Source organism: Xanthomonas hortorum pv. cynarae (assembly GCF_002939985.1).
In the GTDB taxonomy this organism is placed as follows: Bacteria; Pseudomonadota; Gammaproteobacteria; order Xanthomonadales; family Xanthomonadaceae; genus Xanthomonas; species Xanthomonas hortorum_D.
In genome coordinates, this window is sequence record NZ_MDFM01000021.1 from 1 (window position 1) to 91,698 (window position 91,698).

General features: G+C 64.3%; 76 protein-coding genes, 1 tRNA gene, 1 other RNA gene, 3 pseudogenes and 1 riboswitch. Of the genes and pseudogenes, 42 read left to right on the plus strand and 39 right to left on the minus strand.

The window, feature by feature from the left end:
- Positions 1 to 363: 363 nt before the first annotated feature.
- Positions 364 to 3,297, minus strand: a complete 2,934-nt coding sequence (gene gcvP / locus XcyCFBP4188_RS14735) for an aminomethyl-transferring glycine dehydrogenase (RefSeq protein WP_043910928.1) — start codon at positions 3,295 to 3,297, stop codon at positions 364 to 366.
- 98 nt (positions 3,298 to 3,395) lie between these two features.
- Positions 3,396 to 3,510: riboswitch (glycine riboswitch) on the minus strand.
- A gap of 267 nt (positions 3,511 to 3,777) precedes the next feature.
- Between gcvP and XcyCFBP4188_RS14740 the strand changes: the two genes are divergently transcribed.
- Together XcyCFBP4188_RS14740 and XcyCFBP4188_RS14745 are read left to right on the plus strand one after the other, a co-directional pair.
- Positions 3,778 to 5,031 carry a multidrug effflux MFS transporter gene (locus XcyCFBP4188_RS14740; RefSeq protein ID WP_043910925.1) on the plus strand — a complete coding sequence of 418 codons (1,254 nt, stop codon included), beginning with the start codon at positions 3,778 to 3,780 and terminating at the stop codon, positions 5,029 to 5,031.
- Between the two features lie 16 nt (positions 5,032 to 5,047).
- A complete protein-coding gene (locus XcyCFBP4188_RS14745) occupies positions 5,048 to 5,449 on the plus strand; it encodes a hypothetical protein (RefSeq protein WP_006452792.1) in 402 nt (133 codons plus the stop codon).
- A gap of 248 nt (positions 5,450 to 5,697) precedes the next feature.
- Here the strand turns inward: XcyCFBP4188_RS14745 and XcyCFBP4188_RS14750 are convergent, their stop codons facing one another.
- From XcyCFBP4188_RS14750 to XcyCFBP4188_RS14775, 5 genes are all read right to left on the minus strand, one after another.
- Positions 5,698 to 7,632, minus strand: a complete 1,935-nt coding sequence (locus tag XcyCFBP4188_RS14750) for an XVIPCD domain-containing protein (RefSeq protein WP_104592374.1) — start codon at positions 7,630 to 7,632, stop codon at positions 5,698 to 5,700.
- 130 nt (positions 7,633 to 7,762) lie between these two features.
- A complete protein-coding gene (locus tag XcyCFBP4188_RS14755; RefSeq protein WP_043910922.1) occupies positions 7,763 to 9,787 on the minus strand; it encodes a M2 family metallopeptidase in 2,025 nt (674 codons plus the stop codon).
- Positions 9,788 to 10,530: 743 nt separating this feature from the next.
- Positions 10,531 to 12,186 (minus strand): phosphoethanolamine transferase, encoded by a 1,656-nt coding sequence (locus XcyCFBP4188_RS14765; protein WP_046933079.1) that lies wholly within the window; start codon positions 12,184 to 12,186, stop codon positions 10,531 to 10,533.
- Positions 12,183 to 12,947 carry a phosphatase PAP2 family protein gene (locus XcyCFBP4188_RS14770; RefSeq protein WP_104592375.1) on the minus strand — a complete coding sequence of 255 codons (765 nt, stop codon included), beginning with the start codon at positions 12,945 to 12,947 and terminating at the stop codon, positions 12,183 to 12,185. The genes XcyCFBP4188_RS14765 and XcyCFBP4188_RS14770 overlap by 4 nt, the downstream gene beginning before the upstream one ends.
- Before the next feature lie 98 nt (positions 12,948 to 13,045).
- Positions 13,046 to 14,779 carry an ArnT family glycosyltransferase gene (locus XcyCFBP4188_RS14775; protein WP_104592385.1) on the minus strand — a complete coding sequence of 578 codons (1,734 nt, stop codon included), beginning with the start codon at positions 14,777 to 14,779 and terminating at the stop codon, positions 13,046 to 13,048.
- Between the two features lie 136 nt (positions 14,780 to 14,915).
- Between XcyCFBP4188_RS14775 and XcyCFBP4188_RS14780 the strand changes: the two genes are divergently transcribed.
- A complete protein-coding gene (locus XcyCFBP4188_RS14780; protein WP_104592376.1) occupies positions 14,916 to 15,632 on the plus strand; it encodes a response regulator transcription factor in 717 nt (238 codons plus the stop codon).
- Positions 15,625 to 16,923, plus strand: coding sequence for a sensor histidine kinase (locus tag XcyCFBP4188_RS14785; protein ID WP_074056926.1), 1,299 nt, complete (start codon positions 15,625 to 15,627; stop codon positions 16,921 to 16,923). The genes XcyCFBP4188_RS14780 and XcyCFBP4188_RS14785 overlap by 8 nt, the downstream gene beginning before the upstream one ends.
- A gap of 170 nt (positions 16,924 to 17,093) precedes the next feature.
- Here XcyCFBP4188_RS14785 and XcyCFBP4188_RS14790 read toward each other — a convergent pair whose 3' ends face one another.
- The 5 genes from XcyCFBP4188_RS14790 to XcyCFBP4188_RS14810 form a co-directional block, all read right to left on the minus strand.
- The gene (locus XcyCFBP4188_RS14790) at positions 17,094 to 17,597 is read right to left on the minus strand and encodes a hypothetical protein (RefSeq protein ID WP_006450026.1); all 504 of its coding nucleotides are present in this window, start codon (positions 17,595 to 17,597) and stop codon (positions 17,094 to 17,096) included.
- Between the two features lie 133 nt (positions 17,598 to 17,730).
- Positions 17,731 to 17,988: a cell division topological specificity factor MinE gene (minE, locus tag XcyCFBP4188_RS14795; RefSeq protein ID WP_005994583.1), complete on the minus strand. Its 258-nt coding sequence runs from the start codon at positions 17,986 to 17,988 to the stop codon at positions 17,731 to 17,733.
- 2 nt (positions 17,989 to 17,990) lie between these two features.
- Positions 17,991 to 18,800: a septum site-determining protein MinD gene (minD, locus tag XcyCFBP4188_RS14800; RefSeq protein WP_006450025.1), complete on the minus strand. Its 810-nt coding sequence runs from the start codon at positions 18,798 to 18,800 to the stop codon at positions 17,991 to 17,993.
- A 36-nt stretch (positions 18,801 to 18,836) separates the two neighbouring features.
- On the minus strand, positions 18,837 to 19,583 hold the full coding sequence (gene minC, locus XcyCFBP4188_RS14805; protein WP_006450024.1) for a septum site-determining protein MinC: 747 nt from the start codon (positions 19,581 to 19,583) through the stop codon (positions 18,837 to 18,839).
- A 3-nt stretch (positions 19,584 to 19,586) separates the two neighbouring features.
- Positions 19,587 to 20,186, minus strand: a complete 600-nt coding sequence (locus XcyCFBP4188_RS14810; RefSeq protein ID WP_006450023.1) for a GNAT family N-acetyltransferase — start codon at positions 20,184 to 20,186, stop codon at positions 19,587 to 19,589.
- Positions 20,187 to 20,405: 219 nt separating this feature from the next.
- Here XcyCFBP4188_RS14810 and XcyCFBP4188_RS14815 point away from each other — a divergent pair, with 219 nt between their 5' ends.
- From XcyCFBP4188_RS14815 to XcyCFBP4188_RS14835, 5 genes are all read left to right on the plus strand, one after another.
- Entirely contained in the window at positions 20,406 to 21,602 is a 1,197-nt protein-coding gene (locus tag XcyCFBP4188_RS14815) for a sensor histidine kinase (protein ID WP_104592377.1), read from the plus strand.
- A complete protein-coding gene (locus XcyCFBP4188_RS14820; RefSeq protein ID WP_006450021.1) occupies positions 21,603 to 22,244 on the plus strand; it encodes a response regulator in 642 nt (213 codons plus the stop codon).
- A gap of 401 nt (positions 22,245 to 22,645) precedes the next feature.
- Positions 22,646 to 23,821: a polyketide cyclase gene (locus tag XcyCFBP4188_RS14825; RefSeq protein ID WP_074056929.1), complete on the plus strand. Its 1,176-nt coding sequence runs from the start codon at positions 22,646 to 22,648 to the stop codon at positions 23,819 to 23,821.
- A gap of 81 nt (positions 23,822 to 23,902) precedes the next feature.
- The gene (locus tag XcyCFBP4188_RS14830; RefSeq protein ID WP_006450019.1) at positions 23,903 to 24,289 is read left to right on the plus strand and encodes a DUF423 domain-containing protein; all 387 of its coding nucleotides are present in this window, start codon (positions 23,903 to 23,905) and stop codon (positions 24,287 to 24,289) included.
- 2 nt (positions 24,290 to 24,291) lie between these two features.
- Positions 24,292 to 24,966 carry a DNA-3-methyladenine glycosylase family protein gene (locus XcyCFBP4188_RS14835; protein WP_006450018.1) on the plus strand — a complete coding sequence of 225 codons (675 nt, stop codon included), beginning with the start codon at positions 24,292 to 24,294 and terminating at the stop codon, positions 24,964 to 24,966.
- 75 nt (positions 24,967 to 25,041) lie between these two features.
- On the opposite strand, the gene XcyCFBP4188_RS14840 is transcribed toward XcyCFBP4188_RS14835, so the two are convergent.
- From XcyCFBP4188_RS14840 to XcyCFBP4188_RS14860, 5 genes are all read right to left on the minus strand, one after another.
- Positions 25,042 to 25,842, minus strand: coding sequence for a M15 family metallopeptidase (locus tag XcyCFBP4188_RS14840; RefSeq protein ID WP_104592387.1), 801 nt, complete (start codon positions 25,840 to 25,842; stop codon positions 25,042 to 25,044).
- Positions 25,843 to 26,014: 172 nt separating this feature from the next.
- The gene (locus tag XcyCFBP4188_RS14845) at positions 26,015 to 26,194 is read right to left on the minus strand and encodes a DUF4177 domain-containing protein (protein ID WP_006450016.1); all 180 of its coding nucleotides are present in this window, start codon (positions 26,192 to 26,194) and stop codon (positions 26,015 to 26,017) included.
- On the minus strand, positions 26,191 to 26,370 hold the full coding sequence (locus tag XcyCFBP4188_RS14850) for a type II toxin-antitoxin system antitoxin (protein ID WP_006450015.1): 180 nt from the start codon (positions 26,368 to 26,370) through the stop codon (positions 26,191 to 26,193). Before XcyCFBP4188_RS14850 ends, XcyCFBP4188_RS14845 begins: the two co-directional genes overlap by 4 nt.
- Positions 26,367 to 26,651, minus strand: a complete 285-nt coding sequence (locus XcyCFBP4188_RS14855; protein ID WP_006450014.1) for a hypothetical protein — start codon at positions 26,649 to 26,651, stop codon at positions 26,367 to 26,369. The genes XcyCFBP4188_RS14850 and XcyCFBP4188_RS14855 overlap by 4 nt, the downstream gene beginning before the upstream one ends.
- Positions 26,652 to 26,660: 9 nt before the next feature.
- Entirely contained in the window at positions 26,661 to 27,530 is an 870-nt protein-coding gene (locus XcyCFBP4188_RS14860) for an SPFH domain-containing protein (protein ID WP_006450013.1), read from the minus strand.
- Between the two features lie 128 nt (positions 27,531 to 27,658).
- Between XcyCFBP4188_RS14860 and purT the strand changes: the two genes are divergently transcribed.
- Complete coding sequence (gene purT / locus XcyCFBP4188_RS14865) at positions 27,659 to 28,861, plus strand: formate-dependent phosphoribosylglycinamide formyltransferase (protein WP_043908238.1); 1,203 nt, start codon at positions 27,659 to 27,661, stop codon at positions 28,859 to 28,861.
- Positions 28,862 to 29,130: 269 nt separating this feature from the next.
- Here the strand turns inward: purT and XcyCFBP4188_RS14870 are convergent, their stop codons facing one another.
- Complete coding sequence (locus XcyCFBP4188_RS14870; protein ID WP_006450011.1) at positions 29,131 to 30,363, minus strand: endonuclease/exonuclease/phosphatase family protein; 1,233 nt, start codon at positions 30,361 to 30,363, stop codon at positions 29,131 to 29,133.
- 52 nt (positions 30,364 to 30,415) lie between these two features.
- A complete protein-coding gene (locus tag XcyCFBP4188_RS14875) occupies positions 30,416 to 31,330 on the minus strand; it encodes an arginyltransferase (RefSeq protein WP_043908231.1) in 915 nt (304 codons plus the stop codon).
- A gap of 40 nt (positions 31,331 to 31,370) precedes the next feature.
- On the opposite strand from XcyCFBP4188_RS14875, the gene XcyCFBP4188_RS14880 reads away from it, so the two are divergent.
- Positions 31,371 to 31,976, plus strand: a complete 606-nt coding sequence (locus XcyCFBP4188_RS14880; RefSeq protein WP_104592378.1) for an EF-hand domain-containing protein — start codon at positions 31,371 to 31,373, stop codon at positions 31,974 to 31,976.
- Between the two features lie 191 nt (positions 31,977 to 32,167).
- On the opposite strand, the gene XcyCFBP4188_RS14885 is transcribed toward XcyCFBP4188_RS14880, so the two are convergent.
- The 4 genes from XcyCFBP4188_RS14885 to XcyCFBP4188_RS14900 all read right to left on the minus strand — a co-directional run bounded on the left by XcyCFBP4188_RS14885 (position 32,168) and on the right by XcyCFBP4188_RS14900 (position 35,868).
- Positions 32,168 to 33,361, minus strand: a complete 1,194-nt coding sequence (locus tag XcyCFBP4188_RS14885) for an RNA polymerase sigma factor (RefSeq protein WP_006450008.1) — start codon at positions 33,359 to 33,361, stop codon at positions 32,168 to 32,170.
- A gap of 96 nt (positions 33,362 to 33,457) precedes the next feature.
- Complete coding sequence (locus XcyCFBP4188_RS14890; protein WP_006450007.1) at positions 33,458 to 33,961, minus strand: putative signal transducing protein; 504 nt, start codon at positions 33,959 to 33,961, stop codon at positions 33,458 to 33,460.
- Positions 33,962 to 34,118: 157 nt separating this feature from the next.
- Entirely contained in the window at positions 34,119 to 35,024 is a 906-nt protein-coding gene (gene tesB, locus XcyCFBP4188_RS14895; RefSeq protein WP_006450006.1) for an acyl-CoA thioesterase II, read from the minus strand.
- Positions 35,025 to 35,097: 73 nt separating this feature from the next.
- On the minus strand, positions 35,098 to 35,868 hold the full coding sequence (locus tag XcyCFBP4188_RS14900) for an enoyl-CoA hydratase/isomerase family protein (RefSeq protein ID WP_006450005.1): 771 nt from the start codon (positions 35,866 to 35,868) through the stop codon (positions 35,098 to 35,100).
- Positions 35,869 to 35,933: 65 nt separating this feature from the next.
- Here XcyCFBP4188_RS14900 and XcyCFBP4188_RS14905 point away from each other — a divergent pair, with 65 nt between their 5' ends.
- The gene (locus XcyCFBP4188_RS14905; protein WP_043908244.1) at positions 35,934 to 36,362 is read left to right on the plus strand and encodes a copper chaperone PCu(A)C; all 429 of its coding nucleotides are present in this window, start codon (positions 35,934 to 35,936) and stop codon (positions 36,360 to 36,362) included.
- Between the two features lie 314 nt (positions 36,363 to 36,676).
- On the opposite strand, the gene XcyCFBP4188_RS14910 is transcribed toward XcyCFBP4188_RS14905, so the two are convergent.
- Positions 36,677 to 37,084: an acyl-CoA thioesterase gene (locus tag XcyCFBP4188_RS14910; protein ID WP_006450003.1), complete on the minus strand. Its 408-nt coding sequence runs from the start codon at positions 37,082 to 37,084 to the stop codon at positions 36,677 to 36,679.
- Positions 37,084 to 40,050 carry an excinuclease ABC subunit UvrA gene (uvrA, locus tag XcyCFBP4188_RS14915; RefSeq protein WP_006450002.1) on the minus strand — a complete coding sequence of 989 codons (2,967 nt, stop codon included), beginning with the start codon at positions 40,048 to 40,050 and terminating at the stop codon, positions 37,084 to 37,086. The genes XcyCFBP4188_RS14910 and uvrA overlap by 1 nt, the downstream gene beginning before the upstream one ends.
- A gap of 326 nt (positions 40,051 to 40,376) precedes the next feature.
- On the opposite strand from uvrA, the gene rplU reads away from it, so the two are divergent.
- The 3 genes from rplU to obgE all read left to right on the plus strand — a co-directional run bounded on the left by rplU (position 40,377) and on the right by obgE (position 42,273).
- On the plus strand, positions 40,377 to 40,697 hold the full coding sequence (gene rplU / locus XcyCFBP4188_RS14920; protein WP_006450001.1) for a 50S ribosomal protein L21: 321 nt from the start codon (positions 40,377 to 40,379) through the stop codon (positions 40,695 to 40,697).
- A gap of 12 nt (positions 40,698 to 40,709) precedes the next feature.
- Complete coding sequence (gene rpmA / locus XcyCFBP4188_RS14925; protein WP_006450000.1) at positions 40,710 to 40,970, plus strand: 50S ribosomal protein L27; 261 nt, start codon at positions 40,710 to 40,712, stop codon at positions 40,968 to 40,970.
- Positions 40,971 to 41,220: 250 nt separating this feature from the next.
- Entirely contained in the window at positions 41,221 to 42,273 is a 1,053-nt protein-coding gene (obgE, locus tag XcyCFBP4188_RS14930; RefSeq protein WP_006449999.1) for a GTPase ObgE, read from the plus strand.
- A 91-nt stretch (positions 42,274 to 42,364) separates the two neighbouring features.
- Here the strand turns inward: obgE and rpsT are convergent, their stop codons facing one another.
- Positions 42,365 to 42,634, minus strand: coding sequence for a 30S ribosomal protein S20 (gene rpsT / locus XcyCFBP4188_RS14935; protein ID WP_002807888.1), 270 nt, complete (start codon positions 42,632 to 42,634; stop codon positions 42,365 to 42,367).
- 116 nt (positions 42,635 to 42,750) lie between these two features.
- Between rpsT and murJ the strand changes: the two genes are divergently transcribed.
- The 13 genes from murJ (at position 42,751) to XcyCFBP4188_RS15000 (ending at position 59,658) form a co-directional block, all read left to right on the plus strand.
- Positions 42,751 to 44,343: a murein biosynthesis integral membrane protein MurJ gene (murJ, locus tag XcyCFBP4188_RS14940; RefSeq protein WP_006449998.1), complete on the plus strand. Its 1,593-nt coding sequence runs from the start codon at positions 42,751 to 42,753 to the stop codon at positions 44,341 to 44,343.
- A 207-nt stretch (positions 44,344 to 44,550) separates the two neighbouring features.
- Positions 44,551 to 45,636, plus strand: a complete 1,086-nt coding sequence (locus XcyCFBP4188_RS14945; protein WP_104592379.1) for a bifunctional riboflavin kinase/FAD synthetase — start codon at positions 44,551 to 44,553, stop codon at positions 45,634 to 45,636.
- Between the two features lie 6 nt (positions 45,637 to 45,642).
- Positions 45,643 to 48,474 carry an isoleucine--tRNA ligase gene (ileS, locus tag XcyCFBP4188_RS14950; protein ID WP_104592380.1) on the plus strand — a complete coding sequence of 944 codons (2,832 nt, stop codon included), beginning with the start codon at positions 45,643 to 45,645 and terminating at the stop codon, positions 48,472 to 48,474.
- A gap of 336 nt (positions 48,475 to 48,810) precedes the next feature.
- Positions 48,811 to 49,323, plus strand: a complete 513-nt coding sequence (gene lspA / locus XcyCFBP4188_RS14955) for a signal peptidase II (protein ID WP_104592381.1) — start codon at positions 48,811 to 48,813, stop codon at positions 49,321 to 49,323.
- Between the two features lie 79 nt (positions 49,324 to 49,402).
- Entirely contained in the window at positions 49,403 to 50,353 is a 951-nt protein-coding gene (gene ispH, locus XcyCFBP4188_RS14960) for a 4-hydroxy-3-methylbut-2-enyl diphosphate reductase (RefSeq protein ID WP_043908441.1), read from the plus strand.
- A 230-nt stretch (positions 50,354 to 50,583) separates the two neighbouring features.
- Positions 50,584 to 50,659 (plus strand) — tRNA-Thr (locus XcyCFBP4188_RS14965).
- A gap of 363 nt (positions 50,660 to 51,022) precedes the next feature.
- The gene (gene cyoA / locus XcyCFBP4188_RS14970; RefSeq protein WP_043908444.1) at positions 51,023 to 51,973 is read left to right on the plus strand and encodes a ubiquinol oxidase subunit II; all 951 of its coding nucleotides are present in this window, start codon (positions 51,023 to 51,025) and stop codon (positions 51,971 to 51,973) included.
- A complete protein-coding gene (cyoB, locus tag XcyCFBP4188_RS14975) occupies positions 51,973 to 53,973 on the plus strand; it encodes a cytochrome o ubiquinol oxidase subunit I (RefSeq protein ID WP_006450193.1) in 2,001 nt (666 codons plus the stop codon). The genes cyoA and cyoB overlap by 1 nt, the downstream gene beginning before the upstream one ends.
- A complete protein-coding gene (cyoC, locus tag XcyCFBP4188_RS14980) occupies positions 53,970 to 54,599 on the plus strand; it encodes a cytochrome o ubiquinol oxidase subunit III (protein WP_006450194.1) in 630 nt (209 codons plus the stop codon). The genes cyoB and cyoC overlap by 4 nt, the downstream gene beginning before the upstream one ends.
- A complete protein-coding gene (gene cyoD / locus XcyCFBP4188_RS14985) occupies positions 54,599 to 54,934 on the plus strand; it encodes a cytochrome o ubiquinol oxidase subunit IV (RefSeq protein ID WP_006450195.1) in 336 nt (111 codons plus the stop codon). The genes cyoC and cyoD overlap by 1 nt, the downstream gene beginning before the upstream one ends.
- Positions 54,935 to 55,104: 170 nt before the next feature.
- The gene (locus XcyCFBP4188_RS14990; protein WP_006450196.1) at positions 55,105 to 56,994 is read left to right on the plus strand and encodes a M61 family metallopeptidase; all 1,890 of its coding nucleotides are present in this window, start codon (positions 55,105 to 55,107) and stop codon (positions 56,992 to 56,994) included.
- A gap of 425 nt (positions 56,995 to 57,419) precedes the next feature.
- On the plus strand, positions 57,420 to 58,811 hold the full coding sequence (gene radA / locus XcyCFBP4188_RS14995; protein ID WP_006450580.1) for a DNA repair protein RadA: 1,392 nt from the start codon (positions 57,420 to 57,422) through the stop codon (positions 58,809 to 58,811).
- A 460-nt stretch (positions 58,812 to 59,271) separates the two neighbouring features.
- A complete protein-coding gene (locus tag XcyCFBP4188_RS15000) occupies positions 59,272 to 59,658 on the plus strand; it encodes a DUF805 domain-containing protein (RefSeq protein ID WP_006450581.1) in 387 nt (128 codons plus the stop codon).
- 122 nt (positions 59,659 to 59,780) lie between these two features.
- On the opposite strand, the gene XcyCFBP4188_RS15005 is transcribed toward XcyCFBP4188_RS15000, so the two are convergent.
- A complete protein-coding gene (locus XcyCFBP4188_RS15005) occupies positions 59,781 to 60,566 on the minus strand; it encodes a winged helix-turn-helix domain-containing protein (RefSeq protein ID WP_043908861.1) in 786 nt (261 codons plus the stop codon).
- 920 nt (positions 60,567 to 61,486) lie between these two features.
- On the opposite strand from XcyCFBP4188_RS15005, the gene XcyCFBP4188_RS15010 reads away from it, so the two are divergent.
- The 3 genes from XcyCFBP4188_RS15010 (at position 61,487) to XcyCFBP4188_RS15020 (ending at position 67,280) form a co-directional block, all read left to right on the plus strand.
- Positions 61,487 to 62,842, plus strand: a complete 1,356-nt coding sequence (locus XcyCFBP4188_RS15010) for a helix-turn-helix transcriptional regulator (protein WP_174556022.1) — start codon at positions 61,487 to 61,489, stop codon at positions 62,840 to 62,842.
- Between the two features lie 217 nt (positions 62,843 to 63,059).
- Positions 63,060 to 64,931, plus strand: coding sequence for an ATP-binding protein (locus XcyCFBP4188_RS15015; protein ID WP_167393555.1), 1,872 nt, complete (start codon positions 63,060 to 63,062; stop codon positions 64,929 to 64,931).
- A gap of 24 nt (positions 64,932 to 64,955) precedes the next feature.
- The gene (locus XcyCFBP4188_RS15020) at positions 64,956 to 67,280 is read left to right on the plus strand and encodes a hypothetical protein (protein ID WP_006450585.1); all 2,325 of its coding nucleotides are present in this window, start codon (positions 64,956 to 64,958) and stop codon (positions 67,278 to 67,280) included.
- Between the two features lie 199 nt (positions 67,281 to 67,479).
- Here the strand turns inward: XcyCFBP4188_RS15020 and XcyCFBP4188_RS15025 are convergent, their stop codons facing one another.
- Positions 67,480 to 68,580: an NADH:flavin oxidoreductase/NADH oxidase gene (locus XcyCFBP4188_RS15025; protein WP_006450586.1), complete on the minus strand. Its 1,101-nt coding sequence runs from the start codon at positions 68,578 to 68,580 to the stop codon at positions 67,480 to 67,482.
- A gap of 440 nt (positions 68,581 to 69,020) precedes the next feature.
- Here XcyCFBP4188_RS15025 and XcyCFBP4188_RS15030 point away from each other — a divergent pair, with 440 nt between their 5' ends.
- The 6 genes from XcyCFBP4188_RS15030 to XcyCFBP4188_RS15055 are packed head-to-tail and all read left to right on the plus strand — an operon-like array spanning position 69,021 to position 74,440.
- On the plus strand, positions 69,021 to 69,863 hold the full coding sequence (locus XcyCFBP4188_RS15030) for an STAS domain-containing protein (protein WP_043908847.1): 843 nt from the start codon (positions 69,021 to 69,023) through the stop codon (positions 69,861 to 69,863).
- 1 nt (position 69,864) lies between these two features.
- On the plus strand, positions 69,865 to 70,227 hold the full coding sequence (locus XcyCFBP4188_RS15035; RefSeq protein WP_006450588.1) for an STAS domain-containing protein: 363 nt from the start codon (positions 69,865 to 69,867) through the stop codon (positions 70,225 to 70,227).
- Positions 70,224 to 70,619: an anti-sigma regulatory factor gene (locus XcyCFBP4188_RS15040; RefSeq protein ID WP_006450589.1), complete on the plus strand. Its 396-nt coding sequence runs from the start codon at positions 70,224 to 70,226 to the stop codon at positions 70,617 to 70,619. The genes XcyCFBP4188_RS15035 and XcyCFBP4188_RS15040 overlap by 4 nt, the downstream gene beginning before the upstream one ends.
- Positions 70,610 to 71,620: an ATP-binding protein gene (locus XcyCFBP4188_RS15045; protein WP_006450590.1), complete on the plus strand. Its 1,011-nt coding sequence runs from the start codon at positions 70,610 to 70,612 to the stop codon at positions 71,618 to 71,620. Before XcyCFBP4188_RS15040 ends, XcyCFBP4188_RS15045 begins: the two co-directional genes overlap by 10 nt.
- The gene (locus tag XcyCFBP4188_RS15050; protein ID WP_006450591.1) at positions 71,617 to 72,492 is read left to right on the plus strand and encodes a sensor histidine kinase; all 876 of its coding nucleotides are present in this window, start codon (positions 71,617 to 71,619) and stop codon (positions 72,490 to 72,492) included. Before XcyCFBP4188_RS15045 ends, XcyCFBP4188_RS15050 begins: the two co-directional genes overlap by 4 nt.
- Positions 72,482 to 74,440 carry a response regulator gene (locus XcyCFBP4188_RS15055; RefSeq protein ID WP_074056948.1) on the plus strand — a complete coding sequence of 653 codons (1,959 nt, stop codon included), beginning with the start codon at positions 72,482 to 72,484 and terminating at the stop codon, positions 74,438 to 74,440. Before XcyCFBP4188_RS15050 ends, XcyCFBP4188_RS15055 begins: the two co-directional genes overlap by 11 nt.
- Positions 74,441 to 74,772: 332 nt before the next feature.
- On the opposite strand, the gene XcyCFBP4188_RS15060 is transcribed toward XcyCFBP4188_RS15055, so the two are convergent.
- Positions 74,773 to 74,848, minus strand: a non-coding RNA gene (locus tag XcyCFBP4188_RS15060) — sX9 sRNA.
- 81 nt (positions 74,849 to 74,929) lie between these two features.
- Here XcyCFBP4188_RS15060 and XcyCFBP4188_RS15065 point away from each other — a divergent pair.
- Positions 74,930 to 77,299, plus strand: coding sequence for a TonB-dependent receptor (locus tag XcyCFBP4188_RS15065; RefSeq protein ID WP_074056949.1), 2,370 nt, complete (start codon positions 74,930 to 74,932; stop codon positions 77,297 to 77,299).
- A 110-nt stretch (positions 77,300 to 77,409) separates the two neighbouring features.
- On the opposite strand, the gene trxC is transcribed toward XcyCFBP4188_RS15065, so the two are convergent.
- The 6 genes from trxC to XcyCFBP4188_RS15095 all read right to left on the minus strand — a co-directional run bounded on the left by trxC (position 77,410) and on the right by XcyCFBP4188_RS15095 (position 84,341).
- Positions 77,410 to 77,856: a thioredoxin TrxC gene (trxC, locus tag XcyCFBP4188_RS15070; protein ID WP_006450594.1), complete on the minus strand. Its 447-nt coding sequence runs from the start codon at positions 77,854 to 77,856 to the stop codon at positions 77,410 to 77,412.
- Between the two features lie 181 nt (positions 77,857 to 78,037).
- On the minus strand, positions 78,038 to 78,403 hold the full coding sequence (locus XcyCFBP4188_RS15075; RefSeq protein WP_006450595.1) for a DUF1428 domain-containing protein: 366 nt from the start codon (positions 78,401 to 78,403) through the stop codon (positions 78,038 to 78,040).
- Positions 78,404 to 78,644: 241 nt separating this feature from the next.
- Positions 78,645 to 79,778, minus strand: coding sequence for a hybrid sensor histidine kinase/response regulator (locus XcyCFBP4188_RS15080; RefSeq protein ID WP_104592383.1), 1,134 nt, complete (start codon positions 79,776 to 79,778; stop codon positions 78,645 to 78,647).
- Positions 79,775 to 80,359 (minus strand): chemotaxis protein CheB, encoded by a 585-nt coding sequence (locus XcyCFBP4188_RS15085; RefSeq protein WP_006450597.1) that lies wholly within the window; start codon positions 80,357 to 80,359, stop codon positions 79,775 to 79,777. Before XcyCFBP4188_RS15085 ends, XcyCFBP4188_RS15080 begins: the two co-directional genes overlap by 4 nt.
- Positions 80,356 to 81,204: a CheR family methyltransferase gene (locus XcyCFBP4188_RS15090; RefSeq protein WP_174705847.1), complete on the minus strand. Its 849-nt coding sequence runs from the start codon at positions 81,202 to 81,204 to the stop codon at positions 80,356 to 80,358. Before XcyCFBP4188_RS15090 ends, XcyCFBP4188_RS15085 begins: the two co-directional genes overlap by 4 nt.
- Positions 81,177 to 84,341 carry a response regulator gene (locus tag XcyCFBP4188_RS15095; RefSeq protein WP_104592384.1) on the minus strand — a complete coding sequence of 1,055 codons (3,165 nt, stop codon included), beginning with the start codon at positions 84,339 to 84,341 and terminating at the stop codon, positions 81,177 to 81,179. The genes XcyCFBP4188_RS15090 and XcyCFBP4188_RS15095 overlap by 28 nt, the downstream gene beginning before the upstream one ends.
- 159 nt (positions 84,342 to 84,500) lie before the next feature.
- Between XcyCFBP4188_RS15095 and XcyCFBP4188_RS15100 the strand changes: the two genes are divergently transcribed.
- Both XcyCFBP4188_RS15100 and XcyCFBP4188_RS15105 read left to right on the plus strand, forming a co-directional pair.
- Positions 84,501 to 85,652 (plus strand): two-component system sensor histidine kinase NtrB, encoded by a 1,152-nt coding sequence (locus XcyCFBP4188_RS15100; protein WP_043908856.1) that lies wholly within the window; start codon positions 84,501 to 84,503, stop codon positions 85,650 to 85,652.
- Positions 85,645 to 86,013, plus strand: a complete 369-nt coding sequence (locus XcyCFBP4188_RS15105; protein WP_006450601.1) for a response regulator — start codon at positions 85,645 to 85,647, stop codon at positions 86,011 to 86,013. The genes XcyCFBP4188_RS15100 and XcyCFBP4188_RS15105 overlap by 8 nt, the downstream gene beginning before the upstream one ends.
- Before the next feature lie 31 nt (positions 86,014 to 86,044).
- Here the strand turns inward: XcyCFBP4188_RS15105 and XcyCFBP4188_RS15110 are convergent.
- Positions 86,045 to 87,406 (minus strand): annotated as a pseudogene (locus XcyCFBP4188_RS15110) (glycoside hydrolase family 16 protein).
- 215 nt (positions 87,407 to 87,621) lie between these two features.
- The gene (locus tag XcyCFBP4188_RS15115; protein ID WP_023903163.1) at positions 87,622 to 87,897 is read right to left on the minus strand and encodes a DUF2798 domain-containing protein; all 276 of its coding nucleotides are present in this window, start codon (positions 87,895 to 87,897) and stop codon (positions 87,622 to 87,624) included.
- A 136-nt stretch (positions 87,898 to 88,033) separates the two neighbouring features.
- Between XcyCFBP4188_RS15115 and XcyCFBP4188_RS15120 the strand changes: the two genes are divergently transcribed.
- On the plus strand, positions 88,034 to 89,005 hold the full coding sequence (locus tag XcyCFBP4188_RS15120; protein ID WP_006450605.1) for a LysR family transcriptional regulator: 972 nt from the start codon (positions 88,034 to 88,036) through the stop codon (positions 89,003 to 89,005).
- A gap of 255 nt (positions 89,006 to 89,260) precedes the next feature.
- Here the strand turns inward: XcyCFBP4188_RS15120 and XcyCFBP4188_RS15125 are convergent, their stop codons facing one another.
- Positions 89,261 to 90,844, minus strand: coding sequence for an alpha-N-arabinofuranosidase (locus XcyCFBP4188_RS15125; protein ID WP_167393556.1), 1,584 nt, complete (start codon positions 90,842 to 90,844; stop codon positions 89,261 to 89,263).
- On the opposite strand from XcyCFBP4188_RS15125, the gene XcyCFBP4188_RS23095 reads away from it, so the two are divergent.
- Positions 90,735 to 91,139, plus strand: a complete 405-nt coding sequence (locus tag XcyCFBP4188_RS23095; RefSeq protein ID WP_167387163.1) for a hypothetical protein — start codon at positions 90,735 to 90,737, stop codon at positions 91,137 to 91,139. The genes XcyCFBP4188_RS15125 and XcyCFBP4188_RS23095 overlap by 110 nt on opposite strands.
- On the opposite strand, the pseudogene XcyCFBP4188_RS23670 reads toward XcyCFBP4188_RS23095, so the two are convergent.
- Together XcyCFBP4188_RS23670 and XcyCFBP4188_RS15135 are read right to left on the minus strand one after the other, a co-directional pair.
- Positions 91,081 to 91,573: pseudogene (locus XcyCFBP4188_RS23670) on the minus strand (baseplate assembly protein); the annotation flags it as partial. The gene XcyCFBP4188_RS23095 and the pseudogene XcyCFBP4188_RS23670 overlap by 59 nt on opposite strands.
- Positions 91,563 to 91,698 (minus strand): annotated as a pseudogene (locus tag XcyCFBP4188_RS15135) (IS30 family transposase); the annotation flags it as partial. The pseudogenes XcyCFBP4188_RS15135 and XcyCFBP4188_RS23670, both read right to left, overlap by 11 nt.

The window sequence follows — 91,698 nt, forward strand, 5'->3', positions numbered from 1 at the left end:
CGTGCCCGGCTTACGGAGTGGCCAAAGCCCCTCCAACAACACAGTTGCTACATGGACGTACTTGCGGCGTGTCCTGCGATGGTGGGCGGGCAAGGGCCCTGCAGCCAGGCCGCAGATCATCCGCTCTGCAACTGACGCCTCCACGCCGTTCAATCACCTATCGAGGCGACCGGGATAGTGCGTTTTAGCGTCGTGTGATGTTCCCGACCCGAGCTGTGGCCGAGTACGGCGCAGGCGCTTGCCTCGAACGCGTGATGTCTCCAGAACACTTCACTGCATCCGCTGCCGCTAAAAACGAAAAACCCAGCCCGGGATTCCCTGGGCTGGGTTTCAATGCCACACGTAAACGCGAAAGGGCAGCGCTTACGCCTCCACGTCGTCCTTGTACGCATCCACCGGAATGCAGGCGCACATCACGTTCTTGTCGCCGTAGACGTTGTCCACGCGCGCCACCGGCGGCCAGTACTTCTGCTGCTTGAGGCTGGGCAGCGGGAAGGCGGCCAGTTCGCGCGGGTAGGCGTGCGTCCACTCGCTGGCCGACACCTGCGTGGCGGTATGCGGTGCGTGCTTGAGCGGGTTGTCCTCGCGGTCCAGGCGGCCGTCTTCGATGGCGCGGATCTCGTCGCGGATCTGGATCATCGCGTCGATGAAGCGGTCAAGTTCGTGCTGCGATTCGCTTTCGGTCGGTTCCACCATCAGCGTCCCGGCAACCGGGAAGCTCAACGTCGGTGCGTGGAAGCCGAAGTCGATCAGCCGCTTGGCGATATCTTCGGCACCGATGCCGCTGGTCTTCTCCAGCGGGCGGATGTCGAGGATGCACTCGTGCGCCACCAGGCCGTTACGGCCGGTGTACAGCGTCTTGTAGTGCGGCGCCAGGCGCTTGGCGATGTAGTTGGCGTTGAGCAAGGCCACCTGGGTCGCCTTGCGCAGGCCACCACTGCCCATCATGGTCACGTACATCCAGCTGATCGGCAGGATCGAGGCGGAGCCGTAGCTGGCTGCGCTGACCATGCCGCCGGTGCGCAAGGAGCCTCCAATTCCGCTTTCGGAGTCGAATCCGCCGCCATGGATGGCGGCATCTTGACCTTCGCCGGCATGGATGCCGGCACGAGGAAGATACGGCGCCAGATGCGACTTCACCGCACACGGGCCCACACCCGGGCCGCCGCCGCCATGCGGAATGCAGAAGGTCTTGTGCAGGTTGAGGTGCGAGACGTCCGAGCCCCACTTGCCGGGCTTGGCCACGCCGACCAGGGCATTCATGTTGGCGCCGTCGGTATAGACCTGGCCACCATGCGCGTGCACCGCTTCGCAGATCGCCACCACGTCTTCTTCGAACACGCCGTGCGTTGATGGATAAGTGATCATCAATGCGGCCAGACGCGCGGAATACTTCTCCGCCTTGGCGCGGATATCTTCGACGTCGACATTGCCGTTGGCATCGCACTTGGTCACGACGACCGTCATGCCACACATCTGTGCCGAGGCCGGGTTGGTGCCGTGCGCAGATTCCGGAATCAGGCAGATATCGCGATGCGCCTCACCACGCGCGCGGTGATAGGCACGGATCGCCAGCAGGCCGGCGTACTCGCCCTGCGCGCCGGAATTGGGCTGCAGGCTCACCGCGTCGTAGCCGGTGCACTCGACCAGCATCGCTTCCAGCTCGTCGATCAACTGCGCGTAACCGGCCGACTGCTCGGCAGGCGCCAGCGGATGGATCGCGCCGAATTCCGGCCAGGTCACCGGGATCATTTCGGCAGTGGCGTTGAGCTTCATGGTGCAGCTGCCCAGCGGGATCATGGTGCGATCCATCGCCAGATCCTTGTCGGCCAGCGAGCGCATGTAGCGCAGCAGTTCGTGTTCGCTGTGGTGGGTGTTGAATACCGGGTGGGTCAGGAAGGCGCTGCTGCGCAGCAGGCCTTTCGGCAATGCGTCGGCGGTGGCGGCATCGAGTGCATCCACATCTGCCTGCGCGCCGAACAACGCGGCCAGTGCAACCACGTCGGCGCGCGTGCTGGTTTCATCCAGGCTGATGCCGACCGCTTCGCTGTCGATCGCGCGCAGGTTGATGCCGGCTGCACGGGCCTTGGCGTGGATGGCATCGGCATCGATCGCCTTGACGTGCAGGGTGTCGAAGAAACGCTCGCCCACGGTGACGCCGGCGCCGCGCAATGCGGCAGCCAGGATCGCGGCCAGACGATGCGTGCGGCGTGCGATGCGGGTCAGGCCCTCGGGGCCGTGGTAGACCGCGTACATCGAGGCCATCACCGCCAGCAGCACCTGCGCGGTGCAGATGTTGGAGGTGGCCTTCTCGCGGCGGATATGTTGCTCGCGCGTCTGCAGCGTCAAACGGTAGGCAGGGTTGCCGGCGGCATCGATCGACACGCCGATCAACCGGCCCGGCATCGAGCGCTTGTAGGCATCGCGGCAGGCCATGAAGGCCGCATGCGGGCCACCGAAACCGAACGGCACGCCGAAGCGCTGCGAGTTACCGACCACGATATCGGCGCCCCATTCGCCGGGCGCGGCGATCAGGGTCAGTGCGAGCAGATCGGTGGCCACTGCGACCAGGCCGCCTTGTGCGTGCACCGCATCGGCCAGCGCGGCGTGATCGCCGATGTGACCGAAGCTGTCCGGGTACTGCAGCAGCACGCCGAAGCACTCGGCCTGCAGCGCTTCTTCCGGCGTGCCCACGCGCAGCACGATGCCCAGCGGCTCGGCGCGGGTGCGCAGCAGTTCCAGCGTTTGCGGATGCACCGCGTCGTGTACAAAGAAGGTGTCGGATTTGGACTTGGCCGATCGCTTGGCCAGCGTCATCGCTTCGGCTGCGGCGGTGGCTTCGTCCAGCAGCGAGGCGTTGGCGATCTGCATGCCGGTGAGATCCGCGCACAGGGTCTGGAAGTTGATCAGCGCTTCCATACGGCCCTGCGAGATCTCTGCCTGGTACGGCGTGTAGGCGGTGTACCAGGCCGGGTTTTCCAGGATGTTGCGCAGGATCACCTTGGGCGTGTGGGTGCCGTAATAGCCCTGGCCGATAAACGTGCGCTGCACCTGGTTCTTGCTGGCGATGGCGCGGATCTTGGCCAGCGCTTCTTCTTCGGTGATCGCCTCGGGCAGAGCGAGTGCGGCCGACGATTTGATGTTGCCCGGCACGATGGCGTCGGTCAGCGCATCCAGCGAGGCGTGGCCGACCACGCCCAGCATCTGTGCGATTTCTGCGTCGTTGGGGCCGATATGGCGTTCGACGAACGCGCTGTGGTGTTCGAGGTCGCGCAGGGAAGACGTGGTCTGGGACATGGCGGGCATCCGGGGCAGGGGCAGACGAATGGTCGACAAGCACCACAACCGGTATGACGCGCACAGCGCATCACATCCTGTCGCAGCGAGAGTCTTCCTCGCGCCCCTCTGTCCTTTTGCCTGAGAGTTTAAAAACGCGGCGTGGCGCTGGGCCTGCCTGCGTTCCGTGCCCCTTCGGCGCCGGCATCGGCCGGTCTCTCCAGAGTTGTACTGCGGATGGTATCGGGCCTGAGCGATTACGGGCTGTTGCGCCTTCGGCAGCGGCAGTGCCGCTTCTCCCACCGTGTTGCCATGCGATTATAGCGTGCGTCGGCGTCACCGGGCGCACCCGCCGCGCCTGCCGCGTCACGGCTGTTGTGCTTGGGTCCGCTTAACCTTGCAACGGCTAGCGCCTATCATCGACGCCCTTGTGCTCATCCCGACGCTGCCCCACACAAGCGCCGGCGTGCGTCCCCGATGCACCACGTTTCGGACTCCTGCATGACCCCCACCACGCCTTCCACCCGTCGCATGGCGCTGCTGCTCGCCGGGTTGGCGATGTTCGGCCCGTTTTCCATCGACACCATCTTTCCCGCGTTCTCGCGGCTCAGCCGCAGCCTGGCGGTGGACGAGGTGGCGATCCAGCAGACCATCAGCGTCTATCTGCTCGCTTACGGGGTGATGAGCATTGCGCACGGGCCGCTGTCCGATGCGTGGGGCCGCAAGCGGGTGATCCTGGGCGGGCTGGTGCTGTTCATCGCCGGCTCGGTGGGCTGTGCGCTGTCGCAGGATCTGCCCACGCTGCTGGCGTTCCGCGCGTTGCAGGGGCTGTCGGCCGGTGTGGGCATGATCGTCGGCCGGGCAGTGATCCGCGATCTGTTCCACGGTGCGGATGCGCAACGGCTGATGAGCCAGGTGTCGATGATCTTCGGCATCGCGCCGGCGATCGCGCCGATCATCGGCGGCTGGATCCTGCTCAGCGGCGCGGGCTGGCCGCTGATCTTCTGGTTTCTGGTGGCGTTCGGGCTGGTGCTGCTGATTGCGACGATGACCTGGCTGCCGGAGACCCATCCGCTGGAAGCGCGCACGCCACTGCAGCTGCGCAGCTTGATGCACGACTACGTGCGGATCGGCTTCAATCCGCGTTTCCAGCGCCTGGCCGCGGCCGGCGCATTCAACTTCGCGGGCATTTTTCTGTACATCGCCTCGGCGCCGGTGTTGATCATGCGCCACCTGCACATGGGCGAGGGCGATTTCGCCTGGTTGTTCATCCCCACCATCGGCGGCATGACGCTGGGCTCGTTCCTGTCCGGGCGCATGGCCGGCAGCATGGACCCGGTGCGGCAGATCCGTATCGGCTTCATCTGCTGCGGCGTGGCGGCGCTGGCCAATCTTGGCTACACCCTGTCGGTGGCGCAGATCAGCCTGCCGTGGGCGGTGCTGCCGATTTTCCTGGCCGGTATGGGCATGGCCTTGATCTTCCCGATCCTGGCGCTGGCGGTGCTGGACATGTACCCGCATCAGCGCGGCCTGGCCTCCTCGCTGCAGGCCTTCACCCAGCTGATGACCAATACGCTGGTGGCCGGGGTGCTGTCGCCGCTGCTGAGTGAACACCCGCGCCATCTGGCGATCGGCATGACCGGTTTTTTCTTGCTGGGCTGGCTATTCTGGCGCTGGGAGCGCCGCAGCGGCCGCCGTCTTCGCCGCCGCCAGGCCGCAGAGGCAGTGCCTCTGGAGCCGGCCGACCACCTCTGACCTCACAGGAGCCTGCATGTCCACCGATTCCAAGCTGCGCCGCGACGCCCGCAAGCGCGCCGCCGAGCGCCAGCGCAACCAGGCCGCCGCCAAGGTCACTGCCGAATCGCCGATCGAAGCGCATGCCGAACTGCGCGACCAGCAACGCACGCTATTGGCCGGCATTGTCCGCCGCGACGGCGAATGGGTGCTGGGCATGGATGGCCGCATCGCCGGCGAAAGCACCAGCGCCGCGCAGGTCCTGGCCCTGATCATGCGCGCGGCCGAATTGCACGAACGCCAGGGCACGCCGGTGCGGCTGACCTATTCGGATGCGCTCAAGGATGCCGCGCACGCCGAGGCCGCTGCCGACGGCAGGGATTTCGAGGCATTCCGGATCGAGTTCTCGCAGAAGCTGGCGCCGACGCGTACGCACTGAGGCGTGCGGGGGATGGGCCGGCGATGGGCCAGAGCGGATGTACTCAGCGGATGTACTCAATCGATGCAGGCAAGGACCGCCGCCTGACGGTCACCTATTGAGGTGCAGCTGTACCGGTGGCCAGGGCCATCGATGCAATGCCTGACGCAGCGCCGAGCTACCTCAGGCCTGAGCAGTTGCCCGCCTTGTCGCCCCATCCGGCAGCCCAACTGGCGCTGCCGGATGGTCTTCGGGAATAACCGCAAGTGTCAGCGCGAAGGCGCGTGCGGCGCCGGTTCCTGCTGCGGCGCCTGCTCGCGTACGCTGGCGTGGCGGTCTTGCTCGGCCTGTACGGCCTGCAAGCGCTGCACGCTGCTTTCCAGCGGCGTCTGCTGCGCGGCCTGGGCATCGAAGCTTGCGCGCAGGTGCGCGGGCGAATCGAGCGCTCCCTCGACGACGAAGCCCCGGGCCGGGTCATGGCCGAGCACCACGTGGTCCACGCGCTGTAGCCCATGCTCGCGCGCGGTGACAAGGGCTCCCATTGCCAGGCGCTCGCTGTCCGCATCGGGCACGCGGCCGCGCGCGGTCTCCAGTTGCTCTACCGCTGCGGTGCATTGCTTCAGCAGCGCATGGTCCGGATTGGCCGGATGGCGCGGATCCGAGGCTGCGATTGCCGCATCTGCCTGGCGCGGCAGCGCTTCGGTGTCGATGTGCTGCAACTGGCCGTCGTATTTTCCATCGGCGCCGTCGGCAATGCGCTGCAGCCGCTCGACGAACGCATAAGGCTCGCCGCCCACGTTGCGGGCCATTGCGATCGCGAAGTGTTCGGGCGACTGCGGCGGGGCGTTGCGGTCGCCGACCAGCGAGCTCAGCGAGCTGCCGCCGATCTTGCTGGCCTCGACGCTGGCCTGGGTCTGCTCCATCAGCGCCTGCATCTGCACCTCGCTGAATGCCAGCGTGGTCTTCTGCCCCGGCTCGATCGCACCGGTGCCCACCATCTCGCCGCTCAGCGCGCTGTTGAGATTTTGCGCGATCGCCTTTTCCTCGCTGGCCTCGTTGCGGCCACCCAGGCGCTGCATCAGCCCGGGCGCGGCGACATCGCCATCGATCTCGAAGCGGTAGCTGCGTTCCTGCACGCGTTCGGTCTCGTTGCCGTCGTACTGGCGCACGATCGTCAGCGGCACGTTGCCGCCGTATTGCAGCTGTTGTACCACCGTGTAGCCGTCCTGGCCCGGTGTGCTGATGCGCACCTGGCTGCCTTCGTTGCGGTTGCCGGCCAGATCGGCACTGAGCGGGCCCAGCTCCAGCTGCAGACGCTGCTGCGAGCTGAAACTGATCCGCTCCAGCGTCTGTCGTTCATCGACGCCGGGCACGTCCGGTGCAATCTTGCCCTCGCGCACGAAGTCGCCCATGGCCGCGAGTGCACGCGGATCGGCGAGGTCGAACTGCGCGCTGTGCACCTGCGACTGGCCCAGCGCGTCGGCACGCCCAAGCAGGGCCTGCGCCGGTCCCACCTTGACGCCAACCGCGTTCACTGCCTCGATGGCTGCGTTGGGCCCGGTCACCACACGCACGTGGCGCTCGTCCACGCGCTCGATCAGATAGCTGCGGCCGCTGGCTTCGGTGATCTCGCTCTGCATGCTGAGGTGTTGCAGACTCGCCGAGGCGTCGCGCTGGGTGTAGGTCTGTGTGTCCATCACCGCGCGTGCGCCGATCGGCAGGCTCTCCGGCTGCAGCGGATTGATGCGGGTGGCAGCCTCTGCAGGCTGGTCGACGCCGGGCAGCGTCAGCGAATAGCGCATGCGCTGCCCGGCACTGACGCTGGCTTCGATGGTCAACTTGCCGTCGCCGAGCTTGGTCTGCAGGCTTTGCTGCTGGCCGGTGTGCGCGTCGGCCTCGAGGTTGAAGGTGGTGGTCTTGGCCTCGGCATCGCTGAGCTTGCCCAGGCCTAGCGCGCTGCTGGTGCGCAGGCTGTTCTCGCCCAACGACTGGGTTTTACTGCCGTTGCTCTGCTCGCTGGTCTGCGAATACTTGAGCGACTGCTCTGTCGAGTTCAACGCGACTGTGGCGCTGCCCAGTTCTGCCGAGTATTCGGTGTTCTTGCTGCTGTAGATCGGGTCGAACGCGCGATCGTTCGCGTCGTCGATGAACTGCTTGTTGGGGTCCAGGTTCTGCTGGTCCGGGCCGGTGGAGGCGTTGTTCATTGGATGCGTCCTGCATGCTGCGCCTGTGCAGCGGGCGCGCAGTATATCGCCGGCGTTTTGTACGTTTATCAAATGAATGTTATGCGGCGGCCAGGGTCTGGCTACCGCATGCCGCTGGGTAGATGGGGCGTCAGCGCGTTGCAGCAGGCGCAGGCGCGTTGGCGGGTGCAGCGGGCGCAGTCGCCTGCCAGCCACACAGCTGCCCCTGATTCTGCTGCTTCAACCACGCGTTCATCGGTGCGAAATACTCCAGCATCGGGCCGGCATCCAGGCGGTCGTTGCCGGTGAGTTCCTTCAGCGTGGTTTGCCACGGTTGGCTGGAGCCACGCTGCAGCATCGACCAGAATTTCTGCCCGGCGTCCTTGTTGCCGTAAAAGCTGCATTCGTACAGCGGCCCCTGATGGCCGGCGGCTTCGCACAGGCCCTTGTAGAACTGAAACTGCAGGATGTGCGCAAGAAAATAACGGGTGTACGGCGTATTGCCGGGCACATGGTATTTGGCGCCGGCATCGAAGAACTCTTCGCCGCGCGCGCTTGCCGGCGCGACGCCCTGGTACTTGGCCTTGAGTTCCCACCAGGCCTGGTTGTAATGCTCCGGCGTGATCGAGCCATCGAACACCCCCCAGCGCCAGCGGTCGATCATCAAGCCGAACGGCAGGAAGGCGACCTTGCTCAGCGCCATGCGCATCTGCGAATTGATCAGCGCCTCGCGGCCGGTTTGCTGTTCGCCCACCATGCCGATCGACTGCAGATACTTGGGCGTCATCGCCAGCACGATGGTGTCGCCGATCGCTTCGTGGAAGCCATCGTTTGCGCCATTTTGAAACAGCGGCGGCAGCGGGTTATAGGCCAGGTCGTAATAGATGTGGCCAAGCTCGTGATAGATGGTGGTGAAGTCTTCTTCGGTCGGGTTGATGCACATCTTGGTACGCACGTCCGCGCCGATGTTCTGGTTCGCCTCGCCGCCCATGTTCATATCCCACGCGCTGGCGTGACAGACCACGTCGCGATCCAGCGGTTTGATGAACTGCGAGCGTTGCCAATAGGTGTCGGGAAGTTTGGGCATCCCGAGCGAGGTGTAGAACTCCTGCGCGCGTTCGGTCATCTGTTTTGCGGTGCGCAGTTGCGCTTCGCGCTCGGCCTGGAAGCGTGCACCGCTACCGCCTTCGCCGGTATTGGCCACGTTGCGTGCCAGCACCGCGCTCAGATTGCCCTGGTATTGTTTTTCCAGCGCAGCGGTGATGTCCAGATCGCCGGCGCCCGGATACGGCTGCAGTAGATCCCACAGGTTGCTCCAGTCCTGCTGCCACATGTTGCCCATCAGATGCGCGGGCAACATGCCGCCGGCGACCTCGCCCTTGTCCTTGCCATACTGCATATCGAGCTTGCCGCGTGCGTAGCATTGCAGTTGCGCGTACAGCGGTTTGACCTGCTCCCACAGACGGTCGGTTTCGCTGGCCAGCTGCGCTGGCGGCATGTCGTAACCGCTGCGCCACAGCACACCGACATCGGCAAAACCGAGCCCGCGTGCGCCTTCATTAGCGAGCTCGACAAAGCGCTGGTAATCCTTGCGCATGGGTTGCGCGGTGGCGTGCCACCCTTGCCAGGCGTCGAGTTGTTCGTTGTAGTCGCGGCTGCGCGCCAGCACCTGTTCCAGCTCGCCCAACTGGCGGCAGCGGCGCTGTTCGCCCTCGCCGATGCAGTAGCGCGCCGCGCCGTAATCGCCTTCCATCTTGGCGGCGATCTGGGTTAGTTCGGCCAGCTTGGTCGGGTCGTGTGGGGCGGGCAGGGCGCTCATCAATGTCAGTAATTTCAACGCGCGCGCGCTGTCGGCCGACATCGGCAGGCCGGCGTATTGCTTGGATTGTTCGATCCAGCGATCCAGCTGCGCCAGCTGGCGTTCGTTGGCCTTGGCGGCCAGCAACTGCGAGTCGCCATTGATATAGGTCGACGACAGCCACTGCGCTGCGGTGAGTTCCGGATACGCGGCTTTGTATTCGGCGCTGATGCGCGCAACGAACTGGTCGGCGCTTTCGGCAGGCGCGGCCTTGGTGGCCGCGGGTTTGGCCGGCGGGGCCGCATCCTGGCGGCAGGCCGACAACGACAGGGTGCCGGCAGCGACAGTCAATGCCAGCAAAAGCAAACGAGGATTCACGGATGGTCCTTGCGGTGAAGTCCGACGAAGGCTAGAGCGCGCCGCGACTCAGGGCAAGCGGTGTCGCCGTGCATGCGATGCGGATAGCTGCCAATCCATATGTGGCGATTGGAGCAGCCAACAAAACTACTGGCTCACTGCCAGACGGGCGCGGCCTGTGTTCGGTGCGGCATGAGTCGCGCGCGCATTGGGACTGTGAGCGCGTCGTCCACACGTACCTGCTCATTGCCCGCGACGTTTTGTCAGCTACTTATCAACTACTGATAAGACAGTGAGATATTGGTTGTCTCGGAGTGCTTGGACAATTTGGATCGGTCACTTGTGGAGCGAAGATCTGCTGGTTTGCTGCAGGGCCCTTGCCCGCGACGGTGGGCGGGCAAGGACCAGTGGAGATGGTCGGTGTGCATGGTTGCAAGCAGTGCATGACGCGTGTTTTTTGGATGACGGCGCGAATGACGTCGCGTCCGATCAGTGTCGCAACGCGAACGAACAACAGGCAGGCTTTCAACGAAGCGACCTACGAACTTCCTGGTGCGGTGTCCTCGCCGATTGCGGGACCGTGTGGCGGCATGGATGCCGCCACCGAGCCCCCAGGGATGGGTTCACGGCGTGTCCCGCGAGCGGCTAGGGCACCGCGCCCTCGACTAATTGCTTTGGGCTCTGGACTCGTCTATCCCTACGCGAACCAACGCGGCAGGCGTGATCTTCTCACCGGTTTCGGCTGGGAAATTTCCAAACTGCGTTCATCCTGCGCATTGTGCAAACAGATCGCGCTCGCGTGCGTAGACACTGGTCTTGACCTGCATCAGACCCAGGATGGAGGGGAACAAGGCATCGTGATCGGTGTACTGACCGGCGCGGTGACGCAGGCAGGTTTCATCCAGGCCGCGATCGCGCGCGAACTCCGGCGAGAACCACATCACCATCGGCACGTGGGTCTGCTCCTTGGGCGCGATTGCATACGGCACCCCATGCAGATACAGGCCTTTTTCGCCAAGCGATTCACCATGATCGGAGACGTAGATCATCGCGGTGTCGTAGTCCTGCAAACCGCGCAGCGTGTGGATGGCCTGATTGAGGAAATGGTCGGTATAGCCGATGGAATTGTCGTAGGCGTTGACGATGTCCTGGCGGCTGCAGCTGCCCAGATCGGCGGTTTTACATACCGGTTTGAAGCGTTCGAAATGCGCCGGGTAGCGTTCGAAGTAACTTGGTCCATGGCTGCCCAGTTGATGCAGCACCACGACGCGATCGCCGGGCTTGGCGCGCACCTGTGTGGCAAGGTCGCTGAGTAGAATCTCGTCCATGCAGCGGCCATCGGCACATAATCCAGGTGTGGTGGCATCGTCCAGCTTCTGAAGCTCCAGGCCGTCGCACACGCCCTTGCAGCCAGACTGGTTGTCGCGCCACAGCGTGGAAATGCCGGCGTGATCGAGTACATGCAGCAGCGACTGATGGCCGCGGATCATGTCTTCGTTGTAATCGCGCCGGCCAAACGGCGAGAACATGCAGGGCACCGAGACTTCGGTGCTGGTGCCGCACGAATGCATGTCCGGGAAGTTGATCACCCCGGCCTGCGCCAGCTCCGGCGTGGTCTGGCGTGCGTAACCATTAAGGCCCCAGTTCTGCGCACGCGCGGTCTCGCCCAGGACCACCAGTAGCAAACGTGGGCGACTGCCGGCAGCACGTGGCGTGGCCATTGCATCGTGTTCGATCGGTTGCTTGGGCGCGTGCTTGATCGGCGAATCGGATTTGAGGTTCTGTCGCAATGCCACGATGTAATTGATCGGCGTGGCCAGATAACGCACCTCGCGGTGATTGCGCATCAACGCGGAGATATCCTGGAACGACAGCATGGTGCCGGCCGCGCCCACCACTGCCACTAGCAGCAGAAAGCCGGCGCGAATCGCCAGCGACTTGCCGGTGCTGCGTGCGCGCAAACGGGTGCGCCATAACAATGTTGTCGGGATCAGGAAGTAGCACACCAGCGGCAGGATCAAGCCAGGGGTGAGCAGTTCGCGTGATTCCTTGTGGTCGGTATGCAGCACGTTGCGCAGCATGTCCGCATCCAGATAGACGTTGTAGCTGTCCATGTAATGCGCAGCCAATGCGGTGGTGAACAGCAGCACCGTCAGTAGCGGTTTCGCATTCCAGCGCCAGACCAGCAAGCCCAACAGCAGGGCATGCACGGCCAGCAACAACGCCATCAACGAGATGGCAAATCCAATGCTGCCTGGATGCGTCGCCATCGCCGTGCGCCAGAACAACTGGTTGCACACCAGGGCGAAAAACAGGCTCGACAGCAGGACCAGTGTCTCGGTTGATACGGTCGGCCGGGTACTCAAGGTCAGCGCACGCGGGCGCGCTTGCCCCTGCGGCTCCGGTAGCCAGGTACTCATGCTGCATCCCCCGATTGCAACATCAAACCACGCGCGCGATGCGGCCGAGCCAGCATCACGCAGTAAAGTGCCAGTGCGCTCACCCAACACACCGCCAGCGACCACAGGTCGTGCGAGAGAAAATGCGCGCCGCGCAGTTGTTGTGCAATACCGAAAATGAGACCTGCTGCTAGACCTGCGAACAAACCTGTAAAGCGCCATGCAGGACGTAGAGAGAGCGCACAAAAATACAGCGCCACCCACGCATAACCGGCGCTTGCATGGCCGGCGGGAAAACACCCGGACGCAGCAATGCCATGGCGCGACTCAAATAAACCGATCATTGCCTGCGTACCGCCATAACGGCTCAGATCCCAGGGGCAATCCATCGCTGTCCATGATTTAAGGAGCGACACCAGCGAGGTCGACAGTGCGATCGATGCAGCGAGATACGTCAGTGGCCAGCGCAATGCACGCCTGCGTGGAGCAAACCAAGCGGCCACAGCCAGCAGTAACACGCAAACTCCGGCAGTTGTGCTCAACCATTTGCCGGCGCGATGCACAACGCCGCTGGTAAACCAATGCTCCTTGAGCAGCCATGGCCCGCCTTCCATCCGATACAGCACATCGGCAATCCACTGGTCGCCACCGGCGCCCATCAGCAGTGCGCTGAGCAACAGCACACCCGTCAGCGGCATCCATAGATGGCGAACAAAAAAACGCGCCCGCACATCAGGGGCGATGCGCACCAGAACTGGCGCATGGACGGGAAGCGTGCTCATCGGAATGTCGGTCTGTGTCATTGCCCCGCATCTTCGAAACCCGGATGTCGGAGAGCGGTCGGACCGGAGTTGCCCGGCCGTTAATCGACACCGAGCATTCAGTCTGTATCGCCATCGCTACCGGTTTGTTCGGTGTCGGACGCAGTGGCGATGCAACCGGCGTGCCACGCGGTGCCCGGCACCAGTTGCCATTGATTGCGATTGGATTCGCCGACATCGATGCGTTGCGCCGGAGCGATACACGCCTGTACAGCCTGCTTGAGCACGAATAACCAACGTTTCTCCGGCGCGTGTGCAAGCCACGGACCGGCTTTGTCCCATTGCTGTTGCCAAGATGCCTTGAAGCCGAAGTCGGTCACTGCCCGATCCGCCTGCAGCATGTTCTGCTCGCGCCAGGCCAGCATGCCGAGCTCGGCATCCGGGCCGATGCGTTGACCGACACGCTGCATCAATCGCGCGGCCGAGCTATAGGGATCCAGTGCCGGCATCAAACCCAGGCCGTATACGATCCACAGTGCTGCGGTCACCACCACCACCGCAGTGCCGGCGCGTTTGCCGCGCGACCATGCGATCGCTGCCAGGCCGATCACGCCCAGGGCGATCAACCAGACACCCACCGACTGCATCGAGGCCAGATCCATTCCGCGCTTGAGCGCGGTGTTTTCCGCCCAATGCAGATGCAGTGCGATCCCGACACCCAATGCCAGTGCGGCCACTGCAAGCAGCAGTACATAGCCGGTCAGCAACACGCGGATACCGCGCTTGCGCAGCAGCCCGGCCAATAGCGGTGCGGCGGCAATACACAACGCCGGCAGCATCGGAAAGATATACACCTCACGCTTGCCCGGGCTGGCGCTGAAGAACACCAGCACCAACACGCTCCAGGCAAGCAGCAGCACATAGCGCGGATCGCCGCGCCGCAGTCGTCGCCACCAGGCCGGCAGCAACCAGGGCAACAACAGGCAGCCGGGCAACCACAGCGTGGCGATCACCTGCAGGTAGTACCAGACCGGCTTTACGTGATGCCACGCGTGTGCGTAACGGGTGCCGGTCTGCTTGAACAACAACTCATGCGCGTACGCATGCAGCACCGGGTCGTTGCTCTGCAGTAGCGCGATGCAAAGCGGCCCCAGCCACACCGCAGTGCCGGCCAGAAACGCCGGCAGTACCAACAACCAGCTGCGCCCTGCCTGCGCACGTGCCGGCAGCACACTCCAGTGCCTGCGCGGCAGCGCCATCCACGGCAGCAACAGCAGCAGTGGCAAAAAGCCCACGCCCTTGGTCACCGTTCCCACGCCGGCCGCGAGCACTCCCAGCGTCCACGCACGCCAGTCCGGCCCGCGCAGCAGATGCCGCAGCATCCCCCACAACGACAGCGTGGTCAGCGCCACCAGCACCATATCGATCTGCGCACGCTTGGCCATCAGGCCAAACTGCAGCACCGCAAACAAGGCCAGCACCGCATGGCGCGCCACGCGCCGATTCCATAACCGCCGCGTCAGGTCCCAGGTCAGCCACAGCGTGGCCAGTGCCGCCAGCAGCGAAGGCAGTAAGAACGCGACCGGCCAGTGCGGCACCAGCTGATAACTGGCGGCCTGCAACCACATGAACACCGGTGGTTTTTCGGCATACAACTCGCTGCCGCGATGCGGCAGCAGCCACTGACCGGTCTCGACCATGCCGCGTGCGGCCAGCACAAAGCGCGGCTCGTCCGGCGGATTGGGCTGACGTAAGCCAAGGCCGGCCAGCAGGCTGACAACGATCAGCGCCAGCGCAACCAGCAGCATGCGTTGACGGGACACAGCGGCAGAGATGGCAGGCGACACGTGCACGCTCTGATGAAAGTGGCGGAACACTATCCGGCAAGCGGGTCGGAATTCTGTCGGAAGCACCGGTAACGGTTGCGTTTGGCCAGGCTCGGTTAGGATGCGCAAATCGCCCCTGCCGGGCCGCCCTGGAAACCTGCTCATGCGGCTGCTGGTCATCGAAGACAACCGCAACATGGTTGCCAATCTGTTCGAGTATTTCGAAGCACGCGGACACACCCTGGACGCCGCGCCGGACGGCATCACCGGCCTGCATCTGGCCACCACTCAGCATTACGATGTGCTGGTGCTGGACTGGATGATGCCGCGCATGGACGGCCCGGAAGTGCTGCGCCGCCTGCGCGAGCAGCACCAGTCCGAGTTGCCGGTGATCATGCTCACCGCGCGCGACGAACTGCCCGACAAGATCGCCGGGTTCCGTGCCGGAGCCGACGACTACCTGACCAAGCCTTTCGCGCTGCCCGAACTGGAAGTGCGCATCGAGGCCTTGCTGGCGCGCGCGCACGGCCGCCGTCGCGGCAAGCTGCTGCAGGTGGCCGATCTGCGCCTGGATCTGTCCACGCTGGAAGCCACCCGCGCCGGCCAGGTGCTGCATCTGTATCCAGCCTGCCGCAAGTTGCTGGAAGTGCTGATGCAGGCCAGCCCCGCTGCCGTCACCCGGCAACGGCTGGAGCAATCGTTGTGGGCCGACGACCCGCCCGATGGCGACATGCTGCGCTCGCATATCTACGAATTGCGCCGCAGCGTGGACGGCCCGTTTGCGCAGAAGTTGATCCACACCTTGCCGCGGCTCGGTTATCGGCTGGCGGTGCTGGATGGCGCCGGCGCGCTTGCCACAGGCGAATCCATCGATGGCTAAGCAGCGACCGTTGGGCCGCCGCGTCCTGGTGTGGTTGTTCGGCTACACGTTGTTGATGACGCTGGCGGTGTTCGGCACCGCGCAGTATCTGCACGAGCGCGCCGAACACGGCGTCTGGCGCTCGCTGCTCAACTCCGAACTGGACAGCATTCTGGACCGCAGCGCGCAGGATCCGGGTTACCGCTGGCAGGATTCGGACACCTTGCGGCTGTACCGCGTCGATGACAGTGCGGCGCTGCCGCCGGTGTTGCGTACTTTGCATCCTGGCCTGCACGACGAGCTGGAAATCGCCGGCCGCCAGAGTGCGGTGATGGTGCGCGACACCGCGCAGGCCGGTCGCCTGGCGCTGGTGCTGGACATCACCGATTTCGAAGCGCTGGAAAAATTTCTCACCCGCTGGATGCTCGCCGCGGGCATCGCGCTGATCAGCGTCACCTTGGTGATGGGCACCTATGCGATGGCGCGGCTGGTGCGGCCGTTGGTCGAGCTGGCGCGCGATATCGGCGCGCTGCGCCCGGAGCGGCGCGCGCAACGTATCGCCGTGGGCCCGCAGGGCAGTGCCGAGCTGTACGTCATCGCCGATGCGCTCAACGATTATCTCGAGCGCAACGGCCAGTTCGTGGAGCGCGAACGCGCCTTCATCGACAGCGCCAGCCATGAGTTGCGCACCCCGATCGCGGTGATCGGCAACGCCGCCGAACTGGCGCTGGAACAGCCCGGCACACCGCCTGCGGTGCGTCATCAGCTCGAGCGCATCGCGCACACCAGCGGTGCGGTGGAACAGCTGATCACCTTGTTGCTGGTGCTGGCCAAGGACCCCGGGCGGCTGAGCTGCGGCAACGACACGCTGCGCCTGGATCAGCTATTGCCGGAGATCGTCGCCGACCACGCGCATCTGTGTGCCGACAAGGATCTGCAGGTGCTCATCGACCCATTGCCGGCGTGCAGCCTGACCGCACCGGTGGCCATCGTGCAGACCGCCATCGGCAACCTGCTGCGCAACGCGATCGAAAACAGCGATCGCGGCATCATCCGCGTCTCGCTCTCTCCACCGGGCGTGGTGCGCATCGCCGACCCGGGCCATGGCATGACGCCGGAAGAAATCAGTGCCATCTATGCGCGGCTGGCACGCGGCAACGCTCGTCAGGGCAACGGCATCGGGCTGGAGTTGATCGGGCGCCTATGCGAGCACCTGGGCTGGCATCTGCATCTGGATTCCAGCGCAGGGCAGGGCACAGTGGCGACACTAGACCTGTCCGGCTCGACGATTGCGACCGGGCTGCAGGGATAAATAGTCGCGATGCGTGTTGTGCGCGTAGCACTCATCGCATCGGCGGCCGTGCGCGTGCTGCTGAGTGCCGCTCGATCAAGAAAAAAACTGCAAGACGAACCACGCTGCATCGCCGACTACGTCAGTAGCGTGAATCGCGAATCCGCAGTTTCATCAAGACCGCGCAGCACTTAAGCCGGCATCAACCCGCGCTCGCTCAACCAGCGACGCGCGTTTTCCGCATCCTGCTCGAACCATGCACGCGTGGATCCCAGCCGGTACGTATAGCCCCAGATATCCATGTCGGTCATCAGGCGCGCGCTGCCCACGCCGGGTAACTGCTCGGCCAGCAGGATCTGCAGATAACAGGTCGCGTCTTCTTCATCCACCGAGTCGGTGGCATCGGTATGCACGGCGGCACGCTTGTCTTCGGGCAACACGATCAGATGCCCGGCCTCATGCAGCAGCGAATGCACTGGCGTGTCGTCGCGCACGTAGACATCGCAACCGATGATGCCGGCCTCCGGCTCGCCCCAGAAACTGCCCGGTATCGGCGCGCCCGCATCCACGCGATGCAGGCGCAGGCCATAACGTGCGAGCAGGGCGGCGGGTGCATCCAGGCCGATATCCGCCACGCACAACACAGTGGCAGATTCGGAGTCGGAGTCGAATGCGGAAGAAGAATCGATGGTCACGCCGGATAGCTCGCGGTCGGGTCACACGTTAAAACGGCACCGTGCAAACACGGTGCCGTCCAGAGGATGTGGAGTGGCCAACACAACGTCGCGAGCAGCCTGGCGGTAATCGCAGTCGTTTTGCCAGCCACTCTTACTTGTCGCCGTCTTCCGGCAACGCGACCGAAATATCCAGCACGTCGTGCTCGCCGTCCTTGACCAGATCAACCCGCACCGCATCGGCATCGATGTTGACGTACTTCTTGATCACTTCCAGCAATTCGCGCTGCAGCAGCGGCAGGTAGTCCGGACCTCCGCGATGGTTGCGCTCCTGCGCAATGATGATCTGCAGGCGGTTTTTGGCCGTCTCGGCGGTGTTCTTCTTGCTCTTGAGAAAATCGAGCAGGCCCATGCTTACCCTCCGAACAGCTTGCTGAAGAAGCCTTTCTTCTCCACGGATGTGAATCGCATCGGGCGGTCTTCGCCCATGATGCGGGCGACCGCGTCGTCGTACGCCATGCCGGCCGGCGACTCGGCGTCCAGGATCACCGGCTCGCCCTTGTTGGAGGCGTTGAGCACATCGCCGGATTCGGGAATGATGCCGATGGCCTTGAGGCCGAGCACTTCTTCCACGTCGGTGATGCTGAGCATTTCGCCACCTTCCACGCGGCCCGGGCTGTAGCGGGTCAGCAGCAGGAACGCAGGAACGGTCTTGCCTTCCTCGGCCTTGCGGGTCTTGGAATCGAGCAGGCCGATGATGCGGTCCGAGTCGCGGACCGAGGAGACTTCCGGATTGACCACCACCACCGCGCGGTCGGCGAAATACATCGCCAGGAACGCGCCTTTTTCGATGCCGGCCGGCGAATCGCAGACGATGTACTCGAAGCCGTCGGCAACCAGATCCTTGAGTACCTTCTCCACGCCTTCCTGGGTCAGCGCATCCTTGTCGCGGGTCTGCGAGGCAGCCAGCACGTACAGGTTGTCGAAGCGCTTGTCCTTGATCAGCGACTGCTTGAGCGTGGCTTCGCCATGCACGACGTTGACGAAGTCGTACACCACGCGCCGCTCGCAGCCCATGATCAGGTCCAGGTTGCGCAGACCGACGTCGAAGTCGATGACGGCGACCTTCTTGCCGCGCTTTGCCAGCCCGCAGGCCAGGCTCGCGCTGGTGGTGGTCTTGCCGACGCCGCCCTTGCCGGAGGTGACTACGATGATTTCAGCCAAAGGATTTCTCCGAAATATTTCAGTGGTTGGGCTGCGTCAGTCCAGCGCAGCGATCTTGATCTGATCCTGCTCCAGCCAGACCTGGACGGCCTTGCCACGCAGTTCCATGGGGACATCGTCCAGCACCTTGTAGTGGCCAGCGATGGCGACCAGTTCGGCGTGGAAATCGCGGCAGAAGATGCGCGCGTCGGGATTGCCTTGCGCACCGGCCAACGCGCGGCCACGCAGGGTACCGTAGATATGGATGCTGCCGTCGGCGATCACCTCGGCGCCGGCACCCACCGTACTGAGTACGGTCAGGTCGCAGTTCTCCGCATACAGCTGCTGGCCCGAACGCACCGCGTTGCGTTGCATGCGGCCAGGTGCCGGGCGCACGACAGGCGCGGCGGGTTCGGCGCGTGCAGGTGGCGGCGGCGGAGGCGGTGGGCTCACCGCAGCGGGTTCGTATTGCGCACGGAACTTGGCCAGCAGCGGCACGCCGAGCTGCTGCGACAGCAGATCGATCTCGCTGGTGCCGTAGGCCAATGCAACCGGCAGCACGCCGGCCGCGCGCAGGCCATCCAGCAGCGCCTTGGCGGTGGTCACGTCGGGCAATTGCGACAGCCCACCGAAATCCAGGATCACCGCCGCACGCCCGAACAACTTGGGCGCGCGGGTCACCCGTTCCTGCATCTCGCGCAGCAGGCGCGGCACATCCAGCGTGCGCACGCGCAGATTGGCGATGCCCACCTGGCCGATCTTCAGTTCGCCGGCTTGTTCAAAATCCACATTCACGCTCGCCACGCCTCAGCTCCCCGTCGATGCGTTGTCGGTGGCAGCGGCATGACGCGGCCGGCCGACCCACGGCAACTGCTCGGGCAACTTGCCGCCATAGGTCTCCTTGACCCAGGGATAGCTGCACATGTCTTTCATCAGCATGCTGGCGCGCACTTCCACATCGGCCATGGTGTTCTGGCCGACCTCGCGGAAGCCGAAGCTGCCATGGAACAGCAACGCCGCATCGGCGCCATGGTCCAGGAACACCTCGCAGGCCAGTTGCGGGTAGCGCAACTCGGTGTAGCTCTGCACATCGGCATAGAACGCACGCCCGACGCCACCACCGCGACGGCGGCTGGCGACCACGATGCGGTCGATGTAGAAAAATTCCGGATGACGGTCCCGGAACCAGGCGAAATTGCTGCTGTCATGCGCACTGCCGCTACCGAACCCGACCAAGAACCCGGCCAGGTTGCCGTCGCGCTCGGCGACGCGGAAATATTCGGCCTGCTCGTAGAAGCGCTGCAGCTTGTTTGGATCCAGCGGCAGGATTGCCAGTCCGGCATTGTTGTTCAGGGCCAGGACGGAATCGAGCTCGTGCTCGCGCACGTCGCGGATAACGATCGACATTGGGACTCCGTGGGGTAACGCTCTCGACCCGAAATCGGATCTGCGTCGGATTATTACATGCGTGGCCTGAAGCGGCGACCCGGCATGCGCGCTCCGCTGGGCATGCGGACAAGGAGGCGGCAGCGGCGCGCCGATGTCGGAGTGCAACTTGTTGCCAACGTGCCGATGCATGACTTCCGGCAAGAGGGCAGGGCCGCGCGTTACGCCTAAGATGCGTACATGTTGGGATACCTCAGTCATACGCGCGTCCTGCGCTTCGCCGGCCTGTTCACCTGGGCGATGATCGCCATGCCGTTGGTGTACACCTACTGGCCGGTTGCCGAAGAGGGCGACCACCGCAGCGTGGCCGAAGCCCTGCTGATGTCGGGGTTCTTCGTCGGCTTCGGCGCCAGCTACTTCTGGTTGACCCGCGGTTTGAACAGCGGCGGCCACGCGCACTGGTACGACCGGCTGATTCTGCTGCTGCTCACCATCTTCGCGCTGGCGGTCAGCTATCTGAGCGGAACCGGGCTGGGCAGCATTCTGATGATGGTGGCGGCCGGGGTGATCCCCTGGCTGCTGCCGCTGCGCATTGGGGTGGCCTGGCTGGTGCTCAGTCAGCTGGCGGTGCTGCCGGTGTTCTACTACCTGCGCCCGGACTTCACCCTGTTCGCCGCGCTGATGCAGTCGCTGTTGTACGGCGGCTTTTCGATGTTCATCTTCGTGACCAGCCTGGTCGCGCGCCAGCAGACCGATGCGCGCGAAGAACAGCGCCGGCTCAATGCCGAACTGCGCGCCACCCGGGCCTTGCTGGCCGAAAGCGCCCGCATCAACGAGCGCACCCGCATCTCGCGCGAGCTGCACGACCTGCTCGGCCACCACCTCACCGCGCTGAGCCTGAATCTGGAGGTGGCCGGCCACATCACCGAGGGCCAGGCCAAGGAACACGTGCGCCAGGCGCATACGCTGGCCAAGCTGCTGCTCACCGACGTGCGCGAAGCGGTCAGCCACCTGCGCGACAGCGGCGCCATCGATCTGGAATCGGCCTTGCGCCCGCTGGTGACCCAGGTGCCCTCGCTGGACATCCATCTGGACATCGCCCAGCCGCTGACCCTGGACGACCCCGAGCGCGCCCACGTGCTGCTGCGCTGTACCCAGGAAATCATCACCAATGCGGTGCGCCATGCCGGTGCGCGCAACCTGTGGATCCAGGTGCGCCGCGATGCCGACACCGTGCTGATCGACGCCCGCGACGACGGCCACGGCGCCGACACCGTGGCGCCCGGCAACGGGCTGCGCGGCATGCGCGAACGCCTGAACCAGTATGGTGGCCAGCTCGAGATTCAAACCCGGCGGGGTGACGGCTTCGGCCTGCGCATCTCCGTTCCAGGCGCGCCGGCACTGATGCCTGCGGCCGTGACCCAAGGAGTGTTCTAGATGATCCGTGTGTGCCTGGTCGACGACCAAACCCTGGTACGCCAGGGCATCCGCTCGCTGCTGGCGCTGGACAACGGCATCGAAGTGGTCGCCGAGGCCTCCGATGGCAAGCAGGCGGTCGAGCAGATTCCGCAGATTCAGCCCGATGTGGTGCTGATGGACATGCGCATGCCGGTGATGTCCGGGCTGGAGGCGCTGCAGATGCTCTCGCGCAACGGCACGCTGCCGCCGACGATCATCCTTACCACCTTCGACGACGACCAACTGGTACTGGCCGGGCTCAAGGCCGGCGCCAAGGGCTATCTGCTCAAGGATGTCTCGCTGGAACAACTGGTCGGCGCGATCCGCACCGTGGCCGGTGGCGGATCGCTGGTGCAGCCGGCGGTGACCCAGCGCCTGCTGTCGGGCCTGGAACACATGCGCAACGAGTTCGTCAGCCTGGACCGCCCCGACCCGCTGACCGACCGCGAGACAGAGATCCTGCGGCTGATGGCCAGCGGGTTTTCCAACAAGGAGATCGCCAATTCGCTGGGCGTGGCCGAGGGCACCATCAAGAATCACGTCTCCAACATTCTGTCCAAGCTCGGCGTGCGCGATCGCACTCGCGCAGTATTGAAGGCCTTCGAGCTGCAGTTGGTCTGACGGCATCGCCGGGCGGCGCCCAATCCCCGTCGGCGCTGAGGGGATTGGGCGCGCGGCGGCGCGTTTCACCCTGCGGGCGTGCCTGATTCACTGCGGTGCGATTCGCTGTGGCGCGTTGCTGTGCATCTGCATGGCAACAGGCTGACGAGCAGGGCGAATGCGCCATGCCATCGCTGCATCACACACAGGCATCGCGCGATGTGCATGATAGCGGCGCGCAATCCGTCCAAACCCCTGCCTGGATTAGGATTGCGTCGCTGTGCAACGGCGTGTCTTGCGCTGGATGACACCGCAAGACCGCGCTACCCGTCGCACAACTGAACATCTTTCTCGAAGCCTGCTAGGATGGCGGCTTCGCTTCACTCAACCCGGCCGTGGGATCGGCCCCGGAGACCTCCTGAATGACCCGTATTATCGAGTTCCTGATCGCCTTGGGGATCGTGGCTGGCCTGTTTGTCGTAGTGGGCCTGGTGTTGCCCTCGGAGCGGCAGATGTCCGAGAGTGTTGAGACCAACCGCAGAATGACGATTGTTTACGACACCGTGAACAGCTTCCGTCGTTTCAAGGATTGGAACCCGCTCGTGCTGCGTGACCCCAAGCTCCAGCTGAAGCTGGCCGGCCCTGAAGAGGGCAAGGGTGCACGTATCGAGTACAGCTCCACCGAAGGTTACATCGGCAAGGGCAGCTGGGAGATCACCAACAGCGTCAAGAACGAGCGTGTTGAGATTTCGATCGACGATCCCACCAAGGGCTACGACAAGGTCACCAATTTCACCCTGGTGCCGACCGGCAAGAACAACAAGAACGTCAAGATCACCCAGGACTACAGCGTCAAGTACGGCTGGAACCTGTTCGGTCGTTATGCCGGCTTGTATGTCAGCCGCCACGTGGGTGACGACCTGAAGTTGGGTCTGTCGCGCCTGGCGACCGCACTGGCCACCGTTCCCAATTTCGACTACCGCGCCGAGCTGGATGGCAAGCCGGTGTTGAGCGATCTCAAGATCGTCGATGTGCCGGCCGAGGACCTGTTGGTCGTCACCGCAGGCAACATCGATCGTGACAACGAGACGATCAAGAAGTCGATCAAGGACAACCAGGAGTGGATCAAGCGGGTGATGGATTCCAACGGCCTCGAGGCTGCGGGTCCGGTGCGCATCGTCACCACCGACTTCGCCTCCGACAAGTACGCCTTCGACGTCGTGCAGCCGGTGCGCAAGCGTGCCGGTGCGGCTCCCAAGCCGGATGCGGCCAAGGACAAGGACGCTGCCAAGAAGGACGACGCCGCTGCCGCTGCTCCGGTCGATGCAACGCCGGTTGCCGCCACTGGCGAAGAGCTGAAGGTCAATATCCCGACCGAAGCACCGGTGAAGTACGAGCGCACCAAGGCGCATCGCTCTGCCTATGCAACCTACGCAGGCCACATGGCCGGTCTGGATGCAGTGCGTAGCTCGCTGCGTGCCTGGTCTGCCACCAACGGCAACGACGTGACCGAGCGTCCGTACGAGTCGTGGAAGGCAGGCGTGGACAAGTCGTTTACGCCGGAAGGTGTCTACGATGTTTACTGGGCCATCAAGTAATCGTTTCACCACGATGAGTTGATCCAGACGAAAACGCGCCGCAGCCTTGCGGCGCGTTTTTTTTTGCGCCACGGCGCTGCAATGGAGCCTGCCCTCATGTCCCTGCTCGAACGTCGTAAGAAATATCCCTCGCTGCTGGCGTTCTGCGGCGCGTTGCTGGCCGCCATCGCGGTGGGGTTGTCGGCCTATGCCTCGCATGGCGTGGCCGATGCAGTGCTGCAATCGCGGCTGCAACTGGCGTCGCTGTACGCATTCGGGCATGGCGCCGTCCTGGCCGCGCTCGGCACCACCGAAACGCGCGCGCTGGGTCGGATCGGTCTGTATCTGCTGTTGATCGGCACGCTGCTGTTTGCCGGCAGCCTGGTCGGCGGCGCGCTGCTGCAGTGGCCCACCAGCCTGGCGCCGGTTGGCGGGGTCAGCCTGATGCTGGGCTGGGTGGTGCTGGCGATCGGCGCGTTGAGGCGCTGAGCATGCCGCGCCACGCCCGCGGATTCGACGTGGAAGCTGCGTTCGCGCACTTGACCCGGCGCGACCGCGCGTTGGGTGCGTGGATGAAGCGAATCGGCCCGATCGCGCCACAGCCGGGTTGGCGCAAGCCGTTCGATCCGGTGGATGCATTGGCGCGCGCGATCCTGTTCCAGCAACTCAGCGGCAAGGCGGCCTCCACGATCGTGGCGCGGGTGGAAGTGGCGATCGGTGCGCAGCGGTTGCATGCGGATACGCTCGCTCGTATCGACGATGCGGCATTGCGCGCCTGCGGCGTGTCCGGCAACAAGGCGCTGGCATTGCGCGATCTGGCGCGGCGCGAACTGGAAGGCGAGATTCCCTCGTTACGCAAGCTCGCTTTCATGGAAGACGAAGCGATTGTCGAAGCACTGATACCGGTGCGCGGCATCGGCCGCTGGACGGTGGAAATGATGCTGATGTTTCGCCTGGGGCGCCCGGATCTGCTGCCGATCGACGACCTGGGCGTGCGCAAAGGTGCCCAACGCGTGGACAAGCAGGAGCAGATGCCGACGCCGAAGGAACTGGCCGCACGCGGCGAACGCTGGGGCCCGTATCGCAGCTATGCCGCGTTCTATCTGTGGAAGATCGCCGACTTCAGCGTGGCGACCAAGGTGCCGACGCCGCGCTCGCAGGAGTAGCTCGCGCGCAAGGGTGGCAGACAAGATGGGCGGCGGTGTCGCGCTGCGTCGCGTGAGGCATGACGCGCGGCCGGCTTACGTCGCCGACCAACGCCAGTGCCACGGCTCGTAGACGATGCCATGCGGGTTGTCGCGCGGATAACTCAGGCGAAAGCCGAACTGCGCGGCATGCGTACGCAACCACGCGAATGCAGGCGTCGCTTCGAAGGCGTCTTCGGCCGGCGGCTCGCCTGGCGTGCCGATATCCAGTGCATCGCCGCTATGGTGTTCGCTGAAGCCTGGCGCTGCGTTGACAGCCAGAATCTGGGCAAGCGTGAGGCCGCGCGCGAACTTGCGTTCGAAAATGCCCAGTTGATAGTCGTGACTGCGATAGCCCGAGATCGCATCGAGCAGGATGCCCGTGCGTGCCGCATCGATGCGCATGCGGTGCCAGGCGCGGGCAGCGCCGTGGCTGAGCCAGAGCGGCCGGCCGAAGCGGTCGCGGCCGGCATGCTGCAGCACGGACGGTTCGGCGATCAGCATCAGGCCGGTCTGGCTGACGTAATCGTCTTGGGCAATGCTCAACTGCGCCAGACGGCGTTGCAGGCCGTCGACCGGGAGCGTGGTGGCGCGGGGCGGCAGGCGGGGCGTGTCGGTATCCAGCCGATCCAGCGCCTCATCCAGGCCGGGCTCGCGTGCCAGCCGCGGCACCAGCGGCATCAGTCCCTGCGCCAGTTGCGCAGCCAGATAGCGCCCATCGCGCTTGCGCCTCAGCAGCCAGTCGGCCTGCGCCAGCACGCGCGCGTCGGCATTGCTGCGCGCCTGCAGAAGGGCGGCTGGCACCAGTTCGATAGCGCGGGTATTGAGCAGCAGGGTCGGCACGGGACGTATCGGCATCGGCACAGGGTAGGCCGAAGTGGCCAGCGCGGCCAGCGAAGGCAAATCCTGGTACAGCGGCCGGTAGCCGTGGCTGCGAGAGCTCGGCGACCACCGCCGCCACGGCCGTCATCGACGCAGCGCACGAGCGGCCACTGCGCGCCAGCTGCCGAGGCGCGCTGGCGCGCCGATGTCAGAGTTCCTTCTTGAACACCAGCAGCGCTGTGCCAAGCGGCATATGCATGAGGATGTTGACCAGTTCCCAGCCGAGGTTGCCCTGTTTGAGCAGTTCGGCCTGGATGTCCTCGCTCTTGATCGTGCCGATAAACGACGGCTTCAACTCGATGGTCAAATAGTTCCAGCGTTTGCTCATGCTTGCGGTTCCTTGTCGTCGCGCGGCTTCGGCAGCCGGCCGGCCTTGCGCAGCGCATCGCGCAACACGTATTCGATCTGTGCATTGAGGCTGCGCAGTTCGTCGTCTGACCAGCGCTGCACGGCGGCCAGGACGTCGGCGTTGATGCGCAGCGGATAGGCCTTCTTTTCGTTCACTCGCGCTCCCCGCGGCCGCTGTGGCGGCGCAGGTGCATCACCATCGAGACGATCAAGACATTGACGCCGACGAGCATGCCGATCACCACCGCGTAGATGCCGGCGCGGTTGTCGCCAGCCCAGTACAGGCATGCGGCACCGATCAGGATCACCAGGCCGATCAGCGCCCAGCGCAGGCCCAGGCCACGCGCGCGGTCGTCCTCGTCCGCCCCGATGGAGGCGGCGATTGCCAGCGCGGGCAAGCCGGAGAGCGCGACCACCAACGGCACCATGACATTCATCGCATCACCTCAATACAGCGAGCCGGCGTTGACCACCGGCTGGGTGCCACGATCAGAACACAACACCGTGAGCAGGTTGCTGACCATGTGCGCCTTGCGCTCTTCGTCCAGCTGTACCACGCCATTTTTTTGCAGTTCGGACAGTGCCATTTCGACCATGCCCACAGCACCGGCGACGATGCGCGTGCGTGCGGCGATCACCGCATTGGCCTGCTGACGCTGCAGCATGGCCTGGGCGATTTCCGGTGCGTAGGCGAGGTGGCTGATGCGCGCTTCGATCACATCCACACCGGCCTGGGTCAGGCGCTCGTCCAGATGGCGCTTGAGTTGCTCGCTGATTTCGGCCGGGTGACTGCGCAGCGAGATCTGATCGTCTTCGTGCTGGTCGTAGGGGTAGCTGGTGGCCATCGCGCGCAGCGCCGCCTCGGACTGGATATGCACGAAGCTTTCGTAATCGTCCACGTTGTAGACCGCTTCGGATGCGTCCAGGACCTGCCACACGATCACGGCGGCAATCTCGATCGGGCTGCCATCCAGTTCGTTGACCTTGAGCCGGCCGCTTTCGAAGTTGCGCACGCGCTGGCTGACGCGACGTTTTGCATAGAAGGGGTTGTTCCAGCGCAGCCCCGGGTCCTTGACCGTGCCGACGTACTTGCCGAACAGGCTCAGCACTGCGGCCTGGTTCGGCTCCAGCGTGTACAGACCGGCCAGCATGAAGATGCCCACCGCCACCACCAGCAGCGAAGTGAGAAACCCGCCCGGCGTTGTGGTGGTGGCAGCCATCGAGGTGAGGATGAACCACGCCGCGCCTGCGAACGCCGCGCCGGCGGCGAGGATGACGGGAATGCCCGGCAGTGAGCTGATCGGCTTCTCTTTCATGAGTCAGGTGTCCTTGGGGAGTGTAAAAAAGATATCAAATTGATATCAGTCGACGCAAGGGCTCTGACCGGCGGTCTGGGTGACGGCCCGTTAGAATGGCGGCCCCCCTTCCGATCTGGACCGCGCTCATGACTACTCTCGGCACGCCGTTGTCGCCTTCCGCCACCCGCGTGCTGTTGCTGGGCTCGGGCGAGCTGGGCAAGGAAGTGGCGATCGAATTGCAGCGCTTCGGGGTGGAGGTGATCGCTGCCGACCGTTACGCCAACGCGCCGGCGATGCAGGTGGCGCATCGTTCGCATGTGCTGGACATGCTCGACCCGCAGGCACTGCGCGCGCTGATCGCCAAAGAGCAGCCGCATCTGATCGTGCCGGAGATCGAGGCGATCCATACCGAAACGCTGGTCGCGCTGGAGCGCGAGCAAGGGCAGAAGGTCATCCCGACTGCGCGCGCCGCACGCCTGACCATGGACCGCGAAGGTATCCGTCGTCTGGCGGCCGAAACCCTGGGCCTGCCGACCTCGCCGTATCGTTTCGTCGACACGGCTGCCGAGTATCGCGACGCCATCGCCGCTGTCGGCCTGCCGTGCGTGGTCAAGCCGGTGATGTCGTCCTCGGGCAAGGGCCAGAGCACCTTGCGCAGCGAAGCGGACATCGATGCCGCGTGGGACTACGCGCAGACTGGCGGGCGTGCCGGTGCCGGCCGCTGCATCGTCGAAGGCTTCATCGACTTCGATTACGAGATCACCTTGTTGACCGTGCGGCATGCCGGCGGTACTTCGTTCTGCGATCCGATCGGGCATTGGCAGAAAGATGGCGACTACCGCGAGAGCTGGCAGCCGCAGCCGATGTCGCCGGCCGCGCTGCAGCGCTCGCAGCAGATCGCGCAGGCCATCACCGACGACCTCGGTGGCTGGGGGCTGTTCGGTGTGGAGCTGTTCGTCAAGGGCGACGAGGTGTGGTTCAGCGAAGTCTCGCCGCGCCCGCACGACACCGGTCTGGTCACGCTGGTGTCGCAGGAGTTAAGCGAATTCGCGTTGCACGCACGCGCCATTCTCGGCCTGCCGGTCGGTGCCGACAACGGTGGCGTGATTCGTCAGAGCGGGCCATCGGCCTCGTGTGCACTGCTCGCACACGGCCACGGCGTGCCGGCCTTCGACAACGTTGCCGATGCACTGCGCGACCCGGACACCGCACTCCGTTTGTTCGGCAAACCGCGCGTAGATGGTCATCGCCGTGTCGGTGTCACGCTGGCGCGTGCCGACAGCATCGATGCTGCGCGCGAGGAAGCGCGTGTGGCGGCTGAGGCGTTGGTGATCCGGCTGGACGCCTGAGGCGCAATGCGTGTCGGAGCAGGGGAGCAGTGGCGGCAAAGAACCGCGTCCTGCCATGGCGCAATGCCCTTGTGACTTGGCTGGGCGCTCTCGTCACCGACCGCGCTAGCCCGGCATTGACAACCGCCGACCGCATCCCGGCACGTCTTCAACATACTGCGGCACGAGCACCCCCGTGCTCCTGCCGCAGCTGCCGCTGTTCAACGGATCGTCCGCAGGAGAGGCCTGAGTCAGCTCAGAGCCAGATGCTTCGAATCCCGAATCCCCAATCACAGCTTCTCAGCCACATCCACCCACACCGCATGATGGTCGCTGCCATCGGCGATCGCCGCGTCCGGCGCGCTGCTGGCCGGCCAGAAGATGCCGCTGCCGATCAGGGTGAACTGGCGCGATGGCAGCACGTAGTCCAGGCGCATCGTGCCGGCCTGCGGGCCGAAGTCGCCGGTGACCTGCTGCGGGTCGCCGGTATGCGCGATGCCTAGCGCGGCGTATTCGGCGGTTTTTTCCGTGCCGCCGTCGCTGTGCGGGGTGGGATACTGCAAGACGCGCGGATGCGTGATCAGTGTGCGGATCGCATCGTGGCGGCCGGCGCCATCGACCGGGTCGTTATTGAGATCGCCGAGGATCACAAAGCGTGCGTCGGCCGGCAGACCGCCGCAGCGGCCCTGGTCGTCGCACAGCCATGCGGCGTCGTTGGGGTTATCCAGATACTCGCGCCATAGCCGCAGTTCGTCGTGATTGCGGGCGGCGTTGCGCTTCTCGGCACCGTCGAACACCGGCGGTGTGGGATGTGATACCAGCGCGTGCACCACGCCCAGCGGCGTGCGCACCGGCACGTCCCAATGCGATTTGGACGACAGCCGCAGTTGCGCCCAGATCGCATCGCGATAAAACGATTTCTTGCTGGACGGATCGGTCGGGCGCAACGCACCCGGCAACGCGCTCCATTTCAGCAGCTGGAAACTGCGCACCGCCTGCGCATCGATCGGATAGCGCGACAGCACCAGCATGCCGTACTGGCCAGGGTGCAACCCATACCCCCAGGCATCGTTGCCGCGCGAACGGCCATCGCCACCGACAGTGCCGTTGTTGTCCAGATCCAGCCCACTCGGCACGCCGGTATTCACTGGTGCCAGGTAGCGATACGGATAGCGCAGCGCTTCGCCGCCGCCCGGCTGGGCGACCTGCAGATAGCGCTGCTGGAACAGATCGGCGGCGCGATGCTCGGGGTCGAAATCGAACTCGTTGAGCAGCACCAGATCCGGGCGCACCCGCTGCAGCACGGCGGCGATCTTGCGCGCATGCGCGCTGTCGCCCTGCAGTTCGCGCACCAGGCCGCCGGCCTCGTCGGAATACAGCGAAGTGTTGTAGGTCGCGATGCGCAAGTGGGCAGGTTCAGGCGCGGCAGCGGAAGCGCCGGGCGCGGTATCGGAGGAGGGCGCGCGATGCGCGCAAGCAGCGCAGAGCATGGTCAGCGCAAGCAGCAGGATGGGTTTGATCATCGCAATATTCTCGCATGCGGGAGACGACAGGCCGATGTCGTCGTCCGGTGGTTCAACCTGCCGGTGCAGGGGCCGGGAGCCCGCGCCATTGACGGCCGTCGTAAGCTTCCAGTGCGCTGAAGTGGCGCTTGTAATTCATCTTCGCGTGGCCGTCGATCCAGTAGCCCAGATACACATGCGCGCGCCGCTCGCGTTGCGCCCACTGGATCTGCTGCAGGATCGCGAAGGTGCCCAGACTGCGCGCGGCGGCATCCGGCGCGTAGAACGTATAGACCGCCGACAACGCGTGCTCGGTGACATCGGTGACCGCAACGGCGAGCAATCGCCCTGGCGCGTGCGCCACCGCCGGTTCGCGTATCTCAAGAAAGCGCCCATGCGACCAGCCGCCGATCAGGAACTGGTCGAATTCGGTGGCGCCATGTTCGTCCATGCCGCCGCCGGGATGGCGGTGCTTGAGGTACTGCCGATACAACGCAAGTTGTTCGTCGGTGCGTTCGGCGGCGACCACGCGCACCACCAGGTCCTGATTGCGCGCCAGGCAACGGCGCTGACTGCGATCGTGCCGGAACGCATCCACGGCAATGCGCACCGGCACGCAGGCGCGGCAACGTTCGCAATGCGGCCGGTAGACCAGATCGCCGGAGCGCCGGAATCCCCACGCCAATGCCTGCGGATAAATTGCGCCCAGACGCGGATCGTGCGGGTCCAGTACCAGGTCGCGCGCACGCCGATCCGGCCAGTAGCCGCAGGCATGCTCGCCGGTCTGGAACAGGCGCAGGTCGTCGTGGGTGTCGGCGTGGATGGCCATGGACGCAGGATAGCGCCTGCGTGTCGCAACAGCGGCGACTGTCCGCCGGATGAATACGGCCGGTGGCCGCGTCAACGCGCGTGCCGATCGCTCGTTGATGTGGGTGTTGGTGGCAGCGTACGGTGGATCCGGATGCGCCACCCACGCGATGCGGCCCATGCAGGTGCCGCGTGTGGTTCTCACATCCCAGGAGTTTCTCATGACGTCTCGCAAACCGTTTCTCGCATTGGCCGTGCTGGCCGCCCTGTCCACCGGCGCGGTGTTCGCCGCTCCGCCTGCCGCTGGCGATGCGCCGCGTCCTGCCAAGCTCGACAAGAACGGCGATGGCGTGATCGACCGCAGCGAAGCGGCGGCCGATCCGAAGCTGGCTGCGCAGTTCGATACGCTGGACACCAACAAGGACGGCAAGCTGTCGCGCGATGAGCGTCCGCATCATCGGGGCCCGGGTCGTGATGGACGCGACGGGCGCGGCGAATGGCTGAGCAAGCTCGATACCAACAAGGACGGCCGCATCAGCCGCGAAGAAGCCAAGGCCGACCCGAAGTTCGCCGCGCGCTTCGATGAGATGGACGTCAACAAGGACGGCTTTGTCGATCGCGCCGACCGTGCGTTGCGCATGCAGCAGCATCGCGATGCGTGGTTTGCCAAGGCCGATACCGACAAGGACGGCAAGTTGAGCAAGGCCGAGTTCGATGCGGCCTCCAAGCAGCGTGGCGAGCACGGTCCGCGTGGTCCGGGCGAGCATGGCGAGCGTGGTGATCACGGCAAGCGTCCGATGCCGGCCAAGCCTGCTGCGGGCAACTGAGTTCTTCCAGTCGCCAGAGCGTTAACCGGTCGCGCTGCTGCGACCGGCATAACTGTCGTCATACGCAACAGGTAACCAGCAGCACGCAACAAGGCGCCGATCGACCGACGGCCTCCCGCGCAAGCAGGAGGCCGTTTTTGTAGGCTGGCTGCCGGAGTCAGTCGATTGCGGTCATCGCTGCTTCGGTTAGATCACAGCATTCCTAGCTTCATGTAGTGATGGAAGATTGGCAGCAGGACCGCCAGCGTGCTCATGAGCATCGCGCTTGGACTGAACATGCAGCGGTAAAGCAATGGTGCCTGCGTGGTGCCGCGCCGTTGTGCATCGCGTTCCAGCATGGGGCGCATCACCCGGGGCAGCACGCGCAGCGTTTGATAGTTGATCACGACCATGCCTGCGCACAGCACCAGCAAGGCCGACCAGGGTTGGTTGCTGAGTCGGTTCAGTAGCAACGTGCTGCCGCACACGATCACCGACGTCAGGGTGCTTGTGAGCATGAAGCGGTGGATACCCGCGGTTTCGCGGGCTGTCTCGGCAAAGCGCAGCAGATACCAGCCCGACCAGTAAGTTCCCAGTGCTGCAACCAGCACGCTGCCTGCAGCAAACAGCGCCGGCATGCCGAACCAGACGCTCAACGCACCGGCTGCGCCGCCACCGCCAACGGCAGAGCCGGTCAAACCACCCATGCCCAGCTTGCCCGCGCCACCGATGCCGCCCAACACGATGGCCGCGCTCGCGGTTCCCGGGGCTGCCAGCATCGTTGCCGAGGTCACCGCAGTGGCAAACGCCACACTGGGTGCGCTGCCACGCGCGAACGCGCCGAACCGGCGCAGCAGTTCCTCGCGCACGCTGGCACGTGCCCGCGACAGGCGCTTGCGCACGGCGGCATCGCTGAGGCCGAGCAGCGAGGCCACCTGCTGCGAACTCTGGCCTTCGCGGTAATACAGCAGCAGCGTCTCGCGGCTTTCTTCGGGCAATGCGGAAATGATGTCGAGCGCGGCAATTTCTTCTTCCACCTGCAGCAGGTGCTCGGCGGGCGAGGGTGCGGGGTCGGCTGCCATCGCGATGGCGAGGTCGGCTGCTTCGCCGCTGAGCGCGCGGTGCCGGTTGGCGCGCAGCCAGTCGCGCGCCAGGTTACGGGTGATCTGCCGCAGCCACGGCAGAAAGCTGGCCGGTTGGCTGAGTTGCGCCAGCCGCTGCCAGGCGCGCAGGAAGGCTTCCTGGGCAATGTCTTCGCTGGCGGCGATATCACGGGTGATCGCCAGCGCGATGGCGGTCACCGTGTTCTGGCAGGCGCGCACGATGCGGCCATACGCCTGCTGGCAGCCGGCGGCGGCGTCGGGCAATTCGCGTTGCAACATCAGGTCCAGCGTGTCGGTGTGCATCGGCGCAATCCATGTCCTGGTCCCAGCATGACGCATGGGAGCGGCAGATGTGACCGATGCGATGCCGGTGACTGCCGGTGCCGACGTCAGCGGCGCTCAGCGCGCCGGCTGGATCCGCACGCGCACTTCTTCATCCTCTGCCGCAGGCGGTGCTGCGTTGGCCGGCGCCGCTTGTTGCGATGCCGGCTGAGTCGCTGGCGCCGGTGCATTGCGATGGCGCAGCACCACGAACATGGCAACCGCGCCGATCACCAACAGCAGTACCAGACGGATACGCCAGGCCCAGCTGCGCGCGCTGGAGCTTGAGCCGTTTTCGCCTTCGCGGAAGGTGTATTCCACGTTCGGCAGGTCGCGACGGGTGGTGTCGAGCAGGCGCGCGTCGCGCAGCAACTCGCGCGCGCGTGGCTGGTCGTCGGCATGCACGATCCACACGGTGGGATAGGTCTGTGCGTTGCTGTGTTCGAGATAGCTGAACTGGCCGGTGCGTTTGCTTTCGTAGGAGCGGCCATTGCTCATGCGCACATCGATGCCGGCATCGCGCAACAGGTTGGCGACGCCTTCGGCGGTTTCGATACGTTGACTGCTGAAGATCTTGCGCATGCTTAAAGTGTGCCAGCGATTGCCGAACGCATCGCGCTGCGGGTGCGCGTGTTCGAGACATGGAAGAAAAGTGGCGTGGACGTCGGTCCACAACCGAAAAAGGCGGCAGCAGACCTGTCTGCGCTCAGCGAAAGTTGTTGTTCAAGCACGGGCACGGCTAGTCCTTCGCCGGCACGGCAATTGCGCTGCCATCGGGCACCACGCGGATCAAGCCTTCCTGCGTGGTGCTGGCGACCAGCACGCCATCGCGGGTGAAAAACTGCCCACGGGCCAGGCCGCGCGCGCCCTGCGCGGTGGAGCTGTCGAGCGAGTACAGCAGCCAATCGTCGGTACGGAACGGGCGATGGAACCACAGCGCATGATCGAGCGAGGCCATCTGCACGTTCGGCGTGTAATAACTGATGCCGTGCGGAAACGTCGAAGTGCCCAGCAACTGAAAATCCGAGGCATACGCCAGCAAGGCGCGATGCAGGCCGACATCGTCGCCGACCGGGTCGCTCAGGCGTAGCCACATCTGCTGGAACGGCGGGCGCTTGGGTGGTCTGAGTTCGTCGCGTGGAAAGACGTGGCGGAACTCGAACGGGCCGCCACGCGAGAGCCAGCGCTGCACCTTGGCCGGCAGTTTCGCCAGCACTTCCGGTGCCAGCGGCGCGGTGGGTTCGATGTCTTCCGGCGGCGGCACCACCGGCATCACCGACTGATGCTCGGCACCGTCTTCGTGTTCCTGAAACGACGCTGCGCAGAAAAAGATCACCTTGCCATGCTGGATCGCGGTGACCCGTCGTACCGAGAAACTGCCGCCGTCGCGGGTGCGATCGACGTCGTAGACGATCGGGTGATCGATATCCCCGGCACGCAGAAAGTAGGCATGCAACGAGTGCGCCTGGCGGCCGTTTTCCACCGTGGCCTGCGCGGCGGCCAGCGCCTGCCCCAGCACCTGCCCACCGAACACATACTTGGTGCCGATATCGCGGCTTTGGCCGCGAAACAGATTGTCTTCCAGGCGCTCCAGCGACAGCAGGTTGATCAGTTCGGAGACGACGGGTTCGGCAGTGGCGGACAAAGGGCTGGCCTGGGCGTGCGACGGACCACGATTATACCGGCCGCCCCGTCGCCACCATGCGCAAGGCGCGTGCTCAGGTCTTTTGCAGGCGCGCGACCAGGCCATGCAGCGCCGCCTGCGCATCCGGTGCGTACCAGCCGTCGATGAAACGCTCCAGCTGGATCAGCTCGGGTGCCAGTGCGGCGCGCAGATCGGCGCGGGCGATGGCGCGTGTGGTCAGCATGGGCTGGCGCGGCAGTCGCTGCAGATCCTGCAGCCAGGCAACCGCGCGCGCGGTGACCAACTCGCCATCGGCCAGCTCGTCGACCAGGCCGATCGTGACCGCCTGTTCGGCCGGTAGCAGCTGGCCGGAGATCAGCAGGCGCTCGGCGCGGTGCGCACCGACCACGCGGCGCAACAGGCGCTGGATGCCTTCGGGCGCGGCCAGGCCCACCTGCACTTCGTTCAGTCCGATCGCATAGGGTTTGGCGGTGTCGGCACTGCGCGCCATCACCCGGTAGTCGCAGCACAGCGCCAACACGCAGCCGCCGGCCGGCGCATGCCCGCCGATGGCCGCCACCACCGGCACGCGGCTGTTGGCCAGCGCTTGCGCAGCGTCGAAGAAGGCCGTCCAGCTGGCCAGCAATGCCGCGCGGTCGGTGCCGTGCCCCAGCAGATGCGGCACGTCCATGCCACCGGAAAAGATCCGCTCGCTGCCCGACAGCACGATGCCATCGGTCTCATCGCCGGCCTGCTGCACTGCAACGCTCAAGGCCTGGCACAGCGCGCTGTCCAGTGCATTGACCGGCGGGCGGGCCAGACGGATTTCGCGAAGACGGCCATGGTCTAAGATCTGGATGCTCATTCGGGGCTCCTGGAGGTCGGGTCATGATAGACGGCAGTCGAAGCAGGCAGCGCATGTACGCACGCGTGCTGCTCGGTGCGTTGGCGGTGTTGGCAAGTGCAGGCGCCTGGGCGCAGTGCCTGCCTGAATTCAAGGGTGGCTGGGTCCGCATTCCACCGCCCGGGGGCATGGGCATGGCGGCGGGGTTCGGGCAATTCCATAACAGCTGCGCGCAGCCGCTGAAGGTCACCGCGGCCAAGAGCAGCGTGTTCGCCGATGTCTCCATTCACGAGACCACGCAAACCAACGGCGTCAGTCGCATGCGTGCGGTGCCCGAGTTGCCGCTGCCTGCCGGCAAGTCGGTGGCGCTGGCGCCAGGCGGCCTGCATCTGATGCTGATGGAGGCGAGCGCGCCGCTGCAGGAGGGCGCGCAGGTGCCAGTGACCTTTACCTTGCAGGATGGTCGCGAGATCAAGGCCACGCTGGAAGCACGCAAGCGCGCGCCGGGTTCGTGAGGGAGCGCAGCTGGCTGTAGAGCGAAGACGGCAGCATGGATGCTGCCGTTGGCAGCAGCGCTGCTTGATCCAATGATTTCGGCAAAGCATTCGAACGGCGCGTAGAAGGCGCTGCTTAGTCAGGCTGCGGTGCCAGCTCACCACGCTGCAGGCATGAAGTCGCTGCGGCAGTACAGTCACTGCATGCTGCAAACGTGCGGTAGTACGAAGTAACGTCATCACACCGCCATTCGAAAACGAAAACGGCGGCTGCCGAAAGAGCCGCCGCCGATCTTTAGCGCTGAGAAAAACTCGGCAACCGGGCCGATAAAATCTCAGCTGCTGGCAGCGCGCACCGCATCCGGCAACGACGCACTCTTGCCTGTTTGCGTGTCGATCCACACCACCACCACGTTGCCATCGGAATAGAGCACGCCCTCGTCCTTCTGGTCGAGGATGCGGTGGCCGATGGTGATGCTGCTGCTGCCCAGCCGCTCGACGAACAGTTCCACCAGGATGTCGTTCGGCCACACCAACGGACGCTTGTAGTTGACGTTGGTGGCTGCGACCACCGGCGCGATGCGATCGGTCATCGACACGCCTTCAACGCCCAGCATCCAGCGCACACGCGCTTCTTCCAGATAGGAAATGTACTTGGCGTTGTTGACATGGCCCATGCTGTCCATGTCGCGCCAGCGCACGCTGATCGGGATGCGTGCCAACACCTTGTGCTCTTCGCTCATCAGCTTGCCTTCTTCTTCGCGGTTTTCTTGGTGGCGGATTTGGCGGCTTTCGCCACCTTTTCCGGTTTGATCTTGCGCGGCGGGCGCGCATCGGGTTTGTTGGCCATGGCCGCCGGACGCGTCTCTCGCGCCTTCACCGACGGCAGCATCTTTGCCAGGAATTGCCCGGTGTAGGACGCCTTGTGTGCAGCCACCTCTTCCGGCGTGCCGGAGACCAGGATGCTGCCACCGCGGTGGCCGCCTTCCGGGCCCAGGTCCACGATCCAGTCGGCGGTCTTGATCACGTCCAGGTTGTGTTCGATCACCACCACCGTATTGCCCTCGTCGCGCAGCTTGTGCAGCACGCCGAGCAGCGCTTCGATGTCGTGGAAGTGCAGGCCGGTGGTCGGCTCGTCGAGGATGTACAAGGTGCGTCCGGTATCGCGACGCGATAGCTCCTTCGACAATTTCACTCGCTGCGCTTCACCGCCGGACAGCGTGGTCGCGCTCTGGCCCAGCTTGATGTAACTCAGGCCGACATCGACCAGCGTTTCCAGCTTGCGCGCGATCGACGGCACAGGCTCGAACAGCCGCAGCGCATCTTCCACGGTCATCTGCAGCACGTCGCTGATGTTGTAGCCCTTGTAGCGAATCTCCAGCGTCTCGCGGTTGTAGCGCTTGCCGTGGCAGACATCGCAGGGCACGTAGACGTCGGGCAGGAAGTGCATCTCCACCTTGATCAGGCCATCGCCCTGGCAGGCCTCGCAGCGCCCGCCGCGCACGTTGAAGCTGAAACGGCCCGGCGAATACCCGCGCGCGCGCGATTCCGGCACCTGCGCGAACAACTCGCGCAACGGCGTGAACATGCCGGTGTAGGTGGCCGGATTGGAGCGCGGGGTGCGCCCGATCGGCGACTGGTCGATATCCACGACCTTGTCGAACAGATCGAGGTTCTCGACCTCGCGATGCGCGGCCACCGGATGCGAGGCGCCGTTGATCTCGTTGGCCGCCAGCGAAAACAGCGTGTCGTTGATCAGCGTGGACTTGCCCGAGCCGGACACGCCGGTGATACAGGTCAGCAGGCCGGCCGGAATGTCCAGATCGACATTCTTCAGGTTGTTGCCGGTCGCCCCGCGCAGGTGCAGCATCATCTTCGGGTTGGGCTTGTGGCGCTGCTTGGGAATCTCGATGCGGCGCTTGCCCGACAGGTATTGACCGGTCAGCGAGCGCGGCGCATCCAGAATGTCCTGCAGCGTGCCTTGCGCGCAGATTTCGCCGCCATGTACGCCGGCGCCGGGGCCGATATCCAGCACGTAATCGGCCAGGCGAATCGCGTCTTCGTCGTGCTCGACCACGATCACCGTATTGCCCAGATCGCGCAGCCGCGTCAGCGTGCCGAGCAGGCGTTCGTTGTCGCGCTGATGCAGGCCGATCGAGGGCTCGTCCAGCACATACATCACACCGACCAGGCCGGCGCCGATCTGGCTGGCCAGACGAATGCGCTGCGCCTCGCCACCGGACAAGGTGTCAGCCTTGCGCTCCAGGGTCAGGTAATCCAGGCCCACATCGACCAGGAAGCCCAGCCGCTCGCCGATCTCCTTGACGATCTTGCTGGCGATCTCGCCGCGCCAACCCGGCAACGACAAACCACGGAAAAAGCTCAGCGCCTCGTTGACCGGCAGCACCACCAACTCGGGCAGCGGGCGGTCGGCCACGAACACATTGCGCGCAGCACGATTCAGGCGCGTGCCATTGCACGCAGGGCAGGGCTGCTGGCTGACGTACTTGGTCAGCTCTTCGCGCACAGCCGGCGATTCGGTCTCGCGGTAGCGCCGTTCCAGGTTCGGCAAAATGCCTTCGAAACGGTGCTTGCGCGTGGTGCGCCCGCCCGCATCGGTGAAGTAGGTGAAGCTGATCACCTCATCGCCGCTGCCGAACAGCACCGCCTGGCGCACCTTGGCCGGCAGCGAGTTCCATACTGCGTCCACGTCGAACTTGTAGTGCTTGGCGAGCGAGGCGATCAGCTGGAAATAATAGGCATTGCGCCGATCCCAGCCGCGCACTGCACCGGCCGACAGTGACAGCTCCGGATGCACCACCACCCGATCCGGATCGAAGAATTCGGCCACGCCCAGGCCATCGCAGCTCGGGCAGGCGCCCACCGGGGCGTTGAACGAGAACAGCCGCGGTTCCAGCTCAGGCAGCGAGTAATCGCAAACCGGGCAGCTGTACTTGGACGAGAACAGATGCGGCGCGGCGGCCGCATCGTCCAGCGACTGCACCGACACCATGCCTTCGCCAAGCTTGAGCGCGGTCTCGAAACTTTCCGCCAGCCGCTGCTTGATGTCCTCGCGCGGACGAAAGCGGTCGATCACCGCTTCGATGGTGTGCTTCTGGCGCAGCGCCAAGGCCGGCACCGCATCGATCTCGTACAACTCGCCGTCCACGCGCACGCGCACGAAGCCGTGCGCACGCAGTTGCTCGAACACCTGTGCATGCTCGCCCTTGCGGTCGCGGATCACCGGCGCCAGCAGCATGTAGCGCTGCTCCTGGTCCTGGTTGAGCATGTGGTCGACCATCTGGCTGACCGTCTGCGCCTCCAGCGGGAACCCATGGTCCGGGCAACGCGGCTGACCGACGCGCGCGTACAGCAGGCGCAGGTAGTCGTAGATCTCGGTGATCGTGCCGACCGTGGAGCGCGGGTTGTGCGAGGTCGATTTCTGTTCGATCGAAATCGCCGGGGACAGGCCTTCGATATGGTCCAGGTCGGGCTTTTCCATCACGCTGAGGAACTGGCGCGCATACGCCGACAGCGACTCGACGTAGCGGCGCTGGCCCTCCGCATAAATGGTGTCGAACGCCAATGACGACTTGCCCGAGCCGGACAGGCCGGTGATCACGATCAATTTGTCGCGAGGCAGGTCGAGGTCGATGTTCTTGAGGTTGTGCGTCCGCGCGCCGCGGATGCGGATGAAATCCATCGCCATGGGGGATCCGATGTCGGGCCGGCGAACCGGCGGTGGTGCGAGCGTGCTCAGCAGGAATGAGTGGCAGTCGATCAGCCTACCCGCCGACCTAGGTGAGGGCAATTGCCCGAAATGCCAGTCTGACCGGAGCGTTGTGGCGGCCGGATGATGCGTTGCATGGAGCCGGATCGATGTCGCCTGCGGCAGGTCGACCTGCCGTCGATCGGAAACCGGCCGGCGCCCGGCTTGCGGGTTGACCCAAAACCCGATAGGCCAGTACAATCCCGCTCCTGTCTGCCCTAGGGCACGTCAGTGCGACCATAATAACTACAGAGGAAAACCTGGTCATGTACGCAGTTCTGGTAACCGGCGGTAAGCAATACCGCGTCGCGCAGGGCGAAACGCTCCGCGTGGAAAAGCTCGAAGTCGAAGCTGGCGACGAGATCAAGTTCGACACCGTCCTGATGTTGGGCGATAGCGATGGCATCAAGCTGGGCGATGCGCTGAAGGGCGCTTCGGTCACCGCAAAGGTTGTGGCCCACGGCCGCGCCGACAAGGTGCGCATCATCAAGTTCCGTCGCCGCAAGCACCACATGAAGCGTCAGGGACACCGTCAGTACTACACCGAAATCGAGATCACCGGCATTGCCGGTGGCGATAAGAAGTAAGGAGAACCAGTCATGGCACATAAAAAAGGCGTAGGTTCCTCGCGCAACGGTCGCGATTCCAACCCGAAGTACCTGGGTGTGAAGATCTTCGGTGGCCAGGCCATCGATGCCGGCAACATCATCGTGCGTCAGCGCGGCACCCAGTTCCACCCGGGTAGCGGCGTTGGCCTCGGCCGTGACCACACCCTGTTCGCCCTGGTGAACGGCAAGGTGGAGTTCTCGGTCAAGGGTGCGAAGAAGCGTCGTACCGTCAGCGTGGTTGTCGAGGCGTAATCGCCCGCTCCATGCAGGCCAGTCCGCCAGGCACCGATGCCTGACGGACGAGACGGAAAGCCCCGCTTTTGCGGGGTTTTTCGTTTGACGGCTGGGAATCGGGAACGGGGAATCGGGAGTCGGAAAAGCCGACTTCTGGCCCCCTCCCGCTCTTTGCTGTCTTGCTGGTGAGTGCGCTCGCTGGCAGGAGTCATGCCACTTTCTTTGGCCGATTCCCCATTCCCTATTCCCCATTCCCGGTTGCAAGCTCATGAAGTTAGTCGACGAAGCAGAAATCCTGGTCAGTGCCGGCAATGGCGGCAATGGCTGTGTCGGCTTTCGCCGCGAGAAGTTCATCCCGCTCGGTGGGCCGGATGGTGGTGATGGCGGCAGTGGCGGCAGCGTGTGGATCGTGGCCGACGAGAACGTCAATACCCTGGTCGACTTCCGGCATGAGCGCACCTTCAAGGCGCAGCGCGGCGAGAATGGCATGGGCCGTCAGGCCTACGGCAAGGGCGGCGAAGACCGCATCATCGTGGTGCCGGTCGGCACCGTGGTGATGAATGTGCAGACCGATGAAATCATCGGCGACCTGACCCAGAACGGCGATCGTCTGCTGGTGGCCAAGGGTGGCAAGGGCGGCCTGGGCAACATGCATTTCAAGAGCTCGATCAATCGCGCCCCGCGCCAGTCCACCACCGGCGAAGAGGGCGAGGAGCGTCTGCTCAAGCTGGAGTTGAAGCTGCTGGCCGACGTCGGCCTGCTGGGCTTCCCCAATGCCGGCAAGAGCACGTTGATCCGAGCGGTGTCTTCGGCAACGCCGAAGGTGGCCGATTACCCGTTCACAACCTTGTACCCGAATCTGGGCGTGGTCAGTGTCGAGGCGTATCGCAGCTTCGTCATCGCCGACGTGCCGGGCCTGATCGAGGGTGCGGCCGATGGCGCCGGCCTGGGCACGCAGTTCCTGCGCCATCTGCAGCGCACGCGTTTGCTGCTGCACCTGGTGGACATCTCGCCGATGGAAGGTGGCGTGGATGGCGTGTCCCCGGCCGATCAGGTGCGCACCCTCGAGCGTGAGCTGGAGCGGCACGATCCGGAGTTGCTGGCCAAGCCGCGTTGGCTGGTGCTCAACAAGGCCGACCTGATGTTCGAGGACGAGGCGCGCACGGCGGCAGAGGCGATCGTGGCCGAACTTGGCTGGACCTCGCCGTGGTATCTGGTCTCGGCGTTGGGTCGCGATGGCACCTTCCCGATCATGAAGGACATCATGGCGTTCTTCGACCGTCAGCGCGAGGACGAGCTCGAGGCGCGCAATGCCGGCTGAGTGGTATCGCAGCCAAACAAAAAACCCGGCCAAGGCCGGGTTTTTCTGTTCCACCGAAAGCCAGGCTTCCGGTGGTGCCGAAACCGATCGCTTACGCGGCCTTGATGGCCTTGATGCGAGCGGTCAGACGGCTCTTGTGACGCGCAGCCTTGTTCTTGTGAATCAGGCCACGGGCGCTGAAACGGTCGAGGATGGGCTGAGCAACGGCGAAAGCAGCTTCGGCGCCTGCAGCATCGTTGGCGTCAAGGGCCTTGATCACCTTCTTGACGGCGGTGCGCAGCATCGAACGCTGGCCCGTGTTGCGCTCATTGCGCACGACGGTCTGCTTGGCGCGCTTCTTGGCGGACTTGATATTGGCCACGGTGGTGGGTTCCTGAAAAATCGGTATGGTGGAAAAAGCAAGCGCGAAAGTATGATGGACCTAGTTATGTACGTCAAGTCAGATGTCAAGAGGGAGGCTGCGTGAGCAAGCCCGGTATGTTGAGAGGCCTGCTCTCGTTCAGTAGTATGACCATGGTGTCGCGGGTATTGGGGCTGATCCGCGATCAGGCGATCTCCACCACCTTCGGGGCCAACGCAGTCACCGATGCCTTCTGGGTGGCGTTTCGCATTCCCAATTTCCTGCGCCGCCTGTTCGCCGAAGGCTCGTTCGCCACCGCGTTCGTGCCGGTGTTCACCGAGGTCAAGGAAACCCGGCCGCATGCCGATCTGCGCGAGCTGATGTCGCGGGTGTCCGGCACGCTGGGCGGCATGTTGCTGGTGATCACTGCGCTTGGGCTGATCTTCACCCCGCAATTGGCGTCGATCTTTTCCGATGGCGCGGCGACCGATCCCGACAAGTACGGCCTGCTGGTCGACCTGTTGCGGCTGACCTTTCCGTTTCTGTTGTTCGTGTCGTTGACCGCGCTGGCGGGCGGGGCGCTCAACAGCTTCCAGCGGTTTGCGATTCCAGCGCTGACGCCGGTGATCCTCAATCTGTGCATGATCGCCGGCGCCTTGTGGCTGGCGCCGCGATTGGAGGTGCCGATCCTGGCGCTGGGCTGGGCGGTGCTGGTGGCCGGTGCGCTGCAGTTGCTGTTCCAGCTGCCGGCCTTGAAGGGTATCGATCTGCTGACACTGCCACGTTGGGGCTGGACCCACCCGGACGTGCGCAAGGTGCTGACCTTGATGATCCCGACCCTGTTCGGTTCGTCGGTGGCGCAGATCAACCTGATGCTGGATACCGTGATCGCCGCGCGGCTGGCCGATGGCTCGCAGTCGTGGCTGTCGCTGGCCGACCGGTTTCTCGAACTGCCGCTGGGCGTGTTCGGGGTGGCGCTGGGCACGGTGATCCTGCCGGCGCTGGCGCGCCATCATGTCAAGACCGACCGCAGCGCGTTTTCCGGCGCGTTGGACTGGGGGTTTCGTACCACGTTGCTGATCGCCATGCCGGCGATGCTCGGTTTGCTGCTGCTGGCCGAGCCGCTGGTGGCCACCTTGTTCCAGTACCGCCAGTTCACCGCGTTCGATACGCGCATGACCGCGATGTCGGTCTACGGTCTGAGCTTCGGCCTGCCGGCTTACGCCATGCTCAAGGTGGTGCTGCCGGCGTTCTACGCGCGCCAGGACACCCGCACGCCGGTGCGCGCGGGGGTGGCGGCGCTGATCGCCAACATGGTGTTCAACTTCGCGCTGCTGGCGGTGGTCTACCAGATCATGGTGCCGCCCGAGCTCAAGGCGCAGGGCGTGATGCAGGCGCTGGGCAAGCAGCCGGGCCTGCATCTGGCGCTGGGGATTGCCAGTGCGTTGTCGAGTTATCTCAATCTGGGCTTGCTGTGGTACTGGTTGGGCAAGTCCGGCGTGTACCAGCGGCGGCCCGGCTGGGGCGGCTATGCGCTGCGCCTGCTGCTGGCCTGCGCGGCGATGGTGGTGGTGCTGTTGGGCCTGCTGTGGTGGTTGCCCTCGTTCACCGTGATGGAAAAGTGGGATCGCATCGGCTGGCTGGCGGTGCTGGTCTGCAGCGGTGGGGCGACCTATCTGGTGGTGCAGCTGGCATTGGGGCTGCGGCCGCGGCATCTGCGCGAAGGGTAGGCAGCCTGGCGGACCGGCCAAGCGCATTGCGAAGCCGCCTGTGTTGTGCGGAGTTCTGACTTCGCGCAGCTGGAACACTCATTGCGCCTGGCCAAGCGTTGCTCACTGCGCGGCGCGCGCCCATGCGGGTTGACAGGCACGGCTATACTTGCAGGTTATGTATCAGTGAGGGTCGGCCGGCAGGCCGGCATCTGTTTGGATCGAGCAATGAGCAGGCAGTTTAGAGACGTCGAAGGCGGGACGCTGTTCCCGCAAGGAAGCGTGGTCTGCATCGGCGCCTTCGATGGCCTGCACCTGGGGCATCGGGCATTGATGCAGCACGCGGTCGAACGCGCGCGCGCGCTGGGCGTGCCGGCAGTGGCGGTGAGCTTCGAGCCGCTGCCGCGCGAGTTTTTTGCCCCGGCTGCGCCGCCGCCGCGACTAACCCTGGCCCGCGCCAAGATCGAAGGGCTGTACGGCCTGGGCGCCGACAGCGTGGGCATGATCCGTTTCGACGGCCGCCTGTCGGCGATGAGCGCCGAGGATTTCGTACGTCTGGCATTGGTTGGCCGGCTGTGCGCCAAAGAGGTCTGGATCGGCCCGGAGTTCCGTTTCGGTCATCGGCGTGGCGGCGATATCGGTTTGCTGCGCGCACTCGGCGAGCAGTACGGATTCGTGGCGGGCGAGATCGCCCCGGTGCACCTGCGCGGCGAGCGTATTTCGGCCACGCGCATTCGCGAGCTGCTGGGCACGGGTGAGTTTGCGCATGCAGGCGAACTGCTCGGCCGCCCGTATGCCATCGGCGGGCGGGTGGTGCGCGGCAAGCAGCTCGGCCGCACGCTGGGCTACCCCACTGCCAACTTGCGCTTTCCGCGCACGCCGGCGCTGTCGGGGATCTATGCAACCTGGGTGCATGGCGTGGCCGAGCGGCCGTGGCCGTCGGTCTCGAGCTTTGGCACCCGCCCGACGGTGGCTGGTGTGGAGCCGCTGCTGGAAGCGCATCTGTTCGATTTTCAGGGCGATTTGTACGGCCGCCACATCGAGGTCGAATTCGTCGCCAAGCTGCGCGACGAAGAAAAGTTCGACGGGCTCGATGCGTTAACCGTGCAGATGCACCGCGACGCCGAGCAGGCGCGTGCTGTGCTCAAGGCGAGTCCCTCGCGATTGCCTGCCGATGCGGACGTTGCTCGCTCCGTCGGTGTTTCCAGCGAGGGACAACACGGCAGTGCTTCGCGCCGCTTGGCAGACACGGACGCCGTCGATGCCACTCCCTCGCAACATCCCCGTACATCACCTCACGCAGCGCAACGGTAGAGACCTGTGACCCAAGACTACAAAGCCACGCTCCATCTGCCCGCGACGGAATTCCCGATGCGCGGCGACCTGCCCAAGCGTGAGCCGGCGATGCTGGAACGTTGGGAGCGCGAGGGGCTGTACGCGCAACTGCGCGCCAACGCGGCCGGGCGCCCGCTGTTCGTGCTGCACGACGGCCCGCCGTATGCCAACGGCCAGATCCATCTGGGCCATGCGGTCAACAAGATCCTCAAGGACATCATCGTCAAGTCCAAGTATCTGGCTGGTTTCGATGCGCCGTACATCCCGGGCTGGGATTGCCACGGTCTGCCGATCGAGATCGCGATCGAGAAGAAGTACGGCAAGGTCGGCGTGAAGCTGGATGCAGCGCAGTTCCGCCAGAAGTGCCGCGAATACGCCACCGAGCAGATCGATCTGCAGCGGCGCGACTTCAAGCGCCTGGGCGTGATCGGCGATTGGGACAACCCGTACAAGACGCTGGATTTCCGCTTCGAAGCCAATGAAATCCGCGCGCTGGCCAAGGTGGTCGACAACGGCCATCTGACCCGTGGCGTCAAGCCGGTGCACTGGTGCTTCGATTGCGGCTCGGCCTTGGCCGAGGCCGAGATCGAATACGCCGACAAGGTGTCGCCGACGGTGGATGTCGCTTACCCAGCGCGTGATCCGGCGGCCATCGCTGCCGCCTTCGGCGCGAGCCTGCCTGCCGGCGTGGGCGTGGCGGTGCCGATCTGGACCACCACCCCGTGGACGCTGCCGGCTTCGCTGGCGGTGAGCCTGGGTGCGGAACTGGACTACGTGCTGGTCGAAGGCCCGGCCGATCGCGGCCAGCCGCGTTGGTTGGTGATCGCCGAGGCGTTGGCCGGCAAGGCGCTGCTGCGTTATGGCGTGGAAACGGTGGTGGTGCACGGCCATGCCAAGGGCGCGGCGCTGGAGCAGATGCTGTTGAACCACCCGTTCTATGCCGAGCGCGAGATTCCGCTGCTGCTGGGCGATCACGTGTCCGCCGAAGACGGTACCGGCGCCGTGCATACCGCACCGGGTCATGGTCAGGAGGACTATCAGGTTTCCAAGCAGTATGGGTTGCTGGAGCGCTACGGCGCCGCGCAGATCAACCCGGTGGATGGGCGCGGCGTGTATCTGCCGTCGACGCCGCCGCTAGGCGACACCGTGCTGGCCGGGCTGCATATCTGGAAGGCCAACGACATCATCATCGATGCGTTGCGCGACACCGGCGTGCTGCTGGCCGCCAGCAAGATGGAGCACAGCTATCCGCATTGCTGGCGCCACAAGACGCCGATCGCGTTTCGCGCCACGCCGCAGTGGTTCATCTCGATGGAGCAGGCCAACCTGCGCGCCGATGCGCTCAAGGCGATCGAAAACGTGCATTGGTATCCGTCCTGGGGCCAGGCGCGCATCGCCGGCATGGTCGACGGGCGTCCGGACTGGACGATTTCGCGCCAGCGCACCTGGGGCGTGCCGATCGCCTTGTTCGTGCACCGGGAAACCGGCGAGCCGCATCCGCGCAGCACCGAGTTGCTGCGCCAGGTCGCCGACCGGGTGGAACTGGGCGGTGTGGACGTGTGGTACACGCTGGACGCGGCCGAGCTGCTGGGCGATGAGGCGGCCGATTACGACAAGGTCACCGACATCCTGGACGTGTGGTTCGACTCCGGCGTGACCCATGAAACAGTGCTGGTGGATCGCGGCCTGCCCAAGCCGGCCGACCTGTATCTGGAAGGATCCGATCAGCACCGCGGCTGGTTCCAGTCCTCGCTGCTGACCGGCGTGGCGATGGACAAGGCGGCGCCGTACAAGCAGTGCCTGACCCACGGCTTCACCGTGGACGAGCACGGCCGCAAGATGTCCAAGTCGCTGGGCAACGGCATCGAGCCGCAGGACATCATGAAGACCCTGGGCGCGGACATCCTGCGCCTGTGGATCGCCTCGGCCGATTACAGCAACGAGATGTCGCTGTCGCAGGAGATCCTCAAGCGCAACGCCGATGCGTATCGCCGCCTGCGCAACACCGCGCGCTTTTTGCTCGGCAACCTGCACGGGTTCGACCCGCTGCAGCATCTGGTGGCGCTGGACGACATGGTGCTGCTGGACCGCTGGATCGTGCATCGCGCGCACGAGCTGCAGGAGAAGATCGTCGCCGCGTATGCGCGCTACGACTTCGCCGAGATCGTGCAGGCGCTGCTGAATTTCTGCAGCGTGGACCTGGGGTCGCTGTATCTGGATGTGACCAAGGACCGCCTGTACACGATGGCCGAGGACGCACGCGGCCGCCGTTCGGCGCAGAGCGCGATGTATCACGTGGCCGAGGCGTTCGTGCGCTGGATCGCGCCGGTGCTGAGCTTCACTGCCGAAGAACTGTGGGGCTATCTGCCGGGCAAGCACACCGACAACGTGCTGTTCGCCACCTGGTACGAGGGCCTGGCGCCGTTGCCGGCCGATGCCGCGTTGACCAGTGCCGACTTCGACAAATTGCTGGCCTTGCGCGAGCAGGTGGCCAAGGTGCTGGAGCCGATGCGTGCCAACGGGGCGATCGGTGCGGCGCTGGAAGCGGAGATCACCGTCGCCGCCGATGCGCAGACCGCCGCGCGCTGGCAGCCGCTGGCCGAGGAGCTGCGCTTTTTGTTCATCAGTGGCGATGTGACCGTCACCGCAGCCAGCACCGACGACATCTTCGTCAGTGCGCAGCCGACCGCCAAGGCCAAGTGCGTGCGCTGTTGGCACCACCAGGCCAGCGTGGGCAGCGATCCGCGTCACCCGGAACTGTGCAGCCGCTGCGTGAGCAATCTCGAAGGCCCGGGCGAGGCGCGTCGCTGGTTCTGATGCGGGCATCGACGGCAATGCGTCGCGGAAGATTTCGCGACGCATTGCCGATGTTTTCGTAGAACGTGCTGCGCTGGAACGGGCCGCTGCTTTATTTGCAGGCTGCTGCGCCACACGCTTACGCGGCGCTGACCGCTACGCCTGATGCGTTGTGGCGCTTGCTGAAGCTCGCGCTTACGGCAAAGCGGGGCAGGGCAGTTGGCTGAAACGTCCATGCCATCCTCGCTTGCCTGTCATCCAGCTTTGGTCATCGTTGTTTAGTTTTCGCCATCTCCAACGCCATCCAGGCATCTTCTCCGGCGTCGGAGAAATCACAACCAATTGCGACCTCTCGACATGAGTCAACGCCCCAAACCCTCCGCCCTGATCTGGTTGCTGTTGTCTGCGCTCGTGGTCGGGCTGGACCAATGGAGCAAGGCCTGGGTGCTGTCCAGCCTGCCCGAGTACACCGCCGTGCCGGTCATCGACGGCTTCTGGAACTGGTACCGCACCTACAACACCGGCGCGGCCTTCAGCTTTCTGAGCGATGCCGGCGGCCGGCAGCTGTGGTTCTTCACCGCGCTGGCGGTGGGCATCAGCGGGCTGCTGGCGTTCTGGCTGTCGCGTACCGCGCGCGGCGAGTGGCGTAGCGCGCTGCCGTATGCGCTGGTGATCGGCGGGGCGATCGGCAATGTGATCGACCGCCTGATGCATGGCCACGTGGTCGATTTCATCCAATGGTACATCGGCAGCCATACCTGGCCGTCGTTCAATATCGCCGACTCGGCGATCGTGGGCGGCGCCATCGGCATCGCAGTGTTCGGTCTGTTCGACAAGTCTGGCAAGCGGGAGTCAGGGATCAAAAATTAGCAATCGAGGCTGAAGTGTTCCTGCGGGCGCACGCCGCCCGGTCCGATTCCTGATTCCCCATTCCCGTAGAATGCCCGCCATGGAAGTCTTGCTCGCCAATCCCCGTGGTTTTTGTGCCGGCGTCGACCGTGCGATCGAGATCGTCAAGCGTGCGATCGAGACGCTGGGCGCGCCGATCTATGTGCGCCATGAAGTCGTGCACAACCGTTTCGTGGTCGACGACCTCAAGCAGCGCGGCGCGGTCTTCGTCGAAGAACTCGACGAGGTGCCCGACAACGCCACGGTGATCTTCAGCGCACACGGCGTCTCACAAGCGGTGCGCCTGGAGGCCGAGCGCCGCGGGCTCAAGGTGTTCGACGCGACCTGTCCGCTGGTGACCAAGGTGCACTTCGAGGTGGCGCGGCACTGCCGGGCCGGCCGCGATGTGGTGCTGATCGGCCATGCCGGGCATCCGGAAGTGGAAGGCACGATGGGGCAGTGGAGCCGTGAGCGCGGCCCGGGCACGATCTACCTGGTCGAAGACATCGAGCAGGTGGCCACGCTGCAGATCAGCCAGCCTGAAAACCTTGCCTACACCACCCAGACCACGCTGTCGGTGGACGACACCATGGGCATCATCGAGGCCCTGCGTGCGCGCTTCCCGGCGATGCAGGGGCCGCGCCACGACGATATCTGTTACGCCACCCAGAACCGCCAGGACGCGGTGCGCGATCTCGCGCGCCAATGCGATCTGGTGCTGGTGGTCGGTTCGCCCAATAGCTCCAACTCCAACCGTCTCAGCGAGCTGGCACGACGCGACGGGGTGGAGTCTTACCTGATCGACAACGCCAGCGAGATCGACCCGGCCTGGATCGTCGGCAAGCAGCACATCGGCCTGACCGCCGGCGCTTCCGCGCCGCAGGTGTTGGTCGACGGTGTGCTGGCACGGTTGCGCGAACTGGGCGCCGAGGGCGTCTCCGAGCTGGAGGGCGAGCCGGAATCGATGGTGTTCGCGCTGCCCAAGGAACTGCGGTTGCGCTTGGTTAGCTGAAGTCGGCTGACCCGTTTGCCGGGTTGTCTTCAGGCGACCGTTCGCGTTGGTCGTTACCTTTGTTGAGTAGGCCGAGTTGACCGGCCTACTGGATGCAGCGATTGATTGACGGATGTCTCGCGCTGGCAGAAAGCCGGCAGGACATGACGCAACGCCAGGTGCCGCAATGCTCAGCCCTCCAATAGCGGTGATTGACCGCACACTGGCTCCGCTCCTACAATTCACGGCTCGCCGGAATAGCTCAGTTGGTAGAGCGGCGCATTCGTAATGCGTAGGTCGTAGGTTCGATTCCTATTTCCGGCACCATCGCTTCAATACTGGGTCGGCCATTGGCCGGCCCAGTTGCGTTTTGGGCAGATGCACGTTCACCTCAGCGCACGTGCAGCCATAGACGCTGCACATCACGCAGGCCTGATTGTGCAGGTCCGCAACCGCATCGTTTCTGCCCTGCGCAGCGCTGCGACAACATGTCGCATACGTTTGCGCGCATTAATTGCGGCAGATCATGGCCGATGGGTTTCGTGCAGGTGCAGCAAAGTTTAAAATTAGGGAGCTAACCCGTGTCTTCGGTCTGTGCGGTCATCTTTCTTCAGGAAGAGCGCTGCCGGACATGTCCCGAAAGGGAATGCGACGCATGAGGCTGGCGTTCCTTCGCACTTGGATCGACCGATGATTCCGTTGAAACATCTCGGGCGTGTACTTCGTCCAGGCCTGATGTTGCCGTTCCTGCTGTTGGCAGGCTGCAACTCGGCCATCCTCAATCCGAAAGGCCAGATCGGCCACGACGAAAAGCAACTGCTGATCACCTCGGTGGTGCTGATGCTGATCGTGGTCATCCCGGTGATCGTGATGACGATCGCGTTCGCGTGGAAATACCGCGCGTCCAACACGAAGGCGCGCTACGAGCCGGATTGGTCGCACTCCACCGCCATCGAAGTGGTGGTGTGGTCGATCCCGTGCGTGATCATCCTGGTGCTGGCGGTGCTGACCTGGCGCTCCTCGCATGCGCTGGATCCGTACCGGCCGCTGGATTCGGACGTCAAGCCGCTCACCATCGAAGCGGTCTCGCTGGACTGGAAGTGGATGTTCATCTACCCGGATCAGAACATCGCCACGGTCAACGAAATCGCCTTCCCGGTGCACACGCCGCTGAACTTCAAGATCACCTCCGACACGGTGATGAATTCGTTCTTCATCCCGCACCTGGGCACCATGATCTACGCGATGGCCGGTATGGAAACCAAGCTGCATCTGGTGGCCAACGAGCCGGGCGAATACTTCGGCCTGTCGACCAACTACAGCGGTCACGGTTTTTCGAAGATGAGCTTCAAGGCGCATGCGGTCGATCAGGCCGGCTTCGATGCATGGGTGGCCAAGGTCAAGGCATCGCCGAAGGCGCTGACTGCCGCCGAGTACCAGGTGCTGGCCGCCAATCGCAACGATAAAGAACAGTATCCGGTCACCTACTACTCGTCGGTGCAGGACGGCATGTTCCGCTCGCTGGTCGACAAATACATGAATGGTACGGGTCACGGTCCGCAAGGCCATGGCGAAGGCCACGGCGACCATCAGGCATCGGCTGCAGAGCCGGTTGCCATGTGCACTTCTGGAGACAAGTGATGCTAGGCAAACTTACGCTCGAGGCGGTTCCGTACCACGAGCCGATCATTATGGTCGCTCTCGGTGGCGCCGGCCTGCTCGGCCTGCTCATCGCGGGCGCCATCACCAAGTACAAGCTGTGGGGCTACCTGTGGAACGAGTGGTTCACCTCGGTGGATCACAAGCGCATCGGTGTGATGTACATCATCGTGGCGCTGGTCATGCTGCTGCGCGGCTTCGCCGATGCGGCGATGATGCGTGCCCAGCAGGCGTTGGCGGGTAACGGCGGCGAAGGTGTGCTGCCGCCACATCACTACGACCAGATCTTTACCGCGCACGGCGTGATCATGATTTTCTTCATGGCCATGCCGTTCATGACGGGCTTGTTGAATCTGATCGTGCCGCTGCAGATCGGCGCACGCGACGTGGCGTTCCCGTTCCTGAACTCGCTGAGCTTTTGGCTGTTCGTAGCCGGTGCGGCGCTGATCAACATCTCGCTGGGTGTCGGTGAATTCGCGCAGACCGGTTGGCTGGCCTATCCGCCGTTGTCGGGGCTGGAATACAGTCCAGGGGTCGGTGTCGATTACTACATCTGGGCGTTGCAGGTCTCAGGCTTAGGCACGTTGCTGACCGGCATCAACTTCTTCGTGACGATCATGCGGATGCGCGCGCCGGGCATGACCCTGATGCGCATGCCGATCTTCACCTGGACTGCGCTGATCACCAACATCCTGATCATCGCCGCGTTCCCGATCCTGACCGTGGCGCTGGCGTTGCTGGGTGCCGACCGTTACCTGGGCACGCACTTCTTCACCAACGACGGTGGCGGCAACGCCATGATGTACGTCAACCTGATCTGGATCTGGGGCCACCCGGAAGTCTATATCCTGATCCTGCCGGCGTTCGGCATCTTCTCCGAGTTGATCGCGACCTACAGCCGCAAGCGGTTGTTCGGCTACACCTCGATGGTCTACGCCACCTCGTGCATCGGCGTGCTGTCGTTCGTGGTGTGGTTGCACCACTTCTTCACCATGGGCTCGGGTGCCAACGTCAATGCCTTCTTCGGCATCACGACGATGATCATCTCGATCCCGACCGGTGTGAAGATCTTCAACTGGCTGTTCACCATGTTCCGCGGTCGTGTGCACATGACCTCGCCGGTGCTGTGGACGATCGGCTTCATCATCACCTTCACCATCGGCGGCATGACCGGCGTGATGCTGGCGATTCCGGCGGTGGACTTCGTGCTGCACAACAGCCTGTTCCTGATCGCGCATTTCCATAACGTGATCATCGGCGGCGTGGTGTTCGGTTACCTGGCAGGTCTGACCTACTGGTTCCCGAAGGCGTTCGGCTTCAAGCTCAACGAGAAGATCGGCAAGGCCTCGTTCTGGTGCTGGATCATCGGCTTCTTCGTGGCCTTCATGCCGCTGTACGTGCTCGGCTTCATGGGCATGACCCGCCGCATGAACACCTACAACCACCCCGAGTGGGCGCCGTGGCTGTACGTGGCCGCTGCGGGTGCTGCGATCATCGGCATGGGTATCTTCCTGAACCTGGTGCAGATCGGTTACAGCGTCTGGAAGCGCAAGGAGCACATGGACTACACGGGCGATCCGTGGGATGGCCGTACGCTGGAGTGGGCAACTTCTTCGCCGCCGCCGTTCTACAACTTCGCCGTGCTGCCGCACATCGACGACCGCGATCAGTTCTGGGCCGACAAGCAGAACGGCAAGGGCTGGGTGCGTCCGTCCAAGTACGAGGCGATCCACATGCCGCGCAATACCGGTGCGGGCGTGTATATCGGTGCCTTCAGCGTGCTGATGGGCTTCGGGTTGATCTGGCACATCTGGTGGCTGGCGATCATTGGCCTGGTCGGCATGATCGGCAGCTTCATTGCGCGCACCTTCGATGACGACATCGATTACTGGGTGCCGGCCGACGAAGTGGAGCGCATCGAAAACGCGCGCTTTGCCCTGCTCGAACAGCAACATGCGGCGCAGGCCGCGAAGGTGGTATGACCATGTCTTCCTCGACCACGCTTGACCACGCCGCCCACGCGGGCGGCCACGACGACCACGAACATCACGACGCCGGTGGCAACACCGTCTTCGGGTTCTGGGTCTACCTGATGAGCGACTGCCTGCTGTTCGCCGGCCTGTTCGCCACCTATGCGGTGCTCTCGGGTGCCACGGTGGACGGGCCGACGGCCAAAGAGTTGTTCGATCTGAAGTTCGTGCTGGTGGAAACCTTCCTGCTGTTGTTCAGCAGCCTGAGCTTCGGCGTTGCGATGATTTCCGCGCACAAGCGCAGCATGACCGGGCTGTATGCCTGGTTGGGCGTCACCGCGCTGCTGGGTATCGGCTTTCTGTGCATGGAAGTCTGGGAGTTCAACCACCTGATCCATGAAGGTGCCGGCCCGGGGCGCAGCGCGTTCCTGTCGGCCTTCTTCACCCTGGTGGGCACGCATGGTCTGCACGTGGCCTCGGGTCTGTTGTGGATGGCGGTGCTGGTGATCCAGATCTCCAAGAATGGCCTGACCCCGCGCAACAGCACGCGTCTGGCCTGCCTGAGCCTGTTCTGGCATTTCCTGGACATCATCTGGATCGGTGTGTTCACCGTCGTCTATCTGCTGGGAGCGCTGTAATGGCCAATCACCACGCGCATGAAACCGCCGCCGATGCACATGCCGGCGGCCTGAAGTCCTACCTGATCGGCTTTGTGATGGCCGTGATCCTGACCGTCATCCCGTTTGCGATGGTGATGAGCGGAGCGTTCTCCAAGGGCGTCACCGTCATCGTGATCTCGCTGATGGCCGCCGTGCAGATGCTGGTGCACATGGTGTATTTCCTGCATATGGATCGCTCGCCCGAGCAGCGTTCCAACGTGCAGGTGGGCCTGTTCTCGCTGCTGATCATCGGCATCGTGATCGTCGGTTCGCTGTGGGTGCTGCACAACATGAACGTCAACATGATGCATTGAGACGGCGCCACGCGGATCGCGTCATGCTGTTATGAAGAAGGCCGCCAGCGATTGGCGGCTTTTTTTTGCGCATGAATTTGCCTGCGGCATGACCAATGGCATACGGGGAAGCCGTGGTGGGCGCTTAGCATCGTGGGCTTGCCTGTTTCCAGGTCACCTGCGGAGTTGCGATGAAGATGCCCACCCTGTTGTCCGTGTCGCTGCTGGCAGCGCTGTCGTTGCCCGCCGCCGCGCAAACCGCGCCGCCGCAGGACGTGCCGTTCGAAGGCAGCTTGAAGATCGATGTCGATGCCACCGATCTGGCGCACCGCATCTTCAAGGTCAGGACCACCATGCCGGCAAAGCCCGGCCCGATGACGCTGCTGTATCCGCAGTGGATCCCCGGCAATCACTCACCGACCGGGCCGATCGACAAGCTCGCCGGCCTGGTGATCAAGGTCGATGGCAAGGTGGTGCCGTGGACGCGCGATCAGTTCGACGTGTACGCCTTCAAGATCGATGTGCCGCAGGGCGCCACCGAGCTGGTAGCCGAGTTCAAGTTTCTCTCGCCGCAGGCGAGCAACCAGGGCCGGGTGATGATGACCCCGGAAATGCTCAACCTGCAGTGGAACACCACCGCGCTGTATCCGGCCGGTGTCTTCGCACGCAACATCAAGACGCAGGCCAGTGTGACCTTGCCCAAGGGCTGGGACTACGCGACCGCGCTGGAAACCCAGAGCCGGGTCGGCGACACGGTGACCTTCAAGCCGATCGACTTCGACGACCTGGTCGACTCGCCGATGTTTGCCGGCAAGTACTACAAGCGCGTGGAGCTGAGCGGCGGCAAGCAGCCGGTCTACCTCAACGTCTTTGCCGACGAAGCCAAGTCGCTGGATGCCAAGCCCGAACAGATCAAGGCGCATGCGGCGCTGGTGCAGCAGATGGACAAGTTGTACGGCGCGCGCCATTTCGACCATTATGAATTTTTGCTCGCGCTGACCAAGAAGCTGGGCGGCATCGGCCTGGAGCACCATCGCTCCAGCGAAAACAGCGGCGTGCCGACGTATTTCACCGAGTGGGACAAGAGCTGGACCGGGCGCGACCTGCTCGCGCACGAATTCAACCATTCCTGGAACGGCAAGTATCGCCGCGGCGCGGATCTGGCCACGCCAAATTTCAACGTGCCGATGGGCGACAGCCTGCTGTGGCTGTACGAGGGCCAGACCCAGTTCTGGGGCGAAGTGATGGCCGCACGCTCGGGCCTGTGGACGCGGGATCAGGCGCGCGACATGCTGGCCGGCGTGGCGGCAAGCTACGAGCGTGGCCGCCCCGGCATGGCCTGGCGCACCGTACAGGACACCACCAACGACCCGACCATGTCGATGCGCCGCCCGAAGGCGTACCGCAGCTATCAGATGAGCGAGGACTATTATTCCGGCGGCCAGATGATGTGGCTGGAAGTGGATAGCAAGCTGCGCGCGCTGACCAACAACAAGCGCTCCATCGACGACTTCGGCAAGGCGTTCTTCGGCATGAAGAACGGCGATTGGGACGTCAATCCGTACACCTTCGACGACATCGTGACCACGCTCAACGGCGTGGCCGCCTACGACTGGGCGAGCCTGTTGCGCAGCCGCATGGATGGGCACGGGTCGTTGAACGGCGGCATCGAAGCCAATGGCTGGAAGCTGGTCTACAACGAGGAGCCGAACCTGGCCACCCAGGCCGACGAGGGCGACGAGAACAACGACAAGGACGCCATCCTGACCTATTCGCTTGGCCTGTCTTTGAAAGCCTCGGGTGATATCAGCGATGTGCTATGGGACGGCCCGGCCTTCAATGCCGGCCTGATCGCCGGCAACACGATCGTGGCGGTCAACGGCCGCGCCTTCAGCAGTGAGGTGATCAAGGACGCGATCACGGCGGCCAAGGGCACCACCGCGCCGATCGAATTGCTGGTCAAGCGCCTGGACCGCTACGACACCGTGCGCATCGATTACCACGGCGGCCTGCTGTATCCGCATCTGGAGCGCATTACCGGCAAGCCGGATCGCTTGAGCGAGTTGTACAAGGCGCGTTGATGGGCGCTGCCCGCTCGGAGCTGTTCGAGCGGGCAATTGCAGGATCTGGAGCTGCATGGTCGGTTGCGATCGATCATGCAGCTTCGGAGATTGATCTTCGTCGGTACCGATGCCGACTGATCGATATAAAGACAGTGCGCTAGCCAAGTGGCCGGCCTCGTCGATGCCTCCCACGTAGAGCGTCGTTGTTGAAATTTCCAGTTGCACGCAATCCAACAGCGCGTCAGCTTGGACGATTCCCGAATCCCGAATCCCGAATCCCGATTCCCGATTCCCGATTCCCGAATCCCGAATCCCGATTCCCGATTCCCGATTCCCGATTCCCGAATCCCGAATCCCGAATCCCGTCGCCAAGCGCCAGCGTCGCGCATCCTGAGACCGGCGGCGACTATGCTGTCGCTCCAGAAACGATTGGCTAACTGACGATGGCGAAGGCAAAAATAGCCTATGTCTGCGGCGAGTGTGGCGCCGAATACAACAAGTGGCAGGGGCAGTGCACCGAGTGCGGAGTGTGGAATACGCTCAGCGAAATCGTGCTCGAAAGCGCAACCCCCGGCGGCAAGGCATCGCCGGCGGCTTCGCGCCGCACCGGTTGGTCGGGCAAGACCGAGGCACCCAAGATCACCGCGCTCAAGGACGTGCGCCAATCCGAACAGTCGCGCGTGTCCACCGGCATCGGCGAGTTCGATCGGGTGCTGGGCGGCGGTCTGGTCGAAGGCGCGGTGGTGTTGATCGGTGGCGACCCCGGCATCGGCAAGTCGACGTTGTTGCTGCAGGCATTGGCCAGCATGGCCAGTACGCTGCCGGTGCTGTACGTCACCGGCGAAGAATCGCTGGCCCAGGTCGCAGGACGTGCGGTGCGCCTGGATCTGCCGCTGGAAGGCCTGAATGCGCTGGCCGAAACCGGCATCGAAAACATCCTGCAGCACGCCAGCGTGGCGCGGCCGAAGCTGATCGTGGCCGACTCGGTACAGACCTTGTGGACCGAATCGCTGACCGCAGCGCCGGGCTCGGTGAGCCAGGTGCGCGAGAGCGCGGCGCGGCTGGTGCGCTATGCCAAGGAAACCGGCACCGCCGTCTTCCTGGTCGGCCATGTGACCAAGGAAGGCGGCATCGCGGGGCCGCGCGTGCTGGAGCATATGGTCGATGCGGTGCTGTACTTCGAAGGCGAGAGCGGCAGCCGGTTTCGCTTGCTGCGCGCCTTCAAGAATCGCTTCGGTGCGGTCAACGAGCTGGGCGTGTTCGCGATGGGCGAGAAGGGCCTCAAGGAGGTCTCCAACCCGTCGGCGATCTTCCTGTCCGGCGGCAGCACCCAGCAGCCCGGTAGTTGCGTGATGGTCACCCGCGAAGGCACCCGGCCGTTGATGGTGGAAGTGCAGGCGCTGGTGGATGCCTCGCCGTTGTCCAATCCGCGTCGGGTCGCGGTGGGGTTGGAACAGAATCGGCTGGCGATGCTGCTGGCGGTGCTGCATCGCCATGGCGGCATCGTGGTGGGCGATCAGGACGTATTCGTCAACGTGGTCGGCGGCATCCGCGTGCAGGAAACCGCGGCCGATCTGCCGGTGTTGCTGGCAGTGTTGTCCTCGTTGCGCGACCGGCCATTGGCCGAGAAGACGATCGCCTTCGGCGAGGTGGGGTTGTCCGGCGAGATCCGGCCGGTGCCCAACGGCGAGGACCGCCTGAAAGAAGCCGCCACCCATGGCTTCAAACGCGCGATCGTGCCCAAGGCCAATGCGCCGAAGACCACCAGCATCAAGGGCATGGAGATCGTCGCGGTGGAGCGGCTGAGCCAGGCATTGGAAGCGGCGGCTGAGTGAGGTCCACGCAGAGCGGGGCGGGCGCTGAGCTGAGCTGAGCTGAGCAGTGTCGAACGTGGCGGCAGCCTCGCCTCGACCACGTCAGGCAGCCGCATGTCGCGCTCGTCCCGACCATTGCCCGCAGACCGTCAATGAGCGATCGGACGCCCTGACGATCGCCTCTCAAGAGCGCACGCTTGGCCAGAGTCATCGTTGAAAACCTGGCAATCTTCAGTGCGCGTAACGAGCTGCGGCGGCGACGTGCCGGGTGCACAACGTCAGCCGGTCTGGTCGGTGCGTTGACCGCGCCTCTCCGCTGCGACTGAGCACTGCAAACCGTCTGTCGGATAGGCGGCTGTATTCGCGTTTGATTGTCGAGAAAACGTTTTCAGAAAGAGTGCGGCTATGGCACCATGCGCGGCCCGTTGCACCGTGCACCGGATCACAGACACCGCTGACTGCTCTTACCTGGAGAATCACAATGGAATGGATGTTGTTGCCGCTCAAGCGCTACGCCGACTTCACCGGTCGCTCGCGTCGCAAGGAATACTGGATGTTCTTCTTGCTGCAGATGATTGTTCTGCTGGTGCTGGGCGGCATTTTCGGCATCGCGGCAGCGATAGGCGGCGGCGACAACGGCCCCGGCCCGCTGGCGTGGGTGGTGTTTGCCATCATCATGATCGTCGGCCTGGCAATGATCGTGCCGGGCATTGCAGTGACCGTGCGTCGCCTGCATGACCAGGGCAAGTCCGGCTGGTTCTATCTGATCAGCCTGGTACCTTACGTGGGTGCGATCGTCTTGCTGGTCTTCATGTGCATGGACGGCACCCCGGGCCCGAACGAATACGGTGAAAGCCCCAAGCAGTAACCGGACGCACCGATCGATCGAACAACGGCGCAGGGAAGTCCCTGCGCCGTTGTCGTTTTTGCAATTTTATTGGCTTGAAACAAGCCTTGCGTCGGCACGCACCACGCCAAGACGCGTCTGGATCAGCACGCCGCAGCGTGGCTTGCCGCGTTCTGGGGTGTGAGCTTGCCCGGAGTCAGTGCATCTGTGTCATGCAGTGCAAGTTCCAGCTTGTAGCCATGCGAATACACGGTTCTGATGCGCACCGCGCCACTGTGATTGCACAGCTGCAACTTCTTGCGCAGCTTGTAGATGTGCTGCTCCATGGTGCGGTCGGTGAACTCGGTATGGCTGCCCCATACCGCCTTGGCCAACTGGCAGCGTCGGAAGCACACACCGGGGCTGGAGAACAGCAACCAGGCAATCGAGAACTCGCGTGCAGTGAGCACGATCGGCTTGTCGTGCAGATACACGGTGTTCTCGTCGCGGATCAACTGGTAGGGCCCAACGCTGAGTTGCTGCGTTTCCGGGCATGCCTGCGCCACCGGCGAGATCGCCAATGCCGCGCGGACATGCAACTCATGCGAATTGAACGGCAGCGCCAGCACGTCCTGCGCACCGGCGCGATACCAGGCCAGGATGTCGTTGGGGCAATCGAAACGCCCCAGCACGATCAATGGCGTTGGATGGCCGCTATGGCAGCGCTGCCAGGCCAGCAGCGAACTATCGTCGGAGGCAACGCAGGTCGCATCGAACACCAGCAGCTCGCAAGGGGAATGTCGCAGCGAGCGCAGTAGTTCGAGCTCGTCGGAAAAGACCGCAAAACTCGGCGCGAGCGGTGCGAGGCTCGCATTGACCTGCGACGCCAGACGCGCATCCTGCGTCAACAGGAAAGCCGATCCTTGCTTGCCGGAAGCGTTGGCGTACATCAGCCAGCCTTCCCATGTCGGCATGCGTACCAGTCGTATGTCGGGTGCCTGTGACGGGCAGCCGGCGCCAATACAAAACCCACGTGTATAGATAAGTACATCGCCAAACCTTTCGGCTGCCAGGGAGGGTCTGACCGAGATCAGACGAATGGTATGTACCATTGGCGAGGCAGAAAGTTTCACTGCTGCGTACTTTTCTTCGGCTTTGCGTGGGTTGGCTTTAACGTGCGCTCAGATAGGCGTAACGGAGCTCTTACATTTAGGCATGGATGCGCCGGAAATAACAAAATTACGACATTGCTGCGGCGACGGCGCTGCAGAAGCGCCAGGAAATCGCCCGGGTCCGCAGGCATCCAGACCAATTGGTCAGGTATAGACCAAGGTATTGCAATTTATTCGCTGTTATAGCGCTTGCGGAATATGTCTGCGGCTTATCGACGCGGCGGATCGCCGAAGTTTCTATTCGCGGCGATTGCGTTTGTTCCCACAGGCAACCGACATGCAGTCATTGCCACGACATGCCTCGACAACGCGAGCTGCGCGTGGAAGCGAGATGTTCGGAGACGTTCCGGCACCGCCAGGGTCTTGCTGCAGGAGCCGATGTCTTCAGTACGCAATCGTATGTCGTGCGATGTCCTGTGCACGACATCGGACCTGGAGTGCAAAAAGTGCCCACACGCTCTGCACGCCGCGCGACTGGCACGGTTCGACCAGAGTGAGAATTTTTGATTTTCTTAGTGCCCTAAAGTGAGAAATTCCATTGGATCCGCTGCATACAATCGAGTGCGCCAAAAGACCGGCGAAATTGGTTGTTTTTTGCTCATCCCCCTAAGAGAGAGCCCGGCATGATCCTTTCCACTTACCTCGCAGCGATCTCTGCGTTGTCGTACGCAGACCGTCTTCCTACCTATACAAGCAGGATGCTGGTTGGTGCCTGGCCTCAGGGTCTGCAACACCTTCAACAACGCCGCGACGGGCAGGCCGCCTCGGATGGCGGCGACGATGAAGTGAGCCTGCTCGGCGCCAGTGGTGACGCGCTGCTGATCCTGGAGTATCAGGAAGAAGCCGAAGATGCGTATCGCCATGCCTTGAAGGCGATGCGTGGGCATCAACGGCAGCTGCGGCTGCTGTCGTGCCGCAACACCGCCTGGTTGATGCTGAGCCAGCGCCGGCTCAGCGCCGCGTTGAACTGTTTTGCGCAGCTGGCGATGGACCGCGAGACGCCGTCCTGCCTGTGCGGCGAGAGCCTGTTGGGTAAAGCGTTGACGCACTTTCATCTGGGCCAGAGCACACTTGCGCTGCAGACGCTGGAGCGCGCCAACGAGGTGCTTTCGGAACTGGAGACCGGTGCGAGCGATTGGCTGCGGATCGCCACCGCGCTGCGCCTGGACATGATTGCGCAACTGCGCATCCGTCGCTCCGATCGCATGAGCGACCACGTGTTCTGGCAGGCCACGCTGCGCCAGGAAGATGCGGCGCATGCCTTCGAGCCCAACGAGCTGCGCGCCTGCATCGCCGATCTGGCCGAGAGCATGCCGGTGCTCGCCCAGCGCATGCGGCATGTGCGCAACCTGCTGCGGATTGCCGGTGGCGATACCTTCGGTTTCGATGCGCAGATCGATGCATTGCCGGCTGCGGCCACCGGTTGCCCGCCGTGCGCCCGCCAGGACGCGCAGGTGGAACTGGCACTGGCTGCGTTGGCGGTGGGGCGTGCGGATCTGGCCGAGCGTGCGTTGGCCGGTGCCGGCCGGCACCATGCGCCGCGCTGGAATCTGGAGTTCGAGTATTGCCAGGCCAAGATCAGCCAGGCGTTGGGCAAGACCGAGCAGGCGTTGTTGCTCTACAACCGGTATGCGCTGGGTGCGGTGCAATGCCTGCGCAGCGAAGTGCAGGCGCCGCGCCTGCTGGAAAGCGGTACCCCGGCGCATGTGAGCGACGACATCTCGGCGCGTCTGCCGGCCAAGTACCGGCGTGCCTACACCTACATGATCACCAACGCGCATCGCTCGGATCTGTCGATCAATGAAGTGGCTGCGCAGATCGGGGTGACCGGGCGTGCGTTGCAGCAGGCGTTCAAGTCGGCCACCGGGCTGTCGCCGACCCAGGTGTTGCGCCGTTACCGGATGCAGAGCATCCGCGACGAACTGCTGGCCGAAGGCGGCTGCGGCAGTGTGCTGCAGGCGGCAAGCCGTTGGGGCGTGGGCAGCCGCTCGGCGCTGGCCAAGGGCTACCGCCAGCACTTCAATGAGGCACCGATGGAAACCTTGCAGCGATAATGTGTCTGGCGCCACGGCCGTGCAGTCATGCAGGCCGTGGCGCTTCGTTTCCGGTGGGTGATGCAGCAGCGATGTCCGGTCGAAGTGCGGTGGAGGGATCCGAATTGAGACGTGCGTGCGTGCGGCGTGGCTTGCGGCTATGCTTTCCGGCTCGCATTGCCACCCAGGAAGGCGCGTCCGAGGATGGGCGTGGCCGCCAAGGAAACGACAGACGATCATGCAAGATCACACCTCCGAGGCGACGGACGCCTCTCAGATCCGCCGTGCAGGCGTCGATCTCAACGGACTGATGTCCGTCCTCAGCAAGCACCTCTATTCCACACCGGTGGTCGCGTTGCGCGAGCTGGTGCAGAACGCGCACGACTCGATCCTGCGCCGCCGCCTGGAACAACCCGACTGGCAAGGCGAATCGCGCATCGAAGTGCATGCCGATGCTGCCCAGGGCATCGTGCGCATCGTCGATACCGGCGCCGGGCTGACCCAGCAGGAAATTCACGATTATCTGGCCACTGTGGGCGTGGGCTACACCCGTGGGCTGCGTCAGGGCGGGCACGAAGACAGCGGCCTGATCGGCATGTTCGGGCTGGGGTTTTTGTCGGCCTTCGTGCTGGCGCGCCGGGTCAGCGTGCGCACCACCTCGTACCAGAGCCCGACGCTGGGGCATTGCTACATCTCCAGCAACGCCGAGCAATACACGGTCAGCCCGATTCCTGCGCGTGCGCAGGTCGGCACCGAAGTGGTGCTGGAACTGCATGAGGACTATCTGTCGTTGGTCCAGGAAGGGCGGCTGCGCGAGATCCTGTCGCGCTACTGCGCGCTGTTGCGCGAGCCGATCTGGATCGGGGGCGATGCGCAGGCGATCAACCCCGAGCCGCCACCGTGGCGCATGCACGATGCGGTGCCCTTGCATCCGGTGCAGGCCTGGCGGCGGCAACGCGAGTTTGCCGCGCGCTTCGAGCGCAACTTCGAACCGCTGTGCTGCATGCCGGTGCGCACGGCGGAGGGCAGCGATGCGGTCGGCTTGCTATGGGTGCAGGACGGTGCGACCTACGGCACCAGCGACAACCGCAATCTGTCGGTGTTCCTGCGCGGCATGCTGCTGGACGACAACGCGCGCGAGCTGCTGCCACCGTGGGCGGGCTTCATCGGCGGGGTGATCGAATCCAATCGGCTGACGCCCACCGCCAGCCGCGAGGATCTGCAGCGCGACTCCACCTACACGGCGGTGCAGCACGCGCTGTCCGAAGCGCTGGTGCAGGGCTTGGCCGACGTCGCACGTCAGCAGCCGGAAGCCTGGCGGCGCATTCTGCTGCGCCACAACGAGGCCTTGCTGGGCGCGGCCTTGTGCGACGAGCGCCTGTTCGAGTTGCTGATGGAACACGTGCGGGTGCCGACCTCGCAAGGCGATCTGCCGGCGCAGCAGTTGCCGGCGCGTGGCGCAGTGCATGTGATCCTGGATAGCGACAGCGGTTTCGAAGAGATGCTGTTCCGCGCGATGGGCGTGCCGGTGGCCTACGGAAATCGCTATGCGGTGGTGCCGTTCCTGCGTCGCTGGGCGCAGGCCAAGGGCGTGCGGCTGGTGGAGCTGGGCACCGAGCAGGGCAACCGGCAGTTGTTCCAACTGGACGACAGCGTGCCGGCCGACGAACTGGCCTGGCTGGAACAGCATCTGGGCGATGGCGAAGCCTTGGTGCCTGCGCGTTTCAGCCCGGAAGCATTGCCGTTGGTGGTGGTGCCCGACCGTGAGGCCGAACTGAAACGCCGTCTGGAGCAGGACGAAAACGACAAGCGCGTGTCCACCGCTGCGTTGCGGCTGGCCCGGCAGTTCACTGCGGGGATCGAAGCACGCCAGACCCAGCGGCTGTATCTCAATCTCGACAACCCGGCGCTGCAGGCATTGCTGGCGGCGCAGCGTGCCGGCAATCCGCAGGCGGCGGTGGCGGCGCGGCTGCTGCGCTCGCTCAAGGTTATCGTGTCGGCGCAGGGGCGCACCCAGCCGCAGCCGGGCGCCAGCGCGTCGGGCGGATCGGATTTGAACCGGGCTTTCGGCGATCTTGCCGAGGCCGTGACCCAACTGCTGGCGCGCTGAGCGCCGCATCGAAGGAGCAACAGGATGGAAATCTGGAACTGGGTTGAAAAGCTGCAGGACGATCTGGGCGAAGCCGGTCAGCCGCAGAACGCGCAACTGCTGACGCGCCTGACCGACCATATCTGCGACCTGCAGATCGAACGCGCCGAAGCGCTCCTGCCCGAGGCGCGTGCGCTGGGCAAGACGCTGGCCAATCCGTGGCTGGAGGTGTTCGTCGGGCATTGGGAAATGCGCAACCGGGTCGGCAATCTGTGCGAAGGCGAGCGTGCGCTGAGCGATGCCGTGACGCTGTTCGAGCGCGCGCATCGCGCCGATGCGGTGGAGTGCCCGCAATCGGTGTGCGTGACCCAGGATCTGGCCGCGTGCTACGCCAATATCGACGGGCCGGGCTGGGTGGAAGAGCGCATCGAAGTATGCGAGGAAACGCTGGGCCGCATCGACCCGAGCTGGTCGTGCTACCAGTGTCTGAGCTGCGAAAAAGCCGACGCCTTGCTTGACGATGGGCGCGGCGAGGCGGCACTGCATTATCTGGAAGAGCAGTCGCAGACCATTCTTGCGCATGGCGCGCAGATCTACGACGGCGTGCCGGACATGCGCATCTCGATCCTGCTCTCGCTCGGCCGTGCAGAAGAAGCGCTGGCGCTGATCGAACAGCGCGAACGCGAGGCCGCACGCGAAGGTGCAGAGTGGGCCAACTGCAGCCAGCCGCGGCGTTTGCAAAAGGCGCGCGCATTGGCGCTGTTGCATCGCGACGATGAAGCGCTGGAGGCATTTCTGCCGTGGCGCGAGGTTGCGCCACGCTATCGCATGCACTGGTTGCGTGCGGTGGTGGTGCTGGTGTCGCGCACGCCGGAGCGCAACACCTGGGATCTGGGCAGCCGCTTGCAGGTGATGCTGGATCATTACGCGCAGGTCGGTGCGCATCGCATCCTGATCGACGCGGCCGAGATGGCAATCGCGCTGGCGTTGCAGCGTGGTGCGGTGTGGACCGCGCGCCGGCATCTGGCGCTTGCGCGTGCGCATGTGCCCAAGTTGCGGCAGGACCGTGGCGCCACGCAATTGCTGGACCGTTTGGCCCTGCGCATCGAGACCGCACCGGCGGGCGAGGCGGCGCCGGTGCCTGCCGCGCAGTTGCTGGAATGGCTGGAGGCGCAAGCCGAAGACGTGGTGCGCAACCCCGAGCGCGAAGCGCAATGGTTGCTGCAGGCAGTGGCCGAGCGCCCCGACGATGCCGAGTTGGTGGACACCACTGCGTCGGCCTTGAGCGCGTGCGCGGCCGACGATGAGGCGATTACGCTGCTGTGGGCATTCGTGCAGCGGCATGCCGATCGCGAGACCAGCCCGACCTTCCGGCTGATGAATCTGCTGCTGGGCCGTGGCGACGACGCCGGCATGCGTCGGCTGGCGCAGCTGTATCGCCCGCTGGTGCCGGTGGCGGCGCTGTGGTGCGAAGCGCAGCTTGCCCAGCGGCTGGCCGATTGGCCGGCGCTGGAACAGGCCTGCACCGCGCTGCTGGAATTGTCGCCCGGCTCGCATGGCGCACGCGGTTTGCTGGGGCGCATGTATCTCAACACCGGGCGCTTTGCCGAAGCGGCCGAGGTCTACCGGCAGCTGACCGAGCTGATGGAAGAGCCGCGCTCTGCGCATTGGGATCACATGACCGCGGCCAGTGCGGCGCAGCAGTGGGAGGCAGTGCGTGCCTCGGCGCTGGCGATCGGCATGGAGCTGAGCAGCACCAGCGGTGTGGTCGAAGAGAACTGGGGTTGGGTGATCGTGCGTTGTGTGGACGACGGCGAGGCGGCCGAGTATTACGCGCGCCGCACCGGCCCGGTCACCGCGCGCATCCTCGAAAACGCGCCTGCGCATCGGCGTCAGCATGTCGGCGATTGGGTGGTGTTCGATGCCGAGTTGCTGTATCCGCCGCCGGAAGACGAGGCCGAGCGCGAGCGTTTCGTACCGACCTACGCGCAGGTGCATGTGTTGCAGGCAGGCGGTTACGGCAGCAGCTGGCTGGTGGATGGCGTGCATCCCGGCGAGCCGGCGATCGAGGCCTTGCGCGAAGAGATCGAGGCCCGCGGCTGGAAGCTGTGGGTGCACAGTCGCGACGATTATCACGTGATCGATCCGCAACATCCGGATGCGTTCGACCCGGAAGATGCGGGCACGGGCCTGCCCGGCGTGTTGTTCACCGTGGCGCTGCCGGAAGCGGCGGCGCCGTTGGAATTGCATCGGGCCTTGCTTGCCGCCACCGCGCAGTGGCCGCACACGATGTGCTGGCTGCGTTTGGCCGAGGCCTGCGATCAGGATCCTCGCCCGCATCTGGACGCAGTGGAGCGTTACGGGCTGTAAGGGCGGCGATCAATATCATCGCTGAGCCGCTTAGGTCGTGTGTGGGGATAGGCGATGCGCGGTACTGCATCCGGTGTCCTACTGCGGTACGCGTGCAAGCGCCTGCAGCGAACCGAAGCATTCCCACGAAACCTGCTGACTTCGTGTGCGCGGTCGGCTTGCGCGCGGTGCCGCATCCGGGCATGTCGCACGTATCCGATCAGCTGCGCTTGCCGTAGCGCTCCAGCCAATGCGCGTACGACGGTGGCAGCACCCACGACGGGCGTTCTTCGCCCAGCGCCAACGCGGCGTGATACGGCCAATGCGGGTTGGCCAGGTGCGCGCGGCCGATCATCACCAACTCCATCTGCCCGGCGGCGATGACGCGGTCGGCTTCCAGCGGGTCGTCGATATTCCAGGACGAGGCAACCGGCAACTGTGCCTCGCGGCTGACGCGTTCGGCGAACGGCGCCAGCAACGCCGGGCCCCACGGAATCTGCGCGGTCGGGGTGCTGAAGCCCATGCTGACGTTGAGCAGATCCAGGCCGCTTTGCTTGAAGTTGCGGGTCAGTGCGATGGCTTCCTGCAAGGTCTCCTCATCGCGGCCATCGAATTCGATCACGCCAAAGCGCGCGGTGAGCGGCAGATGTTCCGGCCAGACCGCACGCACTGCTTGCAGTGTTTCCAGCAGGAAGCGTCCACGATTTTCGGCAGTACCACCGTACTGATCCTGGCGCTGATTGGCGTGTACCGAGAAGAAGCTCTGCGCCAGATAGCCATGCGCAAAATGCAGCTCCAGCCACTGGAAGCCGGCATCGCGCGCGCGCTGTGCGGCGGCGACAAAATCGCCGCGCACGCGGGCGATGTCGTCCAGCGTCATCTCGCGCGGCAGTTTGGGCAGGCCGCCACCGAAGGCGACGGCCGAGGGCGAGATGGTGTCCCAGCCACGTGCGTCGCCGTCGGCGATGTGGTCGTCGCCTTCCCACGGCAGGTTGGCGCTGGCCTTGCGCCCGGCGTGACCGATCTGGATGCCGGGTACTGCGCCGGCGGCGCTGATCGATGCCGCAATACGCGCCAACCCTTCGGCCTGGGCGTCGTTCCACAGGCCCAGGCAACCGGGCGTGATGCGTCCTTCCGGCGACACGCCGGTGGCCTCGACGATCACCAGGCCCGCACCGCCGCGCGCCATGCTGGCGTAGTGGACCTGATGCCAGTCGTTGGTGAGGCCGTCCACGGCGGTGTATTGGCACATCGGCGGAATGGCGATGCGGTTGCGCAGCGTGAGGTCTTTAAGTTGATACGGAGAAAACAGCGATGACATCGGAGAGCCTGAGAAAAGTCTGGGCGCGATCAGAACACGCCCGGCCACAGCCCGACACGCCGCTGGTGGCACAGCGCGTTGCACGCACTGGCGGTTGCCCACAGGCGGGCTTGTTCGGTGTGCCCGTATCACCTCGCTTCGATCAAACTCCCCACCACGCTTTGCGGCAGCGTCCGCCATCGGTCGGTGGCACTCAGACCATCACCGCCTGCATCCGCCGCCTGCATCTGCGCAGGCGTGGCCGGGCGCACATTCGCCATGTGCGCTGCAATGTCAAACTGCAGCGTGTAGTGTCTGATGACTGCTACAGGTTCGTCGTTGGTTGCCGAATCTGAATTGTTTTATTCTGCTGCGCTTCGGCGTGGGGGCGCCGCGCCAACCACGGGCGCAGTCCAGCCCGCATGCCCGGCCTTTCTTCTCTTTACTCGGCGGGTGATCTCATGGTGGCATTGCAGCAGCGCTCGATCGATGCGATTCGTAACCAGGAAACCACGCTGCTGGCCGCGTGGCTGGGCTCCAGCGGCGGTAACGATGCGCGTATGTCCCGGCAGGAAATCGAAACCCAGAGCGCTGAATTTCTGCGCTTGCTGGTTGCATCCCTGAAGGACGGCGGCAGCAACCTGGATGGCGCCGAATGGAGCGAAGTGCGGCGCTTCCTGGAAACGCTCTCGCGCGACCGCGCCACGCGCGGCTTCGATTCGCAGGAAACCGCCAACTTCATTTTTTCGCTCAAGCGCGTGTTGTTCGAGCTGGTGCAGCGCGAGTACGCCAGTGCGCCTGAGGAGTTGGGCCTGCAGTTGTGGGCGCTGTCCGAATTGCTGGATCGTCTGGGCCTGTACACCGTCAAGGCGTTCCAGAAGACGCGCGAAGACATCATCGTGCGGCAGCAGGAAGAGATGCTGGAGCTGTCCACCCCGGTGGTGAAGCTGTGGGACGGCGTGCTGGCGCTGCCGATGATCGGCACGCTGGATTCGCAGCGCACCCAGGTGGTGATGGAGTCGCTGTTGCAGCGCATCGTCGACACCGGTTCGGAGATCGCCATCATCGACATCACCGGTGTGCCCACGGTCGATACGCTGGTTGCCCAGCATCTGCTCAAGACCGTCACCGCGATTCGTCTGATGGGCGCCGATGCCATCATCAGCGGCGTGCGCCCGCAGATTGCGCAGACCATCGTGCATCTGGGGCTGGATCTGCAGGGCATCGTCACCAAGGCCAACCTGTCCGATGCGCTGGCGCTGGCGCTCAAGCGCACCGGCGTGACCGTGAGCAAGGCGAGCTGACATGGAGCGCATCCCGATCCTGCGGATGGGCGATCTGCTGCTGGTCACCATCCAGGTGGACATGCACGATCAACTGGCAATGACCTTGCAGGAAGACCTGTCGGAAAAGATCAGTGCCACCTCCGCGCGCGGCGTGCTGATCGACATCTCCGCACTGGATATCGTCGACTCCTTCATCGGCCGCATGATCAGCACCATCTCCGGGCTGGCTGCAGTGATGGATGCCAGGACCGTGGTGGTCGGCATGCAGCCGGCGGTGGCGATCACCCTGGTCGAACTGGGCCTGACCTTGCCGTCGGTGCGCACCGCGCTCAATGTCGAACGCGGCATGCGCCTGTTGCAGCAACCCGATCGCGATTCATGACCACAGGGTCGCAACCGGTACGCACCGAACAGGATGTGGTGCTGGCCCGGCAGACGGTGCGCAAGCTGGTGGTGCAGTGTGGCCTGCGTCTGGTCGACCAGACCAAGCTGGTCACTGCGGCCAGCGAACTGGCGCGCAACACCGTGATCTACGGCGGTGGCGGCGATATGGACTGGGCGCTGGTGGAAAACGGCATCCGCAAGGGCGTGCAGCTGACATTCCGCGACGAAGGCCCCGGCATTCCCGATCTGGATCTGGCACTCACAGACGGCTGGACTTCCGGCGGCGGACTTGGTCTGGGCCTGTCCGGCAGCCGGCGGCTGGTGGATGACTTTGTGTTGGACACCACGCCGGGCAAGGGCACGCGCATCACCATCACCACATGGAAGTGACGGTTACCGGTGACGTGACCCGCCTGTTTCGCGTCGACGAAGCCAGCCAGGTCGGGCAGGCGCGGCGCGAATCGACGGCACTCGCGCAGACGCTGGGGTTCGACGAAGCCGCCTGCGGTCGCGTTGCGCTGGTTGCCACCGAACTTGCCACCAACATGCTCAAGCATGGGCGTGGCGGCTGCTTTCAGTTGTCGGGCGTGGCTGCGCGCGAGGGCATGGGCGTGGAGATCTGCGCCATCGACGAAGGCCCGGGTTTTACACTGGAAGATGGCCTGCGCGATGGCTATTCCACTGCCGGCACACCGGGCACCGGGCTGGGCGCGATCAAGCGCAAGGCGCAGGTGCTGGACGCGTACTCCGATGCCAAGGGCGCGATCGTGATGGTGCGACTGTTCGCGCAACCACGCGCCGAGCTGGATCTGCCGTATGGCGCGGTGCGCGTGCCGCTGCATCATGAAGTGGTGTGCGGCGACGCCTGGCAGTTGGCGATCCGCGAGCAACGGGTCAGCGTGACCTTGATCGACGGCCTGGGCCACGGGCAAGGCGCGGCCGACGCCGCCGGTGCCGGCACGCGCGCGCTGGCAGCGGCCAGCGGCGAGCCCGGCGAGCTCATCGCACGCCTGCATGCCGGCATGTCCGGCACGCGCGGTGGTGCGGCCGCGGTGATGCAGTTCGACAGCCGCACCGGCCAGGTGCGCTTTGCCGGCGTCGGCAATATCGTCGCTTCGCTGTGCGATGGCGATGGGGTGCGCGGCATGCCGTCGCATCCGGGCATCGTCGGGGTGCAGTTTCGCAAGGCGCAGCCGTTCGATTTTCCGAATGCGACCGGCAAGCTGCTGGTCATGCACAGCGACGGCCTGCAAACGCGCTGGAATCTGCGCGATCACCCGGCGCTATTGTCACGCCACCCGCGTATTGTTGCGGCGGTGCTGTTGCGCGATTACGCGCGCGGCCGCGACGATGCCTGCGTGTTCGTCATGCGTTTGGGAGCCCTGCAATGAAGTCATCCGACGCCGCATCGGCGGCCGATCCGCTGGCCGAACTCGACGCGCTGCGGCAGCAGAACCAGGCCTTGCGCGAGGAGTTGGAAGAAACCAACCAGGGCGTGCTGGCGCTGTATGCCGAGCTCGATCAGCAGGCCGAACAGCTGCGCGATGTGTCCGAGCTCAAGAGCCGCTTTCTGTCGTACATGAGCCATGAGTTCCGCACGCCGCTCAGTTCGATCCTGAGCATCACCCGCCTGCTGGAAGACGGCATGGACGGGCCGCTCAACGCCGAGCAATCCAAACAGGTGCGCTTTGTCAGCGCCTCGGCGCGCGAGCTCACCGAGATGGTCGACGACCTGCTGGATCTGGCCAAGATCGAAGCCGGCCGCATCGCCATTTCGCCGGGCTGGTTCGACCTGATGGATCTGTTCTCGGCGTTGCGCGGCATGTTCCGCCCGCTCACCGATGCCGGCAGCACCACGCTGATCTTCGAAGATCCGCCGGCGCTGCCGATGCTCTACACCGACGACAAGAAGCTGGCGCAGATCCTGCGCAACTTCATCTCCAACGCGCTCAAGTTCACCCCGCAAGGCCACGTGCGCGTGTTCGCGCAGCTGGAAGGCGACACCCATGTGCGCTTCGGTGTGCAGGATACCGGCATCGGCATTCCGGCCGAGCTGCATGAGGCCTTGTTCGAGGATTTCGTGCAGGTGGATTCGCCGCTGCAAAAACGCCTGACCGGCACCGGCCTGGGGCTGGCGATCTGCAAGCGCTTCGCCGAGCTGCTCGGTGGCAGGGTGGGGATCAATAGCGTGGTCGGCGAAGGTTCCGAATTTTTCGTGGTGCTGCCGGTGACGCTGGCGGCGGAGAACGCACTTGCCCGGTAGTCATCGCATTCTGGTGGTCGACGACAACGCGGTGACGCGTTATTCGGTGCGGCGCGTGCTCGAGCATCATCAATTCGTGGTCGAAGAGGCCGGCACCGGCACCGATGGCCTGGCCAAGCTGGCCACGCACGCCTTTGCCGCAGTGGTGCTGGACGTCAACCTGCCGGACATGAGCGGCTTCGACATCGTGCGCAGCTTGCGTGCCGCCCCGCGCACCGCGCTGCTGCCGGTGGTGCATGTGTCGGCCGCTTCGATCGCCACCGGCGACATGGCCACCGGGCTGGATGCCGGTGCCGATGCGTACCTGATCCATCCGGTCGACCCCAGCGTGCTGGTCGCCACGCTGCGCACGCTGTTGCGCGCCCGCAATGCCGAAGATGCATTGCGGATCAGCGAGGCCCGCTTCCGCGAGATCTTCGAGCACATCAGCGCGCCGATCGCCGTGGTCGATGCCAACTTGCACACGCACGAAGCCAATGCGGCCTTCCAGCGCCTGATCGGCAGCGCCACACCCGGCGATGCGATCCAGGCGGCGGGGCTGGACCAGGCGACAACCGTGCATGCCCTGACCACCGCGCTGGCGCAACGCGCGCGCTGGAGCGGCACGCTGTCGATCATCCGCGATGGCAAGCTGTGCGAAACCGAGTGGCGGGTGTCGCCGTATCGCGAGCCGGATCTGGGCTTGTTGCTGGTCGAGGACGTGACCGAACAGCGTCTGCGCGAGCGCGAACAACGCCAGGAACTGGACACCGCCACCACCGAGCTGGCGCACCAGATCGCCGAGCGCCAGCGCACCGAAATCCAGCTGCTGCAGGCGCAGAAGATGGAAGCGCTGGGAAATCTCACCGGCGGCATCGCGCACGACTTCAATAACCTGCTGACCAGCATCATTTCCGGGCTGGACATGATCCAGCTGGCGGTGGAATCCAACCGCATCGAGCGCGTGCCGCGGCTGGCGGAAATCGCCACCGGCTCGGCGCACCGCGCTGCCGCGCTGACCCAGCGCATGCTCGCGTTTGCACGCAAGCAATCGCTGGATGCGCAGGCGTTCGACATCAACGCACGCGTGCGCTCGCTGGAAGACATGCTGCACCGTTCGATCGGCGAGAACATCGTGCTGGAACTGGATCTGGCGCAGACGCCGCTGGTCGCGGTGGCCGATGCCAACCAGCTCGAAAACGTGGTGCTCAACCTGGTGATCAATGCACGCGATGCATTGAAGGGCAAGGGCACCATCCGCATTCAAAGCGCCGCCTACACCGCGCGCAACGATCCGGAACTGGACGATGGCGATTACGTGGCGGTGAATGTGATCGACAATGGCAGCGGGATCGAGCCGGCCATTCTCAATCAGGTGTTCGAGCCGTTTTTCACCACCAAACCCATCGGCGAGGGCACCGGTCTGGGCTTGTCCATGACTTATGGGTTTGCGCGTCAATCCGGCGGCACCGCGCGCATCACCAGCACCGTGGGCCGTGGTACCACGGTGGCCTTGCTGTTGCCGCGCGGGCTCACCGCAAGCGAGGTGGCGCCGGCACCGCCGCCCAGATCGCCGCGTCATCGTCACGAGCGCATCCTGCTGGTGGACGACACCGATGTGGTGCGCATGATGGTGAGCGAGGTGCTCAGCGATGCCGGCTACCACGTGACCGAAGCCGAAAATGCCAATGGCGCACTGGAGCAACTGCGTGCCGGGGTGGAGATCGATCTGGTGGTGTCGGATGTGGGCCTGCCAGGCATGAACGGGCGCGACATGGCCGATGTGGCGCGCGCGCTGCGGCCCGGCTTGCCGATCCTGTTCATCACCGGCTACGCCGAAAACGCAGCCACGCGGCAGGAATTTCTGGCCGAAGGCATGGCCTTGCTGCCCAAGCCTTTCAGCCTCAACGATCTGCTCAACATGGTCGGGCAGATGCTTGACAGCAGCGTGCTTGCCGCCCGCGCATAACGCCGGTGGTGTGCTTGCCCGCGCTCAACGCGGAGTGTTTATTTCCTCGCGCCTAGCGCGACTTGTTTATTTTCCCGCGCTTAGCGCGAGTGGGCATGCGGGCCAAAGGTGGCGCACAAAAAACCGCCTGCTGTCAGCACACGGCCAGTGCGGGCATGCCGGTCGCCATGCCACACGCGTGCAATGGCATGGGTGTAGACCTAGCGGCATGTGCGCGGCGGCACGCTTGCCATAGAGCTGCAACATTGCTGACATATCGTGCGCGCGGCGCCACCTTGCGCCTTCGTCCGGCATGCCTGTGCCGACGGACGTCACCTCACTCTACTTAGAGCGGCTAACAAACGTAGCGAGCGGTCGTCAGGTGGGTGCAGACGGCGCGCAGGGACCGGAGTGTACGAGTGGGTACATGAGGATTCCGAGCACCGGCTGCGCCCGCCTGGCGGCCGCGCAGTAGTTTGTTAGCCGCTCTTACTCCAAGGATCACCTCGTATGTCGTTGTACTTGTCTATCTCCGCGTCCCTGACGTCCGCCGCCATGCACGCTTCTGCACGCCGTTGCGCCGCCTTGCAGCGCACACCGCTGGCGCGCGCCTGCGCCGGCCTGTTGCTCGCTTCGATGGCTGCCGCCGCGTCGGCCCAGCAAGCGTCGACGACCCAGGGCGAGGGCAGCCCGACCGCGCTGGATACGGTCACCGTCACCGCCGAGCACCGCGAGCAGAACCTGCAGGAGGTGCCGGTGTCGGTGGGCGTGGTGCAGGGCGCGGCGATGCGCGAGTTCACCGCCGGCGGCGACGACACCTTGCTGGCACTGTCCGGCCGCGTGCCGGGCTTCTATGCCGAGACCACCACCGGGCGCATCTTCCCGCGCTTCTATATCCGTGGCCTGGGCAACATCGACTTCTATCTGGGTGCCTCGCAGCCGGTGTCCATCATCCAGGACGATGTGGTGCTGGAGCACGTGGTGCTCAAGTCCAACCCGGTCTACGACGTGGATCAGGTCGAAGTGCTGCGCGGCCCGCAGGGCACCTTGTTCGGCCGCAATACCACCGCCGGCATCGTCAAGTTCGACACGGTCAAGCCCGGCGACACCTATACCGGCCGCGTCGATGCCAGCTACGGCAGCTACAACACCGTGTCGCTGGATGGCGGCTTCGGTGGGCCGATCAACGACGTCCTGTCGTTCCGCGTCTCGGCCTTGTATCAGCACCGCGACGATTGGGTGGACAACACCTTTGCCGGCAGCAGCGCCGATGGCACGCGCACGCCGCGCAAGGATGCGATGGGCGGCTACAACGACCGCAATGCACGCCTGCAGGTGCTGCTCAAGCCCAACGACGCGTTCTCGCTGCTGGGCTCGGTGCATACGCGCGACTACGACGGCACCTCCACGTTGTTCCTGCGCAATGCGGTGACGCGCGGCAGCGACAAGGTGGACGTGCCGCGCGATCGCGTGGCCTACGACGAAGCCAACGACAACCCGCAGGCCTACAAGACCGATGGCGGCTCGATCAAGGCGATCTACGATTTCGGCGGCGTGTCGCTGACCTCCATCACCGCCTACGAAACCACCTCCGGCTACAGCCGTGGCGACACCGATGGCGGCGCGGCGGCCAACTACCCGGTCAACGGCGTGCCGAACGGTTTCGGCCAGTCGATGGGGCAGATCCGCGATCTGGATCAGTACACCCAGGAACTGCGTCTGGCCAGCGAAGGCGACGACGCACTGCAATGGCAGGTGGGCGCGTTCTACTTCGATGGCCGCGACACCACCGATTTCTATCAGCGTGCGTTTTTTCTGCAGACCGCCGCGCGCAACCCCAACAACTGGGTGCGCCTGCGCAACACCAATACCTCGTGGGCCGGCTTCGGTCAGCTCAGTTACAAGGCCACCGACGCGCTCACCCTGACCGCCGGCATCCGCCAGACCAGGGACACCAAGGAAACCCGCCTGCTCAAGACCGCCGACACCGCCGTAGGTGCGGTGACGTACCGTGGCCGTCGCGACGTGCGCATGTCCGACACCCAGCCCAGCTGGGATCTCAGCGCGATGTACGAAATCAATCCCGAGCTGAGCGTGTATGCACGCGTGGCGCGCGGTTTCCGCGGCCCGACCATCCAGGGCCGCAGCGCGGTATTCAATTCGGACTTCACCACCGCCGATTCGGAAACCATCCTGTCGTGGGAGGCCGGCATCAAGAGCAGCCTGTTCGACAATCGCCTGCGTCTGAATGTCAGCGGCTTCACCTACACCGTCGATGACATCCAGCTCAACGGCAACGATTCGGACGGCAACGGCGTGCTGTTCAATGCCGACAAGGCCAAGGCCTACGGTCTGGAAGCGGACCTGGACTGGCGCCCTATCTCCAACCTGTCGCTGACCGCCGGCCTGAGCCTGCTGCATAGCGAAATCCAGGACAAGCGCGTGTTTGCGCAGGCCTGCGCGCTCAACGGCGTGGTGGTGTGCACGGTCAACGACCCGACCATCCGCGTCGGCGCCAACACCTTTGCGCAGATCGACGGCAACCCGCTGCCCAACGCGCCCAAGTACAACCTCAACCTGGCCGCGCGTTACGACATCCCCGTGGGTAACGACGGCGCGTTCTTCGTCTCCACCGACTGGAACAAGCAGGGCGAAACCAGCTTCGTGCTGTACGACTCCACCGAGTTCCGCGCCGACGGCAATTTCGAAGGCGGCCTCAAGCTGGGTTACACCGGCGGCTACGGTGCGTGGGAAGTGGCGGCGTTTGCGCGCAACATCACCAACGAGAAAAACGTCAAAGGTGTGATCGAGAACTACATGGCGGCGGTCTACAACGAGCCGCGCATCGTGGGCGTGTCGGTCAACGTCAACTGGCAATGAGTTGCTGATCGACTGACCGCATCACCGCATCACAGCGACATGCGCGTCGCAGTGATGCTTGGTACGACAACCGAGCCCGCTGCGTGCAGTACGCAGCGGGCTTTTTCGTGTCAACGGCTGCGCAACACCGACTGCACCCAACTGACGATCTGCGCGCTGCTCACCGCGCCGGAGTGACGGCCCAGCTCACTGCCGCCGCGGATGACCAGCAAGGTGGGAATGCTGCGGATGCCAAAACGCGTGCCCAGCGCCGGATGCAGATCGGTATCCACTTTTGCCAGACGGACCTGCGGTTCCAGCAGCGGGGCGGCCGCGGCGAATTGCGGCGCCATGCTCAGACACGGCCCGCACCACGGTGCCCAGAAATCCACCACCAACGGCAGCTCGCTGCGCACCGCGTGCTTGTCGAAATCGACAGTGGACAGCGCTACCGGTGCCCCGAGAAAGAGCGGCTGATGGCAGCTGCCGCAGTTGGGCGCATCGCGCAGACGCGTTTGCGCTACGCGATTCATCGCAGTGCAGCTCGGGCAGGCCACCAGCAGCGGCGCAATGGTCATCGGCGATCTCCACAGGCAAGAGAGACGGTGCATCGCATGTCGCGCTGGTGGCGATCTGCGCGTGCGTGGGCGGTTGTCAGTGTAGCCATGGCGAGGCAAGGCCTGCGTGCGGGGGCGATCACTGCGGGGCTGCACGCCTGGTGGCAGGTGCGTCCATTCCTGCCGCCAGGCTGTGCAACGATCAGGCTGACCGGCCCAGGTCCAGTACCGGCACGAAGCCGCCGAAGATCATGCGCTTGCCGTCGTAAGGCATCGGATTGACCGCAGGGTTCATGCGCGGGTCGTCCATCATCTTCTGCATGCCGGAATCGCGCGTGGCCTTGTCCGGCCATTCGATCCAGGAGAACAGCACGGTTTCGTCCGTGGCCGCCTCGACCGCGCGATAAAAGTCGGTCTGCTGTCCGTGCGGGACGTCATCGCCCCAGCACTCCACCACGCGCAACGCGCCGTATTCCATGATCATGCTGTCGCCCATGCGGGCGTGCTCCAGGAACCTGTCCTTGTTGGCAGTGGGCACCGCAAGGACGAAACCATCGATGTACGACATGAACCACCTTCGCTGGCATGACGCACGGCGTGCGCCTTTGTAGAAACGACGAACAGGCAGGGCAGGGAGCGACACGCAGATCGGCGCGTGGCGCGGTCTACGTGAAAGCCTGCGTGCACGGATGGGCTCGCTCGTCGTCACCGCCATGGATCGGACGATCCGTGTGAGCAACTGCCAGCGTGCTGCGTCCCCGCACCTGAGAGTGCCGACCCAGCATAGCCGGCCGACGCCCTCATGGCCGTTATGACGCAGCCAGGTTACGCCGTCGCAACGTCGCTTCGAACACCACATCGCCGTCTTCGTTGCGTGCCTGCAGCGAGCCGCCATGCGCCTTGACGAACTGATCTGCGATAAACAACCCCAGGCCCAAGCCCTGGCTCGCGTGGAAGCTGGCCTTGAATGGCTCGAACAGACGCGGCATCAGACTGTCGGGGATGTGGCCGGCGTTGCGCACCGATAAACGCAGCGTGTCGCGCTGGCGCCCGTCCAGGTGCACGCGCACCGGCTGGCGCGCGCCATGCAGCACTGCGTTGCCGACCAGGTTGGAGATCACCTGTGCCATCCGATCGCCGTCGCCGTCGCCATGCAGATCGCCTTCGCTACGCAAGTCGATCGGCGTGTGCGGATTGGCCTGCGCCACCTCGTTCACCACGCTATAGGCCACCTCGCCAAGATTGCAGGGGCCGAACTGCATCGACAACCCGTCGGTGCGCAGACGCGAGAAATCCAGCAGCTGCTCGACCATGCGTGCCATGCGATGCGCGCTGTTTTCCAGATGTTCCAGCGTGCGTGCGGCCGAGCCTTCGGTGGCCACATCCAGGCTCAGCTTGTCGGCGCACAGCAGAATCACCGACAGCGGTGTACGCAGGTCGTGGGTCAGCACCGCCATCATGGTTTCATTGAGGGTGAGCGCACGTTCCAGCGATGTATTGCGCGCCTTGAGCAGGCGCCGTTGCTGATACAACTCGATGAACACGTTGACCTTGCTCAGGATCACGTGCGGCTCGATGGGCTTGTGCAAAAAATCCACCGCGCCGGTTTCGTAACCCTGGAACGCACGCACCGGGTCGTTCGGCGAGGCAGTCAAAAAAATGATCGGCACATGCCGGGTGCGCTGCGAGCCGCGCATCAGTTCGGCCAGCGAAAAGCCGTCCATTTCCGGCATGTGCACATCCAGCAATGCCAACGCCACATCGTGTTCGAGCAACAGTTCCAGCGCCTGCGCACCGGAGGCTGCGCACAGTACCTGGATGCCGTCGCGCTGCAGCAGCGCTTCCATCGCCACCAGATTCTGCGGCACGTCGTCCACGATCAGCAGCTTGGCCGGTTCGGTGGTACTGCTGTCTGCAGCCAGACCGGTCGCGGTGAGATTCATCGGTGGAAAGCCTCCAGTCGGCTGCAGATCGCCTGCAAGGTGAGCACCGCATCGGCACCGGCGTGGGCGATGGCGGAGGCGGGCATCAAGGGAGACGCCGCGTCGTCGGGCAGCTGGATCCAGGCGGTGCCGCCGACCGCGCGTACCGCCGCCACGCCAGCGCTGCCATCGCTGCTGGCGCCGGTGAGCAGGATCGCCAGCAGGCGTGGTCCGAAGACATCGGCGGCCGATTCGAACAAGGGGTCGATCGCCGGGCGCGAGAACAGCACCGGCGCATCCATCGACAACGCCAGGCTGTCGCGGTTCTCTACCAACAGATGATAGTCGGGCGGGGCGATGGTCACGCTGCCGGCGAGCAGCGGTTGCTTGTCCTCTGCCTCGCGCACCGGCAAGGCGCAGCGTGCATCCATCAATTCGGCAAGATGGCTGGTGCGGTCGCGTGGCAGATGCAGCACCACCAACACCGGCATCGGCAACTCCGCAGGCAGGCTGGACAACAACGCCTGCAACGCCATCACACCGCCGGCCGATGCACCGACCACGATCGCCTCGAAGTGCTGCCACCCATGCGCGCCGCTCATGCCGCCTTCCGAAACAGACGTTGCTCGCGGGCCACGGTTTCGAAGGCCTGCGCATGCGCGCCGAACTGCAGCGATTCCTTGCTGCCCAGACCCAGAAAACCACGGTGCACCAGCGCGTCATGGAACAGACCCACTGCGCGATCCTGCAGGGTGCGGTTGAAGTAGATCAGCACGTTGCGGCACGACACCAGATGCACTTCGGAGAACACCGTATCGGTGGCCAGGCTGTGATCGGCAAACACGATGTGGCGTTTGAGGCGGCGATCGAACACCGCGCCGTCGTAGGCGGTGGTGTAGTAATCGGACAAGGACCCGCGGCCGCCGGCCTCCAGATAGTTGCGGCTGAACTGTGCAATGCGGTCGATGCCGAAGGCGCCGGCTTCGGCCATGCCCAGCGCTTCGGGATTGATGTCGGTGGCGTAGATCACCGCTTTTTCCAGCAGGCCTTCTTCGTGCAGCAGGATCGCCAGCGACCAGACTTCTTCACCGGTGCTGCAGCCGGCCACCCAGAGTTTGATCGAGGGATAGGTGCGCAATACCGGCACCGCATGCTCGCGCAAACAGCGGAAATAGGCCGGGTCGCGGAACATCTCCGACACCTGCACGGTGAAGAACTGCATCGCCTGTGCAAACGTCTCCGGCTCGTGCAGCAGGCGATGCTGCAGATCGGCCACGCGTGCGCAATCGAAGCGGCCCATGGCGTGGCGCATGCGTCGACGCAACGAGGACACCGCGTAATCGCGGAAGTCGTAGTGATAGCGCTGGTACACCGCTTCCAGCAGCACCCGCAGCTCCAGATCGAACAGTTCCACTGCAGTCATTGCCGCGAGCACCACACCCGGCACAGCGACACCAGCTTGTCCACGTCGATGGGCTTGGCGATGTAGTCGTTGGCACCGGCCTCAAGACAGCGTTCGCGGTCGTCGGCCATGGCCTTGGCGGTCAGCGCGATGATCGGCAGATCCTGCCACTGACGATTGGCACGGATCTGGCGCATCGCAGTGAGGCCATCCATCTCCGGCATCATGATGTCCATCAGCACCAGATCCACTTCGTGCCTGGCCAGATGTTCCAGCGCCTCGCGGCCATTGCGTGCGATCTGCAACGTCACGCCCAGCGGCTCCAACACGCTGGAGAGCGCAAAGATATTGCGTACATCGTCTTCGGCCAACAGCACGGTGGCGCCATCCAGCACCGCATCGCGGCGGCGCGCTTCGCGCAGCAGGCGTTGCTGGTCGCTGGGCAACGAAGCTTCCACGCTATGCAGAAACAGCGTCACTTCGTCGAGCAGGCGCTCCGGCGAGCGCACACCCTTGATGATGATGCTCTTGGAATAACGGCGCAGGCGTTGTTCTTCGTTGCGGGTGAGTGCGCGCCCGGTGTAGACGATCACCGGCGGGAACGCGACCGCATCGTTGCCGGCCATGCGTTCGAGCAGGTCGTAGCCGCTGCCATCTGGCAGCGCCAGATCGGTGACCATGCAATCGAAGGTGGAGCCGGCCAGTTGCTGCATGGCTTCGGCAATGCTGCCCACCGCGACGATTTCCAGTTGATCGCGCGCCAGCAGCAGCTCCAGGTTCGCACGCAGCGCGCTGTCGTCTTCGACGATCAACAAGCGGCGCACCGCGCGTGCATTGGTGTCTTCCAGCTGGCGGATTGCGCCGGCCAGCAGCTCGCGCGTGGCCGGCTTGATCAGATAGCCCACCGCACCGAGTTCCAGCGCAATCTGGCTGCGCTCCATGGCCGAGACCACATGCACCGGGATGTGCCGCGTTGCCGGATCGCGCTTGAGCCGCTCCAGCACGCTGAGTCCGGACGCATCCGGCAGGCCGATGTCGAGCAGGATGCCGCTGGGCCGCAAGTCCGCCGCCAGCTGCAGTGCTTCTTCGGCGCTGGGCGCCACCACGCAATCGAAGTCCAGCTCATGCGCCAGATCGACCAGGGCTTGGGCAAAACGCGTGTCGTCTTCCACCGCCAGGATCAGCCGGCCCGGACGGCTGCGTTGATCGCGATCGTCGTCGGCGCGCTGGAGCGGCGCTGCACTCGCTGCTGGAATCGGCAGCGGCAAGGCGCTGGACGCAACCACAGCCTGCTCACCAGGACGAGATGCCATCGCCATGCCGCTGGTGTGCTGCGCTGCTTGCGCGGTGTTAAGCGACGCCAGCGGCGTATGCCTGTCCGCAACAGTCACACCCTCGGCCGGTGCGCCATCGGTCGGCAATTCCAGCGTGAAGCAACTGCCGCGTCCCGGCTCGCTGTCCACACGGATGCTGCCGCCCATGCGCTGCGCCAGATCGCGCGAGATCGACAGCCCCAGGCCGGTGCCGCCATAGCGACGGCGCGTGCTGCCATCGGCCTGACGGAACGCTTCGAAGATGATCTCGGTCTGTTCGCGCGCAATGCCGATGCCGGTGTCCTGGACCTTGAACAGCACGCGTCCCGGCGCCTGCGCCTGGAGCGACAGACTGACGCTGCCGTGCTCGGTGAACTTGATCGCATTGGCCAGCAGGTTCTTGAGAATCTGCTGCAGACGCTGACTATCCATGACCAGTTGCGTCGGTGCATCGGCGTCGGCCGTGATCTGCAACGCAAGGCCTTTTTGCCGCGCCAGTGGCTCGAAGGTTTCGCGCAGGCGCTGCAGCACCGAGCTGGTGGCGATGGTGTCGTCGGCCAGTTCCACATGCCCGGCTTCGATCTTGGACAAATCCAGAATGTCGTTGATCAGCGCCAGCAAATCGTTGTTGGAAGAGAGAATCGCCTGCGCATATTTCACCTGCTCGGGGCTGAGCGTGCCGTCCTTGTTGTCGGCCAGCAGCTTGGCCAGGATCAGCGCGCTGTTGAGCGGGGTGCGCAACTCGTGCGACATATTGGCCAGAAATTCGGACTTGTAACGCGAGGCGGTGGAGAGCTCGTTGCTGTTGCGCACCAGCTGGTTCTGCGCAACCAGCAAGGCCTGCTTCTGCGCCTCCAGTGCCTGGGTGCGTTCTTCCAGCTGCACGTTGGTCTGTTCCAGCTCGGCCTGCTGCTGTTCCAGATCGCTTTGCGATTGCTGCAGGCTGCGGCTTTGCTCTTCCAACTCTTCGTTGGTCACGCGCAGCTCTTCCTGCTGGGTCTGCAGTTCTTCGCTCTGGCGCTGGGTTTCTTCCAGCAAGGCCACCAGCTGCGCGCGCAACAACGCGGTGCGCAAGGCCAGGCCGATGTTTTCGCCGCAGCGTGCCAGCAGTTCCTGCTCGCGCGAACCGGCTGTGCGCGGGTCGGTCACGCGGCCAAGCTCCACGATGCCGATCACACGGCCATCGGCAGTGACAGGTGCCAGCAGCAGTTCCTGGCAGCTGCTCTTGCCCAGGCTGGAGGCGATCTGCAGATGTCCTGCGTCCACGCCACGCACGCGGCGCACCGCGCCACGCTGCAAGGCCTCGCCCAGTTGCCCGGTGTTGGTCGGCAGCGTCTTGGGCATGTCGGCCGGAAGCGCGGTGCCACCGGTCAAACGCAGGCGCTCGCCTTCGATGCGATACAGCGCGCCCACCTGCGCATCCAGCGTGTCGCACAGTGCGCTAACGGCAGCATCGGCCAATGCTTCCGGGCTTTGATCGCCGCGCAAACTCGCTTCGACCGTGTTCTCTGCCTGCTGCAGCCACAGCGCGAATTCGGCCTGACGCCGCGCGCGGATCGCCTGCGTCACCACCAGCGCCATCGCCAGGAACGACACGCCACCGATGCTGCGGTTGATCGAGGAAAAACTGGAATTGGTGCTGGACGGCGCCAGATTGAAACCCACTGCCAACAACACGCATGACAGCGCGCCCACGATCAATGGCACCTGCGTGCGGTTTTGAAACACCGTCACCCCAACCGCGACGAAGTAGGTCAGCCACACCGCATAGCCAAGCGGTGTGACCAATTCCACAGCGAGCGTCGCAGCCATCAAGGCCCCCGCGATGACCCACACCCAGCGGTCGCGTGTGGTCGAGATGTTCTGCATAAGGCGCGCGGACCTAGGTGGGAGGGCGGTCATGTTAGCCGATAACTTTCACGCGTAAATCGCCGGAAATTTGACGCTTTCCGGCCGGGTTGGCTTGCACGTGGCCTTCACGCACCCGTCACTATGGTCGCGCGCTTTGCAGGGGGGAAACATCGCGTGATGGATGCGGAAACGGCCACCGACACCGTCGGGCCGCTTTCTCACAACAGCCGGCAGTGCCAGCTGTTGCTCGAGAGCATGTGCGATTGCGCGATCTATACGCTCGATACGGGCGGACACGTGCGTAGCTGGAATACAGCCTGCCAGCGCCTTCACGGCTACGCCGCTGCCGAGGTCATGGGGACGCATTCTTCGCGTTTTTATGCGCGCGAAGATGCGCCGCCCGGCGAGCCGGCACACCTGCTTGAGATCGCCATGCGCGATGGTCGCGCTGCTGCGGAAGGCTGGCGCTTGCGCAAGGATGGCAGCCAGTTCCTGGCCCGCATGGTGATCGAGCCGGTATTGGAACTCGACGTGCTGATCGGTTTTGCCGTGGTGACCTGCGATATCAGCGAACGCCATGCAGCGCAGCAATCGCAGCAGGTGCTGGCGCAGACGCAACGCAGCCAGGCGCTGGGCCGGTTGACGCGCGGCATGGCGCATGACTTCAACAATCTGCTGACCGTGATGGCGACCAGCCTGGATCTGATCTCGCGGCGTTCGGGCGAGGATGCGCGTCTGCGCACCTTGCTGGGTGCTGCACAAACGGCAGTGGAGCGGGGCACCTTGCTGACCCGCCACGTGCTCGCCTTCGCACGCGGGCAGCAATCGCCTCCGCAACGTCATGCAGTCAATGCAATCGTGACCGGCACGTTGGAACTGCTGCTGCGTGCGTGCCCGGCCGGCATTGGCCTCTCGCTTGAATTGGCCCAGACACTGCCGGATGTGCGTATGGATCCAGGTCAATTGGACGCCGCATTGCTCAACCTGGTCTTCAATAGCTGCGATGCCATGCCCGATGGCGGTACGATCGTGCTGGCCACCGCCGTACAGCGGCGTGCCGCACCGTCCGACCCGCACGCTGCACAGCGCACTTACGTCAGCGTTGCGGTGCGCGATAATGGCAGCGGCATGCCGGCGGATGTCGCGCAGCGCGCTGGCGACGCGTTTTTCACCACCAAGGATGCGGGCACGAATGCCGGCCTGGGCTTGAGCCAGGTGTTCGGCTTCGCGACCCAATCCGGTGGTTTTGTCGAGCTTGACACCGCACCCGGACACGGCACCACCGTGACCTTGTTTCTCCCGGCCATCGAGGACGCCGAGCATGACTGAATCCCTGCGCTTGCTGATGGTTGAGGACCAAGAAGAGTTACGCGAACTGATCGGCGAGGCACTGCGCGATGCCGGCATCACCGTCGACACCGCCGACGATGGTCACAGTGCATTGCGCATGCTGCGCGAGAGCGGCCCTTACGATGTGGTGTTCAGCGATATCCGCATGCCCAACGGCATGTCGGGCATCGAGCTGAGCGAGCAAGTGACGCAACTGCTGCCGCAGGCACGCATCATCCTGGCGTCCGGGTTTGCCAAGGCGCAGTTGCCGCCACTGCCGCCGCAAGTGGATTTTCTGCCCAAGCCCTACCGCCTGCGTCAGCTGATCGACATGCTCAAAGGCGTTGCAGCCAACGCGTAAACGTTGGCTGCATCCAGCTCGTGCGGCCGGTTCAACGGCTCTGGTAGTACACCTTGTCGATGGCGATCTCCACTGGCGCGGCCGGGGGATCGGCCACCAGCATGAACATCTGTTTGACCGCCTGCAGATCCAGATCGTAGAACGCGCTGAAGGGGATGCTGACTTCATGCCAGGCGCCATCGCGCACCAATCCGTACTGATTGCCGCCCGCGGCGAAGTCCACCCAGCTGTCGCCGAAACTGGTGTTGATGCCGATCTTGAAGGTCGAAGGCGTAGTGGTTTTAACGTGCAGTTTCAGTGCGCCGCCCGCATACGCGGCATATTGCGATAGTCGGTCTGGATGCCCAGGCCGTACCAGGCACCGGCATTGGCGCGGTATGCCATCACGTTGCGGCCTTCGAATGGGGCCTGCGCAATCGGGGTGAGGTTGTTCCATAAGTACAGCTCGGCATCCTGGCCGAGCGTCAGCCGCGCACTGGTATCGCTTTGCTCGGTGAATACACCAAAGCGCCCCGCAGGCGCGGCATGTTGCGCGCCGACATACAGTTGTGCACCGGGGTTTTGATATAGCCGGATGTAATCGATCTCCATCTTGCCCGGCAGCGGCGCCGTCACCGCAGCAGGCGAGGTAACGCCGGTATAGGTGCCGCCCACCGCAAGATTGAGCAGCAGATATTGCTGCTGGTGGAATTCGTGCAACGAGGCGCCTTGGATATTGGAGATCGCAAATTCGAAGTACTGCTGGCCGTCGATCGACACGCGGATGAATTGCGGGTCCCAGGCCATCCGGTACACATGGAAGTCGTTGTGCAGATTTATCGGGCTGGTATAGCTGGTGTCGTAGTCGGCTTGCGCGCCGTTGTAGTCCCAATGCACGGCCGCGCCGATGCGGCGGTTGGCGGTGCCGGCGGCGATAGCCGCGGCCATGCCGGCCTCCATCAGATCGATTTCGCCGCGGCCGGGCCATACGCCGATCGTGCCCAGCATCCAATACGCCGGCCATAGCCCGTTGCCGACCACCGGCGTCTTGATGCGCGCTTCCAGCGTGCCGTATGTGAAGTGCATGCGGCCTTCGGTCTTGAGCCGTGCCGAAGTAAACGGCATGCCCTGAAACGCTTCGCGCCGCGCCTCGATCACCAGCCGGCCATTATCGATACGCGCATTTTCGGCACGGCTGGTGTAGTACTGCATCTCGCCATTGCCCCAGCCGCATAAACCGATCTGGCAGCCGTTGCCGACATCCGTTGCCGACATCGTAGGTCCATTTGTTGCCATCGATGCCTGGCCCGTTGAAGTTGTCTTCCCAGACCAGGGTTTGCGCCTGCGCACTTGGGGCGAGAGCAACGCCCAATACGACGGCGAACTGCACAGCGACACTGCGTAACATGTTCATTGCGTACTTCCCCACAAGGCGGACTCAGGTCCGTGGAGAAGCGACGCTGCGTAGCGGTTACTTCAGTGTCAAAGCAATTGTCGATTGTATTTCAGTTACATGGTGTTCATTAAGGAATATTCCATCATTGGCATGACGGCGGTCGCAAACGCGGTCTGTGCCGTGCTGCGCGGCAGCACCTGTTTGCGACCGGCAGATGCGCATCCACGCACACTTCAATGCCCCGCGTGCACCGTCCACGCCACCAGTCGTATCACCAATGGTCGCACCACCAGCACGCAACAGAACGCGGTGGGCATCGCAATGCGGTAGGCGTCCAGCACGCGCCATAGATAGCCGGGTGCCAGCCCGGTGTTGGCGCCGGTGATGACCAGGCACATCAGCAAGGCCATGATCGCGGCCATGTAGAACGCGAAGACGAACGGGGTGGCGCGCACACCGAGTTTCCAGCGCGGTCGCGCCAACGGGGAGGAGGGTGGAGATGACGACATGGGGATGACCTCGACTGCCGCACAACCGCGGCGTGAAGGGAACTGTAGAGACGGCACCGCGGCCGGGGTAGATCGCGTAGCCTTGTGGCTTACGTAAGAAAAAATTACGAATCGTTTGGTAATACTTGCCTCAACAATGAACATTCTTCACTCCATCCGTAGTTTTGTCAGCACCGTCGATGCCGGCAGTATTGCCGGTGGTGCCAAGTTGCTGGGCGTCAGCGCGGCTGCGGTCAGCCAGAACATCGCGCGGCTGGAGCAGCATCTGGGCGTGCGCCTGCTGCACCGGACCACACGCAGCCTGGCACTCACCGAGCGCGGCACGCTGTACTTCGAACAGGTGCGGCAGCTGGAGCGCGACCTGGAACGCGCGCGGCAATCGGTCGCCGGTCCGCAGCAGGCCCCGGCCGGGCGCTTGCGGGTGGCCAGCACCGCCGCTTTTGCGCGCCATGTGCTCGCCCCGATGTTGCCGGCGCTGCGCCAGCGCTATCCGCAACTGGAGATCGAGCTGTTGTGCACCGACCGCGCCGTGCAGCACGCGCAGGAAAGCGTGGACGTCAGCCTGCGCATCGAAGCGCAGCTGGAAGACGGCCTGGTGGCGCGGTGCATCGCGCAGGTGCCGCTGGTGGTCTGCGCGGCGCCCGAGTACCTGGTCCGTTGCGGTACCCCGCAGACCCCGGATGAATTGAAGTACCAACACTGCCTGTTGCTGCGTTACCCGGTGGACGGGCGTTGTCTGCCTTGGAACTTCGTCCGCAATGGCGTGCGCTTCCAGCCGGAGCTGGGCAAGGCGATGGTCAGCGACGATATCGATGCACTCGCCACCATGGCCGCTGCCGGCGGCGGCATTGCACGATTGGCCGCGTATGTCGTGCAGCCGTACCTGCAGCGCGGCCAGCTGCAGCCGCTGTTTGTGCCCGAGACCCGCGGAACCACCCAGGCCGCGCCAGAACCGCTACGGATCTACCTGTGCGTCGCCGACCGCCGCGACTTCACTCCAAAGGTGCGCGCCTTTATGGACCACGTACTCGAACGCCTGCCGGCGGAGTGGCGCATTGCCGAGCCGGCGCTGACACCTGCGCCGGCTCAAGCAGCAACCGGTGCATAGCCAGCATCTGAGTTGCAACCCTTTGTGTCCGGCGCTCTGGTCAATAAGGCGCACGAAGGTGTGATGCGCTGACTCGCAAATGCGTACCAAGTTGCTTGCAAGCGGTCCACTTTGAAAAGTGCAGCACCCCAAGTCATCGTTCCTGATCAACTACAACGGCGGCAGCTACCGCCGCCGCTGTTGCTCATTCCAGCTTGGACATGACAATCAAGCGCGCCGGCGGCTTTCAGTCAGCGCGTTTGCCATCACCATCGCTCACTCCAGCTTGAGCATCACAATCGAATGCGCCGGCAGCGCAACGCTCAACGCCTTGCCTTGCACGCGCGCTCCCTTGAACGCTTTGGGCTCCACCGCATGTGGCTGGGCGAAGGTGTTGTGCGCGGTGATCGCCGGCGCAGTGAGTATCTGTCCCTCCACGCTGCTCGGCGACAGGCCTTCTACCTGCACGCTGACGTTCGCCGCCGAGTTCGCATCCAGATTGGTCAGCGCGACATACACATGCCCATCCTTGGCCTTGACTGCCGAGCCGTGCACGGCGGGCACATGCGCATCGCCGTGACGGTACTCGGGCGTCTGCAAGTGCAGTGGCAGGTAGGTGGCGTCCTGGTAAGGCTTGTACAGCGCGAACACGTGGTAGGTGGGCGTCAGCACCATCTTGTCCCCGTCGGTGAGAATCATTGCCTGCAGCACGTTGACCATCTGCGCGATATTGGCCATGCGCACGCGCTCGGCATGCGCACTGAAGATGTCGATATTCAATGACGCCACCAGCGCATCGCGCAGGCTGTTTTGCTGATGCAGAAAGCCCGGGTTCGCATCGGGCAGGCCGGCGTACCAGGTACCCCATTCGTCCACGACCAGCGCCACTTTCTTGTTCGGATCGTAGCGGTCCATGATCGCGCTGTGTTTGGTGATCAGCTCGTCCATCACCAGCGTGCGCGACAGCGTATCGATCCAGGCGGCTTCGTCGAAATTGGTGGACGAGGCGCGTGGCGGCCAACCACCGGGCACGGTGTAGTAGTGCAGGCTCAGGCCGTCCATCAACGTGCCGGCCTCGCGCATCATCACTTCGGTCCAGTGATAATCGTCGTTGTTGGGGCCGGGCGCGATCTTGAGGATCTTCTGATTGGCCGGTGCCTTGACGAAGGTCTGGTAGCGCCGATACACATCGGCCGCATATTCCACGCGCATATTGCCGCCGCAGCCCCACAGCTCGTTGCCCACGCCGAAGTAGGGCACCTGCCATTGCGCATCGCGGCCATTGGCGCGGCGCTTCTGGGCCAGGCTCGAGCGCGTGGGTGCGGTCATGTATTCGGCCCACTGCGCAATCTCGTCCGGTGCCGCATTGCCCACGTTGCCGGCGATATACGCCTGGGTACCAAGCAGCTCGGTAAAGTCCATGAACTCGTGGGTGCCGAACCGGTTGGACTCTTCCACGCCGCCCCAATGCGTATTGATGCTGATCGGGCGTTTGGCTGGCGCACCGACGCCATCGCGCCAATGGTATTCGTCGGCAAAGCAGCCGCCCGGCCAGCGAATGTTCGGTTCTGCAATGGCCTTCAACGCGGCCACCACATCGTCGCGATAGCCACGCGTGTTGGGGATGGGCGAGTCCTCACCGACCCACACCCCGCCATAGATGCCGGTGCCCAGGTGCTCGGCGAACTGGCCGAACAGTTGCCGCGACACTTGCGCGCCGGGCTGGTCCACGCGCAGCGTACCGCTCACCTTGACCTCGGCAGCCGATGCGGCAAGTGCGTTCGCTATCAATGCAGCGGCGACGATTGATTGCAACATCCGCCTGCGCGGGATTCGCAACGCGAGGGAAATCCACTGCATCGGCTTGGCGCTCCTGTGCGGGATGGTCGAGTCGTTCACGCACTGCCAGATCGGCAGGCGTGGCGCCAGCGTATTACGTGCAAGGGCCGATGTCTGCGCCAATGGCTGCATCGCCGCAGCTCGCAGGAGCCCCGCCATGCACAGTTTCAAGGTCCAACTGCGTCGGCGCATCGCTGAGAAAGCGCCATCATCGACACGACCAATCTTCCGCCGCTCCTTGCTCTCAGTGCCACGCCTGCCGGGCTGGATGGTGGCGCTGGCGTCCATGACATCGGCGGCTGCGCTCAGCGCGTGATAGATGTAGGCGCCCTCGGGACCAGCAACGCTGAAGCCCTCCGGCGCCAGCTGGATGCGGCGACGGAAGTCCACGTCCGACTCAAAGGACGGTGCAATGCCGGTCTCCGTTTGGCCCGGATCGAGCATCAGTCATGCGACGCCGAACAGCGCGCCGAGGTGATCGAGGTCGGTGCCGGTGGCGAAGGCCAGCATGGTCTGCTGCGCCTTGTCGTTGGCGCGCTGACGAATCAGCAACTCGCGGGCGGCAAATAGCTGCAGGAGCTTGTAGACCGGATCCGATTCAGTGAGTGCAGAGAATTCCGGCATGAGCCGGCGAAATTGAGTCAGTGCGTCGGCAAAGATCGCTTCGAAGTCCAGAGCCTCAATGAGATCTGGAGCCTGTAGCTTGGAAAGATCAACTGCTGTAAACGGGGGGGCGGATTCAACTCCGATTCGCAACGCTGTTGAGGACCTCCTCGGAGAAGACTTCGGGGGGCGTTTTGAATCCGAGTATCTTGCGCGGACGATTGTAGAGTCGCTGTTCGATCCATCGCAGGTGCGCATCGGTGATGGTGCTG

Bases quoted from the DNA above. Each gene is read 5' to 3' on its own strand.
- gcvP (WP_043910928.1), bottom strand. From the start codon at position 3,297: ATGTCCCAGACCACGTCTTCCCTGCGCGACCTCGAACACCACAGCGCG.
- XcyCFBP4188_RS14740 (WP_043910925.1), top strand. From the start codon at position 3,778: ATGACCCCCACCACGCCTTCCACCCGTCGCATGGCGCTGCTGCTCGCC.
- XcyCFBP4188_RS14745 (WP_006452792.1), top strand. From the start codon at position 5,048: ATGTCCACCGATTCCAAGCTGCGCCGCGACGCCCGCAAGCGCGCCGCC.
- XcyCFBP4188_RS14750 (WP_104592374.1), bottom strand. From the start codon at position 7,632: ATGAACAACGCCTCCACCGGCCCGGACCAGCAGAACCTGGACCCCAAC.
- XcyCFBP4188_RS14765 (WP_046933079.1), bottom strand. From the start codon at position 12,186: ATGAGTACCTGGCTACCGGAGCCGCAGGGGCAAGCGCGCCCGCGTGCG.
- XcyCFBP4188_RS14770 (WP_104592375.1), bottom strand. From the start codon at position 12,947: ATGAGCACGCTTCCCGTCCATGCGCCAGTTCTGGTGCGCATCGCCCCT.
- XcyCFBP4188_RS14780 (WP_104592376.1), top strand. From the start codon at position 14,916: ATGCGGCTGCTGGTCATCGAAGACAACCGCAACATGGTTGCCAATCTG.
- XcyCFBP4188_RS14785 (WP_074056926.1), top strand. From the start codon at position 15,625: ATGGCTAAGCAGCGACCGTTGGGCCGCCGCGTCCTGGTGTGGTTGTTC.
- minE (WP_005994583.1), bottom strand. From the start codon at position 17,988: ATGGGCCTGCTCGATTTTCTCAAGAGCAAGAAGAACACCGCCGAGACG.
- XcyCFBP4188_RS14810 (WP_006450023.1), bottom strand. From the start codon at position 20,186: ATGTCGATCGTTATCCGCGACGTGCGCGAGCACGAGCTCGATTCCGTC.
- XcyCFBP4188_RS14815 (WP_104592377.1), top strand. From the start codon at position 20,406: ATGTTGGGATACCTCAGTCATACGCGCGTCCTGCGCTTCGCCGGCCTG.
- XcyCFBP4188_RS14820 (WP_006450021.1), top strand. From the start codon at position 21,603: ATGATCCGTGTGTGCCTGGTCGACGACCAAACCCTGGTACGCCAGGGC.
- XcyCFBP4188_RS14825 (WP_074056929.1), top strand. From the start codon at position 22,646: ATGACCCGTATTATCGAGTTCCTGATCGCCTTGGGGATCGTGGCTGGC.
- XcyCFBP4188_RS14830 (WP_006450019.1), top strand. From the start codon at position 23,903: ATGGAGCCTGCCCTCATGTCCCTGCTCGAACGTCGTAAGAAATATCCC.
- XcyCFBP4188_RS14835 (WP_006450018.1), top strand. From the start codon at position 24,292: ATGCCGCGCCACGCCCGCGGATTCGACGTGGAAGCTGCGTTCGCGCAC.
- XcyCFBP4188_RS14840 (WP_104592387.1), bottom strand. From the start codon at position 25,842: ATGCCGATACGTCCCGTGCCGACCCTGCTGCTCAATACCCGCGCTATC.
- XcyCFBP4188_RS14845 (WP_006450016.1), bottom strand. From the start codon at position 26,194: ATGAGCAAACGCTGGAACTATTTGACCATCGAGTTGAAGCCGTCGTTT.
- XcyCFBP4188_RS14855 (WP_006450014.1), bottom strand. From the start codon at position 26,651: ATGAATGTCATGGTGCCGTTGGTGGTCGCGCTCTCCGGCTTGCCCGCG.
- XcyCFBP4188_RS14860 (WP_006450013.1), bottom strand. From the start codon at position 27,530: ATGAAAGAGAAGCCGATCAGCTCACTGCCGGGCATTCCCGTCATCCTC.
- purT (WP_043908238.1), top strand. From the start codon at position 27,659: ATGACTACTCTCGGCACGCCGTTGTCGCCTTCCGCCACCCGCGTGCTG.
- XcyCFBP4188_RS14870 (WP_006450011.1), bottom strand. From the start codon at position 30,363: ATGATCAAACCCATCCTGCTGCTTGCGCTGACCATGCTCTGCGCTGCT.
- XcyCFBP4188_RS14875 (WP_043908231.1), bottom strand. From the start codon at position 31,330: ATGGGCCGCATCGCGTGGGTGGCGCATCCGGATCCACCGTACGCTGCC.
- XcyCFBP4188_RS14880 (WP_104592378.1), top strand. From the start codon at position 31,371: ATGACGTCTCGCAAACCGTTTCTCGCATTGGCCGTGCTGGCCGCCCTG.
- XcyCFBP4188_RS14885 (WP_006450008.1), bottom strand. From the start codon at position 33,361: ATGCACACCGACACGCTGGACCTGATGTTGCAACGCGAATTGCCCGAC.
- XcyCFBP4188_RS14890 (WP_006450007.1), bottom strand. From the start codon at position 33,961: ATGCGCAAGATCTTCAGCAGTCAACGTATCGAAACCGCCGAAGGCGTC.
- XcyCFBP4188_RS14900 (WP_006450005.1), bottom strand. From the start codon at position 35,868: ATGAGCATCCAGATCTTAGACCATGGCCGTCTTCGCGAAATCCGTCTG.
- XcyCFBP4188_RS14910 (WP_006450003.1), bottom strand. From the start codon at position 37,084: ATGAGCGAAGAGCACAAGGTGTTGGCACGCATCCCGATCAGCGTGCGC.
- uvrA (WP_006450002.1), bottom strand. From the start codon at position 40,050: ATGGCGATGGATTTCATCCGCATCCGCGGCGCGCGGACGCACAACCTC.
- rplU (WP_006450001.1), top strand. From the start codon at position 40,377: ATGTACGCAGTTCTGGTAACCGGCGGTAAGCAATACCGCGTCGCGCAG.
- rpmA (WP_006450000.1), top strand. From the start codon at position 40,710: ATGGCACATAAAAAAGGCGTAGGTTCCTCGCGCAACGGTCGCGATTCC.
- obgE (WP_006449999.1), top strand. From the start codon at position 41,221: ATGAAGTTAGTCGACGAAGCAGAAATCCTGGTCAGTGCCGGCAATGGC.
- murJ (WP_006449998.1), top strand. From the start codon at position 42,751: ATGTTGAGAGGCCTGCTCTCGTTCAGTAGTATGACCATGGTGTCGCGG.
- XcyCFBP4188_RS14945 (WP_104592379.1), top strand. From the start codon at position 44,551: ATGAGCAGGCAGTTTAGAGACGTCGAAGGCGGGACGCTGTTCCCGCAA.
- lspA (WP_104592381.1), top strand. From the start codon at position 48,811: ATGAGTCAACGCCCCAAACCCTCCGCCCTGATCTGGTTGCTGTTGTCT.
- ispH (WP_043908441.1), top strand. From the start codon at position 49,403: ATGGAAGTCTTGCTCGCCAATCCCCGTGGTTTTTGTGCCGGCGTCGAC.
- cyoA (WP_043908444.1), top strand. From the start codon at position 51,023: ATGATTCCGTTGAAACATCTCGGGCGTGTACTTCGTCCAGGCCTGATG.
- cyoB (WP_006450193.1), top strand. From the start codon at position 51,973: ATGCTAGGCAAACTTACGCTCGAGGCGGTTCCGTACCACGAGCCGATC.
- cyoC (WP_006450194.1), top strand. From the start codon at position 53,970: ATGACCATGTCTTCCTCGACCACGCTTGACCACGCCGCCCACGCGGGC.
- cyoD (WP_006450195.1), top strand. From the start codon at position 54,599: ATGGCCAATCACCACGCGCATGAAACCGCCGCCGATGCACATGCCGGC.
- XcyCFBP4188_RS14990 (WP_006450196.1), top strand. From the start codon at position 55,105: ATGAAGATGCCCACCCTGTTGTCCGTGTCGCTGCTGGCAGCGCTGTCG.
- radA (WP_006450580.1), top strand. From the start codon at position 57,420: ATGGCGAAGGCAAAAATAGCCTATGTCTGCGGCGAGTGTGGCGCCGAA.
- XcyCFBP4188_RS15000 (WP_006450581.1), top strand. From the start codon at position 59,272: ATGGAATGGATGTTGTTGCCGCTCAAGCGCTACGCCGACTTCACCGGT.
- XcyCFBP4188_RS15005 (WP_043908861.1), bottom strand. From the start codon at position 60,566: ATGTACGCCAACGCTTCCGGCAAGCAAGGATCGGCTTTCCTGTTGACG.
- XcyCFBP4188_RS15010 (WP_174556022.1), top strand. From the start codon at position 61,487: ATGCTGGTTGGTGCCTGGCCTCAGGGTCTGCAACACCTTCAACAACGC.
- XcyCFBP4188_RS15015 (WP_167393555.1), top strand. From the start codon at position 63,060: ATGCAAGATCACACCTCCGAGGCGACGGACGCCTCTCAGATCCGCCGT.
- XcyCFBP4188_RS15020 (WP_006450585.1), top strand. From the start codon at position 64,956: ATGGAAATCTGGAACTGGGTTGAAAAGCTGCAGGACGATCTGGGCGAA.
- XcyCFBP4188_RS15025 (WP_006450586.1), bottom strand. From the start codon at position 68,580: ATGTCATCGCTGTTTTCTCCGTATCAACTTAAAGACCTCACGCTGCGC.
- XcyCFBP4188_RS15030 (WP_043908847.1), top strand. From the start codon at position 69,021: ATGGTGGCATTGCAGCAGCGCTCGATCGATGCGATTCGTAACCAGGAA.
- XcyCFBP4188_RS15035 (WP_006450588.1), top strand. From the start codon at position 69,865: ATGGAGCGCATCCCGATCCTGCGGATGGGCGATCTGCTGCTGGTCACC.
- XcyCFBP4188_RS15040 (WP_006450589.1), top strand. From the start codon at position 70,224: ATGACCACAGGGTCGCAACCGGTACGCACCGAACAGGATGTGGTGCTG.
- XcyCFBP4188_RS15045 (WP_006450590.1), top strand. From the start codon at position 70,610: ATGGAAGTGACGGTTACCGGTGACGTGACCCGCCTGTTTCGCGTCGAC.
- XcyCFBP4188_RS15050 (WP_006450591.1), top strand. From the start codon at position 71,617: ATGAAGTCATCCGACGCCGCATCGGCGGCCGATCCGCTGGCCGAACTC.
- XcyCFBP4188_RS15065 (WP_074056949.1), top strand. From the start codon at position 74,930: ATGTCGTTGTACTTGTCTATCTCCGCGTCCCTGACGTCCGCCGCCATG.
- trxC (WP_006450594.1), bottom strand. From the start codon at position 77,856: ATGACCATTGCGCCGCTGCTGGTGGCCTGCCCGAGCTGCACTGCGATG.
- XcyCFBP4188_RS15075 (WP_006450595.1), bottom strand. From the start codon at position 78,403: ATGTCGTACATCGATGGTTTCGTCCTTGCGGTGCCCACTGCCAACAAG.
- XcyCFBP4188_RS15080 (WP_104592383.1), bottom strand. From the start codon at position 79,778: ATGAATCTCACCGCGACCGGTCTGGCTGCAGACAGCAGTACCACCGAA.
- XcyCFBP4188_RS15085 (WP_006450597.1), bottom strand. From the start codon at position 80,359: ATGAGCGGCGCGCATGGGTGGCAGCACTTCGAGGCGATCGTGGTCGGT.
- XcyCFBP4188_RS15095 (WP_104592384.1), bottom strand. From the start codon at position 84,341: ATGCAGAACATCTCGACCACACGCGACCGCTGGGTGTGGGTCATCGCG.
- XcyCFBP4188_RS15100 (WP_043908856.1), top strand. From the start codon at position 84,501: ATGGATGCGGAAACGGCCACCGACACCGTCGGGCCGCTTTCTCACAAC.
- XcyCFBP4188_RS15105 (WP_006450601.1), top strand. From the start codon at position 85,645: ATGACTGAATCCCTGCGCTTGCTGATGGTTGAGGACCAAGAAGAGTTA.
- XcyCFBP4188_RS15115 (WP_023903163.1), bottom strand. From the start codon at position 87,897: ATGTCGTCATCTCCACCCTCCTCCCCGTTGGCGCGACCGCGCTGGAAA.
- XcyCFBP4188_RS15120 (WP_006450605.1), top strand. From the start codon at position 88,034: ATGAACATTCTTCACTCCATCCGTAGTTTTGTCAGCACCGTCGATGCC.
- XcyCFBP4188_RS15125 (WP_167393556.1), bottom strand. From the start codon at position 90,844: ATGCAGTGGATTTCCCTCGCGTTGCGAATCCCGCGCAGGCGGATGTTG.